The sequence below is a fragment of the Sulfitobacter sp. SH22 genome (genome assembly GCF_965641905.1).
GTDB lineage: Bacteria > Pseudomonadota > Alphaproteobacteria > Rhodobacterales > Rhodobacteraceae > Sulfitobacter.
Map to the genome: position 1 here is coordinate 117,843 of NZ_OZ282573.1, position 110,939 is coordinate 228,781.

A 110,939-nucleotide genomic window follows, 5' to 3' on the forward strand; every position below is an offset into this window, starting at 1 on the left:
TGTGTCGTCGTCGATGGCAGATGAAGGGTATCCCCACAGGCGGCTACATACCAAGCGATGCACTCAGGGCCATCGCCAAGCAGACGCTCACCCAGATCAACCCGACCAAGGATGAACTCAGGAATGCCGTGAGGTTGGCCCGAGGTGTCCGCCACAGGGAGGGGTCGTGGGGAGACCGACCAATCTATTCCTACAACATGCTGATGGCACGGCCCCGCATCGCTGCATCACGTAGGTTGCCCCACATGCTGGTTGGTAGACGCAAGCCACCGGACGCGGTGTCGATTACAGTCGCTGCCATTCATTACCATCTGGCAGTCAATCACCTTGGGGTCGGCACAAGGTACGCCCGCTGGCTCTGTGGTGCATCGTTCATGCTTCGTCGCAACCTGATCAGACCCACAGGAGATACAGGGTCACTCAAGGGGCGTGAGGTGCGCCGCAATTACCGCCTTGAACACTCCGACTTCGAAGTGATTGGCACCCACGTCCTCAAGACAGCCAAGGCGCTGGGCGTCACCCGTGAGGTCGGCCAGACAGCGACAGTCATATACCTACAGGGCGTCGAGGATGGCACATTCCACCGCAGTGTGATCGTCCCGCGTAACTCACAGCCCACTCAAGGCCCCGGCGATCACCCATTTGACCACTACTTGCCCGATCATGTTCCGTGGTCTCCTCAGCACGGTCATGGACTGCGTAGGGCCTCTGGTAAGATCAACGGTCAATGGCCCGAGGGTGTTGATGCCCCAGCAGACGAGAGGACGCCCAACAGGCTCCACAGGGCCGCTGTGAGGGCATGGAAGGCTCCCACCTACACACCACAGCCCAGCGCCACCGATTGGCTCTTCAAGCAGCCCTGATCAACGCCAGTGCTCAACGCCAGTGCTCACATCGGCACCCCACAAAGTCAAAGGATATCACCATGCCCAGAGCGAACCCCAAGAAGCCACGCGAGGTCGTCACAAGGCGCTGTGGGGCCTGCCATGAAGACTTCGACACAACCCGCCAGAAGGCCACGAGATGCCCTCAGTGTATCTCTGAGGGCCTCAGGGTGCGGTATCGTAAATGCTTCGAGTGCAAGACCCCGTTCGTCTTGTTCGATGAAGCTCATATGAACTGCGCCGCCTGTGCAGAAGCACTGGGCATCGATCAGGATGAGCTTACCCCCGAGCAACTCGAGAAGCTCAAGGAGGCCGAGAGGCTCTCGAAATTCATAGAGGTCCGCGACAGACAACTCGAGTGGCTGACCCACCGTGGGAAGGCACAAACTGCCCCCTTCAACCATCAACCCAATCAATATGATCTGACCTCACTGGGGCTGATCTGAACAAGGAAATCCAATCCATGACCCAAGACAACAAAGGGTATCAATCCTCCGAAAACTACCAGCCCACAGGCGTAACCGTCCTGAGTGGTGGCGGCGCGTCCTTCAACCGCGAGGTCCAGACCGCAGACGATCTGAACGACAACGATCTCATTAACGTGGCCGGAATGCAGGTCACAGCAAAGCAGGCACGGGAGCTGGGTCTTCTGGGTCAGGTGTTCGACGAAGGGCTGAACGCTGGCTCCGCAAGGAAACGGACAGATACCCCAGAGCCAATGGTCGAGACCGTCAAGAAGTCTGAAACAGGATTTGCGACCTACGACGAAGCAATCGACAAGCTGAACGTACTGATCGACGCAGGTTCGATGACAGCCGCAGAGGGACAGGTCTACGATACCAGCCTAGCCGAGATCGCCTTTGCAGGTCTTCAAGTCGACCATGTCGTTGAAACTCTCAGTGGTCTGGCTGACGGGTCCATCGCTGAAGCCGATGTGCCAGCCGATGTACGCGCAATGGCGACACATGTTGAAAACGAAGTCCGACAGGCATCGACCAAGGCAGCACTCAACGAGATGGGCAAACCTGCCTTCGACCGTCTGTCAGAGATGGCCAGCGCCCATGCAGGTGTCGCCCAAGTCGTGGAACGATACGCCGTTGACCGCGCCCAAGGTAAACACGGGGGGATCACATGGGCCGAACTATATCAGGACTTGAACGAGCAACTCGGGAACACCTGAGACTATGACACCCCTCAATGAGATGTGTTGGGACGCTGACATAGAAGCCGCAATCCTCGACCTCACCCGCGATAAGATCAAGAACCCAGACTATCACTGGGCCACAGTCGCCCGTGTGGAAGAGGGCAGCGACCCAGTGTCCAACCAGAGGATCACCATGAGCCAACTCGAGGCTTGGGTGGTCCGCTGCAAAACTCCACCCACAGCAACACAGGAGGCCCCCGCCCATGCTGACCATCAGACCCGCCGCGTGTCGCCTTCGGGTGGACACGTTCCCCACCCGTGAACGGTTATCGACCACAGGCCTGAACATCTCCTACACCAACACCATCGCCGATGACCGGGTAGACGCCCACGCAATGGATTACTTCGATGCCTGCAAGGGCTATCTGGGGTGTACCTTCCACTACGTGATCCGGTTGGATGGGGTGGTCGAGATTGGTCGCAACCCCAAAACGCTCTCCTCACGTGGACGCAGCGCCACCCGTAGACACGACACGATCTTCATCGGCGTGGTCGGTGGCCTGAACCTCGAAGGCGGGAAACGGATAGACAGCATAACCGATGCCCAGCGCGAGGCAATCGCAGAGCTTGAGCAGGCCATCGCTGACACCCTCAACACCCCGTTGGACGTGATCGACTTCACCATTGAATGGACACGCAGGGAAGAGGCCGAGGCTGATAACGCCGCAGAGGAAAAGGAGAGAGAACTTGAAGAACAACTCGACCGTACTGAACAAGCAACCGCTCAGCTTTGCTAACCTGCTCCTCCTGACCGCGTTCAGGTTCTGTCACTTCACAGCAATCACCCCGTACCAGATCATCCCGAAGCGTATGCACTGAGCGTGGCTGACACGCTAAGTCAAAACCATCCGCACCGTGGAGATCGACGGGAACCCTTGGTTCGTCGCCGCTGACGTTTGCAAGGCGCTCTCCATCTCAAACATCTCAACAGCCCTCTTAAACATCGGTTCAACCGAAGTTCAAAGCTACCGTGTCCCTAACACCAAGGGACGGATGAACAAGATCGTAACCGAGAGCGGTCTCTACGACCTGATCCTCCAGAGCCGCAAGCCTGAGGCCCGCGAGTTCAAGGCATGGGTCACCGGTACTGTTCTCCCAGCCATCCGCAAGGACGGTGGGTCACAAACGACAAACTGAAGGACACCCCATGATAACTATAGAACTCTCTGAGATCACCCAGACGACAGGTCACAAGCGCTCCTACCCCAACATCGCTCGTAAGCTGATCCGAGAGGGAGCAGCCCCATCAACTGAGATCGACTTCATCCGTGATGGCAAGCGTTCGTTCCCTGTGAATACCCTCGCATGGTGGTCGAAGGTTCAGCACATCCAAGGCTGAACGAAGCCCCTCAGGAAACCCTAAGCCAACCCCTGACACATATCAAAACGAGGCCGACGAGGCCCATCAACCAAGGAACCAATAAGATGACAAACACACCCACTGAAACGACCACACCCACAGAGATGAATAGCTGGGCGATGGCGTGTAGCCTGCTGGTAGGCGTCCGCCAAGCCCTCGCTAAGGGTCAGGCCGAACATGCCGCAATCATTGCAGCAAATCCAAACCGCACATTCATTGCAGAGGCCCGTGTGGTCGCTGACACTGTGAATGTCCTGCGAGACGTCGAAAACACACTGGATTGGGAACTGTCCCGAACAGCCCGTTCGTCCAACTTGGCGATGCCTGAGCAGAGTTGAGGTGACCCTACTCGTCGGTTTCTAGTCCGTTGTTGGGCGTACCGTCTTGGCGATTGATCAGTTGCAAAATTTCAGCTTGTTGCGTTCTAACCGCTTCTATTACGCCTATCAGCCTGTCATTCTCTTGAGCTTGAACTGCAATCTCCGCAATCAGAGCGCCGTCTTCGTTTTCTTCGTCAGGCTCTGGAAGGTGACGAGGGGGGATGAAGTCCACATCTCCTCCTTTCGCATAGAAGTCGAAATATTTGGACACCGATTTCCGAAGAACGGCTTCGGTCTCGTGTTCGATCTGAAGCGAAACAGCACTCTTGATTTCTGCAATCGTGTCTTCGGTACCTGTATCTTGGACAAACGTCTGCTGACGCTTCAATTCGTCTTCAATGATCGTGTTGAGCCTTTTCTTGTGTCGAAAATCTTCGATGTCATTGGCGATACTCAGCACTTCACTAGCGACGCGACCTGCATTCTTAGCAATAATCGCGAGAACGATCGTCACCGATGCGACGGCAGTCAGCGTTACGATGACAGAACCATTACTGGCACCAACGACCTTCACCGACTGGGGGGGTTCTCCGACACTCATAGCTGCGCCTCGAGCGATGTCATACCAGTCAGCGCTCCACTTTTTAAGGCGAGAAACGTCATCTATTGACGCTCCATCCTTGAAGCGAACCCGTATTTGCGGGAGTTCCATTAGCACCATCTCGTCTGGGATGAACTCCAAGTCGAGCTTCTTTAAAGCGTCTTTGGCTGCAGAAATATCTTGATTTGCGGTTTGCAGTCTTTGGATCAGGCCCTGCAGGTCTGCAGCAGCGGAAGCAGGGTCAAAATCGCTCATAGTGACAATATCTGTGACGATGTGAGCACCCTTTTTACCAAGATATTGCAATGCGTCTAAGCGGCTCAAGAGATCGACTTCTTCATTCGTAAGTCGGTCAAAGGACATCTGCTCTAGAGCGTGGAGAAGAGTGCGGTGAGCTTCGCGAACAGGATTTTTTTGTTGCTGTGTCGCGTTGTGTTTTAAGACCTGATGAAGAGCGGTATACTTTTGTATGAGATCAGGAAGGGCCTCAGCGCTCCAAGTCCCTAGGTTAATTACTTGTGATACGTCCATAATGACCTCAATAAAATCTATTGGAGCAGAGTTAGGCACATACCAGCGTATAGGCAAGCGCTGTCGCCAGCCAATATGGTCGACAGCCAGCCAATATGGTCGACAGCCAGCCGATTAGTTTCTGTCCCAAAAAATCCGAGTGCCTTAATATACGTGAGCCTTCCACCTTTACCCCCCGTGGCCCCCTCGTGATCCCTGAGTTAACGCCAAGGGGACGGGGGTGCCACGCTGGGTAGGTAGCTCCTATGATCTATATGGCATACCCCTAGCGCAGCACTCAGTGAGGCTTATAGGAGGTCTCAGGGTGTACTGTGAGTGCACTTGAGAAGCATGGGTGCAGCAACGCATCCCCTCACTTTTTCCATACTACAAAGGCCAGAAGAACATGATCGAAGGTATCGCCACGACGATCGCAATGATCTCCAATGGCAACCCCATACGCCAGTAGTCGCCGAACCTATATCCACCTGCGGATAGAATTAAGGTGTTGTTCTTATGCCCGATCGGGGTGAGAAACGCACTGGAGGCCGCCACAGCGACCGCCATCAGAAAAGGATCGGGCGAGACATTCAAGCTCTGGGCCATCTGGATGCCGACGGGGGCGGCCACGATGGTCGTTGCCGTGTTATTGAGCACATCCGACAGGGTCATCGTCACGACCATCAAAACCGTCAAAACGATCCATGCGGGCATGCCTTCGGTTAGCCCGACCAGGGCACCGGCGATCAGCTGGGTGCCGCCTGATGTCTCCAGCGCGGCACCCAGCGGGATCATCGACCCCAGCAGCACGACGACGGGCCATTCGATATGGGTGTATAGCTCTGACAAGGGCACGATCCTGGCCAGCACATAGGCCACGACGACCAATCCCAGGGCCACGGGCAGATAGACCAGCCCAAAGCTGGCCGCCGTCACGGCCCCGCCAAACAACCCGATGGCCAGCCAGACCTTGCTGTTCTCGGTCACTGCCAGGCCGCGATCCGCCAGAGGCAATACGCCGAGCCATTCCACCACATGGGCCGCCGTGTCGCGGGGCACCAGCAGCAGCAGGATATCACCGGCGCGCAATTCGGTTTTGCGCAGCTGGGCAGTGATCTTTTTGCCTTGTCGGGAAATGCCCAGCAGTACCGACCGCTGCCGCCATGCCAGGCCGACCGTTTGGGCCGAGCGCCCGTTCAGGCGGGACTCGGCGGGCACGACCACCTCGATGATCTCTACGCCTTCGCCATCCGCATGCAGCAGGTCGTGGCGTGTGGTGTCGGCGACAAGAAAATTCAGGGTGCTGCGGAATTCGTCAAGCGCGTCTGGCGTGGCCTCCAGCACCAGCGCGTCACCGGCTTGCAAGGCCACGTTGCGGGCCTGACCGTAAACGCGCTGGCCCTCGCGGATCAGGCCAAGGATCACCACGTCGGATTTGTCGGCGACATCTTGCAGTTCGGCCAGACGTTTGCCGATTTGCTTGCTGCCTTCGGGCACCGTCAGCTCGGCAATATATTGGGACAGGTCTTCGGGTTTGAGCGCGCTATCGTCGCGGCCGGGGATCAAGCGCCAGCCGATCAGGGCAACAAAAGCCAGCCCCGCAATCGCCGCGATCCCGCCCACGGGGGCAAAGTCGAACATGCCAAATGGCGCGCCCAGCGATTCCTGCCGGATTGAGGCGATAATGATATTGGGCGGTGTGCCGATCAGCGTGACCATCCCGCCCAGAATTGTCGCAAAGCTGAGCGGCATCAGGCTGAGCCCCGGATTGCGCCCCGCCTTGCGTGCGGTTTGAATGTCCACCGGCATCAGCAAGGCCAGGGCCGCGACGTTGTTCATGAACGCGGATAAGACGCCGCCGATCAGCCCCATCAACGCAATATGCGCACCCAGGCGGCGGGACGCGTCTACCATGGTGCGGGTGATCAACAGCACCGCCCCCGAGCGGACCAACCCCGCGGATACGATGAGGACAAGGGCGACGATCAGGGTTGCGGGGTGGCCGAAGCCGTCGAATGCGTCTTTGCTGTCCACCACGCCCAGCACGACCGCGATCATCAAGGCGGAAAACGCCACCAGATCATAGCGGAAGCGGCCCCATAGCAGCATGCCAAAGACGGCTGCAAAAAGCGTAAAAAGGATGATCTGGTCTTGGGTCATTGGGGGGCGTGCCTGAAATTGGGAAGCGGGCTTTAGACCTAGCAGTCGCGATGGGGGCTGTCTGCCCCCAAACCCCCGAGGATATTTGTGAGCCAGAGAAGTTGGCGGGAGTCATGCGGCGTGGCTTGTTCGCGGGCAAACGCTGGCCTATAAGGCCACAGTTCAGGAATTACGCACACGAGGTTACCATGGCAGGCCACTCAAAATGGGCAAACATCCAGCACCGTAAAGGTCGTCAGGACAAGTTGCGCGCGAAGGTGTTTTCGAAGATGTCGAAAGAGATCACCGTTGCGGCCAAAATGGGCGACCCCGATCCGGACAAAAATCCGCGTTTGCGTCTGGCGATCAAGGAAGCCAAATCGGTTTCGGTGCCCAAGGACGTGATCGACCGCGCGATCAAGAAATCTTCGGCGGGCGAGGGCGAGGATTACGAAGAAATCCGCTATGAGGGCTATGGCCCCAATGGTGTGGCCGTCATCGTCGAAGCCATGACCGATAACCGCAACCGGACGGCATCGGTGGTGCGCTCAACTTTCACCAAGAACGGTGGCAATCTGGGCGAGACCGGCAGCGTCGGTTTCATGTTCGACCGCAAGGGCGAGATCACCTATCCCGCCGAGGTTGGTGACGCCGACACCGTCATGATGGCCGCGATCGAGGCCGGTGCCGAAGATGTGGAAAGCACCGAAGACGGGCATGTCATCTGGTGTCTTGATACGGATCTGAACGATGTTGCCACGGCTTTGGAAGCCGAGTTGGGTGAATCAGATAGCACCAAGCTGGTGTGGCGTCCGACCACCACCACCGAAATGGATCTGGAAGGCATGGAAAAGCTGATGAAGCTGATTGATGCGCTGGAAGATGACGATGACGTGCAGCGGGTCACCACAAACTTTGAAGCCTCTGACGAGGTGATGGCGCAGCTTTAAGCCGCGCTGCATAATCCGACCTTTCCACAAGGCGCAAAAAAGCCGCCCCCGGTGACCGGGGGCGGCTTTTTCGTGACCTATCTGGTTTTGGCTTTAGCCGAACATCCGCGACATGCTGAAAAATACGCCTGTCATGCGGTTTTTTTCCACCTTTGCGGCGGGCTTTTGCTGGGTGATCGTTGTCAAGGCGCGTTTGACGTCGTTCAGGCGGGCCAATGCCTTTGAACCGCCGGCGCTTGCCTGAACGCCCAGAATTTTAGCCTGAGTGTGAAGTGCCGCTTCGATAAGCGTCAATTCTTCCTGGCTGATTTCCAGCTTCTGTTTTTCGTCTGACATGACATCGTTCCTTAATTGCATTGGGGGGCAGATAGGTCTTGTTGTTCGGTTTCGCTAGTAGTTACGCACCAGATCACGCATTTGTTTCATGCGCTGTTGAAAAAAATCGCTGTTAACCCGTGAAATCCGGCTAAACCACCGTTTTCGTTTGCGGATTTAATGTTTCATGTTAGGCAGACGGTCTGTTTCAAAGAGGTCGAGATGAACGCCTTTCTGCCCGGATTCGCATTAAGCCTGACATTGATTTTGGCGATTGGTGCGCAGAACGCTTTTGTTTTGCGGCAGGGTTTGCGCAAAAGCCATGTGTTCTGGGTCTGTCTGACCTGTGCTGTGTCCGACGCGATGCTGATTGCTGCGGGTGTCGCGGGGTTTGGCGCTTTGGGGCAGGCGCTGCCGTGGTTCGAACCGGTGATGCGCTATGGCGGGGCGGCGTTTCTGATCTGGTACGGCGCGCGCAACGCGATGTCTGCATGGCGCGGGGGGGCCGCACTTGAGGCCGAAGGGCTCAACACCCAGACCTTGCGCGGCACGATCCTGACGCTGTTGGCGCTGACCTGGCTGAACCCGCATGTGTATCTTGATACGGTGGTGTTGCTGGGGTCGATATCGGCGCAATATGATAACCGGCTGGCCTTCGGGGCAGGGGCGGTAAGCGCCAGTTTCGTGTTCTTCTTTGGTCTGGGCTACGGCGCGCGTCTGCTGAGCCCGCTGTTTGCCAGACCGCGCAGTTGGCAGATCCTTGACGGCTTGATTGCGGTGACCATGTGGGCGATCGCGGCCAAACTGTTGTTGATGTGACCTTGTGATCGCCCCCCGCTTCAGGAATGTATAGCCCATGAGCACCGCATACCCCCACCGACCTGTCGCCGGCATCTTTTGGATGGTTGTCACAGGGCTTTTGTTCATCTGCGTCACGGCATTGGTGAAATATATGGGGCCCAGGCTGCCCTCTGCCGAGGCGGCATTCATCAGATACGGCTTTGGGCTGGTGTTTCTGCTGCCCGCCATCGGGGCCTTGCGGGCGGCACATCTGACACGGCGGCAATGGGCCTTGTTCAGTGTGCGCGGCGGCTTGCACGGCATTGGCGTGATCTTGTGGTTCTATGCGATGACCCGCATTTCCATCGCCGAAGTCACCGCGATGAATTATCTTGCGCCGATATATGTGACCATCGGTGCAGCGCTGTTTCTGGGTGAGACGCTGGCAATGCGGCGGATGGTTGCGGTTGCGCTTGGCTTGATGGGGGCGCTGATCATCCTGCGGCCGGGGTTTCGCGAACTGGCTGGCGGGCATTATGCGATGCTGATCGCTGCGGTGGTGTTTGGCGGGGCCTATCTGCTGGCCAAGGTGCTTGCGGACGAGGTCAAGCCATCGGTGGTGGTCGCGATGATGTCGCTGTTTGTGACGCTCATGCTGGCCCCCTTTGCGCTGCCCGTCTGGATCGCCCCGACGATGCAGGAGCTGGGCATCCTTGCCACTGTCGCCTGCTTTGCCACGGCGGGGCATTACACCATGACGCTGGCTTTTGCTGCGGCACCGCTGACGGTCACCCAGCCGGTCACGTTTTTGCAACTGGTCTGGGCCACGGCCCTTGGCGCGGTCGTCTTTGCAGAGCCGATCGATATTTGGGTTATCTTTGGCGGCTTTGTCATTCTGGCTTCGGTGACCTTTATCACCTGGCGCGAGGCGATGTTGAACCGCCAGATCACCCCGGCCAGCCCTGCGACAAAACTTTAACCGTCTTTATCGTTGCGCAACGCGTTGGGGCGCATAGTGCCAGCCACCTGCGGGTTATTGACTCGCGGGTCAATAACCCTAAGTCTGTCTTAACAGCCGGAATCGTGGATGCCGGGAACGTTGAGGACCGACAATGCCCAAACTTGGAATGGAACCGATCCGGCGTGATGCGCTGGTCAAGGCGACGATAGCCGAAATCGGGGCCGCGCAGTCACTGGATGTTACCGTTGACCAGATCGCGCGCCGTGCAGGCATGTCAAAGGCCCTGGCCCATCACTATTTCGGCGGCAAGGATCAGATATTTCTTGCCGCGATGCGCTATATTCTGTCGGAATATTCCGCCGAAGTACGGCGCGAATTGCGCAAGGCCAATACCCCCATCGCCCGCGCCGAGGCGATCATCAGGGCCAGCTTTGACGAAAGCTGCTTTGATCCGGCGACGGTCAGCGCCTGGATGACGCTATACGCGTCGTCGCGCACCAATGTCGAAACCTATCGCTTGCTGATCGTCTATCAGGCGCGCCTGCGGTCAAACCTGACCCACGCGCTGCGGCCGATTTCGGCCCGGCCTGAACAGGACGCCGAAACCCTCGCCGCGCTGATCGACGGACTGTATCTGCGTGCCGCCCTGTCCGACAAAGGCAGTGCGCCTGCCGCCTGTGCGCAAGCGCTGTCCCTTTTGAACACCCTGATCGAAAGCAAACCATGACCAAACCCAATATCCTGATCCTGATGGTCGACCAGTTGAATGGCACGCTGTTCCCCGATGGGCCGGCAGACTGGCTGCACGCGCCAAACCTCAAGAAACTGGCGGCACGGTCCACCCGTTTCAAGAACGCTTATACCGCCAGCCCGCTCTGCGCGCCGGGGCGTGCGGCGTTCATGTCGGGCCAATTGCCAAGCGCCACGGGTGTCTATGATAACGCGGCGGAATTTCCGTCAAGCGTGCCGACCTATGCGCACCACCTGCGCCGTGCGGGCTATCACACCTGCCTGTCGGGCAAGATGCATTTCGTCGGTCCCGATCAGCTGCACGGGTTCGAGGAACGTCTGACAACCGACATTTACCCCGCCGATTTCGGATGGACGCCCGATTACCGCAAACCCGGGGAACGGATCGACTGGTGGTATCACAACATGGGGTCGGTCACAGGTGCGGGCGTGGCCGAAATCACCAACCAGATGGAATATGACGATGCCGTCGCCTTTGAGGCAACGCGCAAGATTTACGATCTGTCACGCGGTCTTGACGACCGCCCGTGGTGCATGACGGTCAGCTTTACCCACCCGCATGACCCTTACGTGGCACGCAAGAAATATTGGGATCTGTACAACGACTGCGATCATCTGCTGCCCGAGGTCTCTGATCTGGGCTATGACACGCAGGACGCCCATTCCAAACGCATCTTTGATGCCAATGACTGGCGTAGCTTTGACATTACCGAGGATCACATCAAACGGTCGCGGCAAGCGTATTTCGCCAACATCAGCTATCTTGACGACAAGATCGGCGAGATTTTGCAAACCCTCGAGGACACCCGCCAAGAGGCGATCATCGTTTTCGTGTCGGACCACGGCGATATGTTGGGCGAACGTGGCCTTTGGTTCAAGATGAGCTTTTTCGAAGGCTCGTCCCGCGTGCCGATGATGATCGCGGCCCCGCAGATGGAGCCCGGTTTGCACGAGACCCCCGTCAGCAATATCGACGTCTGCCCGACCCTGTGCGATCTGGCGGGCGTGTCGATGGACGAGGTGATGGAATGGACAACGGGCCAGTCGCTGGTGCCCATGGGGCAGGGGGTTGAACGTACCGAACCCGTCGCGATGGAATATGCCGCCGAAGGCACGCAAGCCCCGATGGTATCGCTGCGCTATGGCAAGTGGAAATACAACCGCTGCACGCTGGACCCCGATCAGCTGTTCGATCTGGACGCCGATCCGCATGAACTGACCAATCTGGCCGAAGAACCCGCCCATCAGGGCACGCGCCAGACCCTGCGCGCCAAAGCTGATGCCCGCTGGGATCTGGATGCCTTTGACGCCGATGTGCGCAAAAGCCAGGCCCGCCGCTGGGTGGTCTACGAGGCGTTGCGCAAGGGGGGTTATTATCCGTGGGATTACCAACCCCTGCGCAAGGCGTCAGAGCAATACATGCGCAACCACATGGACTTGAATGTTCTGGAAGAAAACAAGCGCTTCCCCCGCGGGGAGTAGACGCTTTCCGGCCCCGCGCGGGGCGCAGAACCGAATTGAGAGAGAACTATGCAAACCCAACCTACCGCCAGCCACTTTATCAACGGCTCTTATGTCGAAGACACCAATGGCACGCCCATCGAGGTGATCTATCCTGCGACCGGCGAAAAGATCGCAACGGTTTATGCCGCGACGCCTGCCATCATCGAACAGGCGCTGACGGCTGCACGTTCAGCCCAGGCCGCATGGGCCGCCATGACCGGCACCGAACGGGGCCGCATCCTGCGCCGTGCCGCCGATATCATGCGTGAACGCAATCACGACCTGTCGATCCTTGAGACCTATGACACCGGCAAACCCTATCAGGAAACATCCGTGGCGGATGCGACCAGCGGAGCGGATGCGCTGGAATATTTCGGCGGCTTGGCCGCGACGCTGACCGGCGAACATATCCAACTGGGCGAAGACTGGGTCTATACCCGCCGCGAACCCTTGGGCGTGTGTGTTGGCATCGGTGCGTGGAATTACCCCACGCAGATCGCCTGCTGGAAGGGCGCACCCGCGCTGGCCTGCGGCAATTCGATCATCTTTAAACCCTCCGAGACAACACCCCTTTCCGCGTTGAAAGTCGCCGAGATCCTGTTCGAGGCGGGTCTGCCTGCGGGGCTTTATAATGTTGTGCAAGGCATGGGCGACGTGGGGGCCGCATTGGTCACTGACCCGCGCGTCGACAAGGTATCGCTGACCGGATCGGTGCCCACAGGCCGCAAGGTCTATGCCGCCGCCGCAGAAGGGATGAAGCACGTCACGATGGAACTGGGCGGTAAATCCCCGATCATCGTCTTCGAAGACGCCGATATAGAAAACGCTGTCAGCGGCGCGATTCTGGGCAACTTCTACAGCTCGGGTCAGGTCTGTTCGAACGGCACGCGGGTCTTCGTGCATGCCGACATCAAGGAAGTGTTCCTCGGGCGTCTGGCCGAACGGCTGGAGGGCGCGGTGATCGGCGACCCGATGGACCCTGCCACCAGCTTTGGCCCGATGGTGTCGAAACGTCAGCTGGACATCACCCTTGGCTATATCGAAAAGGGCAAGGCCGAGGGCGCGCGTCTGGTCTATGGCGGAGAGGCGATCGACGGCAAGGGCTTCTACATGCAGCCGACCGTCTTTGCAGATGTGACCGACGACATGACCATCGCGCGCGAAGAAATCTTTGGCCCCGTCATGTCGGTGCTGGATTTCACTGACGAAGACGACGTGATGGCCCGCGCCAATGACACGGAATTTGGCCTTGCCGCCGGCGTGTTCACCCGCGATCTGACCCGCGCCCACCGCGTTGCGGCGAATTTTCAGGCGGGCACCTGCTATATCAACACCTATAACGACGCCCCCGTCGAAGCCCCCTTTGGCGGCATGAAGAATTCGGGCGTCGGGCGTGAGAATTCGAAGGCGGCGATCGAACATTATAGCCAGTTGAAATCCGTCTATGTGCGCATGGGCGATATGGAGGCCCCGTTCTAAAGCGGGTGTGATCCAAAGGAGCGCTGACGCGCATTCGATATTTGGCGCGTGATGCACCCTGAGCCCAGATTTTTGATCGGAGTGGGTGCAGGGGGCGGGCCGTCTGTTTGCTGAGAGGTGCTTGAGGGATCAGTCTGATCCTCAAGTCACCTGATCAATTTTAAGGTGCGAGTCCCATGCGCCTCAAGGACAAGCCGCGCAGATGCGCGGTGCCTGACGGCATCCTTGACCCGCCTGAGACTCACGAGAAGGAGCTGGGATGCAAGCCGAGTTTATTATTGTTGGCGCGGGAAGCGCCGGTTGTGCGATGGCCTATCGTCTGGCCAAGGCCGGGCGCAAGGTTTTGGTGATCGAGCATGGCGGCACCGACGCGGGGCCTTTCATCCAGATGCCGGCGGCCTTGTCCTATCCGATGAACATGAAGACCTATGACTGGGGTTTTTCATCGGAACCCGAACCGCATCTGGGCAACCGCCGTCTGGCAACCCCGCGCGGTAAGGTCATTGGCGGGTCATCGTCGATCAATGGCATGGTCTATGTGCGCGGCCACGCCGAGGATTTTAACCATTGGGCCGAACAGGGTGCCGATGGGTGGGGCTATGCCGATGTGCTGCCCTATTTCAAACGCATGGAACACTGGCATGGCGGCAACCACGGGGGCGATGCGGAATGGCGCGGCAAGGACGGCCCGCTGCATGTGTCACGTGGCCCGCGCAAGAACCCGTTGTTCAAGGCTTTTGTCGAGGCCGGAAAACAGGCCGGATACGAGGCGACCGACGATTACAACGGCGAAAAGCAAGAGGGCTTTGGCCCGATGGAGCAGACCGTCTTTGGCGGGCGGCGCTGGTCTGCGGCCAATGCCTATCTGCGGCCTGCGCAAAAGACCGGCAATGTCGAAATCATCCGCGCCCTCGCGCAGCGCGTGGTGATCGAGGACGGCCGCGCCGTGGGTGTCGAAGTGTTGCGTGGCGGCAAGACCCAAGTGTTGCGCGCAAGTGGCGAGGTCATCCTTGCCGCGTCGTCGATCAATTCGCCCAAGTTGCTGTTGCTGTCGGGCATCGGGCCTGCCGCGCATCTGGCGGAACATGGCATTGAGGTGGTCGCGGATCGTGCTGGCGTGGGCCAGAACCTGCAAGATCATCTGGAGCTTTATATCCAGATGGCCGCAAGCCAGCCGATTACGCTCTATAAGCACTGGAACCTTGTGTCCAAAGCCATGATCGGCGCGCAATGGCTGTTCACCAAGACCGGTCTGGGCGCGTCCAACCAGTTTGAATCGGCGGCGTTCATCCGGTCCAAAGCTGGGATCAAATACCCGGATATTCAGTATCATTTTCTGCCCATTGCCGTGCGCTATGACGGCAAGGCCGCGGCAGAGGGGCACGGGTTTCAGGCCCATGTCGGCCCGATGCGGTCAACATCTCGCGGGGCGGTCTCGCTTCGGTCGGGTGATCCTGCCGATGCGCCGAAAATCGTGTTCAACTATATGTCGCAGGACCGCGATTGGGAGGAATTCCGCAATTGCATACGCCTGACCCGCGAGATTTTTGCGCAAGACGCCTTCAAGCCCTTTGTGAAGGGGGAAATCCAGCCCGGTGCCGATGTGCAAACCGATGACGAGCTGGACGCCTTTATCCGCGACCACGCCGAAAGCGCCTACCACCCGTGTGGTACCTGCCGGATGGGACGTGCGGATGATCCGGATGCGGTTGTGGACCCCCAAGGCCGGGTGATCGGTGTTGAAGGCTTGCGCGTTGCGGATAGTTCGATTTTCCCGCGCATCACCAATGGCAACCTGAACGGGCCGTCGATCATGGTGGGTGAAAAGATGTCCGATCATATTCTGGGGCATGATCCCTTGGCCGCGTCGAATGACGAACCCTGGATCCATCCCGATTGGCAGACGTCCCAACGCTAGGCGGGCTGCGGTTCGGGAGAAAATTAACTAAAGTTAACAAATGTCATTGATTGGGGCGCTCAAACGCTCCAGTCATGGTGGATGTTAAAATTCTGTTTACACCTGACCCTTGCCTTGGTCATTTTTGTCCTCGGCCCCGCTGCACATGCTGCCGAAAAGCGTATTACGGGCACCATCCATGTCATTGACGGCGATACGTTTGACGTGGGCGGGACGCGCGTGCGGCTTTTCGGCATTGATGCCCCCGAAGGGGACCAGACCTGCACCGATGCGGGCGGGACCGAACTGCGCTGTGGGTCCTTCGTGACCAAGCAGGTGCGCGATGCCTATCGGGGCAAGCAGGCAGTGTGCAAACAAGTCGATACAGATCGTTATGGTCGCAGTGTGGCGCGCTGTATTGTGGGCAATGTGGATGTGGGGCAAAGCCTTGTCGCCAGCGGCTTGGCCTTTGCCTTTGCAGAATATTCCCGCGATTACGTTGCCGTGGAAAAGGCCGCGATCCGGGCGGGCCGTGGCATCCATGCCTATCGCCTGATCCGTCCTTCGGAATTTCGCGCGGGCAAACGCGATGCACAGACGGCGGCTGCCAAAACACCGGCGCAGGTGGGGCAGAACGGTTGCACGATCAAGGGCAACATCAGCGCCAAAGGCGCGCGGATTTTCCATGTGGTCGGGCAGCGGGATTATCAACGCACCTCGATCCGTACAGATAAAGGCGAACGCTGGTTCTGTTCCGCAAGCGAGGCCCGCGCCGCCGGGTGGCGCGCCGCGCGGCGCTGATCACTTCACCTGATAGGGCAGCACATCGCGCAGATCGGGATCGACGACCAACTGCCGTTCAAGCGGCGGCACAGACCGCTGGTGGCAGCCTTTGCGGTCGCAGATGCGGCAGGAAATCCCGATAGGTTCAAAGGCCGATGCGCGGCTGGTGTCCATCCCGTCGGCATAGACCATGGCCGCGGCATGGCGCACCTCGCAGCCCAGCGAAATAGCATACCGTCGCACCGGTGCGCCAAAGCGACCCGCCGGCTTCGAGATGTCCCGCGCCAGAGAGATATAGCGCACCCCGTCCGGCGTTTCGGCAAGCTGGCGCAGGAAACGGCCCGGTGTTTCAAACGCGCTGTGCACATTCCACAACGGGCAGGCCCCGCCGAACCGCGCAAATTGCAGCCGTGTGGCAGAATGGCGTTTGGTGATTGTACCGGCCTGATCGACACGCACGAAAAAGAACGGAATTCCCTTTGATCCGGGGCGTTGCAGCGTCGACAGGCGGTGCGCGACCTGTTCGATCGACGCACCAAATTGCCCCGCCAGAATTTCCAGATCATGGCGGCATTCCTGCGCCTTGGCCAGAAAGGTCTGGTAGGGCATCAGCGCGGCACCGGCGAAATAATTGGCCAGCCCGATCTTGGCGATGTCACGCGCGGCACCGCTGTGAAAACGGGCCAGATCAAGGGTCGCTTCAAGCAGGTCGTTCTGCCGGATCATCGCCGTCTGGAACAGCAGTTGAAACAGCTGGGTTTCTTGCGGGGCACGCGACGAAATGTGCAAAATCCCGGCGGCGGGTTCAAAGCGGCGCAAGGCAGGCACATCATCAAAGCTGACCGTGATGCCAACGGCTGTCAGGGCCGCAATCGCTGCCGACTTGAGGGTTTTTCCATCGCTATGGGCACGGGCGAAATGTTCGGCGGCGCGGTCAACTGCGTCGATGTAATTGTCGCAATAGTGAAAGAAATCGCGCACTTCTTCCCAGGGGCTGGGGGAGGCACGGGCATCTTCGCGGCCCAATGCCTCGTCCAGATAGGCAAGGCGTTCATGGGTCTGCCGATGGCTTTGGTGCAGCTTGATAAAGGCGCGCGCCAGCCCCGGTGCATTGGATGCGGCCAGTTGCAGATCGGCCAGGGGCAGGGTGTCGCCTTCGAACAAGGGGTCGGACAGGATTTCGCGCATGTCACTGACCAGACGCTGGCTGTCTCCGCTGGACAGTTCGGTCACGTCCATCCCGAATTCAGAGGCAAGCGCCAGAACCACTGTCGTGCTGACGGGACGGTTGTTGTTCTCCATCTGGTTCAAATAGGGCAGGGACACGCCCAGCTTGGCGGCAAAGTTCTTTTGCGTGCTACCAATCTTGGTGCGCAATTCGCGCAGTTTCGCGCCAGCGTACAGCTTTTGGGTTGCCATGCAGATCAGGGCCTTTGCAAATTTGCGATGTCCCCCGACCCTAGCTTTGCAAACTTGGCGCTGCAAGCGCCGTGGTCAGCTGATCCCCAACGCTTTTTCGCGGCGGATCACGACCAGGATCGATACAACCCCTGCCGCTGCGGTCAACAGCATGATCAAAAGCAGCGGATAGGCCCCTGTTTCCTTGCTGAGCAAAGACCCCGCGAGAATGCTAAGGCCGGCCCCGCCGCCGATCATGACAGCGCCGCCCAATCCCGATGCGGTGCCCGCCAGATGGGGGCGTACCGACAACAGGCCCGCCGTCGCATTGGGGATACACAACCCATTGCCCAGACCGACCAGCGTCATCATGCCAAAGAACGTCACCGGGCTGCCGTAGCCTGCCAAAAAGATCAGCAGCGATACGGACCCCCCGAGCGCATTGGCAAGGCACCCGCACAGCACCAGCGTGTTGACGCCCCATGTGGTGGCCATCCGCGCGGTGATAAAGTTGCCAACGAAATAGCCAACCGCAGGCGCACCGAAATAAAGGCCAAGCTCGGCAGGTTCCATGCCGAAGACTTCGCTGCCCACAAAAGGCGCGCCGCCCAGATAGGCGAAAAAGGCACCCGAACAACAGGCCGCCGCCATCGAGTATCCCCAGAAGCGCGGCGATTTGAGCAGTTCGGGGTATTCGCGGAACTGCTGGCGCATGGTCTTGCCCGACCGCACCGATGTTTCGCCCAGATCAAACCACACCTGCGCAAAAACGATCCCGCCAACAGCAAACATCGCCCAGAACGTCGCCTGCCAGCCGAATGCCTGATCCAGCAAGCCGCCAACGGCAGGGGAAATCATCGGCACCAGCGCCATGCCCATGGTCACATACCCGATCATCGACGCCGCTTTGTCTTGGGTGAACATGTCGCGCACGATGGCGCGGCTGAGCACCATGGTCACCGCGACAATGGCCTGCGCACAACGGAACATCAGGAAAACGCCGGTCGTGGGCGCATAGATACACCCCAGCGTCGCGACCATATAGATCACCAACCCCCACAGCAGCACATTGCGCCGCCCCAGATTGTCGGACACAGGCCCGATGATCAGCTGCAACCCCGCGCTGAAAAGCAGATAAAGCGGCACAGACAATTGCATCACCGCATATTCCGTCCCGAAATACTCGGCCATGGCCGGCAGGCTGGGCAGGAACATGTTCATTGCCAGCGCACCAATCCCGGACAACAGGATCAGCGTCGACAGATGCGGGGGGCTGGTTTTGTCCAGAAATTGGACGGTGTTATCGTCTTTCATGCAAATGCACTTATGCCTGTGGTTGTATGTTGTCTATGATCTTCCTCACACTTTCCAAATTTGCAGTTTGCACATATTGCTCTGTATATAATTTGCAAATTTGCTAAAAGGCGCTTTGGTTGTGCAGCCACTCTGGATAGTATGCGGGAAATCTAACAGAGGTGCGTCATGAAAGATATCCTAGAACAGCTCGAAGACCGTCGCGAAGAAGCCCGCCTTGGCGGGGGGCAAAAGCGCATCGATGCGCAGCACGCCCGTGGCAAGCTCACTGCCCGTGAACGGATCGATCTGCTGCTGGACGAAGGGTCTTTCGAAGAGTTCGACATGTTCGTAACCCACCGCTGCACCGATTTCGGCATGCAGAACCAAAAGCCCGCAGGCGATGGTGTGGTCACAGGCTGGGGCACGATCAACGGCCGCCTCGTCTATGTGTTCAGTCAGGATTTCACCGTGTTCGGCGGCTCGCTCTCCGAAGCGCATGCGCAAAAGATTTGCAAGATTCAGGATATGGCAATCCAGAACGGTGCACCTGTGATCGGCATCAACGATTCCGGCGGCGCGCGTATTCAGGAAGGCGTGGCATCGCTGGCGGGCTACGCCGAAGTCTTCCAGCGCAATATCGAAGCCTCGGGCGTGATCCCCCAGATCAGCGTGATCATGGGGCCCTGTGCGGGCGGCGCGGTCTATTCGCCTGCGATGACCGACTTTATCTTCATGGTCAAAGACACATCCTATATGTTCGTGACCGGCCCTGACGTGGTGAAAACCGTGACCAACGAACAGGTCACTGCCGAAGAACTGGGCGGGGCCTCGACCCATACACGCAAATCCTCGGTGGCGGATGCGGCCTTTGAAAACGACGTCGAAGCGCTGGCCGAAGTGCGCCGCCTGGTCGACTTCCTGCCTGCCAACAACCGTGAAAAGCCACCCGTCCGCCCGTTCTTTGACGACCCGAACCGGATCGAGGCATCGCTTGACACGCTGGTGCCCGCAAACGCCAACACCCCCTACGACATGAAAGAGCTGATCCACAAACTGGCGGACGAAGGCGATTTCTACGAGATTCAGGAAAACTTTGCCAAGAACATCCTGACCGGCTTTATCCGCATCGAAGGCCGCACCGTCGGCGTTGTTGCCAACCAGCCGATGGTGCTGGCAGGCTGTCTCGACATCGACAGCTCGCGCAAGGCCGCGCGGTTCGTACGCTTCTGCGATGCTTTTGAAATCCCGATCCTGACCTTGGTCGACGTGCCCGGCTTCCTGCCCGGCACCAGCCAGGAATATGGCGGCGTGATCAAACATGGTGCCAAACTGCTCTTCGCCTATGGCGAGGCAACAGTGCCGATGGTGACCGTGATCACCCGCAAGGCCTATGGCGGTGCCTATGACGTTATGGCGTCCAAACACCTGCGCTCGGACTTCAACTATGCCTGGCCCACAGCCGAAATCGCGGTGATGGGGGCCAAGGGTGCCACCGAAATCATCCACCGTGCCGATCTCAAAGACCCCGAAAAAATCGCCCGCCACACGGCGGATTATGAAACGCGCTTTGCCAACCCCTTTGTTGCGGCAGAACGTGGTTTCATCGACGAGGTCATCCAGCCCCGCATGACCCGCAAACGCATCGCCCGCGCCTTCGCATCATTGCGCAACAAGCAAAAAACAATGCCGTGGAAAAAGCACGATAACATCCCGCTCTAACTTCTCTGGCTCTTAAATATCCTCGCCGAAGGCATAGAATCTCTGGCGCGACAGGAGAAACGCGTGAAACCGTTCGTTGATCACACACAAAGACCAATGCCTGCACGGGCAGGGTTGGGGGCCAGATGAAACTGGCCGCCGCCCTGATCCTGGCTGCGACATCGGCCTTGGCGGTTGATGTGCCGTCTGGCCAGCCCGTCGATCTGCAAGAGGTTCTTGTGGATCAGATGGGCGATGAAACCTGGCTGCGGTTCAGGTTTATCGCCCCGCAGATCGCCCGAAACGGGGGCACCATCGGCTATGACGCGGCGGGGCCGGATATGAAGGTGCTCTGTGATACGCTGGCTATCCCCTACATGGCGCAGTATGCGCTGACGGGCGACGTGATTGTGATTTCGCTGGCAGACCGGGCGGTTGAATTCGGTGCGGCCGACGCCGGCGCGACACAGTTTTTCGAAGCATATCGCCTGAAAAATGGCACCTGTATCTGGGAGGCTTTGTAATGCAACCACAACATCTTGCGCGGCGGCCTGTGACCGGTCGCACAACTGCGGCTTTGGAGTCACAATTTCGCCGATTGAAACGCGACCCGTATCCAATGGGCCGCAACTGCGGTATTATTTGCCCAAGGAATACCCAAGTATCCCTTACCGTAAAAACGGGGTCGAATTGGCATGAGGCAGTGTCAGGCCCTTCAAACAGCGACAGGAGACTTAAATGTCCAAGAGCATTACATTGTTGGCCGCATTCGGCCTTATCGCAGCCGTTTCGGCATGCGCACCAAAGCAGCAAGAAGAATATGTTGTGGTTGCACCCGAGCCAATCTCGGTTGAGCCAGTATACACAGGCAAGTACAAGTAAGACTTGCCGGGGGCAGGCGGTTGCGCCTGTCCTCACCCATCCTGCCCAAACAACGCCGTGCATGATCCCTGTAGTCTGGGGGCCATCATGCTGAAACATCGCGGTTTTCCGGGGCGTATGCCCGGTTCGGACTTTCAATTTACGATCCGTCGCGCCAACCCCAAAGGGGTGACACCGCTGACCCGCCGCGAGCGCCGCTCGGATCGCAAGTCGGTTGACCGGCGTGCGGATACGGCCTTCATGGCTGCGCTTTGGGAATGTTTCGGCGACGAACCTTTCGAGCGCGGCAATCTGGACGCGGGCCGTTTGTCATGGCTCTTTGGTCGCGAGGTCGTCCCGGCCCAGGACCCCTTTGACCCCGAAGATTACGAAGCCCTGCTGGTCATCAAAGAAGGCCTTGCACGGGCGTCTTTCCCTGACGCGTTCGAGGATTGAAGATGATGTCTGCATGGGTCACATCGGCGGACAACCGCCCCGCAGCAAGCAGGATTTCGCCTCTGTTTCCGAACAGGCTTGGCAATTCGGTCGCTGAAGGGGAACATTTGCTCTACATGCGCGTTAAGTCACGTAATCTAAACGCAATGATGAGCAGATCAAAAGGACGCCCCCCATGTCATTCAAGAACATCACTCTTGCCCTCGCAGCCTGTGCAGGCCTTGCCGCTTGCGGTGACACCATTGGCGAACAAGCCCTTGGCGGCGGTGCCGTCGGCGCTGGTGCAGCCGTCCTTACAGGCGGCAGCTTGCTTCAGGGTGCAGCCATCGGTGCCGGCGCAAACGTGCTTGCCTGCCAGTCGGGTGCCGTACGCTGCAACTAATCTGACCGACAGTGCTGCCGCCCCCGGCAGCGCGTCACCATATCAAAATACCGACCCCGCTCAGCCTGTGCTGATGCGGGGTTTTTCCGTTTCCTCAAGACCCAAAAGGACAGCCCATGTTCAATAAGATCCTGATCGCCAACCGCGGCGAAATTGCCTGCCGTGTTATCAAGACCGCGCAAAAGATGGGCATCCAGACCGTCGCCATCTATTCGGACGCAGACGCGCAAGCGCTGCATGTTCAAATGGCAGACGAGGCGATCCACATCGGCCCGCCCCCTGCCAACCAGTCCTATATCGTGATCGACAAGGTCATGGCAGCGGTCAAGGAATCCGGCGCACAAGCGGTGCATCCGGGGTATGGTTTCCTGTCCGAGAACGCCAAATTCGCCGAAGCGCTGTCCGCCGCCGGTGTCGCCTTTATCGGCCCCCCAGTTGGCGCGATCGAGAAGATGGGCGACAAGATCACCTCCAAGAAGATCGCTCAGGAAGCGGGCGTTTCAACCGTGCCCGGCTATATGGGTCTGATCGCAGACGCAGACGAGGCGGTGAAAATCTCCAACGAAGTCGGCTATCCGGTGATGCTCAAGGCATCTGCGGGCGGCGGCGGCAAAGGCATGCGCATCGCATGGAACGACGAAGAGGCCCGCGAGGGGTTCCAGTCCTCCAAGAACGAAGCCGCCAACAGCTTTGGCGATGACCGCATCTTTATCGAGAAATTCGTAACCCAGCCGCGCCACATCGAAATTCAGGTTTTGTGCGATGCCCATGGCAATGGCGTGTATCTGGGCGAACGCGAATGTTCGATCCAGCGCCGCAACCAAAAGGTCGTCGAAGAAGCGCCATCGCCTTTTCTGGACGAAGCCACGCGCAAGGCCATGGGCGAACAGTCCGTCGCATTGGCCCAAGCGGTTGGCTATGCCTCGGCAGGGACCGTCGAATTCATCGTGGACGGCGACAAGAACTTTTACTTCCTCGAGATGAACACCCGTTTGCAGGTTGAACATCCCGTCACCGAACTGATCACCGGCGTCGATCTGGTTGAGCAGATGATCCGCGTGGCCAATGGCGAAAAGCTGACGATCACACAGGACGATGTAAAGCTGAATGGCTGGGCCATCGAAAACCGCCTATATGCCGAAGACCCGTATCGCGGCTTCCTGCCGTCCATCGGTCGTCTGACCCGCTACCGCCCACCGATGGAAATCGCGGCCGGACCGTTGCTGACGAATGACAAATGGCAAGGCGATGCCCCCAGTGGTGCGATGGCCGTGCGCAATGATACCGGCGTCTATGAAGGCGGCGAGATCAGCATGTATTACGACCCCATGATTGCCAAGCTGTGCACCTGGGCCCCAACACGCGCCGAAGCGATCGAAGCCATGCGTGTGGCTCTGGACAGCTTTGAGGTCGAGGGCATCGGGCACAACCTGCCGTTCCTGTCTGCCGTGATGGATCACCCGATCTTTATCGCGGGCGACATGACAACCGCCTTTATCGAAGAACAATACCCCGACGGCTTTAGCGGGGTTGAGCTGCCCGAAACCGAATTGCGCCGCATCGCCGCTGCAACGGCTGCCATGCACCGGGTTGGCGAAATCCGCCGGACCCGCGTTTCGGGCCGGATGGACAACCACGAACGCAAGGTGGGTACCGCATGGAATGTCGCCATTCAGGGGCAATCCTATGATGTCGATATCGACGCCGATCCCAAAGGTGCGACGGTCACCTTCGAGGATGGCCATGCCATGCGCGTATCGGGCGACTGGACGCCGGGCGATCAACTGGCCACGATGACCGTCGATGATGCGCCGCTGATCTTTAAGGTCGGCAAGATTTCCGGCGGTTTCCGTGTGCGCGCCCGTGGGGCCGACCTCAAGGTGCATGTGCGCACCCCGCGTCAGGCCGAACTGGCACGCCTGATGCCGGAAAAACTGCCACCGGACACGTCCAAGCTGTTGTTGTGCCCCATGCCCGGTCTGGTCGTCAAAATCGACGTCGAAGTCGGTTTCGAGGTTCAGGAGGGCCAGAACCTCTGCACCATCGAAGCGATGAAGATGGAGAACATTTTGCGCGCCGAGAAGAAGGGCGTCGTTCTCAAGATCAACGCAAGCGCAGGCGACAGTCTGGCTGTCGATGATATCATCATCGAGTTTGAATAGACCCGATGGCCTTTGACGCACCCATATTTCACCCCATCGGCCCAGCGGTTCACGCTGTGCCGGTGAGGTGGGCTATGGGGGCGTGTCAGTCGAATATCTTTCCGGATTTTTCCTTGGCATCGCGGATTTCACGTTGCCGGATCGTCATCTTGTCGATGCTGCGGGTGATTTCGCGCACGTCCCAAGGGCGCGGTTTGCGCAGTTTGATGTCGCCATCCTTGCCGACCAGCACCAGCATGAACCCGCGTGGCCGCATTTTCAGCCGCAACGGGCTGCGGGCGGCGGGGTCTGTATCGGTTAACACAATGACGTCGCGGGCCAGCAAATCTTCTTGCTGTTCCATTAACAATTCCATCTGCTCTTGGTATGCAGGGTCGTCTGGACTGTCTGCAAAGACCAGAACCGGCCTTTTTTTCCAGTGGAATTCACTCAAATCTGCCATATCTGCCGGTGCAAACAGCACCGGGGCGGGTGGTTCTGTCGGGGTTTGTGCGGACAGTACGGACGCAAACAATCCAGCAAAAACAAGGGCTATCACAGGTTCCATTTTCTCTCCTACTGCCTCTGATATAGGGGGTTTGCGCGCGATTGCGATGCGCAAATTGGCGCAAGCACATATTAAGCTTAACGCAACAGGTCTTCGACCATGAATGGGGTCATTCCCCTGAATGGATCGGTTGGGATGGTCCTCTTAAGAAGATTGGGCGATAAGCTGATGGATATTATTCTGCATGTGGGCGCACATCGGACTGCGACGACCAGTTTTCAAAGGTATCTGCGGGCAAACTCCGACGCGATTGGCACATCCGGCACCGGCGTCTGGGGCCCGCTTCGGACCCGTAAGGGGCTGTTTTCCGGTATGTTTCCTGGCCCCGCGATGCAGGGGCGGTCGCCTGACCGGGTGAAAGGGCGGGTGTCCCTGCAACTGTCGCGCGCGCGCGATGCCGGGGTGGTGCGGCTGCTGGTGTCGGATGAAAACATGATCGGCTCGTCGCGCCAATGCGTGCGCACGGGGGCTCTTTTCCCTGCGGCGGGGGACCGGATGGCGCGCTATTGCGCGGCCTTTGACGGCGCGATCACACGGGTTATGCTTAACATCCGTTCCCCCGAAACATGGTGGGCGTCGGCGGCGGCCTATGCGATATCGCGCGGCCACGGGGTGCCGGACGCGGCGCAGCTTGACCGCATTGCCACGTCTGGGCGCGGTTGGCGCGATGTGATCACCGATCTGGCCTGTGCCGTGCCGAATGCGGAAATCAAGATCGCCCCCTTCGAAGAATTCGCAGGCCGCCCCGACGCGCTTCTGTCCGAGGCGACCGGCGTGCAGGCACCGCGTGACCGTGACCACTATTGGCTGAACCGCGCCCCCGATCTGCCTGCCTTGCGCGCCATTCTGGTCGAACGGGGCCAGAACCCCGACCTGTTGCCCGATGAGACGGGCCACTGGAACCCCTTTACCGAAGCGCAGACCGACGTGCTGCGAGAAACCTATTCCGACGATCTGTTCTGGCTTGCTGCCGGTGCGGATGGTCTGGCCCAACTGACAGAAAATCCCGCCCGAAACAGAGCAGGCACAAGCCAGCCCACGGGCGACACTAGAAAAGGACACTCCCATGACAGCCGACAAAGAGACATGGCGCAATCTGGCTGAGGCCGAACTGCGTGGACGAACCGTTGACGATCTGACCTGGCACACGCTGGAAGGCATCGACGTTAGACCGCTCTATACTGCCGATGACGTTGCCGGACTTGACCACATGGGCGGGATCCCCGGCGTGGCCCCCTTTACCCGTGGCGTCAAGGCGACGATGTACGCAGGCCGGCCCTGGACGATCCGCCAATATGCGGGCTTTTCCACGGCCGAAGAATCCAACGCATTCTACCGCCGCGCACTGGCCGCTGGCCAGCAGGGCGTTTCCGTCGCTTTCGATCTGGCGACACACCGCGGCTATGACAGCGACCACCCCCGCGTCGAAGGGGATGTCGGCAAGGCCGGTGTGGCCATCGACAGCGTTGAAGATATGAAAATCCTGTTCGACGGCATCCCGCTGGACAAGGTGTCGGTGTCGATGACCATGAACGGCGCGGTTATCCCGATCTTGGCGAACTTCATCGTCGCGGGCGAAGAGCAGGGCCATGATAGATCGGTCCTGTCAGGCACCATTCAGAACGACATTCTGAAAGAATTCATGGTGCGCAACACCTATATCTATCCGCCCGAACCATCGATGAAGATCATCGGGGACATCATCGAATACACCTCTGATTTCATGCCAAAGTTCAACTCGATCTCGATTTCCGGCTATCACATGCAAGAGGCCGGCGCGAACCTGGTTCAGGAACTGGCATTCACTCTGGCCGATGGCCGTGAATATGTGCGCACGGCGATTGCTGCCGGCATGGACGTGGATAAATTCGCGCCGCGCCTCAGCTTTTTCTTCTGCATCGGCATGAACTTTTTCATGGAGGCCGCCAAACTGCGCGCCGCCCGTTTGCTGTGGTCGCGGATTATGGATGAATTCCAGCCCAAGAACCCGAAATCCGCCATGCTGCGCACCCATTGCCAGACCTCGGGCGTGTCCTTGCAGGAACAAGACCCCTATAACAACGTGATCCGTACCGCCTACGAGGCGATGTCGGCGGTCTTGGGTGGCACGCAGTCTCTGCACACCAACGCGTTGGACGAGGCGATTGCCTTGCCGACTGAATTCTCCTCACGCATCGCGCGCAACACCCAGTTGATCTTGCAAGAGGAAACCGGCGTGACCAATGTCGTCGACCCATTGGCTGGCAGCTATTACGTTGAAAAACTGACCAGCGATCTGGCCGAAGCGGCCTGGAAGCTGATCGAAGAGGTGGAAGAACTGGGCGGCATGACCAAGGCCGTGGCATCCGGCATGCCAAAACTGCGCATCGAAGAAGCCGCCGCCACCCGTCAGGCCAAGATCGACCGGGGCACCGACGTGATCGTGGGCGTCAACAAATACCGCCGCGAAACCGAAGACGCGATTGATATTCTCGACGTCGACAACGTGGCCGTGCGCGACAGCCAGATCAAACGGCTGGAAACATTGCGCGCAACCCGCGACGAGGCGGCGTGCACCGCCGCGCTGGCGGAACTGACCCGCCGCGCAAAAGAGGGCGGCAACCTGTTGGACGGTGCCGTCGAAGCCGCGCGGGCCCGCGCCACAGTCGGAGAAATCAGCATGGCAATGGAACGCGAATTCGGCCGTCACCGCGCGGAAGTGAAAACTTTGGCAGGTGTCTATGGTGCCGCCTATGAGGGCGACAGCGGTTTTGCAGAAATCCAGAAGGCCGTCGAAGAGTTTGCCGAGGGCGAAGGCCGCAGGCCACGTATGCTGGTCGTCAAAATGGGTCAGGACGGCCATGACCGCGGTGCCAAAGTCATTGCGACCGCCTTTGCCGATATCGGTTTCGACGTGGATGTGGGCCCCTTGTTCCAGACCCCGGCCGAGGCAGCGCAGGATGCGGTGGACAATGACGTGCATGTCATCGGCATCTCGTCGCAGGCCGCGGGTCACAAGACGCTGGCACCGCAATTGATCAAGGCGCTGAAAGACGCAGGGGCCGAGGATATCCTGGTGATCTGTGGCGGCGTGATCCCGCAGCAGGACTACAAGTTCCTGTATGATGCAGGGGTCAAGGCGATCTTTGGGCCGGGCACCAACATCCCCAACGCCGCGAAAGACATCCTGAAACTGATCCGCGAAACCCGCGGTTAAGTCGGTATCAAGCAATGAGGGGGCTTTCTGCCCCCTCAAACTCCTCTACCTTTAAGAATGAGGGGGCTTTCTGCCCCCTCAAACTCCCCCGAGGATTTCTGACCATTTGGAAGCTGAAATGAGAATCGAACTGGATCATATCGCCGTTGCAGGAGAGAGTTTGGGCGCGGCGACGGCCCATGTTCAGGATGCTTTGGGCGTCGAAATGCAACAAGGCGGGGAACATGCGGTTTTTCATACCCATAATAGGTTATTGGGGATGCAAGACGGGCTGTATCTTGAGGCGATTGCGATCAATCCCGAGGCCGCCATCCCGGACCGCGCCAGATGGTTTGATCTGGACCGGTTCACCGGCCCCGCGCGGCTGACAAACTGGATTTGCCGCTGCGATGATCTGGACGCTGCATTGGCGGCTTTGCCGGCGGGGTTTGGTGCCCCGGTCCAGTTGCAGCGCGGGGATTTGCGCTGGCGGATGGCTGTGCCGGAAACCGGGGTCTTGCCCTTTGACAATTGCGCGCCGGCCTTGATTGAATGGCAAGGCGACGCGCATCCGGCGCAACGGCTTTTGACGGCGGACTGTCGTTTGACTGCGTTGCAGGTGCACCATCCGGAAGCCATGACATTGGCAGCCCTTCTTGCGCCGTTTTTGCACGACAATCGGGTGCGTTTTGTGGAGGCTGATGCCGGTTTGCGGGCCGAGGTCGAGGTCGGCGGTGCCAAGGTCGTATTGCAATGACGATCCGTGCCGCAACCCAAGCCGATGCTGCCGAGATTGCCGCGATCTGGAATGACATGATCCGCAACACGTTGTTTACCTTTACCACCGAAGAAAAGACCGAAACCGGCATTGCCGCGATGATCCTGGACAGGCCGGGGGCGGTTTGGGTGGCGCAGGCGGAGGCCGAGGCGATCGCAGGTTTTGTCACCTATGCGCAATTCCGGTCAGGGCCGGGCTACCGCACCAGCGTCGAACATAGCATCGTGCTGGGTGCCGGCGCACGCGGGCAGGGCACCGGGCGCGCCTTGATGGACAAGGCCATTGCATCCGCCGCCGGGCAGGGGCACCATGTCATGGTGGCTGGTATCAGTGCCGCCAATGCCGGTGGTGTGGCGTTTCACACGGCCTTGGGGTTTCAGCATGTCGGGCGCATGCCGGAAATCGCCCGTAAAGGCGGGCAATGGCTGGATTTGATTTTGATGCAGAAAATGCTGAGCGCCCCCTGACTTCTGCGCTGCGGCGCAGTATGGTGGTGCCATGTCGATTTGGTCACGTATCACCGAAGCTTTGTCAGCGCTCACTGCAGGTGAGGGGTTGGCGGCTGTTTTCGACCGTCTTCGCAGCCCGCCCGAGCGGTCAGTGGCCTTTACAATCGCGGTGATCGCGCTTGGTGCAAAGATGGCCAAGGCTGACGGACAGGTGACCCGCGACGAGGTCACAGCGTTTCGCGAAGTGTTCCAGATTGCAGAGGCCGACCAGCAGGGTGCGGCGCGGGTGTTTAATCTGGCCCGTCAGGACGTGACCGGTTTTGAGGATTATGCAGGCCGCATCGCGCAGATGTTTGCCGACCAGCCGGAAATGCTGCGCGATCTGATCGAGGGGTTGTTCCACATCGCGATGGCGGACGGCATGTACCACCCCAACGAAGATGCGTTCCTGACCCGCGTGGCGCAGATTTTTGCCATGGACGACAGTGATTTCGCGTCTTTGCGCGCGCGGTTTGTGCCGGACACATCGCCGCTTCCGCATACGGTTCTGGGCATCGCGCCCAATGCAACCATGGAGGAGGCGAAGGCCGCATGGCGGCAGTTGGTTCGTGACAACCACCCTGACGCATTGGTCGCGCGGGGGCTGCCACCTGAGGCGATTTCGATGGCGGAAAAGCGGATGATCGACATCAACCGCGCCTGGGAAACTTGGTCGGGCAAGGCGCGCTGATGCGCATTGCGACCTATAATATTGAATGGTTCACCGGACTGTTCGACGACGATAACCAGCTGTTTAACGATGGCGGATGGTCAGCGCGCCATCAAGTGACCCGCGCCCAGCAAACCCAGGCCCTGGGGCGGGTGTTTCGGGCGCTGGATGCGGACGCCGTGATGGTGATCGAGGCCCCTGATAACAGCCGTAAACACGAGACCCTGACCGCGTTGCAAAACTTTGCCGCGCATTTCGATTTGCGCACGACCCATGCGGTTATGGGGTTTTCGAATGATACGCAGCAGGAAATTGCGCTGCTTTACGACCCTGCCAAGCTGACGGCCAGCCACACGCCGGGCGGAGAGGCGACCGGCCCCGATGGCGCAACCGGTGCGCCCCAGTTCGACGGTATCTTGCGGATTGATCTGGATATTGATGCCAGCGAAGATGCTGTTGTTTTCTCGAAGCCGCCGCTTGAGTTGAGCGTTCAGACCCGATCGGGGTTTGCGTTCCAGATGATCGGGGCGCATCTGAAATCGAAAGCGCCGCACGGGGCAGAGACCCCTGTTGATATCCTGCGCCTCGGGATCGCCAACCGCCGCAAACAACTGGCGCAGGCAATATGGTTGCGCAGGCGGATTGACGAACTGCTTGTCGCGGGCGCGCCGGTGATGGTCTTGGGGGATTTGAACGATGGTCCGGGTCTGGATTCGTTTGAGGACCTGTTCGGCCGGTCCTCGGTCGAGATTGTGATGGGCCACCGCGGGGAAGCAGCGTTGATCGACCCCCATGCCACCCGCGCCCTGTCACAGCGCATCGGGGCAATGCCGACAACTTCGCGGTTCTGGATCGCGCAGGAAAAGCGGTTTTTGCAGGCATTGCTGGATTACATCATGGTCAGCCCGGCGTTCATTGAGCGCAATGCCAGCTGGCGCATCTGGCATCCGCTGGATGACCCGGACTGTTGGGCGGATGAAGAATTGCGCGATGCGTTGATCACGGCGTCCGATCATTTCCCCGTGACAATCGAGTTCGACGACTGACCGCGCGTGCGATATCTTTTGCGGGGCGCACAAAGAGGTGTATCATCGGGCCATGAAACACATCGCGCTGATTTTTTCGCTGATCTGCCTGCCCGGTCTGCCGCTTGCCCAAGATTTGCCGGATGAGGGCCAGTCGATGATGGAGCGCGGGGTAGAGCTGTTTCTTGAGGGGCTGAAAAAGGAAATGGCACCGGCGCTGGAGGATTTGTCGGAGCTTGGCAAAAAACTGGGGCCGGCCTTGCAGGAGTTTGCCAGTGAAATGGGGCCCGCCTTTGCCGATCTGCTTGAAACGGTCGAGGATTGGAGCGTCTATGAGGCCCCCGAAATCCTGCCAAACGGCGACATTATCATCAAACGCAAACCTGATGTACCGGTCCCGCCGCCCGCGAAAATCATCGTGGACCAGAACCCGGAGTTCGACATCTAGGCCTTGACGGTTTTCAACTGGACCTCAGCGCCCAAGGAGGCGGCGAGAGAGTTCAAACGCGCCTCTGCGACCTCGCCAAAAAGCGGCAGCATGTCGTTGGTCAACCACAGTTCCAGCAGCTTCTTTTTCGGGAACCACTTCAGGGTCCCGCGTTCCTCGTCTTTGTTCATCCACAGCATCGCACCAAACCGCATGGCCTTGCCCAGAATTTCAGCCTCGTTGCGCGTCTTTTCATCGACCATTTCATACAGGTCTTCAAAGCGGGTGTTTTCGCGTTTGTTGGAATAGCGGTGCAGCAGGGCCAACCCCAGAAAAATACGTTCCGAATGTTTGAGCCCGCCGAGATTGGCGCGGGTGGCGTTGTCGAAACAGACCTCGGCGCGGTAATCGGGATGCGCCCGCCAGCTGACGTCATGCAGCAGACAGGCGGCTTTGATCAAACGTTTGCGCTGCGGCGAAGCGGATTTGAAAAGCGGCGCAATGAAATCGAACAACACCTTGCCGAAACCGGGGGTGCGGGCATCTTTGGCTTCGGCAAAACGGCAGGCCTCGATCAGGGGATCGCGGTCGCGCAAACGCTGGGGCATCTGTTCGTAAAGCATGCCCTCGCGGATGCCATAGCTGGAAATGGCGATGTCCTTGGGCTTGAAGGTCTTGACCAGCCGCGACAGGACTTCGGCGGCAAAGGGTACCAGTGCCATCCGGCTAGAGGACACGCCACTGATCAGGCGCAGTTCTTCGAGGTCGGAATTCTGGATGTGTTTCACGGTGGCGCGCACGGATTTGGCGGTCATGCGATATTCATGAAGCACATGCAGCGGATAGCCCCGACGTACCATATCAATGCGCGCAATCGCCCGCCACGACCCGCCGACAAGGAACAAACGGTCGCGCTGCGCGCCCATTTTTTCAGCCAGTCCCTGCATGACCTCTTTGATATGGGTTTGCCGTGATTTGGCACCGCCCTTGAGATCGCGCAGCTTGAGCGGCCCCAAGGCCGAGGTGACCCGTTTGCCGACGCGGCCTGCTGAAATCTCGGCCAGCTCCATCGACGATCCACCGATATCGCAGACAAGACCGTAAGCGCCCGGCCAGCCCAAAAGCACACCTTGTGCGGAAAGCCGGGCTTCTTCCTCGCCGTCGATGACCCAGATTTTCAGGCCGGTTTCACGCGCGACCTCGTCGCAGAATGCACGGCCATCCGACGCATCGCGCACCGCAGCAGTCGCCACGACCGTCAGTTCAGCCAGATCCATCCCGTCAGCAAGCTTGCTGAAACGTTTCATCGCCGACAACGCCCGCGCGCGCCCCTGCGGCGACAGATGACCGGTTTCAGCCATGCCAGCCCCCAAGGCGCACATGATCTTTTCGTTATAGAAATACGCAGGCGAACGGGCCGCGCCATCAAACACCACCAGCCGGACAGAGTTCGACCCCACATCGACAACCCCGACCCGGGCAAGCGCACGGGCGGAGGGATCAAGAAACAGCGGTTTTCCGAAAAGCCCCAGATCGGCGACGCCGGTTTCAGGGACAGGGGGGGGCGGATTGGTGTCTTGGCTATCTGCCACAAATGCTCCTGCGGGGCCTTGGTTCAGCTTCAAACTGGCCCAGTTGGGGGGGGAAGGTCAATCGCTAACGGTGCGAGGTGGGCTGTAAAAAGGCGAGGGCCTGCGGCCCTCATGACATTCTGGCGCGTGGGGCGAGGTGAGCCCGGGTGCGGCAATCGGGATCGCGGAGGAAGCCTGCGCCTTCGGCGAGAGTTTATCGGGCAAAATGAAAACGCTGTCAGTCTTCGGTATGGGTCAGTTTGGGCACATCTGAGGCCCCGGCGCTGCCGCGGCCCGAGAGTGAAGGGTTTTCCATGAAAAACCGGTGGCAGCTGAAGGCGAAAACCCCGTCTTGCAAAGGCGGGCGGGTAAAGCTGCCATCGGCGGACATCACCCAGCTTTGTGCTACATCGGCGAGATTGGCCGCCATGATCTGGCTGGTGATCTGTGCCTTGACGGTGGGGTTTTCGATTTCCACCAGGGTTTCGACGCGGCGGGTCAGGTTGCGGCCCATCCAGTCGGCAGAAGACATGAAAACGCGGGCCTTTTTATGGGGCAGGCCATAGCCGTTGCCAAAGCATACGATGCGCGAATGTTCCAGAAACCGGCCCACGATGGATTTGACGCGGATGTTTTCGGACAGGCCTTTGATGCCGGGGCGCAAGCTGCAGATGCCGCGCACCACGAGGCTAATTTTGACTCCGGCCTGCGAGGCTGCATAGAGGGCATCGATGACGTCGGGATCGACGATGGAGTTCATTTTTGCCCAGATCTCGGCGGGTTTGCCGGCGGCGGCATATGTTGCTTCGGCTGCGATCATTTCGAGCAGGCGGGGTTTGAGCGAGATTGGTGAGATGGCCAGATTGTCCAGCGTATCGGGTTGGGCATAGCCGGACAGGTAGTTGAACACTTTGGTGGCGTCGCGCCCCAGTTTCTGGTCGCAGGTGAACAACGACAGATCGGTGTAGATGCGTGCGGTGATCGGGTGGTAGTTGCCGGTGCCATAATGGGTATAGGTGACCAGCTGGTCGCCTTCGCGGCGCACCACGGTCGAGATTTTCGCGTGGGTTTTCAGGTCGATAAACCCGTAAACTACATGGGCACCCGCCCGTTCGAGCCTGCGCGACTGGCGGATATTCGCGGCCTCGTCAAAGCGGGCTTTGAGTTCGACCAATGCGGTGACGGATTTGCCGTCTTCAGCGGCTTCGCACAGGGCTTCGACGATGGGGCTGTCGCGCGAGGTGCGGTAGAGCGTTTGTTTGATCGCCACCACGTTGGGGTCGCGGGCGGCCTGGGTCAGGAAGCGCACGACCATGTCAAAGGTCTCGTAGGGGTGGTGCAGCAGCATGTCTTTCGAGCGGATTGCGGCCAGCATATCGCCGTCATGATCGGTCACCCGTTCCGGCACGCGGGGGGTGAACTGCGGCCACAGCAGATCGGGACGGCTGTCGATCACCAGTTCGGACAGATCGCCAACCCCGATCATGCCGTCGATTTCAATCACATCCTGGGGGCGCACGCGCAATTCGGCCATCACGACGTTTTTCAGCTTTTCCGGAGCACCGGCGGAATGGGTCAGGCGGACGACCTCGCCGCGGCGGCGGCGCTTGAGGGCGACTTCGAACTCGCGCACCAGATCTTCGGCTTCGTCTTCGACCTCGAGATCACTGTCGCGCAGGATGCGGAATTCGAAGTGGCCTTTTAGTTTGTAGCCCGGGAACAGGCCGGGGATGTTGAGCACCAGCAAATCCTCGAGCGGGAGGAACCGCTTGCAGCCTTCGGGGGCGGGCAGGGCCACGAAGCGGTCGATCTTGGCGGGGATCGGCAGCAGCGCTTGCAAGGGGCGTTTATCGGCGGTCCGTTCCAGTTGCAGCGCCAGGGCGTAGCCGGTGTTGGGGATGAAGGGGAAGGGATGCGCGGGGTCGATGGCCAGCGGGGACAAGACCGCGAACACCTGATTTAGAAACACATCTTCGAGATAGGCCAGATCGGCCTGATCCAGATCAGCGGCGCGTTCGAGCATGATGTTCTGCGCGTCCATTTCGGTCATCAGATCGACCAGCGTGTTTTGCTGGGTCAGCATCAGCTTGCGGGCGTCTTCGTTGATCAGCACCAGTTGTTCGGCAGGTGACAGGCCGTCAGCGGCGGGGGTCGTGTTGCCGGCTTGGGCCAGTTCGCGCAGGCCAGCCACGCGGACGGTATAGAATTCATCAAGGTTATTCGCCGAAATCGACAGAAACCGCAGGCGTTCCAGCAAGGGCACGCGGGGGTTTTGCGCCTCTTCGAGGACGCGCCAGTTAAAGCCCAGCCAGCTGAGTTCACGGTTATAAAAACGCCCCGGTCCAGAGAGGTCGAGATCGGGCAATGTCTCTGCTTGGGGGAAATCGGCCTTGAGGAAATCTGCTTGGTTCATAGCGGCCTTATGGCGTTGGATTACAACAGAATTATGACAAAAGGAATGGCACGAGTATCGCGCGGTTCAGGCACGGTTGTCCAGCACTTGTGCAGCAAGTGCGCGGGTCAGGGGTTTTTTCTGCGCAAGGCTGGCCGCATCAAGGGCAGCAACAAGCGCACCCGCTGCGGCAAAGGAGCGGTCCATGCGCAACAGCAGATAGGGGATCAGGTCGGGTTTCGGGGTGAGTTGCCGGTCTGCCAGCAGCTTGGCCATTACCGCCGTCAGCAGCATGTCATCGGGGGCATCAAGGGCGGCAGCACCGGCAGCGCCCAACCGGCTGGTGAGGTCCGGCAAGCTCAGGTTCCACCCCGCAACAGGGGGGGGGCCCGTCATCAACAGGCTGTGACCTTCGGCCAGAACCAGATTGTGCAGATGGAAAAGCGCGGTTTCCGCCGCCGCATTGCCCGCGATCGCAGGGACATCTTCGACAGCGACGCTGGTTTGTGCAAGTTGGGGGATATCAGCGGTGGCCAGATCGGCGGCATTGATGATCTGCGCACCGGCCATGGCGGCCCAGACATGGGTCAGGTGGGTTTTACCGGACCCCGCAGGCCCGGTCAGTGCCAGCTTGCGACCGGCCCAGCCCTGCCAGCCGTCAATCATCGCCGCTGCAATCGCGTTGGATGGTGCCACAAAGAAATCATCGCGACCCAGTGCGGTGCGACTGGGAAGAGCAAGGCCAAGTTGTTGTGCCATATCAGTCGACCCGTTCGTCCAAGGTTGCCTGTTCAACGCCTTTGTACAGCACGCTTTCGCGGTATTGTTCGGTCGCGAACCGTGTGACCACGCCAAGTGCGGCAGCAATGGGCACTGCCGCCAACATGCCGACAAAGCCAAAAAGCGACCCGAACATCGACAGCGCCAGAATAAGCCACACCGGGTGCAACCCGACAGAGTTGCCGACCAGTTTGGGGGTCAGGAAATTGCCCTCGATGGTTTGGCCCAGCACAAAGATCGCGGCGACCAGACCGATGGACAGCCAATCGCCCCAGAACTGGAACAGCGCCAGACCGATGGCCAGCACGCCGCCCAACATCGCGCCAAGATAGGGGATGAACGTCACCAGACCTGCGATAAACCCGACCACAAGGCCAAATTGCAGACCCACCAGCATCAGGGCGATGGCGTAATAGGTGCCCAAGATCAGGCAGACCGTGCCCATGCCGCGGATAAAGCTGGCAAGGGTTTTGTCGATGTCGCGTGCCAGGCGGCGGATCACGGGGGCATGGTCGCGGGGCAGCAGGCTGTCGATCTGTGCGACCATGCGGTCCCAGTCGAGCAACAGATAGACGGCGACGACCGGAACGATCACGAACAGCAGCAAGATGTTCAGCAGCGACGCGGCCGAGGCCAGGGCCGTGTTCAGCAATTCGCCGCCGCGTTCCTGAACGGTCGCACCGATGCTGGTGATCGACGTGCGCAAGGTCGATCCTTCGACAAGCAGGGTCGGGAACCGCTCTGTCAGGAATTCGGAGAAATTGCGGGACAGTTCCGGGGCGACCCCGATCAGGTTGATCGCCTGGTTGACCAATGTCGGGACCACCAGCAGGGCCATGAGCACAAAAATCAGGATGGCAAATAGCGTGATCACCGTGGTGGCCATCGCCCGGCTCAGCCCCATCAGTTCAAGACGGTCCGCAACAGGATCAAGGAAATATGCAATCGCGGCCCCGATCAGAAACGGCAGCAGCACATCCCCGGTGAACCAAAGGACCACAAGCGAGACCGCGCCGGCAATCCCCCAGTATTTCAATTGATCTCGAATGGGCAGTGCCATGGGCTATCTCCGAAGACGCGTTCTATTCACATTGCGCACTGGCCCCCGATTTTCAAGGGCAGAGGGCGGGCGATCTGGGGATATCCCCAACACATCGCGGTGTATTTTGGGGCAAGGGGGCCTCCGGCGGGGATTTTGGGCCATTTGGAAATTGAAAGGGGGAATTGATCTGCGACATCTTGGGGATGCGTTTTGAGGATGCATTGGCAGGTTTGGTTTCCGTGCGGGCAGACGCTTGACAATGGGGCGGCAGGCATTGCCACTGTGGTCAGCAAGGAGACCCGATATGCGCAGTGATTTTGACCGTGAACTTGAACAACGTCTGGTGCGCTATGCCGCGATTGACAGCCAAAGCGACGACACCAGCCCGACCAGCCCCAGCACGGAAATACAGTTGAATATGTCGCGCTTGCTGGTGCAGGAGCTGGAAGCGATGGGGGCGGCGGATGTCGAGTTGACAGAATATGGCGTGGTTCTGGCCACGGTGCCCGCCACGGTGGAAGGTGCGCCCGTCATGGGGTGGTGCGCCCATGTCGACACCGCGCCGCAGTTCAATGCAACGGGTGTAAAGCCCGTGGTGCATCGCGGCTATAATGGCGGGGATATTACCTTTGCCGATGCGCCGGAGTTGAAACTGTCGCCGGAAAACGCGCCCTATCTGGCCGAAAAGCTGGGCGAGGATATCATTACCGCAAGCGGCACGACCCTGTTGGGCGGCGACGACAAGGCGGGGGTGGCGATCATCATGACCGCCGCGCGGCATTTGCTGGAAAACCCCGAAGTGCCCCATGGCAAGATCCGGCTGGCCTTTACCCCGGACGAGGAAATCGGGCGGGGTGTGGATGCACGTCTGCCGGGCGATATGGCCTGCGATTTCGCCTATACGTTTGACGGGTCCAAGCCCGGCGAGATTGAATACGAGACGTTTTCGGCCGATGGCGCGGTGGTGACCGTGACGGGGGTGTCTGCGCATCCGGGCTGGGCCAAGGACAAGATGGTGAACGCGCTGCATCTGGCGGCGAAAATCCTGATGACCCTGCCGCATGTCACCATGACCCCCGAAACGACGGACGGGCTGGACGGGTTCATTCACGCGACCACCATCAAGGGCGGGTCTTCGGAGGCGGAGATAAAGTTCATCCTGCGTGATTTCGAACGCGAGGGATTGGCGCAAAAGGGCGCGTTGCTGCGCAAGGTCTGCGATGCGGTTCAGGCGTCGGAGCCGCGCGCGCAGATCCATTGCGAGATCACGCCGCAATACCGAAATATGCGCTATTGGCTGGAAAACGACATGACACCGGTGGAGCTGGCCCATGACGCGGTGCGTGCTGCGGGGATGGAGCCGGTGTCGGTGCCGATCCGCGGTGGCACCGACGGGTCGCGTCTGACCGAGATGGGGCTGCCCTGCCCCAATGTCTTTACCGGCATGCAGGAAATCCACGGCCCGCTTGAGTGGATATCGGTGCAGGATATGGCAAAGGCGTTGCGGGTGGCGTTGGAGCTGGCCAAGCGGGCGGTGCCGTCCTAGCGGTTAGTGTTTGTCGGGGCGGGGTTGATTGAGGTGGGGTTGATTGGGGCGCTGCCCCAAAGCCCGGGATATTTAAGAGCCGGAGAAGGAGGGGTGTTGGTGATTGTTTCCCTGAATGGTTTGGCATAATCAGGGCCGAAGCCAGTTTGAGAGGATCATCATGCGTCTGTCCCGTTATTTTCTGCCCGTGCTCAAGGAAAACCCGTCGGAGGCGCAGATTGTCAGCCACCGGCTGATGTTGCGCGCCGGGATGATCAAGCAATCCGCCGCCGGGATTTATTCGTGGTTGCCGCTGGGGTTCAAGGTGCTGCGCAAGATCGAAAACATCGTGCATGAAGAGCAGCAGCGCGCCGGGCATATTCCGATGTTGATGCCGACCTTGCAGCCTGCTGATTTGTGGAAAGAATCCGGGCGCTATGATGCCTACGGCCCAGAGATGCTGCGCATCAAGGACCGTCAGGACCGCGATATGCTGTATGGTCCCACTAACGAAGAGATGATCACGGATATTTTCCGCAGCCATGTCGGATCTTACAAGGATTTGCCGCTGACCTTGTACCACATCCAGTGGAAGTTCCGCGACGAGATCCGCCCGCGTTTCGGTGTGATGCGCGGCCGCGAGTTTCTGATGAAAGACGGGTATAACTTTGACCTGACGCAGGAAGACGCGCTGCACGCCTATAACCGTCATCTGGTCAGCTATCTGCGCAGCTATGAGCGCATGGGTCTGCAAGCCATCCCGATGCGTGCTGATTCCGGCCCTATTGGCGGCGATGATACCCATGAATTTCTGGTACTGGCTGAAACCGGTGAGTCGGAAGTGTTCTATGACAGCCAGATCACCGATCTGAATTTCGGCGACCGCGAGATCGATTTTGATTCGGTCGATCAGTGTCAGGCGGTGCTCGAAGAGTTCACATCGCGCTATGCGCGCACCGACGAAACCCATGACGCGGATCTGTTTGCGCAAGTCCCCGCCGAGCGCCAGCGTACCGCGCGCGGCATCGAAGTGGGGCAGATCTTTTACTTTGGCACAAAATACTCCGACGCCATGGGTGCGACGGTTCAAGGCCCCGATGGCAAAGCGACGCCTGTGCATATGGGCAGCCACGGCATTGGCGTCAGCCGTCTGGTGGGTGCGATCATCGAGGCAAGCCATGACGACAAGGGCATCATCTGGCCCGAAGGTGTCACGCCGTTCCATGTTGGGATTGTGAACCTCAAGCAAGGCGACGAAGAGGCCGATACCGCCTGTCAGGCGCTCTATGACAGCATCACCGCCTTGGGTCTTGAGCCGCTTTATGACGACCGCAACGAGCGCGCGGGCGGCAAATTTGCGACGATGGATCTGATCGGTCTGCCCTGGCGGATCACGGTTGGCCCGCGCGGGTTGAAAAACGGGGTTGTTGAGCTGACCTCGCGCAAGACCGGCGAAAGCGAAGAGATGACGCCGGAAGTGGCCGTTGAAAAGGTCGCAGCGATCTATCGCGCGATTGGCTGACAGGGAAACGGGCGCATGCGGGGCAATCTGGGAAAGGATTTCGGATGATCTTGCGTGCGCTGACCCTGGCGGGCGGTTTGGCGGGCGGTGCTGTGACATCGCAATTCCCCGAATATTCGCAGCAATATCTTCAGCGTCTTGGCGGCGCTGTCGATGCGTTGGGGCAGGTGACTGCCGATTTTGACGCGTCTGCGCAGGCGGTTGGCCTGTCGCGGGATGCCGCACTGGCGCAGATGACGGGGACCGTGTTCATGGACCGCCGCCGCGCTGACATGACGACCACATTCCAGCGATATGACGCCCTGTCGGCCGCATTGACCCGGCTTGAGGGGCAGGGCCCGTTCATGCGCGCCTATTCCCTGCCGCAGATGCGCGATGCCCGGATCGCCAAGGCGGCGTGGGATGTGTACCAGCCTGCCGTGCCGTTGAACTTTGCCGGGATGGTGTTTGCTGGCGTGGGGTTTGTGCTGGGGGCGTTGGGGATCGGCCTGCTGTTGCGGCTGCTTGCCCTGCCGTTTCGACGCCGCCGCGCGACCGCCACCTGAACCGCGCCAGTGGCAGCTTTGTGACTGCGCATCGACCCATCACCGCTTGACCCGCTGACCACAAACCAGCAGGTTGCGCGCGACCTATCAGACCGGAGCCCTTTGATGGCCAAACCAGCCCAGACAACACCGCCTTTCGCCCCGTTCGAGTGGATGATCGCATGGCGCTACCTGCGCGCCCGCCGGGCCGAAGGCGGCGTGAGCGTGATGACCTGGATCAGTCTGATCGGCATCACCCTTGCGGTGTTCGCGCTGATTGCCACGCTGTCGGTGCGGTCCGGTTTCAGGGCTGAATTCGTCGGGACCATTCTGGGGGCGAACGCCCATGTGACCGTCTATAATATGGCCACTGTTGACGAAAACGGTGTCAGCCAGACCGGCATTCCCGATTACCTCGAGATGTCGGTGCGGGTTGCACAGGTGCCCGGTGTCACGCAGGCGGCCCCTTTGGTGCGCGGTCAGGTGATGGCGAACAAGGGGCAAGCCAACGCCGGTATCGAGGTTTATGGCATCGAAGGCAGCGATTTGGCCAATATCCCGCGCATTGCCAATCCTGAAACCGGCCTTGGCGATCTGGCGAATTTCGATCAGGGCATCGCCATCGGGTCGGGTGTGGCGCAGGCGCTGCGGGTCGGGCTTGGCGACCGGATCAAGATCATCTCGCCCAATGGTGTGAAAACCGCACTTGGCACCAGCCCGCGGATCAACGCCTATGACGTGGTCTATATCTTTAGCGCCGGGCGCTATGACATCGACCGCACCCGCGCCTATCTGCCGCTGGCCGAAGCGCAGTCATTCTTTAACCGCGAAGGGGTGGCGGACGAGCTGGAAGTCATGGTCGAAGACCCCGACAACGTCGATAATCTGAGCCAGGCCTTGCTGGCTGCGGCGGGGGATCGGGGCATGGTCTGGACATGGCGCGATGCGTCGGGGGCGTTTCTGGATGCGCTGGATATCGAAGACCGCGTGATGTTCGTGATCCTGAGCATCCTTGTGTTGATTGCCGCGATGAACATCGTGTCGGGGCTGATCATGCTGGTGAAAAACAAGGGCCGTGACATTGGCATTTTACGCACCATGGGGCTGAGCGAGGGCTCAATCTTGCGGGTGTTTTTCATCTGCGGGGCGTTTACCGGCATCATCGGCACGGCGATGGGGGTGATCCTTGGCTGTTTGTTCGCGCTTTATGTCGACCAGATCTTTGGTGTGGTGAACTGGCTGTCGGGCGGCACCGCATGGGATGCGTCGGTGCGCGGCATCTATTTCCTGCCCGCCAAGTTGCAATTTGGTGATGTGATGTCGGCGGTGGCCCTGTCGCTGGGCCTGTCGTTCATTGTCACAATCTTTCCCGCACGTCGTGCCGCGCGGATGAACCCTGTCGAGGCTTTGCGCTATGAATGATCCTGTGTTGCGCCTGTCGGGCATATCCAAGGCCTATAATGCGGGCCTTCCGAACGAGGTCACAGTGCTGCGTGGCATCGACCTGACCGTTGCGCCGGGCGAAGTCGTCGCCTTGGTCGCGCCGTCGGGCGCGGGTAAATCGACGTTGTTGCACATCGCAGGGCTGCTGGATACGCCCGACAGCGGGACCGTTGAGATCGCAGGCTTTGACATGACGGGGCAGTCCGATCGCAAACGCACAGGGGTGCGGCGGCGTGATGTGGGGTTTATCTATCAGTTTCATCATCTGCTGCCCGAGTTTTCGGCCGTGGAAAACATCGTTCTGCCGCAGCTTGCCAACGGGGTCGGCAAGGCCGCGGCACAGGCCCGTGCGCTGGAATTGCTGGGTCAGGTGGGGATCGCGCACCGTGCCAGCCACCGCCCTGCCGAATTGTCCGGCGGTGAACAGCAGCGCGTCGCCTTTTGCCGCGCATTGGCCAATGCGCCACGGCTTTTGCTGGCGGATGAACCGACCGGAAACCTGGACCCGACGACCTCGGATCAGGTGTTTGGCGCGTTGATGGAACTGGTGCGCAGCACCGGGCTGTCAGCCGTGATCGCGACCCATAACCTTGAACTTGCCGCACGGATGGACCGCCAGATCCGGTTGGACGCAGGGCGATTGGTACCGCACTAGGCGGGCGCAGTATCAGACCTGCTGCGTCAACCAGACCCCTGCACACATCAGCGCAATGCCCCCCATCCGCGCGGCCCCCAAGGGCGATACCTGCGCGCCGAACAAGCCGAAATGGTCGATGGCGGCAGCACTGAACAACTGGCCCAACAGCACATAAAACACCGCGTTACCGACGCCGAAATGCGGCGCGATAAAGGTGATCGACAAGACATAGAAGGCCACAAACAGCCCCGCCAGAAACAGATGTTTCGGCGCTGCGGGCATCTTGGAAAACCCCTGCGGATTGGTCAGCAAGGCCACGATCAGGCTGGCCCCGAAGGCCACGACAAACAACACTGTCGCCGCCGCTGCGGGGGATCCGATGCGGCTACCCAAGGCCGAATTCAAGGCCGCAAGAATTGGGATGCCGACCCCCGCCAACAACATAATGATCGCATATTGGGCCATCGGATTTCTCAATTTTATCTATTCATTTGACGCAGATCATGGCAAAGCGGCAGGTGAACAGCAAGACTTTGTCTGAGCTTTAAAAGGAAACAAAAATGCGCTTGCCCCTGATCACTCTTGTGCCTTGTGTGCTGGCCATCGCCGCCTGCGTCGAACCCACCATGCCAGAGCGGCCCGAGGGTGCTGCATTTTTTGCCGAGAACTGTACCGCGTGCCACGGCACATCCGCGCGCGGGGATGGCCCGCTGGCGGGCAACCTGACAACCACCCCGCCGGACCTGACCCTGCTGTCGCGCAACAATGATGGCCGGTTCCCGCAGACCAAAACGCTGGCCTATATCTATGGCGATCCGCAGGAAAACCACCTGACCCGGGTGATGCCCAACTTTGGCAAGGACATGGCGCTTGATCTGGTGCCGGTTGATCTTGACGGGCAACTTACGCCGACACCGCGCGTTCTGGCCGCCCTGCTGGTGTACCTCGAAAGCATCCAGCGCTAGTCGCAAATCCCGTTCAATTCGACCCCGTCCCACGGCATCCGCACCGCATAGGCGCGGCTTTGGGGCAGGGGGGCGACCGGCATGGCCTGTGAAATCAACGCATGCAGCCGCTTGGTGCGCGGCGCTTGGGGGGCCAGCGCACGGCAACAGACGAATTCCTCGACGATGGCCCCTTGCTGTTCAAAGGCAAAGTCATGGAACTTTGGCTCGGCTTGCAAATCAAACAGATAGGGATCAGCCCCGCCCCCGTGTTCCCGCGCAGCCCGCAGCGGCGAATAGCCCGTTGTGGCGCGGTTTTGCCACTGCCAGACATGGGTCAGCTCGTGGCTGAAAATCATCGCCGCAATCAGGCCGATCTTGTCGGGATAATCGGGCAGATAATCTTCCAGATACCAATCCTTGTCGAAGAGCACCGTGTTCCACAACGCAATGGCGGCGGGCTTGGTCGTGATGACCTCTCCCACCTTTTCGGGGGGCAGAATACGTTCGCGGCAGGTGGTGCGCGGGCGGGCCTTGCGGGTCATGGTCACAGCCTTGGACGGTGCCCCGTCATGCAGCCGCGCCTGCCGGAAATTCAGCGTGTCGCCCATAAGTGTCTGGGCAAATGCCTGTTCGTTATCCGTCAAGGGACGCCCGCAAGAGGCCAGCAACAGCAAAAGGATCAGGGCGCGTTTCATGATCCCAAGTTGAGTGAATTGCCGCCCCCCTTCAAGCAAATTCCGCGTTACCGCGCAAAGGTCGCCGTGGCCAGTGCGACGGGCTTGCCCGAGGGTTCTGCGATGATGGTGCAGCGGGTGAAGATCATCGACCGGCCGGCGCGCGTCACCTCGGCCTCGGCGCGCAGGGAATCCCCGCTGGCGGGGCGTAGGAACTGGGTATCAAGGGTGACCGTGCCGACGGGGGCCAGCGCATCCAGATGCCCCATGCAGGCCATGACCATCGCCGTGTCGGCCAGCGCTGTCATCGCCTGACCCGACACGATCCCGCCGGTGCGGTTCAGGTCTTTGGTGATGGGGATGGACAGGACGGTTTTATCCGCCCCGATTTCCGTGACCGTGGGGTAAAGTGCCATGACCCAAGGCGCAAAATGGTCGCGGAGGATGGTTTGGGCGGTTTCTGGCGTCATGATGCGGGTCCGGTGTTTGGGGTGGGGGAGGCGCGTGGGTTTCACCCACCCTACGATATCACGGGGCCTTGTCCACGGTGTCGGGGAAGATCACTCCAAACGCACCATAAGGGCCGCGCCCGACCTCGGGCCGAAGGCCGTCTTGCGGAAGGTCCGGTGGACCTTTCGAGGCCGTAGGGATGCGTCAGCATCGAGGGGGCACATAGTGCGCCCTCCCCGTGGGGGAGGTTGGGCGCGGCCCGAGGCGGAGCCTCGGGCGAGTGTCGGCAGGCGCAATAATAATAGGTTGCAGTCATCATCAGGCCTGACCAGTACCAATGCGCCTCTTGCCTTAGCGAGTCGCTGATAGGGTTTGAAAAACATGCAAAAAGGTTCAAAAAAACCTGTTTAGTTTATTCAGCCAATATATTCTGGGTGCTCTTGAATTGCCTTCTTAGCTTCTGGCTGGAGCAGGAAGGGGAAATGATCGCCACTTCCCGGAACACCCAAATTTGAACTTCTCGATAGAATCCCCTTGCCCTCTAGACCTTGCGCTACACCTTGCGACATCGAGAAGTGACGTGTCGAAACATCCTCTTCGATATAGGTTCTAAGCGCAGATTTTTCGTCGGCACTCAAGTTGGACAATTGTGCCCTTACGAATTTTCCGTATTTCTTTTTTTTATGCTGATCGACTACAAACTTGTAAGACGCTACTGAAATCTCGGTCCCAAGTGTTGCAGCAGAAAGTAAAAAAAGTAAACCAATGGCCGGTCTGTTGCTTGAGACAAGTTCACCCAAGCCAAGCGAGGCAATGAAGTTCGTAGGAGTAAAAAGAAGGCTCCCAGAAACTGCGATAAAAATTAGTGCAGCCCTAAGGGTGAAAGGTTTGAGTATTGATAGGCTGGAAATAAGCCCCTCAAACATCCAACTCCTCCACAAACTGCGCGTTGTCCTGGATATACTGGTAGCGCAGTTCGGGCTTTTTACCCATCAGACGTTCGACCAGATCGCCGGTCTCTCCGGGCACGTCTTCCTGCACGGTCACGCGGATCAGTTTGCGGGTGTTGGGGTCCATCGTGGTTTCTTTCAAATCCTTGGCGTCCATCTCGCCCAAGCCTTTGAAGCGTTGCAGGTCGATCTTGCCTTTGCCGCCCAGACCCTTTTCCAGCCACAGGTCCTTTTCTGCGTCATCAGACACGTAAACGCGCTTGGCCCCTTGGGTCAGACGATACAGCGGCGGGCAGGCCAGATACAGGTGGCCTGCGTCGATCATCGGGCGCATCTGGGTAAAGAAGAACGTCATCAGCAGCGCGGCGATATGCGCGCCGTCGACATCCGCATCGGTCATGATGATGATCTTGTCATAGCGCAGATCGTCCAGCACGAATTTGCTGCCCATCCCGACGCCAAGCGCCTCGCAGAGATCGTTGATTTCGGCGTTGGTGTTCAGCTTGCCCGATGCCGCGCCCAGCACGTTGAGGATCTTGCCCTTGAGCGGCAACAGCGCTTGGTTCACACGGTTGCGCGCGCCCTTGCCGGACCCGCCAGCCGAGTCGCCCTCCACGATGAACAATTCGGTGCCTTCGCGGGTTTTGCTGGTACAATCGGTCAGCTTGCCGGGCAGGCGCAGCTTTTTGGTGGCTGTCTTGCGGGCGGTTTCCTTTTCCTGACGGCGGCGCAGGCGTTCTTCGGCGCGCAGGACAAGGAAATCAAGGATCGCACCGGCAGATTTCGTATCCGCCGCCAGCCAGTTGTCAAAGTGGTCGCGCACGGCGTTTTCGACCATGCGCTGCGCGTCAACGGTGGCCAGCCGGTCTTTGGTCTGGCCCACGAATTCGGGCTCGCGGATGAAACATGACACCAGCGCACAGCCGCCCGTGATCAGGTCGTCGCGGGTGATGGTGCCGGCCTTTTTATTGCCGACCAACTCGCCGTATGCCTTGACCCCTTTCAGGATCGCAGACCAGAAACCGGCCTCGTGGGTGCCGCCTTCGGGGGTGGGGATGGTGTTACAATACGACTGGATGAACCCGTCGCGTGACGGCGTCCAGTTGATCGCCCATTCGACCTTGCCCGGCGCGTTGAATTTCTCGCGGAAATCCACTGTCCCGCCAAAGGGGGCTTCGGCATAGGTGGTTGATCCGCTTAGGGTTTCGTTCAGGTAATCGGCCAGACCGCCGGGAAAGTGGAAGGTTGCCTCGGTCGGGGTGTCGCCATCGGTCTGGGCGCATTTCCAGCGGATTTCGACGCCGGAAAACAGATAGGCCTTGGACCGCGCCATCGCAAACAGCCGCGCAGGTTTCAGTTTCAGCGCGCCAAAGATGTCGGGATCGGGGTGAAAGGTCACTGCCGTGCCACGCCGGTTCGGGGCGGCCCCGATCTTGACCAGCGGCCCTTGGGGTTTGCCGCGCGAAAATTCCATCGCGAACAGTTCACGGTTCCGCGCCACTTCGACCCGCAGATGGTCGGACAGCGCGTTCACAACCGACGAGCCAACCCCGTGCAGACCGCCCGACGTCTCGTACGAATCGCCCGAGAATTTGCCGCCCGCGTTCAGGGTGCAAAAAATGATCTCGAGCGCGGATTTGGTCGGGTCTTTGGGGTGCGGGTCAATCGGGATGCCGCGCCCGTTGTCGCGCACGGTGACATGGCCGTTCTCGTGCAGCTCCAGCTCGATCCATGTGGCATGGCCCGCAACGGCCTCATCCATCGAGTTATCGATGATTTCGGCGACCATGTGATGCAATGCGCGGTCGTCCTTGCCCCCGATATACATACCGGGGCGCAGACGGACGTGCTCCATATCCTCGAGCACCTCAATGGATGAGGCGTCGTATTCCTTGGCCGAGGGCTGCGTACCGGAAAGAAGATCGGACATAGGGGGCCTGCCTGTCTGTTGCTTTTTGTTAGGGTCTTACTATGCCAGAGCCCGCAGGGCGGGGGAAGGGCGGATGATGTCGTAAACCGGCGTTTTCGGTCGGAATGATCCTGTTATCAGCGCTACAAATCTACCCCAAAGCCAGGTTTCCCATGCCACAGACCACAACCCTACGTGACGTGCCGAACTGGCGTTACATGCTGCAGGAATGCGACGCGCTGTAACACTATCTGCCCGCAGGCGGCAGCGACAAGACCAAGACCCACCAGCGCAAGGCCCGCGAAGCGATTGCGCGGCTGATCAAAAACAACGCCGAAGTCCGCCTGCAACCGCGCACCGGCGCTGCTGGCCCATGCGTGGCTGGGCGAAGCTGCGGATTTGCACGATCAGAAAATGGTGTTCACCCGCCCGAAGAAATAGCGCGCAAGCGGCGCTTCAAAGCCAGTTCAAAATCGCGTCTGCGACCTCGCGTGGCTTTTGGTGGTGCAGCCAGTGATCCGCCCCCTTGATGGCAATGCGGGTCAGGTCGGGGGCATAATCCTCAAGCCCTTGGGTCGATGCGGGCATCAATGCCGTGTCGTCTTCGCCCCAGATCAGCAGATGCGGGCAGCGCACTTGCAACCGTGCCGGATCAAAGGCCAGCGCATCGTCTATCGCCTCTCCGGTGTGCCCCAGTTTCAGGGGCGAGGCGCGGTACCAGTTGACCATGCCGCGCAGGCCTGCCGCATCGCGCCATGCCGCCTTGTACCCCGCAAGCGTGTCCCCTTGCAGCCAATCCATATCCATATGCGCCGAAAACAACCCCATCAGTTTGGCGAAACCATCGGCGGCCAGAATGTCTTCTGACCCTTCGCGGCGCAGGAAATGGATGTATTGCGAGGCATCGGTTTGCGGCCCGCCCTTGGCCAGTTCGCGCTGGAACGGGGCAGGGTGGACGCCGTTCATGATGATCAGTTTCGACACCAGTTCGGGCCGCCCGATCGTCAGCGCATAGGCCACGGACGCCCCCCAGTCATGGCCCAGCAGGATCACCGGTTCGTCCCCGATCAACGCGGCCATATCCGACACCAGTTGCGACGTCTTGTACTGCGCGACTTGGGCCGGTCGCCAGCTTTGACCATAGCCGCGCTGGTCTGGGGCGATGCAGTGAAACCGCGTCGCCAGCAGCGGGGCCAGATCGTTCCACGCGCCGGAATATTCGGGAAAACCGTGCAGCATCAGCAGCTTCGGCGCGTCTTTGTCCCCCCAATGGCGGATAAAAAACGGGTGTCCGTTCAGCTCGACTGTTTCGGTCCAATGGGCTGTCATCTGGTTTCCCCTCCTCGAAAAATGCGTCTTATCGTGCTGGCAAATGTTCCAGCGTCAGGCCCAATGCCGTGCCTTGGGCAAACCCCTGCCAGCTGCCATCCAGAAACGGTGCCAGTGCCTCGCCGCGCAAATGCATCCCCATAAAGGCCGCTGCGAAGTGCTGGGCGATGTTGTTCATCCGCAGGGTATCCCACACCGCATCTGCATAATGGTCAAACGGGGCCCAGCCCAGCACATCGGACATGGCCCAGCTTTCCGACGGGGCCGGAATGGGGGCGGCGGCGTTATGGCCCGCGTTCTGAAAGCTTAACAAATAGCGGTCGCTGGCGGCACCCTCGAACAAGCCACGCATCGCGGCATAGTTCGACACATCATCTGCGGTGCCCGCCATCATCAGCATCGGCGTGTCCATCTGCGCGATACCGGCCGCATCCCACATGCCTTGCGCATTGCCCCAAGGGCCAATCGGCATGATGGCTTTCAGACGGGGGTCGCGCAGAGCCGCGTGGCTGTCGGACCCTGCCAGATGCTGCGCCAATGCGCCGCTGTCGCCCGCGCGCGGGTGATCCAGTGCGGTCGCTGCCAGCCCCGCGCCCCCAAATACCAACGCGCCGTAGCCGCCCATCGAATAGCCGACCAGCCCGACGTTTTCGCAATCCACCAGATTGCCCAGATCGCCGCCCAGCATCGCCATCCCGTCAATCACCCCGCGCTGGTCCAGCGGGCGGTTCACCAAGGTGACATCAAACGCCTGCTGGTCCTCATAGGTGCTGCCCGCATGGTCGGCTGCGGCCACGACATAGCCTTTTGCGGCAAGACTTTCGGCCAGATGACCCAGCAAGAACCGGTTGCCCGGATACCCGTGCGAGATCACGATCAAGGGCGCGGTTCCCTGCGCGGGCCGGGCATTGCGGCTGGCCGATCCGTGCAACAGGGTGGGGGTCACACCGTCACGCAACAGCGTGTGATAGACGGTGCCGGGCGATGTATCGGCATGGGCCGGGTACCAGATTTCTGTCGTCAGCGTCCTGCCTGCATGGATGTCGCTCTCGTGGGTGGTGACCCCGATGGGGCGCGGCCCGCGTGCGGCAAGGCTGGGCGCGTCGGGGCGGATAAGGTCGATACGATTGTGCATGGTTGGCCCCTTTGGTGATGCGCGCAGTGTGATGGGTAAACTGTGACGCGCAGCCTTGGGTTAGGCAAGCGTGACGCGGCGCGACGGTGCGCGGATTGAAAAACCCCGACCGTTTCAAAAAACACCCAGATGAACCGGGTCCGGTCCCTCTTTCCCTTGCGCAAATGCTGGCGTAAGGCTGGCAGATGACAACCAAAATGACATATCCCGGCCACGCCCGCGCAATCGCTGTGATGGGGTTGCCGCTTGTTGGCGGCCATCTGGGTCAGGTCGCTATCGGCGTGACCGACACGGTCATGGTGGGCTGGTACAGCGTCGAGGCGCTGGCCGCTGTGACCCTCGCCAGTACCTATTTCTTTGTTCTGCTGATCTTTGGATCGGGCTTTGCCTGGGGCGTGATGCCCATGGTCGCCGCGTTCGAGGCCGAAGGCGATGAGACCAGCCTGCGCCGTGCCACCCGCATGGGGCTGTGGCTGTCGCTGGGTTTTGCCTGTCTGGCGCTGCCCTTGATGATCTGGTCGCGTCCGGTGATGGGGCTGATGGGGCAAGATCCTGCATTGGCCGAAATGGTCGGCCAATATTTGGCGATTGCGGGGTGGGGCATCATTCCGGCCCTGCTGGTGATGGTGCTGAAAAGCTATCTTGCCGCGCTGGAGCGGACCCAAGCCGTGTTCTGGATCACCATTCTGGCCGCCATCGCCAATGTGCTGGCGAATTACGCGTTCATTTTCGGCAATTGGGGCGCGCCTGAACTGGGCATTCGCGGTGCCGCGATTGCGTCGCTGGGTTCGAACGCCGTCGCCTTGCTGGCGGTGATTGTCTATGTGTTGAAAGCCTTGCCCGAGCATCAGATATTTGTGCGCCTGTGGCGGCCCGATTGGGATATGCTGGCACGCGTGTTCCGTTTGGGTCTGCCCATCGGCTTCACCGGCCTAAGCGAAGTCGGCCTGTTCGCGGCATCGGCTGTGATGATGGGCTGGCTGGGCACCGTGGCACTGGCGGCCCACGGGATCGCCCTGCAACTGGCGTCGATCACATTCATGGTGCATCTGGGCATCAGCAACGTCGCCACGATCCGCGCGGGCAATGCCTATGGCCGCCGCGAGCCCGATCATCTGGCAAAAGGTGCGATCACCAGCACCGCCATGTCGGTCTTTATCGCAGCGCTGACGATTGTGATCTTTGTGCTTTGGCCCGAACCGCTGATCAACCTGTTCATGCAGCAGGACGAACCGGCGCGTGACAAAATCCTTGCAGTGGGCGTGGGGCTGCTGGCCATGGCCGCGCTGTTCCAGCTTGTCGACGGCGCACAGGCCGTGGCGCTTGGGCTGCTGCGCGGCGTGCAAGACACCAAGATACCGATGATCCTTGCCGGCATCAGCTATTGGCTGGTCGGTATTCCCGCGTCCTATCTGTTGGGCTTTGTTGCCGGGCTGGAGGGCATCGGCGTCTGGCTGGGGCTGGTCATCGGGCTTGGCGTGGCGGCGGTCTTGCTGAACCTGCGGTTCTGGGGGGCGTCGATGCGCAGCCTGCGTAGCGCCCCCGAAGAACAGTCCTAGGTCATCCGGTCGGCTTTCTTGCGCACAAGCGTGCTGCGCAAATCATGCATCGCCAGCAGCAACGCATCGGTCACCTGTTCAAGCTGGTCGTCAGTCGCCTTGGACTGCACCCATTGCGTGGTCAGGTTCAGATAATCGATGGCGCGGTGGATGTCGTCCATGTCGCGCTTTGCCAAAACGGCCATGCGTTCATCCATCCACGCCCGGATATGCGCCACATCCTCGTCCGACAACACGCGGTCGCCTTGGGTCTTGATCTCGCCATTGCGGATATTGGCGATGGCGATCTGGTCCATCTCGATCCGGCGCTGGCGATTTTCAGTATCAATCCGAAACACCGCCGCCCCGTTTTCACGAATACGAAAGTAATATTCTGGCAGTTCGCTCGACATCTAAGTGGTTCTCCAGACGGGCATTTGCGTAATCCATAGCCAATTCCGCGTTACAATTGAATGGCTAATAGATGAATTTTCCCTGAAGACATGGCGGGACCGCAAGCGCATTGCTTGCACCAAACGGTCCCGCGTGTCTCGGATCAGTCCGGCAGCCTACCCAATGCCGGACCCAAATCCCTTACTTCATCGCGGCGCAAAAGCCCTGAATCCGGCTGCATGCTTCCTTCAGCGCTTCGTCCGAAGTGGCATAGCTGATGCGGAAGTTCGGGCTAAGGCCGAAGGCCGCGCCAAACACCACCGCCACGCCGGTTTCCTCCAGCAGGGCGGTCGCGAATACCTCGTCATCGGTGATTTTTGTGCCTGCCGCCGATGTCTTGCCGATCAGCCCCTTGATGGACGGATAGACATAGAACGCCCCTTCGGGCTTGGGGCAGATCACCCCGTCGATCTGGTTCAGCATGTCGACAACCAGATCACGGCGACGCGCGAACATCTTGTTGTTTTCAGGGATGAAATCCTGCGTCCCGTTCAATGCCTCGACGGCCGCCCACTGGCTGATGGTGCAGGGGTTCGACGTTGATTGCGACTGGATTTTCCGCATCGCCCCGATCAGCTTTTCCGGACCTGCGGCATAGCCGATCCGCCAGCCGGTCATCGCATAGGCCTTGGACACACCGTTCATCGTCAAGGTGCGGTCATACAAGGCCGGTTCAACCTGCGCAGGGGTGCAGAATTTGAAATCATCATAGGCAAGATGTTCGTACATGTCGTCGGTCAACACCCAGACATGCGGGTGACGCATCAACACATCCGTCAGCGCCTTGACCTCGTCCCAGCTATAACCGGCACCGGTGGGATTCGACGGCGAATTGAAGATGAACCACTTGGTCTTTGGCGTGATCGCGGCTTCCAGCGCCTCTGGCGTCAGTTTGAAATCATTCTCGAGCGTGGCAGGCGCGATCACCGGTTCGCCGCCCGCCAGCAAAACCATATCGGGATAGCTGACCCAATAAGGCGCGGGAATCACGACTTCTTCGCCGGCGTTCAGGGTGGCCATCAATGCGTTATACAACACCTGCTTGCCGCCCGTGCCGACACTGACCTGCGCGGGAACATAGTCCAACCCGTTGTCACGCTTGAATTTTGCGCAAATCGCCTGCTTGAGCTCCGGAATGCCATCAACGGCGGTGTATTTGGTTTTACCGGCCTTGATGGCGGCAATCCCTGCGTCCTGAATATTCACAGGCGTGTCAAAATCAGGCTCTCCGGCACCAAGGCCGATAATATCGCGCCCTGCGGCCTTTAGTTCGGCGGCTTTTTGGGTCACGGCGATGGTGGGGGACGGTTTGACGCGTGCGAGTGTCTTGGACAGCAGTTCCATTTCGGCCTCAGTTTGATATGTATACGCCATACTCATAGGGCTGACCCCCGCACCGTTCAAGCAACAACGGTGTCAAAAAGGAGAGATGCAGTGACTGAGAATCAAGATTGGTATGGCCCGGATGCGGCCACTTTCGGGGACCGCGTCGCAGCAGCACGTGAAAACTCTGGGATGTCACAGGCCGCCTTGGCCAAACGTCTGGGCGTGAAACAGTCAACCCTGCGCGGCTGGGAAGACGACCTGTCTGAGCCACGCGCCAACCGGCTGTCCACTTTGGCGGGCATTCTGGGCGTGTCGATGATGTGGCTGATCAACGGCGAAGGCGAGGGGCTGGATGCCCCCGAAGAAGGCCCGTCCGCCGATGCCAGCGCAAGGGATGTGCTGAACGAATTGCGCGAGTTGCGCAGCGATATGTTGAAACGAGCAGAGCAACTGGGCCGTCTTGAAAAACGCCTGCGCACCGCTTTGCAAGGAGAATAAAATGGCCGAACTACGCGAACACAAGGTCAAACGGCTGCACATGCGTTCCATGCGGCGCGGAATAAAAGAGATGGATTTGATCCTTCCATCCTATGCCGCGACACGGTTGGAAAGGATGGATGACGCCACTTTGTCCCTGTATGACGAAATGCTGAGCGAAAATGATCATGATCTTTATCAATGGGTTACGGCGCAAACTTCACCGCCCGAAGCCTTTGCCGCGATGATCGAGGAAATCCGCGCCCACATCGCCGCCAACCCGCTTTAGCGCGCCTGTTTTGGGCCGCTCACGCGGCTCATGACAAGCATCTATCTGGTTTAACGATATATTTCTCTTTTTTGTTCAGGTTCCGGCAAAGCAATTCCAGTCGGAGAGAGATTATGAGTATCCAAGACCCAATCGCCCTGCCGGGTTCGCAAAAGGGGTTTATGGTCGGCTACCTAGAGGCGCTTAGCCTTGTGGAGCGATTGCACCGGCTTTTGCTGGATGTGATCAAGGACGAATTCGAACGGGTCGGCGCGCTCGAGATCAACGCCGTTCAGGCGCTGTTGCTGTTCAACATCGGCGACAACGAAGTCACCGCCGGAGAGCTGAAAACCCGCGGATATTATCAGGGCAGCAACGTCAGCTATAACCTGAAAAAGCTGGTCGATATGGGTTATATGCATCACCAGCGCTGCGAAATCGACCGCCGGTCGGTGCGTGTGCGCCTGACCGAAAAGGGCCGCAAAATCCGCGATGTCGTGTCCGACCTTTTTGCCCGGCACGCGGTCGGTCTGGAAAGCAAAGGCGTGCTCGGACCCGCCGGGGTGGAGGAAATAACCCACTCGCTCAAGCGGATGGAACGGTATTGGACGGATCAGATCAGGTATATCTACTGATCAATTTCTGTGCGGGGCGCGCATCAAATCACATTGCATTGCGGCCGTCTTTGGTCTGGACGCCTGAGCCTGACCACCCCATGATCCCGACACGCAAAACAGGGATCACACCATGCAACCGCTGCGCCTCGCTTCGTTCTCGACACAAAACAAGGGGGGCAACCCTGCGGGCGTCGTCATCGCGCCACAGCACCCTTCCGAAGACGAGATGCGCAAGATCGCGGCGGATCTGGGGTATTCCGAAACCGTCTTTGCCCATCCTCAGGGCGATGCCTGGCGCGTGCGGTATTTCTCTCCCGAAAGCGAGGTGCCGTTTTGCGGTCATGCCACCGTGGCTTTGGGGGCTGCATTGGCCAGTGCGCAGGGCAACGGCATGTTCAAACTGACCCTGAACGACACCGCCATCACCGTAGAAGGGCACAACCAAAACGGCCAGATGCACGCGGCCTTGCAATCTCCCGCGACCCATAGCGCGCCCGCTAAATCAGGTCTGACGGATGCCGCGTTGTCGCTTCTCGGCTTGCAAAAAAGCGATCTTGATCCCCGGTTTATCCCCACATTTGCCGGGGCAGGGGCCACACATCTGATCCTTGCCCTGAAAAGAAGGGATAGATTGGCCGCGATGTCCTACGATCTGGCAGCGGGTCGCGACCTGATGCGGGACCACGGGATTGTCACGATCGCGCTGGTCTGGGTCGAGGACAACCAGCGCTTCCACGTCCGCAACGCCTTTGCCTCTGGCGGGGTGATCGAAGACCCCGCAACCGGTGCTGCCGCCGCCGCATTCGCAGGGTATCTGCGCGATATCAAATGGCCGCATGGTGGCAAAATCACCATCATCCAAGGCGAGGATATGGGCGCGAAATCCATCATCACCGCCGAAATCCCCGATGAAAAAGGCGCGTCCATTCGCGTGTCAGGCGAGGTGCGGCAAATCTAGTCCAGCGACAGATCCGACACCGCCAACACCTCCAGTTCGCGCAGCAGCTTGCGGGTCATCGCGGCCTCGTAATCGTCAAACCCCAAGGCCGTTTCCACAAATGCATCCGGCCCGGTGATCACTTCGGCCCTGAAATAGGACGACAATTCGCCAATTTCGCCCTGACCTTGCCCCCCGAAACCGCTGCCATCCGCCCCGATGACCAGCGCATTCACCGTCACCCCGCGCGCCGAAATTGCGTCTTTCACGTCGCGGGGGCGGGGGCCAAGATTGGATTTTCCATCCCCCGAAATATCCAGGGTGCGCTTCCAACACGCGGGCTTTTCATCCAGATAAACCGCACCAAGGGCCATCGCCGTGCCTAACGCCGTCCCCGGCGACACATCGCGCCGCGCAGTTTGCTGCAAAGTCTCGATAAACCCGTTCAAACTGGCGGCATCCACCATCGTCACCCAGGGCGCAATCACCGCCTGATCCGACGGGCCGCTCCATTCATATACCATCACAGATACCGGCGCGCCGGGTGATGACAACAGCGCATCGCGCACCGCCACATTGTCAAAGGCGGCGGCCAAGCCGTTGATCTGCAAACGATACTCCTGCGCATCGACGGACCCCGACACATCCAACCCAAGCGCCAGCGCCTGACGGCAGGCGGCATGGGCAGGTCCGGCAAAAGACAGCGCCAAGATGCAGGCAACCGTGCGGATCATCCCGCCCCCGCTGGCGTATCCAGCGACCCGATTGCGGGCGGCGTCAATTCGCGCTCCAGCTTGATTTGCAAGGCGCGTCCGTAATCGTCAAACCCGTTGGCCACGACCATAAACGCCCCCGGCCCGTGCAAAACCTCGGCCTGATAGAACGCAATCAACCCGGTTTCGGCCTCGAAATCGGCGGCGTTCACCACCAGACCGTTCACCGTCACCTCGTTAAAGGGGAACTCGGAATAGGCCGCTTGCGGCCCGAAGCCTTCGTTATTCTGCCCGTCCCCCGCCATATCAAGCGTCTTGTACAAACAGGCGGGCGCGCGGTCCAACAGCCCCGCACCAAAGCCCAAAGCGTAACCCATCGCGGTTGGAAAGTCACTGTGGCTGCGGGTGCTTGTCGCCACGGTTTCGGCGGCGCGCAGCAGATCGGCCTGCGTGTCAATCAAGGTCCAATCCAGGATCAGCTCCTGGTTATAGCGGCCCGACCATTCGTAAACCGCCAGCGCCACCGGCAGATCCGAGGCGAAAAACGCCTGTGCCACAGCGTCCGACACCAACGCCGACGCGGTGCCGCCGCGCTGCAAACGATCTTCTGCCGCATCGACAGAACTGGATACGTCCAGGGCCAGAACCAACGCCAACCGGCACCCCGCCGCCGAAACGGCGACAGGGAAAACCAGCAATGCGGTGGCCAAGGACGCGACCCTGAACATCAGCCTTACCAGTGACCGACATTTTCCATGCTGGTCCACGGCTCTGCCGGTTCCAGCGCGTCACCTTCTTGCAGCAGTTCGATCGATACATTGTCGGGCGACCGCACAAAGGCCATATGCCCGTCGCGGGGGGGGCGGTTGATCACGATGCCGTTGTCTTGCAGAATTTTGCAGGTGTCATAGATGTTTTCGACAGTATAGGCGAGATGCCCGAAATGGCGGCTGTCATCGGGCAGGGCGTCATCGCCATCCCAGTTATAGGTCAGTTCAACATCGGCATGGCCGTCGTTCTGTCCGGGGGGGCACATGAACACCAGCGTAAAGCGCCCGCCTTCGTGGTCCATGCGGCGACGCTCGACCAGGCCAAGCAATTCGTAAAATGCCTTGGATTTTTCCAAGTCTTTTACGCGCACCATTGTGTGAAGATATTTGATCGGCATGGAGGTCCTACTTTCTGGTCTGTGACGGACGCTAAAAGAGGGATTGTACCCCAATTTGCAGTCCAAGATTTCTTGTCTCAAAGCGGGTGACGTTCGACGATGTCTGGCTCGCTTCCAATGTGAATTTAGGGGCAAAGCCGTAACTGTCAAAATCTACCATCAAAAGAGACGCAGAAACTGACGTTTTTACGTCGCGCCGTGCCTCGGCCCCGTAAATCGCATGGTCATATTGGCTGATGCTGCTGCCAAGCGCCAGTTGCCCCTGACCGCCAAGGATCGGTTTTGCATGGGTATAGGTCATGCCAAACCCCGCCTTAGTATGGGTCAGCGCGGCACTGTCGGTATCTGTGCGGCCGATCTGGGTGCTCCAAGACAGGGCGGACCCGCCTTCCAAAGGCCGAAACCACTGCGCGCTTAGGTCTGCTGTCACGCCCGACCGGCGGGCATTGTCCTTGCGGTCTGAATATCCCGCAGAGGCAGCCCAAGTGAATTGACGCCGCTCGGGGCGGGCATAGCTTTGCTTCCACATCACGCGCACTTCGTCAGCCAGCGGCGTTTCAGATGTCCACAACCGGCCAAAGCTGACAGCGACAGTCTGGCGCGGGGCATCGGGACCGGAAATGAAATCGCGCCCGACAGTGCCCTCTAGCCGCCGATACGAGAAATCCGACGCCTCAACCCCCGCAGGCACGGCGTCGTCGGTAAAGGTGACGTGGTTTTCTGTCCAGCGCAGGGCGATGAAATCGCGCTTTTTCTGGCTTTGCGACAAGGTATAGCGCAGGTTTAAATCGCTGGTGAATTCGACCCCCGACAGCGGCACAGCCGACGGATCGGTGAACACCAGACCGCCCAACACCAGCGTATTGTCGCGGGGCGCGTTGTTGACGTTATCGCTGGGGGTGACGGCAAATGACAGGTTGACCGACCAGGGGTTGGTCTTGCGCACAAATCCGTAATCGCGAATGGCGCGGGCGCGCAGGGCAGGGGTGGGGGCCACATGGGTGGCGCGCCGTAACCAGATTTGCGCACGGGTTTTCTTGCCCTCGGACGACAGCGCCTGCGCCATCGTGATGGACGCGCCATATCGATCCTGATCGGTCTTGGCCGACGCCCATGCCTGCCGTGCTGCCTTTTGCGCCTCGGGATAGCGTTTCAGCGTACGCATCGCCTGGGCGTGGATCAACAGGCCGGTCGTGTCCTGCGCATCACGTTTGAGCAAGACCGTCGTGATGTCGGCGGCCGCCTGCGCCTGGCCGCCCACTAGCAAGCGGGCGGCTGCAATGCGGGCTTCGTCGGGGTTCAATGTGGTTTGCGCCACACTGACCCCGGCCAGACAGACCCACGCCAGAAGCGGGGCAAGCCGCATCAGTCGGTGCATTCCGGCGCGGTCTTGCAGGTCACGACCACGCTGCCGACCTCGCGCATGCCTGCGCCTTCGACAAACACAATGCCCGCGATCTCTTCGGCACCGGGGCCGGCGAACACGCCGCTCCAATTGCCTGTCGCGCTGATTTCGCCGCCCTGATAGCCGTCATTCAAGGTCTGCGTGCCGCCTGTCACCTCGACGGCGGTGCCAGACTTGATCGTGCCTGTGGTGCGGTCGATCTCGCTGTTGGCAAAAGACACAATACCGTCGAGCGCACCCAACGGCTGACCCGCAGTGTCATAGAGCGTGCGGTTGCGCACCACCCCCCCCACGGCACCAACCTCGTCAAAGTCCCCAAAGTCGGCCGTCATCTCCATGCCACCTGTGACATAATACAACCCGGCCACCGGATTGTCGTTATCATCGGTGGTCCGAACGACACGCACCGCGGCATATTCACCCGAATAGGAATATATCCCGGTTGCAGGCACCGCCGTGTTGCCGCTGACCCGCTGCGCACCGGCCCCGCCGAAACCGAATTCGATATATGCGTTCGATTGCGTGGCCCCGGCCTGAGACAGGCCTGAATCAGACCGTCGGAAAACCGCGAAATACCGGAATTCGTTACTGTCGGGCGCGGGGTCGCTTTGGTAGGCGGCAAACCCGTTGCTAAAGGCCGTATCTTTGATCCGCACATAGGTGTTGTTGGGATCGTCAAACGGTATGTTGTTGATCGTCAATTCGTCCTTGTCAGCGTCATAGGTGATGCTGTTGGCGGTCAGATTCTGATTGTCGGTGTTCAGATAAACCGAACCGGGGGCGGTATCGCCCGCTCCGCCGTCTGTTGTGTCGGTCTCGCCATTAAACGGAGTGCCATCGCCACATCCCGCCAAGCCAAGACAAAGCACGAGCCCTGCTGCGCCTAATTTCATATCTGTCTGCCTCGAATTTTTTTTTAATTACGGCAACAGTCGTCAATCTTGGGGGCTATTGTCAACGATACTACACCCCTTGGGGGCATTTACCCGCAAAGTGCTACTTAAAAACAATACCGCATATCGCGGTTCCGAACTGGGTTTTGCGCATATATAGTGAGCGGCGAATCCCACGCCATTTGACAGGACGCGCCCCATGCCCATCAGCCCAGACCAACAAGCCGAAATTGACGCCCTGCGCAGCACCGCACAGCCCACTTTGCGTGCCGTGTCACAGGGCATGGAAGACCATCTTTACAAGGCGATCCCCGTCCTTGACCACGGGTTCGTGCGCGTCATCGACTATATGGGCGACGACGCCGCGATCTGTCAGGCGGCCCGCGTGTCCTATGGCAAGGGTACCAAATCCGTCCAGAACGACGAAGGGCTGATCCGCTACCTCATGCGTCACTGGCATTCGACCCCGTTCGAAATGTGCGAAATCAAACTGCACGTGAAACTGCCCGTCTTTGTTGCGCGCCAGTGGATCCGCCACCGCACCGCCAACGTCAACGAATACTCCGCCCGCTATTCGATCCTGGACCGCGAATTCTATATCCCCACGCCCGAACACACGAATGCCCAAAGCGTCGTGAACAATCAGGGGCGCGGCGGCGTGCTCGAAGGGGCCGAGGCCGCCCGCGTGCTCGAAATCCTCAAGACCGACAGCAACCGCGCCTATGACAATTACGAGGCGATGATCTCGGAAACCGGCCCTGACGGCCAACCCCAGGACGGTCTGGCCCGCGAACTGGCCCGCATGAACCTGCCCACCAACATCTATACGCAATGGTACTGGAAGGTCGATCTGCACAACCTGTTCCACTTCCTGCGCCTGCGCGCCGATGCCCACGCCCAATACGAAATCCGCGTCTATGCCGATGCCATCTGCAACGTCGTCGCCGACTGGGTGCCCGCCGCCTACAAAGCCTTCGAGGATTACCGCCTTGGTGGAGCTACCCTGTCCCATACATCCCTTGATTGTATCCGCCGGATGCTAAAGGGTGAGGAAGTCACGCAAGAGACCTCTGGGATGTCCAAGGGGGAATGGCGTGAGTTTATGGGGGTTATTGGTTCTAAAGATGGATGATTTTGTAGAAACACTCCTCCCCAGCCTACAAAAGAAATATACTCACGCCCTTTCAAATGTAGCTGACTTCGATCAACAGTCGAGTAGTCACGGTTTATCGGTGGACGAGGTGTTGAGAGCACGGCTTTGTTGCACAAATCCTCGGATGGGATTCACTGTATGAATCCAGCGTGATAACTGGAAGGCATGAGCAGTTGGACCCCTACCAAATATAAGACCACGAATTGGTCATCCTACAATGACAGCTTGAAGCAACGTGGATCGTTGTCGATCTGGTTTGATCCAGAGATGGTTTGGACGCCGCCGCCAAGCGGCAAGCGCGGTCGGCAGCAACAATTCAGTGACGCCGCCATTCAGACCTGCTTGACGCTGAAAGTCCTGTTTGGCCTGCCGCTTCGACAGACAACTGGGTTCGTCCAGAGCCTGCTGCGACTGGTCGGGCTGGATTGGGCCGCGCCGGATTTCAGCACCTTATGTCGACGTCAGAAAACACTGAACGTGAGCTTGCCGTATCGCGGGTCCAAAGGACCGCTGAACCTGCTCATCGACAGCACCGGTATCAAAGCCGAAGGAGAGGGCGAATGGAATGCCCGTAAGCATGGTGTCTCCAAACGACGCATCTGGCGCAAGATTCATATTGGAATCGATGAGGAAACACTGGAGGTTCGGACGGTTGAGGTCACCAGCAGCAACGTCGGAGACGCTCCCATTCTGCCCGAACTTCTGAACCAAATCCCGCCCGATCAAGACATCGGCAGCGTCACCGCAGATGGGGCGTATGACACGCGTAAATGCCACGAGGCGATTGCCGCCAGAGAGGCCCATGCAGTGATCCCGCCACGCAAGAATGCCAAGCCCTGGAAACCGACGAGCGCCGGAGCTATTGCCCGAAATGACGCGGTCAGTGCGCAGCGATACTTGGGTCGCACTCTGTGGCGACGCTGGAGTGGATACCATCGCCGAAGCCGCGTCGAAACGAAGATGCATTGTATAAAACTACTCGGCCAATCGCTAATGGCCAGGGACTTCGAAAGGCAGGTCGCGGAAATCCAAGTCCGTATCGCCGTCCTCAACCGCTACACCGCTCTTGGCATACCCATCACTGAGCCTGTAAGCTAAGTCCGTCTGGGGGAAGGGGAAAAACGTCCTTCACCCGATTTGTGCAACAAAGCCTGAGAGCACATTTTTCAGTCGTAGATTACTTTCTCAAAGAGGACGAGGGGGAGGGGATCGGAGGAATCGGCCCAAAAGACTCCGCCATGCTAATATCAGCGCTTTGCCGACCATATGTATCTTTTGGTGGTATTTCGAAATGGAATACAATCCACGAAAAGGCTGCCACGCTTTTTTTTGGGCTGATAATGAACCATCCCTTTCATGATGCGAATAAGAGAACTGCTTATCTTAGTACAGTCCACTATCTTTATATTAATGGGTTCATTCTTTCTGTTTCTCCGAAAGAATTAGAGGACCTTGCAGTTTTGGTAGCAGAGCGCGGCTTGAAGAAATACCGCCGCTTCAAAGAATTGCAGAAGGATGATGCTGACCCTGAGGTGAAGTTCATTGCATGGTACTTAAGAACAAACACGCACAAAATAGACAGGCAGCAATATTTTGTAACCTATAGAGAATTGGAAAAAATTTTAAAAAAATATCATGTATTTATGGAGAACCCTAAGAATAACTCGATAGATATTATGCGGTGGGAGGATGTTGAAGTTAGGCCAGGAGGCTTCTTCCAAAAGAAAAAGTTTACGAAGGAAGTACGAAGGGTTTGCTCCTTTGGCTTCCCAGGTTGGTCTAAACAAGTTGGAAAAGGCCGAATTGGCTACCTTCGAAATGAATTAGGCCTAACACCAGAAAACGGCGTTGACTCACAATCATTCTTTAACGGTATGGACGATATGAGAGTTTTGATCGGCGTTTATGAAGGAGCGCTTCGCCGCTTGGCCTATCGCTGATGCAAAACACCCGCTTTGACAGCAAGGGTTCGTTGGATTTCCATCAACCGTAGGGTGGGGATTTTCCCCACCTGACCGCAACGTGGGATAAATCCCACCCTACGCCCCCTTAACCAAAAACAAACCAACAATACTAACACCTTAACAACACCCACGGACACCCCCGCGACACCGCATTGACTTACCCTAAAATCCGCTCAAACTCCTCCCATGTTTGATCTCTCCAATCCCCCCGACGGGTTCACCGACAACCCCTTTCCCCATTACGACCAGCTGCTCGCTGACGCGCCTGTGTGTCCGCAGCCCGACGGGTCGTTTCTGATCTCCGGCCATGCCGATCTGAGCGTGATCTACCGTGACACCACCACCTATATCTCGGATAAACGCGCGGCGTTTGCGCCGAAATTCGGGGTCGGCTCGCCGCTGTTCGAACACCACACCACCAGCCTCGTGTTCAACGATCCGCCCCTGCACACCCGCGTGCGCCGCATCATGACCGCCGCCCTGACGCCCAAGGCGCTGGCGCGAATGGAACCGGGCCTGATCGCCATCGTCGACCAACTGCTAGACGCGATGCCGCGCGACGCCGATCTGGTCGAAGACTTCGCCGCGACCATCCCGATCCAGATCATCGGCAACCTGCTTGACGTGCCGCTGTCCGAGCGCGGCCCCCTGCGCGACTGGTCCCTCGCCATTCTCGGCGCATTGGAGCCCACGCTGACGGGCGCGCAACTGGAACGCGGCCATCAGGCGGTGCGCGATTTCAAAGCCTACCTGCAAGACCTGATCGCGCGGCGCAAAGCATCCCCCGGTGATCCCGAAACCGACGTGCTGACCCGTCTGATCAATGGCGACGATGGCGGGACGCTGTCGGAAATCGAGCTGATCCAGAACTGCATTTTCATCCTCAATGCGGGCCATGAAACCACGACGAACCTGATCGGATCGGGCCTTGCCCTGCTGTACGATCACCCCGATCAACGCGCCAGACTGTTGGCTGATCCGTCGCTGATCAACACGGCGGTCGAGGAAGTGCTGCGCTTCCGCTCCCCCAACCAGTTCGGCAATCGCGAGACGACCGCCCCCGTCACCCTTGGCGGTCACGCCATCCCCGCGGGCACCAACCTGCATCTGTGCATCGGTGCCGCCAATCGCGACCCTGCGGTGTTTGATGACCCCACGCGGTTCGACATCACCCGTCACCCCAACCGCCACCTTGCCTTTGCCGGTGGGCCGCATGTCTGCGTCGGCTTGACCCTCGCGCGGATGGAGGGGCGCATCGCGCTGGCGCGGTTCCTGAACCGCTATCCCGACTACAGGTTGAAACAGGGCCGCAAGCTGGGCGGGCGCATCCGGTTTCACGGTCCGGCCTATCTTCCCTCCCGGCTATTTCCCTAGATTTGGCCCGCTTTTGTTGCAAAAGGGCTAGACTTGATGGCCCCCAGTGGGCAAAGCTGAACAAAAGCGGAAAATAGACGAGGGATATGATGCGTTTACCAACAGCAATGATCGCCGGCCTTAGCATGATGGGGGCGATTGTCCTGCCTGCTCAGGTTTCTGCCGAAGCCAAAGTGTACCCATACCCCACCAGTGCAAACTACTGCCCGGCCGGCCTTCAGCCCATTACGATTCAAGGTGTGATCTGCTGCGGTACGCCAAACCAGACCATGACCTATCAGCAGGTCAAAGCGCATCCGGTCAAGAAGGTCCGCAAAGCGCATTACCACAAGCCGCGCCCTGTGACGTATTCCTGCATTCCGGGTGAAAAAGGCTGTAGCTAAACGCGGCAGCCCACAGGCATTTGAATAGCCCGGTGTTTGCGCATCGGGCTTTTTGCTGAAATGGGTCCAGGTGTGGGCCATCTGGCCGCCCTTGTCCGGCTGGCCGGAAAAAACAGGCAATCCTTTGCAAAACCGCGCCGTCGGGGCGAAATCTTAAGGACGAGATGTGACGATGATCATTTACGGGCTCAAGAACTGCGATACCTGCCGCAAGGCGATGAAATCCCTTCCCGATGCGCAGCTTGTCGATGTGCGCGTGGACGGCGTTCCGGATGATGTGATGCAACGCGCCTTTGCGCAATTCGGCATGGCGTTGGTCAACACACGCTCGACCACCTGGCGGGGGCTGGATGATGATGCCCGCGGGCAAGAACCGCTGACCTTGCTGGCGCAGCATCCCGCCTTGATGAAGCGCCCCCTGATCGCGACAGGGGAAGAACTGCATCTGGGCTGGGCCAAACCCGTGCAGGACGCACTTGGCGTTTAGGTCCGGCGCGCGACCAATACCTTGTCCAGCGACAGCGGCCCTGCGCCTTTGACAAACAGAACGGACAACAACAGCAGCCACAACGCGCGCTGGTCCAGAATGGTACCGTCCGGGATATGGTCGAACCAACGGCCAAGGGCATCAAGCTGTCCATGACCGTAGATATCGGTGGCCGACTGCAAGAACACAAACCCGATCATGCCAATCGCCGCCAGCCGCGTGAACAACCCCAATACAATCAGGGCGGGCAGCAAGAATTCGGCCATGGTTCCGGCGATGACGACCGCATGGTGAAAGCTGCTGAGCGCCGAGCTGTCATAGCCCACCGCTTCAAACGCTTTGGGCCAGATCTGGATATAGGCACCTGCGGAGGGGTTCAGTATTCCGCCAAATCCGTTGCCCAGTTTCGTCAGTCCGGAGTTCAGGAAATACACCATCAAAACGGCCGCAAACACCAGGCGAGCAAAGGTGGGCAGCATCCAGTTCTGGCGCATCAGACGGATAACGATGGCGTCGTACATATCAAACACCCTGTGCATATCAGATGGTTTCCTTTGCGCAAAAGGCATTGCTGGATAGGGCCACTGTCAGTGCGGCGGCCAGATCGAATGCGGGGATTTCAGCGGCGGTGGCGTCAACGGCATCGCCGAGGGTTTTGCCTTGTTCCAGATGCGCCAACCAATTGGCCCCACCGGAGGGCAGCAAGCGGGGTTCGGGGTCGAAATCGGGCCGGGTGATCAGGACGTCTTGGGCCTGCATCACGGGCTTTTCGGCACCCTCGACCATGTTGAAACGCCAGATGTCATAGAGCGGCCAAGCCGATCTGATGATCCGCGTGGCGGGCGCAAGCGTAAATCTATGTTGCATGATCGCGTCGGGCGACAGCTGCTGAAAGCCTACAAGATCAAAGGCCGGTGCATCCGCCGCATGATAGGAAGAGCGCATCGCAAGATCGAGCCGAGCGCTATCCGCAAGATAGCCGAGTTTCGCGACTTGTGGCAGGTGTTCAAGAAATCTTGGGAATTCGCCGCCATAGTGCATCATCAAGGGTGATGTCGGCGGGTGCGCGCGGACAAATACCGGGGCAAGGCTGTCAAAACTTTGCCCGCCCAGAATTTTGCGCACCAAGGGAAAGGCGGTTTGCAACGCGGCAATCAGCGAATGGGTGACATTATTGCGGTAAACGTCATAGCGTTTTCCGGCAGGGGTATGATGCGCGCCCTCCAGCCCTTGTGGCACGGGGGCAGACGGGTCAAGCAACCCTTGGCGAAAGGCGGATTGGTCTGTCATGCGGCCAACGCAAGGGCTGCGCGCTGTGCTTCGGCTTGCAAAACGGGCCAGTCAGGCACGTCGTTATCCCATTCGACCAGAACCGGCTTGGGGCCGGTCCGTGCAAGGGTATACTCAAGCAGCGCCCAGACCGGATCGACCACGGGTTTGCCATGGCTGTCGATCAACAGCGGCGCATCGGCATCATCGGTGTCTTCGTCATGGCCGCCAACGTGGATTTCGCCCACATGGGCCAGCGGATAGGCGTCGATATAGCTTTGTGCCGACAGGCCAAGGTTCGTGGCCGAGATAAAGACGTTATTGACGTCCAACAGCAGCCCGCAGCCGGTTTTGCGCACCAGTTCGGCCAGAAATTCGGTCTCGGACAGGGTGGATTCAGCAAAGGCCAGATAGCTGGATGGGTTTTCGAGCAGCATCTGCCGGCCCAACATATCCTGGACCTGGGCAATATGGCTGGCAACGCGGGTCAGGGTGGCACCGGTATAGGGAAGCGGCAACAGATCGTTCAGAAATTCGGCCCCGTGGGTCGACCAGGCAAGATGTTCGGAAAAGCTGGCCGGTTGCGCCCGGTCGCACAGCGTTTTCAGCCGGTTCAGGTGGTCGCGGTCCAGCGGGGTTTCGCCGCCGATGCTCAGGCCGACACCATGCACGGACAGGGCAAACCTGTCGGTCAATGCGCGCAGTTGGGCAAGGGGACGCCCGCCATCGCCCATGTAGTTTTCGGCATGGATTTCGATCCATTCGACGGGATCGGGGTCGCGCTGCAAGTCGCTGAAATGCTGGGGCTTATAGCCAACGCCCGGGGCGGCGGGCAGTCGGTCAAAGCGGCGTTGACTGTCGAGCATGACGCGCGCTCCCTTGGCTGGATATCAAAGGGGCGCAGGCAGCGGTAAACACTGCCTGCGCCGGATCGGTTTAGGCTGGCAAGTCGCGGTCAAGTGGCTCGAGCGAGCCTTTGCGCGCTGTGCCGTCTGCCATTTCCGGCAGTTCCATGGATTCGCATGTGCCTGCGTCAACCAGCGTCCAGGAGTTGCCTTGGAAATCGGTCACAGAGGAGCCTGCGCATGTTGTGCCCGGACCTGCTGCGCAGTCATTTGCACCCGCAAGTGCAACGCCGTAGCATTTTTCTTTGGCGGCGGCATCGGCGGGGGTGCTGTGGGCGGCCAAAGCTGCGGCAACGGCACCGGCGACGGCGAAAGTTTTCATCGTGTTGGACATTTCGGTGTTCCTCCTGATTGGATGTTCTGTCTTCGTAACTCATTTAAAGCCGTGTTGGTGCGACAAAGCTACTCACGTCGAAGTGTCTCACATGAACGTCAGGAAATCTGGTGGTTTTCTGTAATATTTGGCGGAAAAATGCTGAAAACGGCATTTTTCTTGAAACAATCCGTCACATCCGGGCGGCACATATGTCCGCCCGGACGGGTTTGTTACAGTAGAATTTAACGCAGATCGGGCGGGGTCGCCTCGATACCAAGTGCTGCTGCGACGTCGGCAAGCGACTGAACCGAGGTCTGTTTTTCGCCAAGACGCCGCACGGATACGGTTTTTTCTTCGACCTCGCGGGCACCGACGGCCAAGATGACCGGCACCTTGCCAACCGAATGTTCGCGGACCTTGTAGTTGATCTTTTCGTTGCGAATGTCAGCTTCGGCGCGGACACCTGCGGCGGTCAGGGTCTCGATGACCTCGCGCACGTAATCATCCGCCTCTGAGGTGATGGAGGCCACAACGACCTGACGCGGGGCCAGCCAGAACGGCAGCTTGCCTGCGTGTTCTTCGATCAGGATGCCGATGAAACGTTCAAACGATCCCAAGGTCGCGCGGTGCAGCATGACGGGGCGGTGTTTCGCGCCGTCGGACCCGACAAAGGTCGCGTCCAGCCGTTCGGGCAGCACGAAATCCACCTGATGGGTGCCACATTGCCAGTCACGGCCAATCGCGTCGGTCAGCACGAATTCCAGCTTGGGGCCGTAAAACGCACCTTCGCCGGGGTTGATTTCAGGTTCGATCCCCGCTTTGCGGGTCGCAGACAGCAGGGCCGCTTCGGCTTTGTCCCAGACTTCGTCCGATCCGGCACGGGTGTCGGGGCGGTCCGAGAACTTGACCTTAAAGTTTTCAAATCCGAGGTCTTTGTAGATCGCGGACAGGAATTCGATGTAGATCAGGGTTTCTTCCTCGATCTGGTCCTCGCGGCAGAAGATGTGGCCATCGTCCTGGGTAAAGCCGCGCACGCGCATGATACCGTGCAGCGCGCCCGAGGGTTCATAGCGGTTGCACGAACCGAATTCGGCCATGCGCAACGGCAGGTCGCGATAGGATTTCATGCCCTGGTTAAAGATCTGCACGTGGCAGGGGCAGTTCATCGGTTTCAGCGCGTTCACGGTTTTCTCGCGGGCGTGTTCTTCGTCGACTTCAACGATGAACATATGCTCTTGATACTTGTCCCAATGGCCGGATTTTTCCCACAGTTTGCGGTCGACGACTTGGGGTGTGTTCACCTCGACATAGCCGCCGGCGCGCTGTTTGCGGCGCATGTAATCCTGAAGCTGGGTGTAGATCAGCCAGCCGTTGGGGTGCCAGAACACCTGACCGGGGGCTTCTTCTTGCATGTGGAACAGGTCCATCTCGCGGCCCAGTTTGCGGTGGTCGCGTTTGGCGGCCTCTTCGAGCATATTCAGATGCGCGCGCAGCTTTTCCTTGCCGGTAAAGGCCACGCCGTAGATGCGTTGCAACATCGCGCGGTCGCTGTCACCGCGCCAGTAAGCGCCAGCGATGGACATCAGTTTAAAACTGTCACCGGGCACCTGGCCGGTGTGTTGCAGGTGCGGGCCACGGCACAGGTCTTGCCAGTCGCCGTGCCAATACATGCGCAGCGGCTCATCACCCGGAATGCTTTCGATCAGTTCGACCTTATAGGGTTCGCCCAGATCTTCGTAGTGCTTGATCGCGCGCGGGCGGTCCCAGACTTCGGTGCGTACGGGATCGCGGGCGTTGATGATTTCTTTCATCTTCTTTTCGATCACGCCAAGGTCTTCGGGGGTAAAAGGGTCGGCGCGGTCAAAGTCATAATACCAGCCGTCCTTGATCACCGGACCGATGGTGACGCGTGTGTCGGGCCAGATTTCCTGAACGGCGCGGGCCATGATGTGGGCAAGGTCGTGGCGCACCAGTTCGTTGGCCTGATCTTCGTCGGCCATGGTGTGGATCGCGATGTCTGCATCTGCGTCAATCGGCCAGGCCAGATCGAAATGCGCACCGTTCACGGTGGCACTGATCGCCTTTTTGCCAAGGGATTTGGAGATGTCATTGGCGACGTCGCCTGCAGTGATACCTGCGTCGTACTGTCGTGCATTGCCATCGGGAAGGGTGAGAGTGATCTGGGCCATTTGGGCCTCCTCGTCGGTTTGGCGCCTACGAGACGCCCGGTTGCGGGTTATATGCCCCCGCTAGATGGCCGCGCGGGGCAGGGTTGTCAATAACTTGGGGCGGCTTTGGAAACTTCTTGGCAGGCTTGCGCGTTGGGTCAAGATATTGACGCGACAGATAATATGACGGGAAGCGACAGAATGCAGGACGGATTGGCAAGCGCGGCGTTCGAGAAACTCTCGGGGGCTGAGGGTGAGGCGGACGATCTGTCACAAGGGGCGCAAAAGGCCGAAGCGCCAAATGCGTTGCGCCATGTTGCCAGCCTGTCGATGACCAAGATCGCGGACGGGTTGATTGACCCCAAGCTGATGTTGTCTTGGCTTTTGACGTCGCTGGGCGCACCGGCGGTGTTTGCCGGGGTCTTGGTGCCGATCCGTGAAAGTGGCGCGTTGCTGCCGCAGATGTTCATGGCGTCCTGGGTGCAATCGATGCCGCGGCGCAAGTGGGTGTGGGTGTTGGGCAGTGCGGGGCAGGGGATATTTGCCGCGCTGATCGTGTTGACCGCATTGACGTTGGACGGGGCCGCGGCGGGGTATGCCATTTGCGCGGCCCTTGGTGGGCTGGCTTTGTCGCGGGCGGCGTGTTCGGTGTCCTACAAGGATATTCTGGGCAAGACCGTCGGTCAGTCGCGGCGCGGCGCGATTACGGGGTTGGCAGGGTCGGTATCTGCGGTGGGGGTGGTGATCCTTGCGGTGCTGCTGATGTCGGGCCTGTTCGAGGACCGCCGCATCGTCATCGCCGCAATCGCATTGGCCGCCGGTCTGTGGGGCGCTGCGGCGCTGTTGTTTTCCACATTGAAGGAAATGAAAAGCGACCCGTCCAAGGGCGAAGGCGCGGATTTCGGCATATTGAAAAAGGATGCGAACCTGCGCCGCTTTATCCTTGTGCGCGGGTTGCTGGCGTCAACCGCATTGGCCCCGCCGTATTTCGTCGTACTTGCTGGGGGCGAGGACCAGTCCGCCCTTGGCCAGTTGGGCGCATTGGTTCTGGCATCTGCCCTGGCGTCTTTCCTAAGCTCTTATATCTGGGGGCGGTTGTCGGACCGGTCCAGCCGCAAGGTGTTGATGCTGACGGGATGTGTGGGGGCCGTGGCGATGCTGGGCGCTGTGGCGCTAAGCATGCTGGGGCTGGCCATGCAAATCTGGGCGATGCCGCTGGTGCTGTTCATCCTGATGATCGCCTATCACGGTGTGCGGCAGGGCCGGTCGACCTATCTGGTGGACATGTCGCCGGAAAACCAGCGGTCGGCCTATGCCGCCGTGTCAAATACGGTGATCGGCGTGCTGTTGCTGGTTGCGGGGGTCGCTGGCGGCGGTGTTGCGCTGATCGGGCCGACGGCAACGCTGGTTTTATTCGCACTTATGGCGATTGGCGCAGCGGCTGCGGCAATTGGTCTGCGCGAGGTCGAAGCTGCTGATTGAACCTTGGCGCGACAGGTTCTATGACTTGGCGGGTGGAACATGCATTCAAAAGGATGGCGAAATGTCCAAACATAACCGCAGTTTCGAGCTGACGATCAGCGATATCGACCTGATCGAGGCAGCCCTGCACGTGACCAAGCGCGACCTGTCGGCGGATGTCTATAACGGCACCCAAGAGATGTTGCCCGCCGATGAAACGGTGGAGTCGCTGCGCAAGATCGACGATCTGCTGGGACGTCTGCACAATCAAAAGATTTTCTACCGCCCCGCCAAGGGCCCTTATCTGGGCGGATGAACATGGCGCAGACCCTCGAGACCCCGCAAGGGCGCAAGCTGGCCTATCATCTGACGGCCGGTCAGGGGCCTTGCGTTGTTTTCCTGGGCGGTCTGAAATCCGACATGCAAGGCACCAAGGCGGTGTTCCTTGAGGACTGGGCCCGCCGCGAGGGCCGCGCGTTTTTGCGGTTTGATTATTCGGGGCATGGTGACTCCTCGGGTGATTTCACCGACGGCTGCATTGGCGATTGGGCCCAGGATACGCTGGCCGCAGTGAGCGCGTTGACCACGGGCAGGATCGTGCCTGTCGGGTCGTCCATGGGCGGCTGGCAATCGTTGTTGCTGTGCCGCGCGATGCCTGAACGGATCGCCGGGCTGGTCACCATCGCGGCGGCACCCGATTTTACCGAAGACGGATATTGGGCCAGCTTTACCGACGCGCAAAAGCAGCAGTTGGACACAGTGGGCCACGTCGAGCTGCCGTCGGATTATATGGAGCCCTACATCATCACAAAGCGGATGATCGAGGACGGGCGCAAGCAGCTGGTGTTACGCTCGCCGTTGCATCTGCCGTTTACGGTGCGGTTCTTGCAGGGCACGGCCGATACGGCGGTAAGTGTCGCAACGGCGGTGCGGTTGCTGGAACATGCCACAGGGCCGGACATGCAGTTGCAACTGGTCAAGGACGCCGATCACCGCTTTTCCGACGATCGCTGTCTGGGGCTGATGCAGGCCGCGGTCCAAGAGGTGTTGGACAAGGCTGTGGATGCGTAAACCCGCCAGCATGTGGAGCCTCGAGACGGTCGGGCGGGTGCGTCTGTCGAAACACTTTTACATGCGCGATTTCCTGTATTCCGAGATCAGCGGCTTTCATGGCATCCCCAACATCCCCGATAATCCCGATCTGGCGATTGAAAACGGGCGGGCGTTTTGCACCGCCTTGCTGGACCCGCTTGAAGAAACATTTGGCCGGATCGCGGTGCGGTCCGGTTATCGGTCGCGGGCGCTGAATGACTATGGCAACGCCAACAAGCTGAACTGTGCCGCCAGCGACAACCCGATTGAATGCCACATCTGGGACCGTAACAGCGGCGATGCGGCCATTGCGGGGGCGTCTGTCGTGATCCCGTGGTTTGCCGATAAATATGATCAGGGGCGTGACTGGCGCGATCTGGCGTGGTGGGTGCATGATCATCTGCCCTATTCCGAGATGTGGTTCTTTCCCAAGCTGGCGGCGTTCAATCTGGTGTGGCGGCCGGTACCCTTGCGCATGATCTCCAGCTATATCGCGCCAAAGGGGATGTTGCTGCGGGCAGGGCAGGCCCCGTCGGAACCGGTCGAACAGCGGCAGCAGCGGTACCGTGACTTTCCGCCCTTGCATGGCATTGCCTATCCATGTTGATGTGGGCAGCAAATCGGCAGGGCAGTGACATGTATTTCGCAATCAACACGATGAAAGACAGGGCAATTTATGGCTGAACCGCTTGTGCTTTTGCCCGGACTGATGTGCGACGCGCGGGTGTTCTGGCCTCAGATTGCCGAATTGTCGGCGACGCTGGCTGTGACGGTGGCCCCGATTACCCAAGGCGAAAGGATCGATGAAATCGCATCCGGTTTGCTGGATCTTCTGCCGCAGAAATTTGCGCTGGCCGGGTTGGGGCTGGGCGGCATGGTGGCGTTGGAAATCGTGCGCCGTGCACCCGACCGCGTCACGCGGCTTGCCCTGATGGATACCAGCCCCTTGGCGGGGACACCGCAAGGATCGGCCATGCGCGAGTTGCTGATCGTCAAGGCCAAGTCGGGGCGTCTGGCCGATGTGATGCGCGAAGAAGTCCCGCTGACCGCTCTGGCCCAAGGACCAAGCCGCGCGGCGGTGATGGATATCTTGCTCGACATGGCCGACACGCTGGGCGTCGAAGTATATTTGAAACAGGCCCGCGCCCTGCAACGTTGCCGCGATCAGCAAGCGGTGCTGCGCAAGCTGCGCTGTCCGACCCTCGTGATGTGCGGCGCGTCAGATACGATCAACACCGTGAAGCGCCACAGCTTTATGGCGGAACTTATTCCCAGCGGGTCTTTGCAGGTGATCGAAGGGGCAGGGCATATCCCGACGCTGGAACAGCCCGAAGCGGTGACAGACGCGTTGATCCACTGGATGCGCCAGCCCTACGTCTTGCAATAACGCAAAAGGCTCAGACAAGCCGGGCAGTGATCTCGGCGCGTTCGGCTTTGGGCACGACGTGAACCTCTTGGACGGGTTTCAGCGTCTCGGGGTCAAAAAACGGCGTGTCTTTCCAGCGGCCTGTGACCCGTGCTGCGGTCACGCGGCTGAACACACCCCAGACAAAACGCGCCATGCCTTTATGCTGCGGCTTGCCTTTGACCGTCTTGTAAAACGCCTTGGTTGTGACCCGGCCAAGGGCATCGGGCTGGGACAAAAGCGCCACGCGGATACTGGAAAACGCGATCTTGGGATTGCGCAGGGTGTTGCCGATCACCGACCCGCAGCATTTCGTGTGCCAGCGCAGAATATTGGTTTCCCCAAAGGAAAACACTGCCAGCTGATCCGCCCCCCGATCAAAGACGATCCGGTCGGGCGTGGTTTGGAATAGTGCGACAGAGGGCGTGTCGGGCTGACCCGAATAGACCTCGGCGGCGCGGCAATCCTTGCAAAAACATTCAAGGTGATTGCCGATGGCAGGGGATGCGCCGCGCAACGTTCCGGTGACCGTGCCACAAGAGCATGAAAACGGGACGTCGCGCGGTGCTTTGAACATTATGCGGCAGCGTTATTATTGGCTGGCTTTGCAGGTTTTTCCTGCGCCGCGCCGTTCTGGTTGGCATCAATGAATTTCAGCACCAGCGGGCGGATGTTGTCGCGCCAGCTTTTGCCCGCAAAGATACCATAGTGGCCGGCACCGTCTTCAAGATGGCTGGCCTTTTTGCTGTCGGGCAGACCGGTACACAGGCCAAGTGCTGCGATACATTGACCGGGGGCCGAGATATCGTCCTTGGTGCCTTCGACGGTTTTGACCGCAACGGTTGTGATCTTGCCGATGTCGACCTTTTTGCCCGCAACGGTAAAATTATTCGTGCCGATCTCGTTGTTTTTAAAGATCCGCTCGACTGTAGAGAGGTAGAATTCGGCAGGCATATCCATGACGGCAAGGTATTCGTCATAGAACTTGTTGTGTTTGTCGTGATCGCTGGCTTCGCCTTGGGCGACGCGCATGATCTGGTCGCGGAACGCCTTGGTGTGGGTTTCGCTGTTCATCGAGATAAACGAATTCAGCTGCAACAGACCGGGATATACCTTGCGACCGACGCCGGGGTATTTAAAGCCAACGCGCTGGATCGACATTTCCTGAAGCTGGCCCATGTGAACGCGGTCGCCAAAATCGGTGACTTCGGTGGGGCTGGCATCGGGGTCGATGGGGCCGCCGATCAGGGTCAGGGAACTGGGCTGTGCGCTTGGGTCTTCCTCGGCCAGATAGGCGGTCGCGGCAAGGGTCAGGGGCGCAGGCTGGCACACGGCGATCACGTGAACATCCGGGCCAAGGTGGCGCATGTATTCAACAAGGTGCAGCGTGTAATCTTCGACGTCGAACTTGCCGGCGCTCACAGGAATTTCGCGGGCGTTGTGCCAGTCGGTGATATAAAGGTCGGTATCAGGGATCAGGCTGATCACGGTCGAACGCAACAATGTGGCATAGTGGCCGGACATCGGGGCAACCAACAGGACTTTGCGTTTTGGCAGTTCGCGCTTTTGCACGACGAAATGCAGCAGGTCGCCAAAGGCACCCTGAATTTCTTTCTTGATCTCGACGGGGTGGTCCGCGCCGTCTTTGCCGACAACCGGCGGCAGGTTCCAGTCGGGTTTCGCAACCATCCGCGCAAAGCTGCGTTCGGTGACTTCACCCCAGGCGGCCATCCAGTCAAGTGCGGGGTTTGGAATGGCGGAAAATGCCGGATAAGAGGCAAAAGCCTGCGCGGTCGCACCTAACCATTGATTAGTGTTCCGCATTGTTTCCATTAGATCGTAAGATGCCATATACTTCATGAGGGGTCTCCTTTTGGTTGGCCCTGTGCTTGGGCACTCCGCCGGTCCCCTCCCAGTCAGGACGGCGCGATGCTGCAAGTGCAAACATAGGGAGGAAAAAGTTCAATGACAACAAAAACGAATGAACCGACTGAACCGGACGCTGCTGCACTGGCCCGGATGACCGAGAATATGAGTAAAGTTGAGGCTCTGGGCGCGCGGCTGTCGCAGATTATGCTGAACCGGGAGGGGCACCAGGCCAGTCTGGACGCGCCGAATCAAGAGCTGTTCGCCAAGGCCGCCCAATCCTATTGGAACGAGGCGGTACAGAATCCCGCCAAGCTGATCGAGCATCAGGTGTCATTCTGGACCAAATCCGTCTCGCATTTTGTCGAGGCGCAAAAGGCATTGGCCAAGGGCAAGCTGGAAGCGCCCGCCGATGCCCCGACCGACGACCGGCGTTTTGCCAATCCTTTGTGGAAATCCCACCCTTATTTCAATTTTGTAAAACAGCAATATCTGATCAATTCCGAGGCGCTGAGCCAGGCGGTTGCCGATGTGCCCGACCTTGAACCGCGCGAGAAACAGCGGTTGGGGTATTTCAGCCGCCAGATCATCGACATGATGAGCCCGACCAATTTTCTGGCCACCAATCCCGACGCGTTGGAACGCGCGGTGGCCACCGAAGGTGAAAGCCTGATCAAGGGGCTGGAAAACCTGATTTCCGACCTCGAGGCGAATAACGGCGAGATGATCGTCCGGCTGGCCGATGAAAAAGCGTTCGAACTGGGCCGCAACATTGCCACGTCACCGGGCAAGGTGGTGTTTCGCAACCGCATGTTCGAACTGATCCAATACACGCCCACGACCGAAAAGGTGCATGCCACACCGATCGTGATCTTTCCGCCCTGGATCAACAAATTCTACATTCTGGACCTTAAGGAACAGAACAGCCTGGTGAAGTGGATCGTGGATCAGGGGCATACCTTGTTCATGGTGTCCTGGGTCAACCCCGACAAAAGCTATCACGACGTCGGCATGGGCGACTATATCGAGGAAGGCTTCATCGCGGCCATCGAGGAAGTCAAAAAGATCACGAAACAGGATCAGGTGAACGCGGTGGGCTATTGCATCGCTGGCACCACACTGTCGCTGACATTGTCCTTGCTCAAGCAACGCGGTGACAAATCGGTCAAATCCGCCACCTTCTTTACCGCGCTTACCGATTTTTCGGATCAGGGCGAATTCCAGCCCTTCCTGACTGATGATTTCATCGACGGGATCGAGGCCGAAACCAAGGATAAGGGCATCTTGCCGTCCATCATCATGGCGCGGACCTTTTCGTTCTTGCGCTCGAACGATCTGGTGTATGGGCCGGCGATCAGAAGCTATATGCTGGGTGATACGCCGCCGGCCTTTGACCTGCTCTATTGGAACGGGGACGGGGCGAACCTGCCGGAACGCATGGCGATGGAATACCTGCGCGGCTTGTGCCAGCAAAACAAGCTGGCCGATGGCGGGTTTGACCTGCTGGGCCATCACCTTGAACTGGGCGATATCGACGTGCCGCTGCTGGCTGTCGGATGCGAAACCGATCACATCGCGCCTTGGAAGGACAGTTTCCGCGGGGTCCAGCAAATGGGCAGCAAGGACAAGACCTTTATCATGACCCAATCGGGCCATATCGCGGGGATCGTGAACCCGCCCAGCAAGGGCAAGTACGGTCACTATACCAACCCCGACATTTCACTGGATTACAAAGACTGGCTGGAAGCGGCCGAGTTCCATGCCGGATCGTGGTGGCCGACCTGGGCAAGCTGGCTGGAGAATCATCAAGGCGACGAAGTAGATGCACGCATACCGGGCGCGAATGGTCAGGAAATCTTGTGCGATGCCCCCGGAACATATGTCGCGCGAAAGGCAAATAGCTGATCTGATTGTTCTTTTCCCCAACGTCAATTATCTTATGCTGCGGTGCAGAAAAAACTTGAAATGCCGCACCGCAGCATATATATCAGTGTCATACCAGAACGAGCAGGCTCTCGCCGCTCTCAACCGAAAGAGGAAGAGACTATGACAAAGACACCAGATATCGCCGCCATGATGAAAGACGTTATGGGCGCATTCCCAGTTGATACAACAGCCATGAACGATGCGTTCAAAACAACGGCTACATTGAATGAAAAACTGTCCGGCGTTGCGCTGACAGCTGCCGAGAAATCTGCAGAAATCTCCAGCAAATGGCAGAAAGAAACTCTGGCCAAGCTGGCAGAAATGTCGAAAGCCAAGACCGAGCCAGCCGATTACGCAAAAGCAATGACAGATTTCACATCTGCCTCTGCCGAAGTTGCAGCCGAGCACATGGCCGCATTCGCCGAGATCGCAAAATCCGTCCAGATGGACACAGTCGAGCTGATGATGGCTGCGGGCAAGAACATGTCCGAAGAAGCAACAGCTGCCGTGAAAAAAGCGACAGACGACGCGACAAAAGCTACGAAAAAAGCCACAGCGAAGTAATTCGCCGTCAGGTTAGAGCACTTTCATGAGTGTTAGGGCAGGCTTGCAAAAGTCTGCCCTTTCTTTGTGCCCTTTCTTTTTGAAACGCGCTGCCCTAAGCTGCAATGCAGCACGCAATTTGGGAAGGATCCACCGTGGCCGACACAGACAAGCCTCTGCTTATCAAGCGCTACGCCAGCCGGCGGCTTTATAACACCGAAACAAGCGATTACGTCACGCTTGAGGATATTTCGGGCTTTATCAGGGATGGGCGCGAAGTTCAGATCATGGATTTGAAATCCGGTGACGATCTGACGCGCCAATATTTGCTGCAGATCATTGCAGATCACGAAAGCCGTGGTGAATCGGTTTTGCCGGTTGATGTGCTCAATGATCTGGTGCGCAGTTACATGTCACCGGGCGCAAGCGTTGTGCCGCAGTTTCTGAAAGCCTCCTTTGACATGCTGCGCGACGGCCAGTCGCGGGTGTTGGAGAACATCAACACGATCAACCCGATGTCGAAAATGCCCGGGTTTGATGTGATGCAGGCCCAGCAGGAAGCCTTTATGAAAGCCATGACCGGAAATATCCCGGCAGCATGGCCCGGCATGCCCAAGAAAGAGCCGGAGAGTTCTGCCAAAGCGGGCAAATCCGCCAAGGATCAGGACGAGAGTCTGGACGCGATCAAGCAGCAATTGGCCGACTTGCAGGAAAAACTGTCCAAGCTGAAGTGATCCTGCGGACGCACTGACGTGCGATTTCTATTTTTTGATCCGGATAATGCCTGAGCCCACCCAGTTAAAGGGTGGGCTTTTTGCGCAAGGCTGATGCCTCTGGCGGGAGTTTATCGGGCAAAATGAAAGGCCGTGTTCAAGCGGCTTGGGTACCTGTGGCGGTTTGAAGCGCGCCCAGAAGAACGTCGATCACCGCATCAAGATCGTTCTGGGTGAGTTGGACGGGCAGGCGGACGTCGCAGGCGGCCATCAGCATTTTACGGGTCTGTGGAAGCTCTGGCAGGTTTTCGATGAATTGCCAGTTCCAGAAGGCGCGGGCGTTATCGGTGCTTTGGCCAAAGACCTGCACTTTGACACCTGCCGCAGCACTGGCGGCGGCAAAGGCGCGGATGGTGTCATCGTCCAGCCCGACCATATTGAACTGGATCGAGTCAGGTGCGCGGGTTTCCGGGGCCAGCGGGGCAGGGACATTGATATGGGGGGAGGCGTTCAGTTTGGCTGCGACATAGTCGTGGTTGCGCAGACCGTCGGCAACGCGGCGTGGCAATTGCGCAAGTTGCGGGCGCACAAGGGCTGCGGACAGGTTGTTGAGCCGCAGATTGTAGAGCGGCAGTTTGTTTTGCCAGCGGTCGCAGGCGTCAGCGATGCCTTGGTGTTTCTTCCAGTTATGTTCATAGGCACCGGACATGATAATCGCGCGTGCGATCAGGTCGGCATCATCGGTGATCATGATCCCGCCTTCGCCGGCGTTGACCATTTTGTAGGACTGGAAGGAGAAGCAGCCGATCTTGCCGATCATGCCGATTTTCTGGCCGTGCCATAGCGTGCCGAGCGAATGGGCCGCGTCTTCGATCACCGGGATGTTTGCCGCGTCACACAGCGCCATGATTGCGTCCATGTCGGAGGTATGGCCGCGCATATGGCTGATGATGACGGCATCAACCGAGGGCAGCTTGGCTTCGAAGTCTTTGATATCAATGCGGTAGTTATCGCCGACTTCGCATAGGACCGGCTGGCAGTTGGCATGGATCACCGATGAGGGCACCGCCGCGAAGGTGAAGCCCGGGATCAGAACCCGAGCATCTTTCGGCAGATCCAGCGCCATCAGCGACAGGAAAAGCGCGGCCGAGCAGGAGGAGACTGCAAGGGCGTAGCGGCTGCCCATCATCTGGGCGAATTCTGCCTCGAGCAGGGACACAGGTGCGTCGGCGGCTGCAGTATAGCGAAACAGATCGCCGGTTTGCAAAAGCCGTTCGATTTCGGCGCGGGCCTCTTGCGGGATGGCTTCGGCGCGGTGCATGTCTGGCAGGCTCATATTTCAAAATCCTGAATACTTGTTTTCAGAATTGTAAAACAAGCCTGCCCTCAGGCCAAGCGAATTCAGGAAGGGGCCGTGTTAAACATTTGTGACTAGAGGCCCAGTTTATCGCGCAAGCTGTACCAGGTCATCGCCAGTGTCAGCAAAGGTGTGCGCAGTGCGGCACCGCCGGGGAAGGGGGTGGTGGGGATCGTGCCCATCACATCGAACCCGTCACTGTCGCCCATTATGGCCTGCGCCATCAGTTGCCCTGCGTGGGTTGCCGTCCCGACCCCGTGGCCGGAATAGCCCGACGCTGACAGGATGTTCGGTGCCACGCGCGCAAGATAGGGCAGCCGTTTCATGGTAATGGCAAGGGTACCGCCCCACGCATAATCTATTGCCACGTCTTTGAGCTGGGGGAACACGACCGACATCGGTTTGCGGACTTTGGCTGCGATGTCGCTGGGGAATTTGTAGCCATAGCTTTCGCCGCCGCCAAACAGCAGCCGCCCGTCGTGGCTGAGCCTGAAGTAATTCACCACAAAACGGCTGTCAGCCACGGCGACGTCGCGGGGCAACACATCGCGCACCCGGTCGCCAAGCGGTTCGGTGGCGGCGATGAAATTGTTGATCGGCATCACGCGGGCAGCGACCTTGCGGTTCAATCCGCCCAGATAGCCGTTGCACGCCAATACCACATGGTCAGCCAGGACCTGCCCGCCATCGGTCTGAACCGTGACCTTTGCGCCTTCCTTGATGTGGTGCACTGCAGAGCCTTCATAGATCCGTACGCCCGCCTTTTGCGCGGCCCGTGCCAACCCCAGGGCAAGGTTGAGCGGATGCAGATGGGCGGCCCCCATATCCAGGATGCCCCCCTTGTAATCGGGCGAAGGGCAGACCGATTGCAGGGCGGCACGGTCCAAGACCTCGATCTGGTCATAGCCATAGTGGTTTCGCAGATGGTCCGCATAGTCGTGCAAATGGCGCAGGTCGCTGGCGGTGGATGCGGTCCAGGCGACACCGGGTTTCAGATGGCAATCGATGTCATGCTCGGCAATCAGGCCCTTGACCAAGGCCTTGGCATCTTCGCCCAAGTCCCACAGCTTTTTCGCATGATCAATGCCCAGCATCTTTTCCAGCGTGTCTTGCTCAACCCGCTGGCCGCTGCCCAACTGCCCGCCGTTGCGCCCGGACGCACCGAAACCCACCCGCTGGGCATCCAGTAAAACCACGTCGCGCCCCGCTTGGGCCAGATACAGCGCCGCAGACAGGCCGGTATAGCCGGCCCCCACAACGCAAACATCTGCCTTGGTTGCCCCTTTTAGGGGGGGGAACTGTTGCAAGGGCGTGGCCGTGGCCGCGTACCAGCTGTCAGGATAGGCGGCTTTTCTATCATTCGCATAAAGCAGGTTCATTGTAAAAAGGGCTCCTTCCCCCGCTTCCAAATGGTTTTAAATCCTCGCCGAAGGCATCCGCCACCGGCGACCGGATCAAACGTTCATCAATAGGTGCTCGCGTTCCCACGGGGAAATGACTTGCAGGAATTCATCGTATTCGGCGCGTTTGACGATGGCATAGACCCGGGCGAAATCAGGGCCCAGAACCTTGTGCATCTCGGTGGCTTCCTCGAACAAATCCAGCGCCGATCCCAAAACCTGCGGGATGTCACCGTCGCCTTCATAGGCGTCGCCCTTGAATTCCGGTCTGGGTTGCTTCTTTTCCATCAGGCCCAGATAGCCACAGGCCAAGGATGCCGCGATGCCCAGATAGGGGTTGCAATCCATGCCGGCCAGACGGTTTTCAACCCGGCGCGACGAAGGTTTGGACAGCGGGACGCGAATGCCGGTGGTGCGGTTGTCGCGGCCCCACTCCAGATTGATCGGGGCGGCGTGGTCTTTGACGTAGCGGCGATAGCTGTTCACATAAGGGGCCAGCACGGCCAGCGCATCGGGCATGTGGTTCTGCATACCGGCGATGAAGTGGTAAAACGCTTCCGTTTCATCCCCGTTCGAATCCGAAAAGATATTCTGGCCGGTTTCGATGTCCAGCACCGAATGGTGCATATGCATGGCGCTGCCGGGTTCGTCTTCGATCGGTTTGGCCATAAAGGTGGCATAGCAATCGTGACGCAGGGCGGCTTCGCGGATCAGACGTTTGAAATAGAACACTTCATCCGCCAGCCGCACGGGGTCGCCGTGGATCAGGTTGATCTCAAGCTGGCCGGCACCGCCTTCCTGCGTGATGCCGTCGATCTCAAACCCTTGGGCTTCGGCAAAGTCATAGATGTCGTCGATCACCGGCCCGAATTCGTCAACGGCGGTCATCGAATAGGCCTGACGCGCCGCAGCGGGGCGGCCAGAGCGGCCCATCATCGGTTTGATCGCATGGGCCGGGTCCAGATTGCGGGCAACCAGAAAGAACTCCATCTCGGGGGCGACAATGGGGTCCCAGCCTTGCTTGTGATAGAGGTCAACCACGCGTTTGAGCACATTGCGCGGGGAATATTCCACCACATTGCCATCGCGGTCATAGGCGTCATGGATCACCTGAAGCGTCCAGTCGGCTGTCCACGGTGCGGCAGTGGCGGTCGACATATCAGGGCGCAGGATCATGTCTTTTTCGATGAACCCTTCGGCCCCTGCCGCTTCGCCCCATTCACCGGTGATGGTCTGGTAAAAGATGCTGTCGGGCAGGTGGAAATATTCCTGCCGTTCGAATTTCTTGGCAGGCACGGCTTTGCCGCGCGCGATACCGGGCAGATCGGGGATGATGCATTCCACCTCATCCAGTCGTTTGCCTTCCAGATACTCTCGGGCGGCTTGGGGAAGGTCGTCAATCCAGTCGGACATTATGGTCTCTCTTTTTTGAAGAATTCGGCAATATGTTTCGCGATATCCGCGTTATTCGTGGGGGCATCCAGTCGCGTGGCCGCGGCTGACAGTTGCGCGTCGGGAACCACACCTTTACCGCGGGTGCGGATCAGCCCGTCGATGAAATCGGCGTTGAATTCGGGGTGGGGCTGGATCGTCCAGATCTGGTCATCATACAGCAGTGCCGCATTGGCGCAAAACTCGGATGATCCCACGACCTGCGCCCCTTGGGGCAGGGCGGTGACCTGATCCTGATGCCATGCGTTCAGGGCCATGGGTTGACCGTTCACGGTGTATTCGGTGCGCCCGACAGACCAGCCGCCCGCGAATTTTTCGACCTTGCCGCCAAGGGCCTGCGCAATGATCTGGTGGCCAAAGCAGATGCCGACCAGCGGGCGACCGGCGTCGCGAATGGCAAGGATCAGCTGTTCTAGTGGCGGAATCCAGTCGTGATCCTCATAGGCTCCGAATTTGGACCCGGTGATCAACCACCCGTCTGCATCCACCGCAGAATCCGGAAACTCGCCATCGACGACCGACCAGATCTGAAAGTCGAAATCATGCCCGCCCAGCAGTTTGGTGAACATTTCACCGTAGTCGCCCAACTGGTCTTTCATGTTGTCGGGGGAATGGCCGGTTTGAAGTATGCCGATTTTCATCACGGTGCCCTTATACGGTGTCGAGATATATCTCGACCTGTTCTTGTGGGGTAAGCTCTTGCATATAATGGAGTTCTTGGCGTTTCGTCAGGACAAAGTTGCGGATCAGTTCGGGCGCGAAAATCCGCGCGACCTCGGGCGAGGCTTCGAATTTATCGATTGCGGTTTTCCAGTCGCCGGGAATCTGGGGCAGGTTGGCGGCATAGGCGTTGCCGGTAATCGGGGGCGGCGGATCAATCGCGTCTTCGATCCCGTTTATCGCGGCCCCCAAGACGGCGGCCAACATCAGATAGGGGTTCACATCGCCGCCCGATACGCGATGTTCGATCCGCCGTGCCTTGTGGCTGCCCGAAGGCACACGAATAGAGGACGTGCGGTTTTCATAGGCCCATGAAATACCTGTGGGCGCATGGGCACCCGGCACCATCCGGTCAAAGCTGTTGGCGTGGGGCGCAAAAACCAGCGACGATCCGGCCATCGCATTCATGCACCCTGCAATGGCGTGGCGCATGATGGCCGTGCCGTCAGGGCCGCCATCGTCAAAGATGTTGTTGCCGTTCTTGTCGAGCACCGAAAAATGCGTGTGCAGGCCGGAGCCGGGATAATCCTCATAGGGCTTCGCCATAAAGCTGGCGGCAAAGCCGTGGCGGCGGGCAAGGCCTTTGACCAGCATCTTGAAGAACCACGCATCATCGGCGGCGCGCAGGGCATCATCGCAATGCATCAGGTTGATTTCGAACTGGCCCAAGCCGGCCTCGGAAATGGCGGTATCGGCGGGAATATCCATTTCTTCGCAAGCATCATACAGATCGGTGAAGAATTCATCGAACTGGTCCAGCGCGCGGATCGACAGGGTTTCGGCGGCCTTGCGGCGTTTGCCGGATCGCGGTGACATTGGCACCTGCAATTTGCGGCCCGAATCGTCGATCAGAAAGAATTCAAGCTCGACCGCGCAGACAGGGGTCAGGCCGCGGTCTTTGAAACGTTCCACAACGGCGCGCAAGGCATGGCGCGGGTCACCGGCATAGGGGCGGCCATCCTCGTGAAACATCCAGATCGGCAACAGGGCTGATGGCGCATCAAGCCATGGCATCGGCAAAAAACCGCGCTCGGTCGGGAACAATACGCCATCGGCATCGCCGCTTTCAAACACCAGCGGGCTGTCGTCGATGTCTTCGCCCCAGATATCAAGGTTGAGGACAGACATGGGAAAGCGCGTGCCGTCTTCGACGACCTTATCGGCAAAGCGTGTGGGGATACGTTTACCACGGGCCTGACCGTTCAGGTCGGCGGCGGCCACACGGATTGTGCGGACCTGAGGATGTTTGCGGAGCCAGTTTTTCATAACACACCTTGTAAGCGGCGGGCATGAAACGGGTTTTTCGAAGGTCGAAAACCGGGATTGACGCCCACGCGCCAAATAATTTGATCAAAAGATTGATACTACCGTATCAGATTGGGACGCAAGCGAATTTTCCGAATTTGATTTTGCGGCAGGTGTTTGTTCAGCCGGCGGTTGATCAGCCCGAAGACGCCGATGATAACCAGCGTCAACATGATGAAATACATCGCTAAAATCGGATAGGGCACAAAGGGGTTGAACGTTTTGTCGGCAAAATAGCTGGCATAATACAGCGCATCGCCGCGCTGTTGCAGTGCGGGAAAGCCGGTAAAGAACACCAATGTGGTCGCGTGAAACAGGAAAATCGCTTCGTTTGTATAGGCGGGCCATGCCAGCCGCAGCATCGTGGGCCAGATCACCCGCTTGAAACGCGGCCAGCCCGACATGCCATAGGCATCGGCGGCTTCGGTATCGCCCTTGGGAATGGAGTGCAGCGCGCCATAGAAAATCTCGGCGGAATAGGCGGAGGTGTTAAAGAACAAGACCACCAGCGCGCCCAGCCAAGCCGAGGTGAAGGCGTCAAAAAACGGATGCACGGATTTCAGGCTGAGAAACAGGAAGTAGCCAAAGAAGAACTGGATGAACAGCGGCGAGCCGCGAAAGATAAAGATGAACCATTCCGCCGGTTTGCGCAGCCACGGGTTCGGATTTGCCTTGGCCACGGCAAGGGCGGTTGCCAGCATAAAGCCGGACACCAGCGCGAAAAGCCCGAAATAGACGTTCCAGATCATGCCCGACCCGATCAGGGTGAACTGTTCACACAAGGTAAAGTCATTTCGCGGCAGCAAGCGTTCGCCGATTCCCAGAGAGCGGAGGCCGTAAGCCTGAACGGTTTCCCAGCAGCTCATGTCAGTGCCTTTCGCTGGGCTTCGCCACCGGCTGTGGCCTGGCCGCGCGTCAACCGGCGCATGATGCGGTCCAGCACGATTTCGGAGACACGGGTGAAGCACAGGTAAAATACCAGCAGCGCCAGAAAATACCACATGCGCCAGTCGGGGTGCGGAAAGTCGGTAAAGCGTGGCGTTTTCGCCCCGCCCAGTTCACGCGCCCAATAGACGATGTCTTCGACGCCCAGCAGGAACAACAGCGGCGTCGCCTTGATCAGCACCATCCACAGGTTGCCCAAACCGGGCAGGGCATAGACCCACATTTGCGGCACCAACACGCGCCAGAAGGTCTGGCGGGGCGACATGCCGTAAGCCTCGGCTGTCTCAAGCTGGGCATGTGGTACGGCGCGCATGGCCCCGTAAAGCACATTGGCCGAAAACGCCCCGAACACGATGGCAAAGGTCAGCACGGCCAGCGAAAACCCATAGGCTTCGTGGATCCATTGCGGGGAATTGCCCAAGGGCATCTTGGCCGCCTGACAGACAATGAAATCACTGCCCTGGCGCAGCGGTTCGTCCCAGTCGGGGCATTTGATCTTGTGACGCAGGTATTCGATGCCCTGATCCAGCGCGATCACAAAGAAAAGAAAGAAGGCAATGTCGGGCACGCCGCGCACGATGGCGATATAGCCACGGCCCAGCCATGACAGCGGCAAAATCCGCGACCGCGCGGCCATCGCCCCGCCAAAGCCAAAGGCCATCGCCGCAGGGGCCGTCACGGCCAGCAGCAAAAGCACGGTGCCGAACGCCCCATAGAACGCCAGATGCTTACCCGTGGTCAGGTAGCAGGTCAGCCAGGACAGGCCAGAAAGCGTTTGTGGATCGGTGCAGGCAAAAATAACGAAATGTCCCAAAAGGTTGCGCCGTTAGATGGCGTCTTGGTTTTGGATAAGGGGCGGGTGTGACGCCGCCCCCCATAGGATCAGAATTCTGAAATCAGAATGTTTTCGCGCCTTCGCCAAACCATTTGATGATCAGCTTGTTCAGGCTGCCGTCGTCCTTCATGGACTGGATGGCCGCGTTAAACTTGTCTTTCAGCTCGGTGTCGCTTTCGCGCAGGCCAAGGCCGATACCGCCGCCCAAAGGCACGTCATCGCCAACAAACATCAGCGCACCTGCGGATTCTTCGACAGTCGGTGCCAAAGCGTCCTTGTCAGCGAAAACAGCGTCGGCTTCGCCATTGTTCACGGCTGCAACGGTTTCGTCATAGGTTGCGAATTCCAGCAATGTGGCACCGGATTCGGCAACGTGGCCGGCTTGGATTGTGCTGGTTTGTGCAGCAACAACGCCACCTGCGATGTCCGCGTCAGCCGATTTCGCCGCATAGGCGGATGCCGCTGGCGGGAAGTAGTTCTGCGTGAAATCAATGACTTCTTCGCGGGCGTCTGTGATGCTCATGCCGGCGATGATGGTGTCATAGTTGCCGGATGTGAGGTTCGGGATGATGCTGTCCCATTCGTTTGTGACCCATTCGCAGGTCAGCTCGGCGCGGGCGCACAGTTCGTCGCCGACTTCGCGCTCGAAACCGTCAACTTCGCCGGCATCGTTCAGGAAGTTATAGGGAGGGTAGGCCCCCTCGGTTCCCATGCGGATGGTTTTGCCATGGGCGTCGGCCATTGCGAAACCGGTGCTCAGCGCGAGGGCGGCTGTCGCCAACAGTAGTTTTTTCATTTTGAAGTCTCCCAACTTACTCGTTCAATTTACGACACGTGGCCCGGTGACAGGAACCCACGCAGACGTTCCGATTTGGGTGCGCCGAACAGCTGGTCCGGTGCCCCTTGTTCTTCGATCAGGCCCTGATGCAGGAACACGACATGGTCGGACACATCGGCGGCCAGATTCATGTCATGGGTCACGATCAGCATGGTACGCCCTTCGGCTGCCAGATCTTTGATCACTTTGATCACTTCCTGCTCCAGCTCGGGGTCCAGTGCCGACGTGGGTTCGTCGAACAGCAGGGCCTCCGGTTCCATGCACAGGGCGCGGGCGATGGCGGCACGTTGTTGCTGGCCACCGGAAAGCTGGGCGGGATAGACATCGCATTTGTCGCCGATGCCGACCTTGTCCAGATAGGCACGGGCCGATTTTTCGACCTCGTCGCGGTCCCGGCGCAACACCGTCAGCGGGGCCTCCATCACGTTTTGCAGAATCGTCATATGGGCCCACAGATTGAACTGCTGAAACACCATCGACAGGTTCGTGCGGATGCGCAGCACCTGTTTGGGATCGGCGGGGCGGCGGTTATGCGCATCGCCCTTCCACTTCACCGGTTCCCCGTTAAAGATCAGATCCCCTTGCTGGCTGTCTTCCAGCAGGTTGCAGCAGCGCAGCAGCGTCGATTTGCCAGAACCGGACGAGCCGATCAGTGAAATCACATGCCCTTTGGGTGCCGTCATCGACACACCTTTCAAGACCTCCAAAGCGCCGTAGGCTTTGTGAAGGTTTCTGATCTCAATCACAGGGGGCTGTTGTGTCACGAGGCATCCTTGTTGCGCTGGTTGAGCGATTAAAGGTTATTCCGGGGGGAATTTGCAATCCGGAACTTGGTTTTTGCCTAAATAAACGGCGTTGACCATGCGTAAAGCCAAAGGCTTGTGCAAACTAGCCGCGGTCTTCGATCCGCTGGCGGGCCATCGCGCTGTCCGTGTCGGTCACACCCAGCAGGTTTGTCACCAATCGCAGCAGGGCGTTTTCCTCGTCAGAGCGTGTGCCGTCGGCCAGCACGACCGCCCATAGCGTCTCGATCACGCCAAGGCGCGCGTCATAGGGGACGGCATCCTTGATGGCGCGGGTAAAGCGGACGGTATCGGGGGCTTCGGTCTCGAGCACTTCGGCCCGGGCGCGCAGGGCTTCGGCATCAGCCGGGGTCAGGCCATAGCGGTTGGCGGTGATCTGGTCGATACGCGCCTTTTCAGCCGGGGCATAGTCATTGTCGGACTTGGCAATGCGGACCAAAAGGGCGGTCAGGGCCAGACGCGCATCGGCATCGGGCATTTGGGCGGGTTCGGGCTGTGTCAGCCGTTTTAGGAAATCTGCAAACATGAGGGTGATATAAAGCCGCCGCCAACAAAGGCCAAGCTTACAATGCCTTGAGCGCGTTTTCGCGGGCGGCTGCCATGTCCTGATCCGTCAGCCCAAGCGCTGTTTCAATGGCAAGCAGCTGGATTTCTTCGTCTTCGTCGCGGCCGCCATCCGCCAATGCCACAGACCACATCGCATCGCCAAGCGCCTTGCGGTCGGCATAGGGCACTTCCTCGCGCAGGATGGTGGCGAATTCCGGTGTGCCGGGGGCATGACGTTCCAACGCTTCGCAGGTGGCGCGCAGTTTGGCGGCATCCAGCGGCTTGAGGTTGAACGTGCGCCCAAGGATACGGTCGATCTGGCTTACTTCGGCTGCCCGGTAGCTTTTGTCGGCAAAGGCCACACGCACCAAAAGCGCCCCCAATGCCAGTTGCGGCGTGGGTTGGGGCAGGGGTTTGGGATCAGGTTTGCGACGTGGGAACAGGCGTTCGAACATGAGTGCTCACTAGGTGGTTTCGTTCAGGGTATTTAACACTGATTCTGCCGATCTGTTCCGCAAGAATCAGCGATGCAGAAAGACTGATGTATAAAGGACGCAACCCTTAGGGTGCATAGCCTTCGATGATGACCAAGGTGCCGTCCGACACGCTTGCGCGGATGTCTTTGGCCGCCTGATAACCGGCGCTTTCATAGCAGGCGATTGCATCGGCAAGGCTGGGGAATTCGACCACAACGATACGGGGCCGCGACGTGCCTTCGCGCACATCCGCAGTGGCACCGCGCACCAGAAACTTGGCACCGTAATCGGCAAAGGGTTTCGCATTTGCAGCGCGGTATTTGTCGTAAACAGCCGCGTCATGCACGTCTACATTGGCGATCCAGTAACCTTTGGGCATGGTGATTCCTTATCTTGGAAGGGATTTGAATTTCCCGGCCAGCTTAGCGGCTTCTTCCTTCAGACCATAGGGCGGGTTTATCACGAACATTCCCGATCCGATCATGCCATGCCCCGGACGGGCAGGGGCAAAGCCGACTTCGTGGCGCAAGGCATCAGGATGCGCGCCCATCAGCGCGCTGAGCATGGGCTGGTGCAGCTTGGAGGTCAGGATCGGGTACCAAAGCGCAATCACTCCGACGTTCCACGCCTTGGCCAGCTTGCCAATGTGGCGGGGGATATCGACATAGTCGGTCTTGATCTCGAAACTGGGGTCAATCAGCATCAATCCGCGCCGCGGGGTCGGGGGCGTCAACGCAAAGGCCATGTCGAACCCGTCGCGGTAGTGGCATTTGACGTTGAAAGGCGACATCGCAAGATCAAGCGCGCTGAATTCACCGGGATGCAGTTCGGCCAGATGGATGTTGTCGGTCTCGCGCAGCAATTTCGCCGCGATCAGGGGCGATCCGGGATAGGAATCGGGGCCGTGATCCTGTGCGACAGCATCCAGCACACGGGTATAGCGATGATCCTTGCCGAACCAGCCGCGGGCGCGCCCGATGCCCTGCACCGCCTCGCCGGTCTTGAGGGCGGGCGCATCCGACAGGTCGTAAAGCGCGCGACCCGCATGGGTTTCCATATAGGTCAGCGGTTTGTCCTTGCGGGTCATATAGCCCAACATCCACGCCAAAAGGCTGTGTTTGTGAACATCGGCCAAATTGCCCGCATGGTAGATATGTTGGTAACTTAGCATATTCGGCCGCCTTTTTCGAGATTAGACGAGCCGGGACATTTCCTTGGCCGCGCGGATGAAATCCTTGAACAACGGGTGCGGATCAAAGGGCTTGGACTTGAGTTCGGGGTGGAATTGCACGCCGATGAACCACGGGTGATCCGCCCATTCAACGATCTCGGGCAGCTTGCCATCCGGGGACATGCCCGAAAAAGTCATGCCGACTTTCTCGAGCTTCTCGCGGTAGGCCGTGTCGACCTCGTAGCGGTGACGGTGGCGTTCATCAATCGACGTCTTGCCGTAAATCTGGGCCACATGTGACCCTTCTTTCAGCGTCGCGTTATAGGCACCCAAACGCATGGTGCCGCCCTTGTCATCGCCGACTTTGCGTTCGACCTTGTGATTGCCCTGCACCCATTCCTTGAGGTGGTAAACAACCGGTTCAAAACGCTTTTTGCCCGAGGATTCGTGATCGAATTCTTCGGAACCGGCAGTGGCCAGACCGGCCACGTTACGCGCCGCTTCGATCACGGCCATTTGCATGCCCAGACAGATGCCCAGATAGGGGACCTTGTGTTCGCGCGCATATTGCGCGGCTTTGATCTTGCCTTCGGTGCCGCGTTCGCCAAACCCGCCGGGCACAAGGATCGCATGGTATCCTTCCAGATGCGGGCCAACATCTTCGGCTTTGTCGAATACTTCTGCATCGACCCATTCGACCTTGACCTTGACGCGGTTGGCCATGCCACCGTGGGTCAATGCCTCGGCGATGGATTTATAGGCGTCTTCAAGCTGGGTGTATTTCCCGACGATGGCCACGCGGACCTCGCCTTCGGGGTTGTGCACACGGTCAGACACATCGCGCCAGACAGCCAGATCGGGTTTTGGTGCGGGCGAAATCTGGAACGCGTCCAGCACGGCCTGATCCAGACCTTGGGCGTGATAGGCCAGCGGCGCATCATAGATGGTTTTCAGATCATATGCGGCAACAACGGCTTCTTTGCGCACGTTACAGAACAGGGCGATCTTTTCGCGCTCTTTTTCGGGGATCGGATGCTCGGACCGGCAGACCAGAATATCAGGCGCGATGCCGATGCTTTGCAATTCCTTGACCGAGTGCTGGGTCGGCTTTGTCTTCAACTCTCCGCTGGCAGCCAGATAGGGCAGCAACGTCAGGTGCATGAAAATGCATTGCCCGCGCGGCTTGTCGTGGCTGAACTGGCGGATCGCCTCAAAGAACGGCAGGCCTTCGATATCGCCCACTGTACCGCCGATTTCACAGAGCATGAAATCAACCTCGTCATCGCCGATATGCAGGAAATCTTTGATCTCATTGGTGACATGCGGGATCACCTGAATGGTTTTGCCCAGATAGTCGCCGCGACGCTCCTTTTCCAGAACCGTGGAATAGACACGGCCTGAACTGATCGAATCCGTCTTGCGCGCGGCCACACCGGTGAACCGTTCGTAATGGCCCAGATCAAGGTCGGTTTCAGCGCCGTCATCTGTCACGAAGACTTCGCCATGTTCAAAAGGCGACATCGTGCCGGGATCGACGTTCAGGTAAGGGTCCAGCTTGCGCAGACGTACCGAAAATCCCCGCGCTTGCAGCAATGCCCCCAAGGCGGCAGATGCCAGACCCTTGCCCAGGCTGGAAACCACACCGCCGGTGATGAAGATATAGCGTGCCATGTGATCGAAGACCCCCGTGAAGTTCAAATTTGATGTGGCAAAAGCCAGCCAAATGAGCTGCGTAAAACCGCAGCACCACGGGACTTAAGGCTAACAGATTTAGGATCGGTAAGGCAAGGCCAAGTCGCAACATCCTGTTACGAAACTTGGCCTTGCCTCAAGCTGTTGTAGGGATTGATTAATCCGCTGTCGGAACCTGTGGCGTGTTATCGGCAGGTGTCGGCGGCAGCAGGCTGTCGCCTTCTGGCAAGGCCGGTGCGTCGTTCTGTGCAGCCGGTGCGGCACCCAAACGATCAATAACCGACGATCCGGCGGATTTCTCCGCGGCAATGATGGTCAGGGTGATCGACGTGATGATGAAAAGAGTGGCCAGCACCCATGTGATCTTGCCCATGGCAGTCGCCGCGGACCGGCCGGATACGGCACCGCCGCCGCCGCCGCCCATACCAAGGCCGCCGCCTTCTGACCGCTGTAGCAAGACAACGGCGATCAGGCCGAGGGCCAGAATGAGATGGACGATCAGGACAACGTTTTCCATGAATACCTACGGCTTTGGTTTGAACTTTGGAGGTATCTAGGCATGTTTGACCATGGGGGCAAGTAACGATTGCCCCTTGCGCGGCTCAAGGCGCTCCGGATGGCATCGGCGCGCTTGGCCCAGCGGCCAAGACGCGCCGCCCGCCATCCCGCCTATTCAGTCTTCGACGTCGTCGACATCTGCCTGGCCTGACACCGCGCGGCGCACGATGCTCCAGCTCAGTCCGATGCCCAGCACAAAGCTGAGCGCCAGCAGCCCCAGCCAGACATTGAAGTCGGAGTTGTCGAGCCTGAGCACCCCGTAATCGAATAGGACCCAGAGCCCGGCGGCCACGACCGCCAGCACCAAGATCATGCCAAGCCCGCCGATGGACCGAAGGGTGGCGCGCAGATAGATGACATATCCGATGAAAAGAAGCAGACCCAGCAGTACTGCGATAGACATGTTCATATGCCCGTAATCGCGCACCCAATTGATGTAGTTATAGTCGGTCGGGTTGAAGGTGATTGCGAGAAGCGCATAGGCGCAGAGCCATCTGATGATAAAACCCATTCAATTTGTTCCCTTGCTTCTCTGGCTTCCAAATATCCTCGCCGAAGGCATAAAAGTCTATGGGAGCTTCGAAAGAATTCGCCTTCGGCGAGGATATTTATGAGCCAGAGAAGCGAAGATGTCATTTTGCAGTTTCGGTTCCATGCTGGCGCGGCTATACCGACGCGGGTTTGCACCGTTAAAGGAATATCATCATGGCCAATGTTGTTGTCGTAGGCGCTCAGTGGGGCGATGAGGGAAAAGGCAAAATTGTCGACTGGTTGAGCGAGCGGGCCGATGTGATCGCGCGCTTTCAGGGCGGGCATAATGCCGGGCACACGCTGGTTATTGACGGTAAGGTCTTTAAGCTGAGCTTGTTGCCATCGGGCATTGTGCGCGGGGGCAAGTTGTCGGTGATCGGCAATGGTGTCGTTCTGGACCCTTGGCATCTGGTCAAGGAGATTGCGATTCTGCGCGAGCAGGGTGTGACGATCACCCCTGAAACCTTGATGATTGCGGAAAATACGCCGTTGATCCTGCCTATTCACGGCGAACTTGATCGCGCGCGCGAAGATCAGACCAGCGTTGCCAAGATCGGCACAACGGGTCGCGGTATTGGGCCGGCTTATGAGGATAAGGTAGGTCGTCGGTCGGTTCGGGTTGCGGATCTGGCGGATGATGCCACGCTTGAGCTACGTGTTGACCGTGCCCTGGTGCATCATGATGCGTTGCGCCGCGGGCTGGGGCTTGAGCCGATTGACCGGGATGCCTTGCTGGCGGCCCTGCGCGAGATCGCGCCATCGGTGTTGGAATATGCGGCCCCTGTGTGGAAAGTGCTCAACGAGCAGCGCAAAGCCGGGAAACGGATTTTGTTCGAGGGCGCGCAAGGTGCGTTGCTTGATATCGATTTTGGCACCTATCCCTTTGTTACGTCATCGAATGTGATTGCCGGTCAGGCCGCGACGGGCACGGGAATAGGGCCAGGGTCCATCGATTTTGTCCTTGGAATTGTTAAGGCCTATACCACCCGCGTTGGCGAAGGGCCGTTTCCGGCAGAGCTGCATGATGCGGACGGGCAGCGTTTGGGCGAGCGGGGCCATGAATTTGGCACCGTGACCGGGCGCAAGCGCCGCTGTGGTTGGTTTGACGCAGTACTGGTACGCCAGACCTGTGCCACATCCGGTGTGAACGGCATCGCCTTCACCAAGCTGGACGTGCTTGACGGGTTCGAGACGCTCAAGATCTGTACGGGGTATGAGCTGGACGGTGCGACGCTTGAGTATCTGCCAACGGCGGCAGACCAGCAGGCCCGCTGCACCCCGATTTACGAGGAAATGCCCGGCTGGTCCGAATCGACCGAAGGGGCGCGAAGCTGGGCTGATCTTCCCGCCAATGCGATCAAATACGTGCGGCGCGTCGAAGAGTTGATTGGCTGCCCCGTTGCCTTGCTGTCGACCTCGCCCGAACGGGAAGACACGATTCTGGTTACGGATCCCTTTGCCGATTAGGTTTGACTTTGGGCGGTGCGACATCACCTGAAGGGATGCGCACCGCAACAGGAGAGTGACAATGGCATTGAGTTACAAGGCGCGACGCAGGTGGTCGCTGGTCATTCTATTGATCGGATTGCCCGCCTACATCATCGCGGCTGTCGCGGTGATTGCGTTGTTTGACAGGCCGCCTTTCTGGATCGAGCTTGTGGTCTATGTCGGGCTGGGCATCATTTGGGCGATACCGTTCAAGTTTGTGTTCAAGGGGGTCGGCCAGGAAGACCCGCAAAAAGCCGACACCCCGAAATAGAAAACGGCCCCACATCGGGGGCCGTTTTTTTTCGTCTTGTCACACCTGGTTGGCGACAGATTTAGCCAGCGGCGCGTTCTTCGGGTTGGAAACCGATGTCATCGGATGCTTTGAACCGGCCGCCATCAAGCTTCTTCAGCTTGCCTGCGCGCAGCAATTGACGAAAGGATCGCAGCCCTTCTTCGCGGCTGAACTCTTCTTGTTCGACCTGACGCACGGTGTTCATCAACTGCGGACGGGAGAACTGATCCAACCCTTCGACAAAGGACATATAGGCGGCTGCGGCTTCCAACAGTTCGGACAGGGTGGATGCGCCCATGTCGGATGCGAATTCGGCAAAGCCACCATCGACGGATGTTGCGGATGATTCGACAGCTGCCACCGCTGCCACACGGCGGGGGCGCACGGGGGCTGCCGGTTTGGCCGCATTGGTGTCGATTCGCTGCTCGGCCACCAGTTTCAGGGGGGCAGGGCGTGCTTCGGCGGGGCGTTCCGTGCGCAGCGACGGGCTGGCCGGGCGGCGTGGTTTTACCACTTCGGCCAGATCACTGCGGTAAGCTTTGCCATCGGTATCCGGCGCATCGGCTGTGCCAAGGGCGATGTCGGCCTTTTTCGCGGCGACGGCTGCACGCAGATGCGAGATGGCATCGCGGCGCACGGCGCTTTCCGGATCGTCCATCTGATTGTCGGTTTCGGCCAAAAGGCGGCTCATGTCCGACCCTTTTCCATCCTCCAAAGACGGCAGTTTACGGCGCGGTTCCGCGTCTTGCGGGGCTTCGTCTGTGGCGACGTTACCTGACAGGCCAGCTTCGACTTCGGCCAGTTCGCGCGCCAGTTCGTCTTCCTCTTCTTTCGAGAGGGAGGATTCGGTTTCTGCGCCGGCGGTTTCTGTTTGGGCTGTTTCCTGCGCGGTGTCTTCCCGGATGCTCTCTAGGTCTTCGTCGAGGATGGATTCAACCGATGTTTCGTCGGCGTCGTCCAGATATTCCTCAAGGTCACCCTTGGCGAGTGCATTGTCCAGATCGGCGCGCTTGACCTTGATCACGCGGCCACGGGGGGCTGCGGCTTCGGGGGTTTCAAACAGGTTTTCAGCGGCAACATCGTCTTCGGTGGCGGTGTCATCTTCGGCAATGAGGCTGTCTTGCTGGTCATCTTCGGATGTGGTTTCGGCGTCAAGACGGCTCAGCAGGGCGCTGACGTCATCATCATCGTCGTCGGAAATTGCGGCCTCGGTTGCGTCATCGGCATCAAGCGCGGTTTCGATATCTTTTACAGCGTCGGCAACGAATTCCCGGTTTTCGACTTTGCGGGCCGGTTCTTCTTCGGCGTGCTCGTCCTCGGTATAGTCGGCCTCGATGACTTCGACTTCCTGACGGGACACGACAGAGCGGATGCGCTGCAATTTTGCGGCGATGCTGCTGTTGACCGGTGCCTCGGAAGGATCGCGAAGCGCGTCCTGATTTGCAGGTGCCGGGCTGGCGTGTTCGTCGAAAAATGCCTTGATATCCTCGTCGGGCTGACCGGGGACGATATCGACATCGCTCAGATCAACTTCTGGCGCAGCTTGTTCGGGCGCAGCAGGGGCAGGCTTGGAGATTTCAGCCTGATCGGCCACGGGGTGTTCTGCGGGCGCGGCTTGCGCTGGTGCGGCATCCGCCGGTTTGACCTCTGCAACAGGCTTGGCATCCGCTTGCGCCTCGGGGGCTTTCGCTTGCGCGGCGGCTTCTTTGGTCTGTGCGGCAGCGCTATCCAGGGCGTTCATTCTAAAGGCATCGTAATACCCCGACAGCTCATTCGGGCGACGCGGTGCAAAGGAGGTGGACACAATGGATGTGCCGCCCGCAACCGGAAGCATCATGCTGCTTAGCGGCGCGCTTGGGACCGGCGGGCTTGCGGGTTCTGCCTCCTCGCGGGCTTTCAGGACAATCTGGCCGTCCTGCTGATGCGCCACCACTTTGCGCGAAATTTCTTTCTGCGCGATATGGGCCAGCATTTCTGCATCCGGCTGCGGCGGCTCTGCCCCGAAATAGCGGTCTTCTGACGCAAGATCCCGGAAATACTCTGCGATCGCCTTCATTGTACCGAATGAATCGTCGAAGCCCTCCAACGTACACGAGAACGTGCCGTATGAGACCGTCAGAATTTTGTTGTTATTCATCATCGGATGCTCGTCCTCTGCGGTTTTGCAGCTTACTGTTTACCATAGTGTTCTAGACGAAAGCGGATCGAATCTGTGCCCAAGCCAGTATCATTTAGTGTCATCATTGTGGTCGTTTTCCAAAAACAGGGGAAAAAGCCTTGAAACGGCACATTGTCGCCAGCTTTGACCCAATCACGCTTGTCGGTGGTGGGGATGCGGATATCGAACAGCTTGCGGATGCACTTGATATTGCACCCGTTTGTGTGGCTGCCGATCGGGGGGCTGAATTGGCCCGCCGGGCCAATGTGCCGCTTCGGGCCGTTATCGGTGATATGGATTCCATCTCGGCAGACACTCTTTCGCAGATCCCCCCAGACCGGCAAATTAGAATAAGTGAACAGGAAACGACCGATTTTGACAAGGCCCTTCGCCATATTGACGCGCCGCTGGTCATCGGTGTCGGTTTTTTGGGCGGGCGTCTGGATCACCAGCTGGCCGCATTGCACATATTGGCGGTTCATGCGCACCGCCCCTGTATTCTGCTTGCCCAGACCGAGATTCTTTTCATCGCCCCCCCCGCAATCACGGTGCCTACAACAGCGGGGGATGTCATATCTATCATGCCGCTGGCCCCGGTGGCCGGGCGCAGCACGGGGCTGGAATGGCCGATTGACGGCATCAACTTTGATCCGCTGTCACGCATTGGCACCTCGAACCGCGCGACGGGGGCCTTCACCCTCGAGATGGCGCAGCCCCATGCGGTGCTGATCCTGCCGCGCCGGCTTATTCAGCCGGTTGCGCAAGCGCTTGTTTCTGTAGACGCCGTTGGATGGCCCCTTCGCGGATGATGATATAAAGCCCCGCGGCCATCGTGATCATGATGCCCAATGAGGCCAGCGGGTTCGGCAGATCGCCAAAGATCAGCAGACCGATAAAGGTCGCAATCGGGATTTCGAGATATTGCATCGGCGCAAGCGTGGCCGAGGGCGCATAGCGCAGCGACCAGGTCATCAACAGATGCGCCACACTGCCCAGCACCCCGATTGCCAGCAAAAGCGACCATTCCAACGCGTCGGGTGTGATCATTTCTACCGCCGCGATGTCCAGTTTCGGCCCGATCCAGATCAAGGGCAGCATCAGCGCCACCGCCATGGCCCCGCTGATGGCTTGCAGGCCGATCGGATCGGTCTGTTTGGCGATCTTGCGGGTCACCAGCATGAAGACCGAAAAATTGGCGGCGACAAACACCGGCAAAAGTGCGGGCCACCCGACCTCGGCAAAGCTGGGTTGCACCACCAGCAACGTGCCGATGAACCCGACGATGCAGGCCATGAGCCGTCTGCTGCCCACTTCTTCGGACAGGACATATTTGCCCAACAGCAACATGAAAAACGGCATCACAAACACAATCGCCACCGCATCGGCAAGCGGCAGATAGATCAGCGCGGTAAACATCGCGGCAATGCCCAGAATATGCAGCAAGGTGCGCAAGAAGGTCAGCCACAGCGTCATGCCCGTCATCCGCCACGTCCGATCCGTCAGAAAGACAATTGGCATGAGCAAGATCAGCTGGACCGCAAACCGCACCAAAACAACCTGGGCAAGCGGCACGGAAGCCCCCAGCAGCTTCGCCACAGCATCGCCAATCGGGGCAACAATGCAAAAACCAAGCATCAAAATGATGCCGATTAAGGGTCTGTCTGCATGTATCATTGGGTTGTTCTGGTTCAATTCAATCAACTATAGGATGTATTAAGGCTTTTTTAGCGTGAAATGCAAAAGCTTTCTTTATTTCGCATGGCGGTCAGTGGCCGGCTTTTCAGGCATCTAGGCAGCCGGCCTGTCCAGCAAGACACAATTGCGGCCCATATTTTTTGCGGCATAAAGCGCCTTGTCCGCGCGGTCGATTGCCGCATTTGAAATGTCGTCGCCAGCCAGGTCCGAACGGGAAATCAGGCACAATCCGATGCTGATTGTGACGGTCAATAACTTGGCAGAGCCGGGAATAACAAAGGGCGTGCGCTCAAACGCCTGGCGCAGCCGGTTGGCCACAGCGGTTGCCTCCGCTTCATTCGTGCCGGGCAGCAGCAGCAGGAATTCCTCGCCGCCGATCCGGGCCGCCATATCCGACGGGCGCAGATGCGTGCGCAGACGGCGGGCGGTTTCAACCAGCACAGCATCGCCTGCGGCATGGCCGTGTTCATCATTTATGCGCTTGAAATGATCCATATCGGCCATCATCACAGCAAAGGGCAGATCGTCTGAGGTCGCTTGCCGTGTCTGGCGGGTCATCTCGGCCAGGCCATAGCGGCGGTTATAAAGGCCGGTGAGCGGGTCAAATATCGCTTCGCGCAGGCCCAGTTCGACACTTGCGCGGATGCGGTCGATCTGGCGTTTGCGTTCCAGCAGGGCCGATAGCCGCAAATGCAGTTCTTTGACGTCAAAGCCTTGGGGCATCAGATCGTCCGCGCCCAGATCAAGCGCAATGGCCGCGACATCGGCGTTCTGGTCGGTTTGCACCACAATGATCCCGCAATGGCGGGTGCCCGCATTGGCGCGGATTGACGATATCAGGTGCATTTGATCGGTGACGCTGGTCTTGTCCGGTGTCAGCGCCAATACAAAAACGTCCGGCATCCCTTCGCCGGTCAGACGGGTCATCGCCTCTCCGACAGCGGAAACCGAAATCTTGTTCAGGTTATCCTGCCGCAGTTGCGCCGCCCAGATGTGGTTCAGCGCCTTGTCGGACCCGACAAGCTGGATATGCCCCGACATCTGGAAACACGCCGGTGGGTCGGCCAGACCAAAGGCGTGGCCGGTTTCGGCGCGCATCTGCCATTCTTCGGGGGAGTGATACAGACGGATCAGGCTGCGCACGCGGCTGAGCAAGAAGGCATCGACAAGCGGCTTGATCAGAACATCCTGCGCACCGCGCGACAAAAACCGCTGGCGCAAGGCGGAATCCCCCGTTTCGCCGATGGCGATCACAGGGGTGCGTTGTCCGCCTGCCTTCGGGGCCAGCCCGTCCAGAAGGGCCGTAGCGTCTGCATCACAAAGGTAGAATGCGGTTATGATAAGGTCCGGAGGGTCGTGATATGCCAGCGCCAATGCTTCGGCAACGCTGGTGGCCTGGCGCACATCAAAAAATGCAGTGCCCAATTTGGTCTTTAAAAGAATTCTGTTTGTGGCGATCGGATCAACGATCAGGATCTTGCCTTGCACTTGTTTTCCTTCCCCACAAAAATTATCAGAACAGGTGCTCTCTTGTTGATCGAATTAGTTAACAAAGTGTTGCCAAGAAATTTTACGTTAGGAAAAACCGCATGCTTACGCAGGAAGCCGCCGAAGCCATCGGGTTGCAGGCCTTGGCCTGGCTGGTGGCCAACGAAGACTTGCTGCCGGTGTTTATGGATGCAAGCGGGGCCAGCGCCGACGATTTGCGCACCCAGGCGACGGATCCCGGGTTTCTGGGGGCGGTGCTGGATTTCGTGATGATGGATGATGCCTGGGTCATCGCGTTTTGCGATACACTCCGGATGCCCTATGAACGGGTGATGCAGGCACGCCAGTCCTTGCCGGGCGGCGAACAGGTGAATTGGACATGACCATGATCAAAGGTATTCTTTTCGACAAGGACGGCACGCTGTTCGATTTCGCCAAAACCTGGGAGGCATGGGCACATGCGTTTCTGACCCGGCTCAGCAATAAAGACGCTGCACGCGCCACTGCGATCGGGGCTGTGGTCGGGTATGACTATAGTGCCAAACGGTTTTCGACAGACAGCATCGTGATCGCCGGTACCCCCGGTGATGTGGCCGGTGCGCTGGGGCAGCACGTTCCCGAACATTCGCGGCAGGGGCTGATCGACATCATCAACGAAGAAGCCGCACTGGCCCCGCAAAGCGAAGTGACCCCCTTGGTGCCGTTTCTGACGGTGCTGAAAGCGCGGGGATTGAAGCTGGGGGTGGCGACCAATGATGCCGAGGCACCAGCGCGGGCGCATCTGGACAAGGCGGGTGTGACGCATATGTTTGATTTTGTCGCCGGATTTGACAGCGGTTTCGGCGGCAAGCCCGAACCGGGGCAGCTGAACGGATTTGCCCAACAAGTCGGGCTGGCCCCTGCTGCCATTGCCATGATCGGGGACAGCACCCATGATCTGCTGGCTGCGAAAGCCGCAGGAATGACCCGTATCGGTGTGCTGACAGGTATGGCGTCGGCCGATGATCTGGCCCCCTATGCCGATGTGGTTCTGCCGGATATCAGCCATCTGCCCGACTGGCTTGACGCGTTGGATGCGCAACGCGGCTAGGCGGGGCAGACATGAGGCAGGCGCAAAAAACGACACTTCTCGTCGGTAATGGCAACGACCCCATGCGCAGGATCAGGCCTTCTGGAACTGATTTTCAGGAGGTTCACATGCCAGATACCGATCCGAAACGCAGAACCCGTGGCGGTGGCCGTGCAGGGGCCAAGACACGGCGCGGCACTTCCGTGATCGAACAGATGCCGTGGAACCCGCCAATTAACATCGACCGCCCCACAGGACCGCTGACCCCCGAAGGCGTCGAGGCGATCCATGACGGGGCCATGCGCATTCTCGAAGAGATCGGGATCGAATTCCTTAACCACGAGGCGCTGGATATCTTGCGCAAAGCCGGGTGTACGGTGAACGGTGAAAACGTCCGCATGGGGCGCGATTTCGTGATGGAATGGATCGCCCATGCGCCATCGCAATTCACCCTGACCCCGCGCAACCCGGACCGCCAGATCACCATCGGGGGCAAACATCTGGTGTTTGGCAATGTGTCATCGCCGCCGAACTATTGGGACATGTCGATTGGCACCAAGGTGCCCGGCACCCGCGCCATGTGTCAGGACCTGCTGAAGCTGACGCAATATTTCAACTGTATCCACTTTGCAGGCGGCTATCCGGTGGAACCCGTCGATATCCACGCCTCTGTCCGGCATCTGGACGTGCTGTATGACAAGCTGACCCTGACGGATAAGGTCATGCACGCCTATAGTCTGGGCAAGGAACGTGTCGAAGACGTGATGGAAATGGTGCGTATCGCGGGCGGACTGACCCACGAGGAATTCGACGCCACCCCGCGCATGTACACCAACATCAACTCCACCTCGCCGCTTAAACATGACATCCCGATGCTGGACGGCTGGATGCGGCTGGCGCGGCGCGGGCAGGGGTTGGTCGTGACACCCTTTACGCTGGCCGGTGCGATGGCACCTGTGACGATGGCGGGTGCCGTGGCACAATCGCTGGCCGAGGCGCTGTGCGCCGTTGTTTTGGCGCAGATCATCAACCCCGGATGCCCCTGTGCGATTGGCACCTTCACATCGAATGTGGATATGAAAACCGGCGCGCCTGCCTTTGGCACCCCTGAATACATGCGCGCCACCCAGATGACCGGGCAATTGTGCCGCTTTTACGATCTGCCCATGCGGTCGTCGGGGGTATGCGCGGCCAACGTGCCGGACGGCCAGGCCATGTGGGAGACCTCCAACAGTCTGTGGGCCGCCGTGCAATCGGGTACGAACATGGTCTATCACGCGGCGGGCTGGCTTGAGGGCGGGCTGATCGCCAGCCCTGAAAAGTTCATCATGGATTGCGAGGTGCTCCAGCAGATCCAGCGCTATATGGACCCGGTGATCTGCGCGACAGGCCCGGATGAAATCGCCCTCGACGCCATTAAATCGGTGGGCAATCAGGGGCATTTCTTTGGCATCCAGCACACGCAGGACCGCTATACCGAAGCGTTCTATCAACCGTTTCTGAGTGACTGGAAAAATTACGAAGGCTGGGAGGCCGCCGGTGCCATCTGGACACCCGAGCGCGCGCATTTGATGTTCAAGGAAATCGTTGCCAGCTTTGAAGCGCCCCCGATGGAGGATGCGATCCGCGACGAGCTGGCGGATTTTGTGGCACGGCGCAAAGCCGAAGGCGGGGCACCGACGGATTTCTAGATCGCGCAACAAAGTCGGGTTCGTCTAAATTTCGAAGTAATTCCGAATTATTTAAAGCGGCAAAAACCGTGGGTGCCTTGGCGGCTTTTGCAATATGTTAAGGGCCTTTTCCCATGATCCCCCGTGACCAATGGGAAGGGATGATATGCACGGCCTCATTAATCGAAGCATTCAAAATTATGTTTGTGACACTTTTGGCAATGACGTCTGGGGGCAGGTGACAGGCAGCGCCGACTTGGCCATTATCGATTTTGAGGCGATGATGAGCTATGACGACGACGTGACGACGCGGCTTGTTGATGCGGTTTCACTGGTGATGGGGCGGCCCATTCACGAACTGCTGGAAGATCTGGGCACCTATCTTGTCTCGACCCCAAAGCTTGAAGGGGTCAGGCGTTTGCTGCGCTTTGGCGGCGTCACCTTCGAGGAATTCCTGCTGTCGCTGGATGATCTGCCCGACAGGGCAAGGCTGGCGGTCTCGGACCTTGATCTGCCCGAACTGGAAATAGACGAACGTGGCAACGGTTGTTTCGAATTGCTGTGCCGCGGGTCCGTTTCGGGGTTCGGCTATGTTTTCGTGGGCATGCTACGCGTCATTGCCGATGATTACGGGGCCTTGGTGCTATTGGATCACGAAACCGGCAAGAATGGTGTGGAAAAGATATTTATCACTCTGGTCGACAAGGATTTCGCCCAAGGGCGGCAATTCGACCTGGGTGCGCGCCTGGGATGACATCCCTTGCGCAAGCCGGGATGCTGGACGTGCTGTGCCCCATGCATGTGCTAGTGGAAAAAGACGGCACCATCAGCCACGCCGGACCGACAATTCAAAAGATATGCAAAACCGGCGCTTTGGTCGGTGAAGCTTTCTTTGACCGGTTCGCCGTCAAGCGGCCAAAGGGCATTGTCACGATGGATGATCTGCGTCGCAAGGCGGGCAGCAGGTTGCACCTTGCGCTGGAAGACGACCCCGGCAGTGATCTGAAAGCGGTCTTGGTGCCCCATGATCACCGAACAGGCAGCATGGTGATCAACCTGTCTTTTGGCATCTCGATTCTGGACGGGGTGCGTGACTATGCGCTGAGCAATGCCGATTTCGCCGCAACCGACCTTGCCATTGAAATGCTCTATCTGATCGAGGCGAAGTCAGCCGCGATGGATGCGTCCCGCCGGCTGAACCTGCGACTGCAAGGGGCAAAGATTGCCGCCGAAGAACAGGCGTTTACCGATACGCTCACGGGGCTTAAAAACCGGCGCGCGATGGATCACGTGTTGGCGCGGCTTGTCGGTAATCAGGCGAATTTCGCGGTTATGCAGATCGACCTGGATTTCTTCAAGGCGGTCAATGACAGTTTGGGTCATGCTGCGGGCGATCACGTCTTGCAGGCGGTCGCACAGATCATGGTCGAGGAAACCCGCAACGCCGATACCGTCGCGCGGGTGGGGGGCGATGAATTCACGCTGATCCTGCCTGACGTCGCAACGGAGCAGATGTTGCTGGCCATCGGCGACAGGGTCATTGAACGGCTCAAAAAACCGATCCTCTTCCAAGGACAGGCCTGCAAGGTGTCGGCCAGCATCGGAACCGTCTGGATTTTGGAAAACCACACCATGGACGCCAAAGATATTTTATCCGATGCAGACGTGGCGCTGTACCAATCCAAAAAGGCAGGGCGGTCGCGCCAAACCCTGTTTCGACGCAACGGGGCCCGCGTATGATCAACTCTCCCGATCACCAAAGGTCCCAGCACTTGGGGGCTTTGGTGACGCGCTGGCTGGCCGTGCGGGGGGCGGCGCAATCGGTGATGCCTACGGCACTGCGACCGGCGAGTTCTACCTGTCGCCAAGGATATGCTTCGCCACACTTCGGCCAAGCGCATCGCAATTCGCCAAGCCTTGGGAAAACGGATGCCGCTTGAGGATTTGCGGCATGGCAAGGCAGTAGACCGCCCCCTGAACCTTGCTGGGCAGCGCCAGTTCGAATGGTTCCTGCACCTCTTGGTCTGGATCGACCATCGCACCAACCAATGAAGGGAAGGGCAGGGCGGAAACAGGGGCTGCGGCCTGTCCACGGGCATCAATCAGCGCGTCAAATTCGATCGCTCCGTCGATGGTCATGACCGAAACGCCACCTGACACCGTGTTTTCGAAAGCCGACTCTGATCCGGTGGGAATGATCTGAAGCACACCCGCATCATACAAGGCCAAGACCCGGCGCACCGAAATATGCGGCACCGCAGCATAACAGTCGCCAAAGACCGGCATCAGCATATCGTTGAACCTCTGCCAGTCGCTGTCGTTCAAATGCTCAAGGACCAGCTCGAAATTCTCATGCCCCCGCAAAAGCGCATATCTGTGATGCTGCGTTTCCTTGAGGGTCTTGGATTTGATCGCCGCGTTCAAGCTCTCTCGAAGCGCGCGTAGACCGCCCAGTGTTTCGCGATGATGGAAATAAGCATCGGCAAAGCCGTTGATCGTCTGAGCGTCAGGCCCAAGCTCGGCCATGTACTGTGGGGCCGCGTCGTTCAGTTCTTGCACCATCAATGCAAACACCCGTTCAAGCAGCCCGTCGGGGCCTTTTTCCAGCTCTGCTGAAACTGCGTCGGGGTGGATATATGTCAGCGGCTCATAGGGGAAGGGGTAATAGAAATCCGGTTCCGGCATGATTCCCTTATGCGAAACCATCGTGATCGAAAGATCCTCGTGCCCTGCATCGGGGAACCAGCTTACGTTATCGCCGTCTTCGATGAACCCGCCATGCGCGTTGCCAAGGGCGACGATCACATCAATGGCCGACAAGGACGACCCCAACACCCCGATCTTGCCTGCGGGTTGATCGGTGATGTTCGTATAGGGCCAGGGCGACACCAGATCAGCCTGCCCCAGTGTGGGCGAGGACGGCCAGGAATGCCCTGTCGCCACCACGACCTGATCAAAGGTGAAAACCGATTTGCCATGAGGGGTTTGGATATCAAGGCTCATGCCCGTGCCCGTCGGGGTGATGTCGTGGACCTGATGCCTTGGCAGGACATTGATAACATGCCCGGCGCTGCGGCCAGCATCACATAAATCGCGGAATTCCGATTTCATATATTCACCCAGCAAAACCCGGGGATAAAAATCGCGCGCGTCGATGTCGTCCCGCGCCATGTCCCAACCGTCTAGGAAATCATCGTCCTGGTCATGCAGCCAAGACACCAGCGGTCGGGTGATCGACGGAATCTCGCGGCTGAACGCGTTGCAATACATGTAGTCGGCATTCATGCCCGAACGGTACGGCATGCCACAGCCCATTTGGTCACTGCCCTCGAAAATGGTCAGCTCGAACAAGGCATCGCCATTTAGCAGACCCTTGGCCGTGTACATGGCCATCGGTCCTGCACCGATGATCGCGACCTTTCGTGCAGATTTCACATCTGATTTGCCCAACCTGCACGTCCCCGTTTTAAGCGCTGTCATCTGACAACCTTTCATGGGGGTGAAAGTTCCCTAGGCCATCCACAGAAACGTGCCGCAAGCGTGGCGGGTAAAGTCCGGGGGAGAGCTCAGTGAGGGGAGCGTTAGCGAGGAAAATCGCTGTTGGCGCTGGGCGTTGCAAGGTGATGTACCGCCCGACCAGATGATATTTGAACAATCGGGCGGGGTTTCCTGCGCAATAAACGCTGCAGCACCTGGTTTCTCGTGCAAGGAACAGACGCTGCGCCGTGTTGCAGCCCAATGGGAATGGGCCAACAAGATCAAATGTTTGGAAGGACAAGTGGCAGCCCGTAGGGGAGTCGAACCCCTCTTTTCAGGTTGAAAACCTGACGTCCTAACCGATAGACGAACGGGCCACTTAGCTTGTGAGCGGTTCATTAGGCAATCGCGCGAAAGGGCGCAAGTGCAAATTGCCAAAAAACGAAAAACTTTTACGCAGGGGCCGCGTCTTCCAGTCGAAGTTGTACTGATTGCCGTCCGCGCCAGCTATTGATGTCCAACCGGCCGGCCAGGTGAAACCGTGCACCGCCGTGGTTTTCAAGCGCCGGACCAAGGGGGCCGTCGAATGCACCAAAAGCGATGGCATCCATTTTGACGCCAGCACCGCCGCCGCCATCGCCAAAGCTGATTTTCAGGTGGCTTTCGCCGACGCGCTTGGCAAAACGAATCTGCATATCGGCAAAGACGTAGCGCGGGGCAGGGGCACCGGCACCAAAAGGGCCCGCCTGTTCGATTTGCTCCGCCAGTTCAACGGTGGCAGCGGCCGGCATCAGCATCCCGTCAAGGCGCAGATCGGCGGCACCGGCCAGATGGGCACCTTGCTTCTCCAGCAGCTCTGCCAGACGCGCCATCGCGGCGTCCAGCTTGTCTTCGGCCACTGTCAGCCCTGCGGCCATCTTGTGGCCACCGCCCTTGATCAGCAATCCTTCGGCGGCCAGCCGTTGGATCGGCGCGCCCAGATCAATGCCCGAAACCGATCGGCCCGACCCTTTGCCAATGCCATCCTCGAATCCGATCACAACGGAGGGGCGGTTTGACGCTTCCTTGAGGCGCGAGGCAACGATTCCCACGACGCCAGGATGCCAGCCCGCACCCGATGCCCAGACCAGCGGCGCGTCAAAGCCGCGTGCCTCGGCCTGATCCAGCGCCACGGCGCGCACGGCGTTTTCAACATCGCGGCGTTCGGTGTTCAGGGTATCGAGCCGTTCGGCCAAGGCGGCGGCCTCGTGAGGGTCGTTGGTGGCCAACAGGCGCGCGCCAAGGTCCGCTTGGCCGATGCGCCCGCCCGCGTTGATCCGGGGGCCCAGCAGAAACCCCAGATGATAGGACGCGGGGGCGGTGTCCATGCGTGCAATATCGGCAAGTGCGGCCAGACCCACGCGGTCGCGCCGCGCCATCACCCGCAAGCCCTGACGTACAAAGGCGCGGTTCACGCCGATCAGCGGGGCCACATCGGCCACGGTGGCAAGGGCAACAAGATCCAGCAGCGCCATCAGATCTGGCCCGCGCGTGCCGGCCTCGCGCAATTGGCGACCCGCCTCTACCAACATCAGGAACACCACGCCAGCGGCGCATAGATGGGCCAGCGCGCCGTCCTCGTCTTGACGGTTGGGGTTCACCACGGCGACCGCATCGGGCAGGGTTTCGCCGCCAAGGTGGTGATCCAGAACAATGACATCCGCGCCCACGGCGGCCGCAATCGGCCCGTGCGATAGGGTTCCGCAATCGACACAGATGATCAGGTCGTGCTTGGCGGCCAGCGCGGCCATGGCCTCGTCATTGGGGCCATAGCCTTCGTCGATCCGGTCGGGGATATAAAGCGTCGCCTGACAGCCCATGTCGCGCAGCCAGACCAGCAGCAGCGCGGCTGAACTGCCACCATCCACGTCATAATCGGCAAAGACCGCGATGCGTTGACGGGATTTGACAGCGCCCAGAAACCGCGTCGCCGCCTTTTCCATGTCGCGCAGGGAACGCGGATCGGGCAGCAGGTCGCGCAAGGAGGGGGCAAGGAACTGTTCGGCCTCGGCGGCGCTTACGCCACGGCGGGCCAACACCTGACACAAGGCCTGAGGCAGGGCGGTTTGCTGCAACAGCACCTCGGTGGCGCGTTCGATTTCGACTCCGGGGCCGACCCATTTGCGGCCCGTAAGGGACGCATCAACACCTAAAAAGCTCATGCATCCCTCGATCCGTTTTTATCCATTATTCACGCAGGGGCCCTGCGCCTGGTCTGCTTAGTGCTGGTCAGCCGGTGTGCGGTAATTGATCCGCCGCACCGAACCGGATTTCGACCGCATGATCAGCGTTTCGGTTGTCAGCCAGCCGGGTTCGCGTTTGACGCCGGGCAGCAAGGTCCCGCCGGTCACGCCGGTCGCGGCAAAGATCACGTCTTGGGTGACCATTTCATCGCGGGTATAGATGCGGTCCAGATCGGTGATCCCGGCCTTGTCGGCGCGGCCACGTTCGTCATCATTGCGGAACAACAGGCGGCCATACATCTGCCCGCCCATACATTTCAACGCGGCGGCGGCCAGCACGCCTTCGGGGGCACCGCCTGATCCCATATACATGTCGATGCCGGTGCCGGGTTCCGAACAATGCATCACGCCGGCCACATCACCATCCGAGATCAACCGGATCGCCGCGCCGGTTTCACGGACCTGCGTGATCATTTCCTCGTGGCGGGGGCGCTCAAGGATGCAAACGGTGATGTCTTGCGGGGTGCAGCCTTTGGCAGCGGCAAGGGCCTGCACGCGTTCGGCAGGCGTCATGTCCAATGTGACCACATCGGCGGCGTAGCCCGGCCCGATGGCCAGCTTGTCCATATACACATCAGGTGCGTGCAGCATGGACCCGCGCGGCCCCATTGCAATCACGGTCAGCGCGTTTGGCATATCCTTGGCGGTCAGCGTGGTGCCTTCAAGCGGGTCCAGCGCGATATCAACACCGGGGCCGTTGCCGGTGCCGACTTCCTCGCCGATGTACAGCATCGGTGCCTCGTCCCGTTCGCCTTCGCCGATGACTACAACGCCTGCAATATCCAGCAGGTTCAGCTGCTCGCGCATGGCATTGACCGCCGCCTGATCCGCCGCTTTTTCATCGCCGCGCCCGATCAGCTTGGCCGACGCCAATGCAGCGGCTTCGGATACGCGGGCAAGGCCCAGCGACAACATGCGGTCTTTGAATTCGGCGGAAGAGGTCATTTTTAACGGTCCTTTTAGAAATCAGTCTGGTTGAAACGGGGTCAAAGGTCTTCGATCCGCAGGGCAACGGGATCACTCGCCAGGACGCCTGTGCCTGCCATCGCGGTCAAGGCTTCATCCAGCGCGTTGCGGGTGGTTTTGTGGGTGACGATCAAAACCGGCGCATGATCGGTGCGGTGTTCGGTCTGGCGCATCCGGTCGATGCTGATGCCTGCTTCGCCCAATACGGTCGCGACCTTGGCCAGGGCACCGGGTTTGTCCAGCAGACCCATGCGCAGATAGAATGCTGCGGGGGCC

At 59.1% G+C, this 110,939-nt stretch carries 115 protein-coding genes and 1 tRNA gene (1 of these 116 only partly in view); 61 read left to right on the forward strand and 55 right to left on the reverse strand.

The features are described 5' to 3' along the window. Positions 1–245: 245 nt before the first annotated feature. The 7 genes from ACSQ13_RS02660 to ACSQ13_RS02690 all read left to right on the forward strand — a co-directional run bounded on the left by ACSQ13_RS02660 (position 246) and on the right by ACSQ13_RS02690 (position 3,786). A complete protein-coding gene (locus ACSQ13_RS02660) occupies positions 246–863 on the forward strand; it encodes a hypothetical protein (protein WP_295511841.1) in 618 nt (205 codons plus the stop codon). A 62-nt stretch (positions 864–925) separates the two neighbouring features. Further along, on the forward strand, positions 926–1,330 hold the full coding sequence (locus ACSQ13_RS02665; protein ID WP_295511844.1) for a hypothetical protein: 405 nt from the start codon (positions 926–928) through the stop codon (positions 1,328–1,330). A 17-nt stretch (positions 1,331–1,347) separates the two neighbouring features. Further along, complete coding sequence (locus tag ACSQ13_RS02670) at positions 1,348–2,064, forward strand: hypothetical protein (protein WP_295511845.1); 717 nt, start codon at positions 1,348–1,350, stop codon at positions 2,062–2,064. Between the two features lie 4 nt (positions 2,065–2,068). Then, positions 2,069–2,350, forward strand: coding sequence for a hypothetical protein (locus ACSQ13_RS02675; protein WP_295511847.1), 282 nt, complete (start codon positions 2,069–2,071; stop codon positions 2,348–2,350). Next, positions 2,292–2,825, forward strand: a complete 534-nt coding sequence (locus ACSQ13_RS02680; RefSeq protein WP_295511849.1) for a hypothetical protein — start codon at positions 2,292–2,294, stop codon at positions 2,823–2,825. The genes ACSQ13_RS02675 and ACSQ13_RS02680 overlap by 59 nt, the downstream gene beginning before the upstream one ends. Before the next feature lie 118 nt (positions 2,826–2,943). Continuing rightward, complete coding sequence (locus ACSQ13_RS02685) at positions 2,944–3,225, forward strand: BRO-N domain-containing protein (RefSeq protein ID WP_295511850.1); 282 nt, start codon at positions 2,944–2,946, stop codon at positions 3,223–3,225. 288 nt (positions 3,226–3,513) lie between these two features. After that, on the forward strand, positions 3,514–3,786 hold the full coding sequence (locus tag ACSQ13_RS02690) for a hypothetical protein (protein ID WP_295511852.1): 273 nt from the start codon (positions 3,514–3,516) through the stop codon (positions 3,784–3,786). 7 nt (positions 3,787–3,793) lie between these two features. Here the strand turns inward: ACSQ13_RS02690 and ACSQ13_RS02695 are convergent, their stop codons facing one another. Together ACSQ13_RS02695 and ACSQ13_RS02700 are read right to left on the reverse strand one after the other, a co-directional pair. Next, positions 3,794–4,900: a hypothetical protein gene (locus ACSQ13_RS02695; protein WP_295511854.1), complete on the reverse strand. Its 1,107-nt coding sequence runs from the start codon at positions 4,898–4,900 to the stop codon at positions 3,794–3,796. A gap of 366 nt (positions 4,901–5,266) precedes the next feature. Continuing rightward, a complete protein-coding gene (locus tag ACSQ13_RS02700; protein WP_295511855.1) occupies positions 5,267–7,039 on the reverse strand; it encodes an SLC13 family permease in 1,773 nt (590 codons plus the stop codon). 188 nt (positions 7,040–7,227) lie between these two features. Between ACSQ13_RS02700 and ACSQ13_RS02705 the strand changes: the two genes are divergently transcribed. Beyond that, complete coding sequence (locus ACSQ13_RS02705) at positions 7,228–7,968, forward strand: YebC/PmpR family DNA-binding transcriptional regulator (RefSeq protein WP_176248551.1); 741 nt, start codon at positions 7,228–7,230, stop codon at positions 7,966–7,968. Positions 7,969–8,061: 93 nt separating this feature from the next. Here the strand turns inward: ACSQ13_RS02705 and ACSQ13_RS02710 are convergent, their stop codons facing one another. Then, positions 8,062–8,304, reverse strand: coding sequence for a hypothetical protein (locus ACSQ13_RS02710; RefSeq protein ID WP_295511857.1), 243 nt, complete (start codon positions 8,302–8,304; stop codon positions 8,062–8,064). Between the two features lie 201 nt (positions 8,305–8,505). Between ACSQ13_RS02710 and ACSQ13_RS02715 the strand changes: the two genes are divergently transcribed. The 7 genes from ACSQ13_RS02715 (at position 8,506) to ACSQ13_RS02745 (ending at position 16,454) form a co-directional block, all read left to right on the forward strand. Further along, positions 8,506–9,102, forward strand: coding sequence for a LysE/ArgO family amino acid transporter (locus ACSQ13_RS02715; RefSeq protein WP_295511859.1), 597 nt, complete (start codon positions 8,506–8,508; stop codon positions 9,100–9,102). 37 nt (positions 9,103–9,139) lie between these two features. Then, on the forward strand, positions 9,140–10,042 hold the full coding sequence (locus tag ACSQ13_RS02720) for a DMT family transporter (RefSeq protein ID WP_176248548.1): 903 nt from the start codon (positions 9,140–9,142) through the stop codon (positions 10,040–10,042). Positions 10,043–10,175: 133 nt separating this feature from the next. Next, positions 10,176–10,751, forward strand: coding sequence for a choline-binding transcriptional repressor BetI (betI, locus tag ACSQ13_RS02725; protein WP_176248547.1), 576 nt, complete (start codon positions 10,176–10,178; stop codon positions 10,749–10,751). Continuing rightward, entirely contained in the window at positions 10,748–12,256 is a 1,509-nt protein-coding gene (gene betC, locus ACSQ13_RS02730) for a choline-sulfatase (RefSeq protein WP_295511861.1), read from the forward strand. The genes betI and betC overlap by 4 nt, the downstream gene beginning before the upstream one ends. Before the next feature lie 48 nt (positions 12,257–12,304). After that, complete coding sequence (gene betB, locus ACSQ13_RS02735) at positions 12,305–13,756, forward strand: betaine-aldehyde dehydrogenase (protein ID WP_176248545.1); 1,452 nt, start codon at positions 12,305–12,307, stop codon at positions 13,754–13,756. Positions 13,757–14,015: 259 nt separating this feature from the next. After that, entirely contained in the window at positions 14,016–15,674 is a 1,659-nt protein-coding gene (gene betA / locus ACSQ13_RS02740; protein WP_176248544.1) for a choline dehydrogenase, read from the forward strand. A gap of 81 nt (positions 15,675–15,755) precedes the next feature. Next, positions 15,756–16,454, forward strand: coding sequence for a thermonuclease family protein (locus tag ACSQ13_RS02745; RefSeq protein ID WP_176248543.1), 699 nt, complete (start codon positions 15,756–15,758; stop codon positions 16,452–16,454). On the opposite strand, the gene ACSQ13_RS02750 is transcribed toward ACSQ13_RS02745, so the two are convergent. Next, entirely contained in the window at positions 16,455–17,855 is a 1,401-nt protein-coding gene (locus tag ACSQ13_RS02750) for a helix-turn-helix domain-containing protein (protein ID WP_176248542.1), read from the reverse strand. Positions 17,856–17,930: 75 nt separating this feature from the next. Next, positions 17,931–19,148 (reverse strand): multidrug effflux MFS transporter, encoded by a 1,218-nt coding sequence (locus ACSQ13_RS02755; protein ID WP_176248541.1) that lies wholly within the window; start codon positions 19,146–19,148, stop codon positions 17,931–17,933. Between the two features lie 168 nt (positions 19,149–19,316). Between ACSQ13_RS02755 and ACSQ13_RS02760 the strand changes: the two genes are divergently transcribed. The 6 genes from ACSQ13_RS02760 (at position 19,317) to ACSQ13_RS02785 (ending at position 24,689) form a co-directional block, all read left to right on the forward strand. Next, on the forward strand, positions 19,317–20,849 hold the full coding sequence (locus ACSQ13_RS02760; RefSeq protein ID WP_176248540.1) for an acyl-CoA carboxylase subunit beta: 1,533 nt from the start codon (positions 19,317–19,319) through the stop codon (positions 20,847–20,849). 125 nt (positions 20,850–20,974) lie between these two features. After that, positions 20,975–21,352, forward strand: a complete 378-nt coding sequence (locus ACSQ13_RS02765; RefSeq protein ID WP_176248539.1) for a DUF6497 family protein — start codon at positions 20,975–20,977, stop codon at positions 21,350–21,352. Positions 21,353–21,566: 214 nt separating this feature from the next. After that, on the forward strand, positions 21,567–21,710 hold the full coding sequence (locus ACSQ13_RS02770) for a hypothetical protein (RefSeq protein ID WP_008226068.1): 144 nt from the start codon (positions 21,567–21,569) through the stop codon (positions 21,708–21,710). 87 nt (positions 21,711–21,797) lie between these two features. After that, on the forward strand, positions 21,798–22,145 hold the full coding sequence (locus tag ACSQ13_RS02775) for a hypothetical protein (RefSeq protein ID WP_176248538.1): 348 nt from the start codon (positions 21,798–21,800) through the stop codon (positions 22,143–22,145). Between the two features lie 175 nt (positions 22,146–22,320). After that, positions 22,321–22,527: a hypothetical protein gene (locus tag ACSQ13_RS02780; protein WP_176248537.1), complete on the forward strand. Its 207-nt coding sequence runs from the start codon at positions 22,321–22,323 to the stop codon at positions 22,525–22,527. 116 nt (positions 22,528–22,643) lie between these two features. Next, on the forward strand, positions 22,644–24,689 hold the full coding sequence (locus ACSQ13_RS02785) for an acetyl-CoA carboxylase biotin carboxylase subunit (RefSeq protein ID WP_176248536.1): 2,046 nt from the start codon (positions 22,644–22,646) through the stop codon (positions 24,687–24,689). Positions 24,690–24,774: 85 nt separating this feature from the next. On the opposite strand, the gene ACSQ13_RS02790 is transcribed toward ACSQ13_RS02785, so the two are convergent. Continuing rightward, on the reverse strand, positions 24,775–25,236 hold the full coding sequence (locus ACSQ13_RS02790; RefSeq protein WP_295511867.1) for a DUF4174 domain-containing protein: 462 nt from the start codon (positions 25,234–25,236) through the stop codon (positions 24,775–24,777). A gap of 168 nt (positions 25,237–25,404) precedes the next feature. On the opposite strand from ACSQ13_RS02790, the gene ACSQ13_RS02795 reads away from it, so the two are divergent. The 7 genes from ACSQ13_RS02795 (at position 25,405) to ACSQ13_RS02825 (ending at position 31,820) form a co-directional block, all read left to right on the forward strand. Next, positions 25,405–26,340, forward strand: coding sequence for a hypothetical protein (locus ACSQ13_RS02795; protein ID WP_295511869.1), 936 nt, complete (start codon positions 25,405–25,407; stop codon positions 26,338–26,340). Further along, positions 26,303–28,432, forward strand: coding sequence for a methylmalonyl-CoA mutase (gene scpA / locus ACSQ13_RS02800; RefSeq protein WP_295511871.1), 2,130 nt, complete (start codon positions 26,303–26,305; stop codon positions 28,430–28,432). Before ACSQ13_RS02795 ends, scpA begins: the two co-directional genes overlap by 38 nt. A gap of 118 nt (positions 28,433–28,550) precedes the next feature. After that, positions 28,551–29,168 carry a VOC family protein gene (locus ACSQ13_RS02805; RefSeq protein ID WP_176248532.1) on the forward strand — a complete coding sequence of 206 codons (618 nt, stop codon included), beginning with the start codon at positions 28,551–28,553 and terminating at the stop codon, positions 29,166–29,168. Continuing rightward, complete coding sequence (locus ACSQ13_RS02810) at positions 29,165–29,656, forward strand: GNAT family N-acetyltransferase (protein WP_295511873.1); 492 nt, start codon at positions 29,165–29,167, stop codon at positions 29,654–29,656. Before ACSQ13_RS02805 ends, ACSQ13_RS02810 begins: the two co-directional genes overlap by 4 nt. A 31-nt stretch (positions 29,657–29,687) precedes the next feature. Continuing rightward, entirely contained in the window at positions 29,688–30,368 is a 681-nt protein-coding gene (locus ACSQ13_RS02815) for a molecular chaperone DjiA (RefSeq protein WP_176248530.1), read from the forward strand. Further along, positions 30,368–31,393 carry an endonuclease/exonuclease/phosphatase family protein gene (locus ACSQ13_RS02820; protein ID WP_176248529.1) on the forward strand — a complete coding sequence of 342 codons (1,026 nt, stop codon included), beginning with the start codon at positions 30,368–30,370 and terminating at the stop codon, positions 31,391–31,393. Before ACSQ13_RS02815 ends, ACSQ13_RS02820 begins: the two co-directional genes overlap by 1 nt. Before the next feature lie 52 nt (positions 31,394–31,445). Further along, positions 31,446–31,820: a hypothetical protein gene (locus tag ACSQ13_RS02825; protein ID WP_176248528.1), complete on the forward strand. Its 375-nt coding sequence runs from the start codon at positions 31,446–31,448 to the stop codon at positions 31,818–31,820. Here the strand turns inward: ACSQ13_RS02825 and ppx are convergent. The 4 genes from ppx to ACSQ13_RS02845 form a co-directional block, all read right to left on the reverse strand. Further along, positions 31,817–33,391: an exopolyphosphatase gene (gene ppx, locus ACSQ13_RS02830; protein ID WP_295511875.1), complete on the reverse strand. Its 1,575-nt coding sequence runs from the start codon at positions 33,389–33,391 to the stop codon at positions 31,817–31,819. The genes ACSQ13_RS02825 and ppx overlap by 4 nt on opposite strands. A gap of 217 nt (positions 33,392–33,608) precedes the next feature. Continuing rightward, entirely contained in the window at positions 33,609–35,783 is a 2,175-nt protein-coding gene (locus ACSQ13_RS02835) for an RNA degradosome polyphosphate kinase (RefSeq protein WP_176248527.1), read from the reverse strand. A 66-nt stretch (positions 35,784–35,849) separates the two neighbouring features. Next, positions 35,850–36,521, reverse strand: coding sequence for a chromosomal replication initiator DnaA (locus ACSQ13_RS02840; RefSeq protein ID WP_295511877.1), 672 nt, complete (start codon positions 36,519–36,521; stop codon positions 35,850–35,852). A gap of 1 nt (position 36,522) precedes the next feature. Continuing rightward, positions 36,523–37,602: an AI-2E family transporter gene (locus ACSQ13_RS02845; protein WP_176248525.1), complete on the reverse strand. Its 1,080-nt coding sequence runs from the start codon at positions 37,600–37,602 to the stop codon at positions 36,523–36,525. Positions 37,603–37,888: 286 nt separating this feature from the next. On the opposite strand from ACSQ13_RS02845, the gene pepT reads away from it, so the two are divergent. The 5 genes from pepT (at position 37,889) to ACSQ13_RS02870 (ending at position 43,253) form a co-directional block, all read left to right on the forward strand. Further along, the gene (pepT, locus tag ACSQ13_RS02850; protein ID WP_295511880.1) at positions 37,889–39,130 is read left to right on the forward strand and encodes a peptidase T; all 1,242 of its coding nucleotides are present in this window, start codon (positions 37,889–37,891) and stop codon (positions 39,128–39,130) included. Positions 39,131–39,290: 160 nt separating this feature from the next. Next, positions 39,291–40,631: a proline--tRNA ligase gene (gene proS / locus ACSQ13_RS02855; RefSeq protein WP_176248523.1), complete on the forward strand. Its 1,341-nt coding sequence runs from the start codon at positions 39,291–39,293 to the stop codon at positions 40,629–40,631. Between the two features lie 44 nt (positions 40,632–40,675). Then, on the forward strand, positions 40,676–41,176 hold the full coding sequence (locus ACSQ13_RS02860) for a DUF2937 family protein (RefSeq protein ID WP_295511882.1): 501 nt from the start codon (positions 40,676–40,678) through the stop codon (positions 41,174–41,176). Between the two features lie 105 nt (positions 41,177–41,281). Further along, the gene (locus ACSQ13_RS02865; protein ID WP_255200080.1) at positions 41,282–42,577 is read left to right on the forward strand and encodes a lipoprotein-releasing ABC transporter permease subunit; all 1,296 of its coding nucleotides are present in this window, start codon (positions 41,282–41,284) and stop codon (positions 42,575–42,577) included. Further along, a complete protein-coding gene (locus ACSQ13_RS02870; protein ID WP_176248521.1) occupies positions 42,570–43,253 on the forward strand; it encodes an ABC transporter ATP-binding protein in 684 nt (227 codons plus the stop codon). Before ACSQ13_RS02865 ends, ACSQ13_RS02870 begins: the two co-directional genes overlap by 8 nt. 12 nt (positions 43,254–43,265) lie before the next feature. Here the strand turns inward: ACSQ13_RS02870 and ACSQ13_RS02875 are convergent, their stop codons facing one another. Next, complete coding sequence (locus tag ACSQ13_RS02875; RefSeq protein ID WP_176248520.1) at positions 43,266–43,700, reverse strand: DMT family transporter; 435 nt, start codon at positions 43,698–43,700, stop codon at positions 43,266–43,268. A gap of 95 nt (positions 43,701–43,795) precedes the next feature. Here ACSQ13_RS02875 and ACSQ13_RS02880 point away from each other — a divergent pair, with 95 nt between their 5' ends. Next, a complete protein-coding gene (locus ACSQ13_RS02880; protein WP_295511886.1) occupies positions 43,796–44,200 on the forward strand; it encodes a c-type cytochrome in 405 nt (134 codons plus the stop codon). Here ACSQ13_RS02880 and ACSQ13_RS02885 read toward each other — a convergent pair. The 6 genes from ACSQ13_RS02885 to ACSQ13_RS02910 all read right to left on the reverse strand — a co-directional run bounded on the left by ACSQ13_RS02885 (position 44,197) and on the right by ACSQ13_RS02910 (position 50,629). Further along, complete coding sequence (locus tag ACSQ13_RS02885; protein ID WP_295511887.1) at positions 44,197–44,877, reverse strand: hypothetical protein; 681 nt, start codon at positions 44,875–44,877, stop codon at positions 44,197–44,199. The two genes, ACSQ13_RS02880 and ACSQ13_RS02885, sit on opposite strands and share 4 nt — an antisense overlap. A 47-nt stretch (positions 44,878–44,924) precedes the next feature. Beyond that, on the reverse strand, positions 44,925–45,326 hold the full coding sequence (locus ACSQ13_RS02890; protein WP_295511888.1) for a PaaI family thioesterase: 402 nt from the start codon (positions 45,324–45,326) through the stop codon (positions 44,925–44,927). Between the two features lie 396 nt (positions 45,327–45,722). Next, positions 45,723–46,232 (reverse strand): super-infection exclusion protein B, encoded by a 510-nt coding sequence (locus ACSQ13_RS02895; protein WP_295511889.1) that lies wholly within the window; start codon positions 46,230–46,232, stop codon positions 45,723–45,725. Continuing rightward, positions 46,225–48,186: a DNA gyrase/topoisomerase IV subunit B gene (locus ACSQ13_RS02900; RefSeq protein ID WP_176248516.1), complete on the reverse strand. Its 1,962-nt coding sequence runs from the start codon at positions 48,184–48,186 to the stop codon at positions 46,225–46,227. The genes ACSQ13_RS02895 and ACSQ13_RS02900 overlap by 8 nt, the downstream gene beginning before the upstream one ends. 435 nt (positions 48,187–48,621) lie before the next feature. After that, positions 48,622–49,494, reverse strand: a complete 873-nt coding sequence (locus ACSQ13_RS02905) for an alpha/beta fold hydrolase (protein ID WP_295511892.1) — start codon at positions 49,492–49,494, stop codon at positions 48,622–48,624. Between the two features lie 28 nt (positions 49,495–49,522). Beyond that, positions 49,523–50,629 (reverse strand): alpha/beta hydrolase family protein, encoded by a 1,107-nt coding sequence (locus ACSQ13_RS02910; RefSeq protein ID WP_295511894.1) that lies wholly within the window; start codon positions 50,627–50,629, stop codon positions 49,523–49,525. A 185-nt stretch (positions 50,630–50,814) separates the two neighbouring features. Here ACSQ13_RS02910 and ACSQ13_RS02915 point away from each other — a divergent pair, with 185 nt between their 5' ends. Beyond that, a complete protein-coding gene (locus ACSQ13_RS02915; RefSeq protein WP_176248513.1) occupies positions 50,815–52,188 on the forward strand; it encodes an MATE family efflux transporter in 1,374 nt (457 codons plus the stop codon). On the opposite strand, the gene ACSQ13_RS02920 is transcribed toward ACSQ13_RS02915, so the two are convergent. Then, entirely contained in the window at positions 52,185–52,580 is a 396-nt protein-coding gene (locus tag ACSQ13_RS02920) for a hypothetical protein (RefSeq protein WP_176248512.1), read from the reverse strand. The two genes, ACSQ13_RS02915 and ACSQ13_RS02920, sit on opposite strands and share 4 nt — an antisense overlap. A 181-nt stretch (positions 52,581–52,761) precedes the next feature. Then, the gene (locus ACSQ13_RS02925; RefSeq protein WP_295511916.1) at positions 52,762–53,964 is read right to left on the reverse strand and encodes a pyridoxal phosphate-dependent aminotransferase; all 1,203 of its coding nucleotides are present in this window, start codon (positions 53,962–53,964) and stop codon (positions 52,762–52,764) included. 90 nt (positions 53,965–54,054) lie between these two features. Here ACSQ13_RS02925 and ACSQ13_RS02930 point away from each other — a divergent pair, with 90 nt between their 5' ends. The 4 genes from ACSQ13_RS02930 to ACSQ13_RS02945 all read left to right on the forward strand — a co-directional run bounded on the left by ACSQ13_RS02930 (position 54,055) and on the right by ACSQ13_RS02945 (position 56,266). Then, on the forward strand, positions 54,055–54,444 hold the full coding sequence (locus ACSQ13_RS02930; protein ID WP_176248511.1) for a helix-turn-helix domain-containing protein: 390 nt from the start codon (positions 54,055–54,057) through the stop codon (positions 54,442–54,444). A gap of 1 nt (position 54,445) precedes the next feature. Next, a complete protein-coding gene (locus ACSQ13_RS02935) occupies positions 54,446–54,712 on the forward strand; it encodes a succinate dehydrogenase assembly factor 2 (RefSeq protein WP_295511896.1) in 267 nt (88 codons plus the stop codon). A gap of 113 nt (positions 54,713–54,825) precedes the next feature. Next, positions 54,826–55,326 carry a MarR family winged helix-turn-helix transcriptional regulator gene (locus ACSQ13_RS02940; RefSeq protein ID WP_176248509.1) on the forward strand — a complete coding sequence of 167 codons (501 nt, stop codon included), beginning with the start codon at positions 54,826–54,828 and terminating at the stop codon, positions 55,324–55,326. Between the two features lie 112 nt (positions 55,327–55,438). Then, complete coding sequence (locus tag ACSQ13_RS02945; RefSeq protein WP_295511899.1) at positions 55,439–56,266, forward strand: PhzF family phenazine biosynthesis protein; 828 nt, start codon at positions 55,439–55,441, stop codon at positions 56,264–56,266. Here ACSQ13_RS02945 and ACSQ13_RS02950 read toward each other — a convergent pair. Genes ACSQ13_RS02950 through ACSQ13_RS02970 form a run of 5 tightly spaced genes read right to left on the reverse strand, consistent with a single transcriptional unit; the run spans position 56,263 to position 60,424 of the window. Beyond that, positions 56,263–56,979: a DUF1194 domain-containing protein gene (locus ACSQ13_RS02950; protein ID WP_176248507.1), complete on the reverse strand. Its 717-nt coding sequence runs from the start codon at positions 56,977–56,979 to the stop codon at positions 56,263–56,265. The genes ACSQ13_RS02945 and ACSQ13_RS02950 overlap by 4 nt on opposite strands. After that, entirely contained in the window at positions 56,976–57,686 is a 711-nt protein-coding gene (locus ACSQ13_RS02955) for a DUF1194 domain-containing protein (RefSeq protein ID WP_176248506.1), read from the reverse strand. Before ACSQ13_RS02955 ends, ACSQ13_RS02950 begins: the two co-directional genes overlap by 4 nt. Before the next feature lie 5 nt (positions 57,687–57,691). Further along, positions 57,692–58,126: a VOC family protein gene (locus tag ACSQ13_RS02960; protein ID WP_295511900.1), complete on the reverse strand. Its 435-nt coding sequence runs from the start codon at positions 58,124–58,126 to the stop codon at positions 57,692–57,694. A gap of 31 nt (positions 58,127–58,157) precedes the next feature. Further along, entirely contained in the window at positions 58,158–59,504 is a 1,347-nt protein-coding gene (locus tag ACSQ13_RS02965) for a surface lipoprotein assembly modifier (protein ID WP_295511901.1), read from the reverse strand. After that, positions 59,492–60,424 carry a hypothetical protein gene (locus ACSQ13_RS02970; RefSeq protein WP_295511903.1) on the reverse strand — a complete coding sequence of 311 codons (933 nt, stop codon included), beginning with the start codon at positions 60,422–60,424 and terminating at the stop codon, positions 59,492–59,494. The genes ACSQ13_RS02965 and ACSQ13_RS02970 overlap by 13 nt, the downstream gene beginning before the upstream one ends. A gap of 199 nt (positions 60,425–60,623) precedes the next feature. Between ACSQ13_RS02970 and thyX the strand changes: the two genes are divergently transcribed. The 6 genes from thyX to ACSQ13_RS03000 all read left to right on the forward strand — a co-directional run bounded on the left by thyX (position 60,624) and on the right by ACSQ13_RS03000 (position 65,785). Next, on the forward strand, positions 60,624–61,556 hold the full coding sequence (thyX, locus tag ACSQ13_RS02975; RefSeq protein WP_295511905.1) for an FAD-dependent thymidylate synthase: 933 nt from the start codon (positions 60,624–60,626) through the stop codon (positions 61,554–61,556). Between the two features lie 186 nt (positions 61,557–61,742). Next, positions 61,743–62,675 carry an IS5 family transposase gene (locus ACSQ13_RS02980; protein WP_435988115.1) on the forward strand — a complete coding sequence of 311 codons (933 nt, stop codon included), beginning with the start codon at positions 61,743–61,745 and terminating at the stop codon, positions 62,673–62,675. A gap of 41 nt (positions 62,676–62,716) precedes the next feature. After that, on the forward strand, positions 62,717–63,517 hold the full coding sequence (locus ACSQ13_RS02985; RefSeq protein ID WP_367268339.1) for a type II toxin-antitoxin system death-on-curing family toxin: 801 nt from the start codon (positions 62,717–62,719) through the stop codon (positions 63,515–63,517). 210 nt (positions 63,518–63,727) lie between these two features. Beyond that, positions 63,728–64,915, forward strand: coding sequence for a cytochrome P450 (locus ACSQ13_RS02990; RefSeq protein WP_295509575.1), 1,188 nt, complete (start codon positions 63,728–63,730; stop codon positions 64,913–64,915). Between the two features lie 86 nt (positions 64,916–65,001). Beyond that, positions 65,002–65,298, forward strand: coding sequence for a hypothetical protein (locus ACSQ13_RS02995; RefSeq protein WP_255200078.1), 297 nt, complete (start codon positions 65,002–65,004; stop codon positions 65,296–65,298). Positions 65,299–65,470: 172 nt separating this feature from the next. Beyond that, the gene (locus tag ACSQ13_RS03000) at positions 65,471–65,785 is read left to right on the forward strand and encodes an ArsC/Spx/MgsR family protein (RefSeq protein ID WP_176248636.1); all 315 of its coding nucleotides are present in this window, start codon (positions 65,471–65,473) and stop codon (positions 65,783–65,785) included. Here the strand turns inward: ACSQ13_RS03000 and ACSQ13_RS03005 are convergent. The 5 genes from ACSQ13_RS03005 to thrS all read right to left on the reverse strand — a co-directional run bounded on the left by ACSQ13_RS03005 (position 65,782) and on the right by thrS (position 70,464). Further along, positions 65,782–66,306: a DoxX family protein gene (locus ACSQ13_RS03005; protein ID WP_255200077.1), complete on the reverse strand. Its 525-nt coding sequence runs from the start codon at positions 66,304–66,306 to the stop codon at positions 65,782–65,784. The two genes, ACSQ13_RS03000 and ACSQ13_RS03005, sit on opposite strands and share 4 nt — an antisense overlap. Positions 66,307–66,325: 19 nt before the next feature. Further along, complete coding sequence (locus tag ACSQ13_RS03010) at positions 66,326–67,075, reverse strand: HvfC/BufC N-terminal domain-containing protein (protein WP_295509579.1); 750 nt, start codon at positions 67,073–67,075, stop codon at positions 66,326–66,328. Next, positions 67,072–67,920, reverse strand: coding sequence for an MNIO family bufferin maturase (gene bufB, locus ACSQ13_RS03015; RefSeq protein ID WP_295509582.1), 849 nt, complete (start codon positions 67,918–67,920; stop codon positions 67,072–67,074). The genes ACSQ13_RS03010 and bufB overlap by 4 nt, the downstream gene beginning before the upstream one ends. A gap of 70 nt (positions 67,921–67,990) precedes the next feature. Then, positions 67,991–68,293: a BufA1 family periplasmic bufferin-type metallophore gene (locus ACSQ13_RS03020; RefSeq protein ID WP_176248496.1), complete on the reverse strand. Its 303-nt coding sequence runs from the start codon at positions 68,291–68,293 to the stop codon at positions 67,991–67,993. 224 nt (positions 68,294–68,517) lie between these two features. Continuing rightward, a complete protein-coding gene (thrS, locus tag ACSQ13_RS03025) occupies positions 68,518–70,464 on the reverse strand; it encodes a threonine--tRNA ligase (protein ID WP_295509588.1) in 1,947 nt (648 codons plus the stop codon). Between the two features lie 180 nt (positions 70,465–70,644). On the opposite strand from thrS, the gene ACSQ13_RS03030 reads away from it, so the two are divergent. From ACSQ13_RS03030 to ACSQ13_RS03050, 5 genes are all read left to right on the forward strand, one after another. Beyond that, a complete protein-coding gene (locus tag ACSQ13_RS03030) occupies positions 70,645–71,925 on the forward strand; it encodes an MFS transporter (protein WP_295509590.1) in 1,281 nt (426 codons plus the stop codon). Between the two features lie 61 nt (positions 71,926–71,986). Beyond that, complete coding sequence (locus ACSQ13_RS03035) at positions 71,987–72,220, forward strand: hypothetical protein (RefSeq protein ID WP_176248493.1); 234 nt, start codon at positions 71,987–71,989, stop codon at positions 72,218–72,220. A gap of 2 nt (positions 72,221–72,222) precedes the next feature. After that, complete coding sequence (locus ACSQ13_RS03040; protein ID WP_295509592.1) at positions 72,223–72,975, forward strand: alpha/beta hydrolase; 753 nt, start codon at positions 72,223–72,225, stop codon at positions 72,973–72,975. A 10-nt stretch (positions 72,976–72,985) separates the two neighbouring features. Beyond that, on the forward strand, positions 72,986–73,603 hold the full coding sequence (locus ACSQ13_RS03045; protein ID WP_295509674.1) for a hypothetical protein: 618 nt from the start codon (positions 72,986–72,988) through the stop codon (positions 73,601–73,603). A gap of 69 nt (positions 73,604–73,672) precedes the next feature. Continuing rightward, positions 73,673–74,383: an alpha/beta fold hydrolase gene (locus ACSQ13_RS03050; protein WP_176248491.1), complete on the forward strand. Its 711-nt coding sequence runs from the start codon at positions 73,673–73,675 to the stop codon at positions 74,381–74,383. Between the two features lie 10 nt (positions 74,384–74,393). On the opposite strand, the gene ACSQ13_RS03055 is transcribed toward ACSQ13_RS03050, so the two are convergent. Together ACSQ13_RS03055 and phaZ are read right to left on the reverse strand one after the other, a co-directional pair. After that, positions 74,394–74,978, reverse strand: a complete 585-nt coding sequence (locus ACSQ13_RS03055; RefSeq protein WP_176248490.1) for a DUF6151 family protein — start codon at positions 74,976–74,978, stop codon at positions 74,394–74,396. Further along, the gene (gene phaZ / locus ACSQ13_RS03060; RefSeq protein ID WP_176248489.1) at positions 74,978–76,261 is read right to left on the reverse strand and encodes a polyhydroxyalkanoate depolymerase; all 1,284 of its coding nucleotides are present in this window, start codon (positions 76,259–76,261) and stop codon (positions 74,978–74,980) included. Before phaZ ends, ACSQ13_RS03055 begins: the two co-directional genes overlap by 1 nt. 105 nt (positions 76,262–76,366) lie before the next feature. Here phaZ and ACSQ13_RS03065 point away from each other — a divergent pair, with 105 nt between their 5' ends. The 3 genes from ACSQ13_RS03065 to phaR all read left to right on the forward strand — a co-directional run bounded on the left by ACSQ13_RS03065 (position 76,367) and on the right by phaR (position 79,470). After that, the gene (locus tag ACSQ13_RS03065; RefSeq protein WP_176248488.1) at positions 76,367–78,172 is read left to right on the forward strand and encodes a PHA/PHB synthase family protein; all 1,806 of its coding nucleotides are present in this window, start codon (positions 76,367–76,369) and stop codon (positions 78,170–78,172) included. 141 nt (positions 78,173–78,313) lie between these two features. Continuing rightward, positions 78,314–78,757, forward strand: a complete 444-nt coding sequence (locus ACSQ13_RS03070) for a phasin, PhaP (protein WP_176248487.1) — start codon at positions 78,314–78,316, stop codon at positions 78,755–78,757. A gap of 134 nt (positions 78,758–78,891) precedes the next feature. Next, positions 78,892–79,470, forward strand: coding sequence for a polyhydroxyalkanoate synthesis repressor PhaR (gene phaR, locus ACSQ13_RS03075; RefSeq protein ID WP_176248486.1), 579 nt, complete (start codon positions 78,892–78,894; stop codon positions 79,468–79,470). 136 nt (positions 79,471–79,606) lie between these two features. On the opposite strand, the gene ACSQ13_RS03080 is transcribed toward phaR, so the two are convergent. From ACSQ13_RS03080 to ACSQ13_RS03155, 16 genes are all read right to left on the reverse strand, one after another. Next, on the reverse strand, positions 79,607–80,785 hold the full coding sequence (locus ACSQ13_RS03080) for a DegT/DnrJ/EryC1/StrS family aminotransferase (protein ID WP_295509598.1): 1,179 nt from the start codon (positions 80,783–80,785) through the stop codon (positions 79,607–79,609). A gap of 95 nt (positions 80,786–80,880) precedes the next feature. Further along, a complete protein-coding gene (locus ACSQ13_RS03085) occupies positions 80,881–82,185 on the reverse strand; it encodes an NAD(P)/FAD-dependent oxidoreductase (RefSeq protein WP_176248484.1) in 1,305 nt (434 codons plus the stop codon). 75 nt (positions 82,186–82,260) lie between these two features. Next, a complete protein-coding gene (locus ACSQ13_RS03090; RefSeq protein ID WP_176248483.1) occupies positions 82,261–83,619 on the reverse strand; it encodes a glutamine synthetase family protein in 1,359 nt (452 codons plus the stop codon). Further along, entirely contained in the window at positions 83,619–84,299 is a 681-nt protein-coding gene (locus ACSQ13_RS03095) for a type 1 glutamine amidotransferase (protein ID WP_295509602.1), read from the reverse strand. Before ACSQ13_RS03095 ends, ACSQ13_RS03090 begins: the two co-directional genes overlap by 1 nt. A gap of 10 nt (positions 84,300–84,309) precedes the next feature. Next, entirely contained in the window at positions 84,310–85,644 is a 1,335-nt protein-coding gene (locus tag ACSQ13_RS03100; RefSeq protein WP_176248481.1) for a glutamine synthetase family protein, read from the reverse strand. Positions 85,645–85,742: 98 nt separating this feature from the next. Next, the gene (locus tag ACSQ13_RS03105) at positions 85,743–86,549 is read right to left on the reverse strand and encodes an ABC transporter permease (protein ID WP_295509605.1); all 807 of its coding nucleotides are present in this window, start codon (positions 86,547–86,549) and stop codon (positions 85,743–85,745) included. Next, positions 86,546–87,352, reverse strand: coding sequence for an ABC transporter permease (locus ACSQ13_RS03110; RefSeq protein ID WP_255200086.1), 807 nt, complete (start codon positions 87,350–87,352; stop codon positions 86,546–86,548). The genes ACSQ13_RS03105 and ACSQ13_RS03110 overlap by 4 nt, the downstream gene beginning before the upstream one ends. Before the next feature lie 172 nt (positions 87,353–87,524). Next, positions 87,525–88,259 carry a transporter substrate-binding domain-containing protein gene (locus tag ACSQ13_RS03115; RefSeq protein WP_176248479.1) on the reverse strand — a complete coding sequence of 245 codons (735 nt, stop codon included), beginning with the start codon at positions 88,257–88,259 and terminating at the stop codon, positions 87,525–87,527. Positions 88,260–88,288: 29 nt separating this feature from the next. Further along, positions 88,289–89,065 carry an ABC transporter ATP-binding protein gene (locus tag ACSQ13_RS03120; RefSeq protein ID WP_217902969.1) on the reverse strand — a complete coding sequence of 259 codons (777 nt, stop codon included), beginning with the start codon at positions 89,063–89,065 and terminating at the stop codon, positions 88,289–88,291. Positions 89,066–89,189: 124 nt separating this feature from the next. Continuing rightward, positions 89,190–89,630 (reverse strand): TerB family tellurite resistance protein, encoded by a 441-nt coding sequence (locus ACSQ13_RS03125; RefSeq protein ID WP_176248478.1) that lies wholly within the window; start codon positions 89,628–89,630, stop codon positions 89,190–89,192. A gap of 37 nt (positions 89,631–89,667) precedes the next feature. Then, positions 89,668–90,105, reverse strand: coding sequence for a TerB family tellurite resistance protein (locus ACSQ13_RS03130; RefSeq protein ID WP_176248477.1), 438 nt, complete (start codon positions 90,103–90,105; stop codon positions 89,668–89,670). A gap of 106 nt (positions 90,106–90,211) precedes the next feature. Continuing rightward, positions 90,212–90,505 (reverse strand): DUF1330 domain-containing protein, encoded by a 294-nt coding sequence (locus tag ACSQ13_RS03135; RefSeq protein ID WP_176248476.1) that lies wholly within the window; start codon positions 90,503–90,505, stop codon positions 90,212–90,214. Between the two features lie 9 nt (positions 90,506–90,514). Further along, the gene (gene rlmJ, locus ACSQ13_RS03140) at positions 90,515–91,297 is read right to left on the reverse strand and encodes a 23S rRNA (adenine(2030)-N(6))-methyltransferase RlmJ (protein ID WP_176248475.1); all 783 of its coding nucleotides are present in this window, start codon (positions 91,295–91,297) and stop codon (positions 90,515–90,517) included. A gap of 21 nt (positions 91,298–91,318) precedes the next feature. Further along, the gene (locus ACSQ13_RS03145; protein ID WP_295509612.1) at positions 91,319–92,968 is read right to left on the reverse strand and encodes a CTP synthase; all 1,650 of its coding nucleotides are present in this window, start codon (positions 92,966–92,968) and stop codon (positions 91,319–91,321) included. A gap of 178 nt (positions 92,969–93,146) precedes the next feature. Beyond that, the gene (secG, locus tag ACSQ13_RS03150; RefSeq protein ID WP_176248473.1) at positions 93,147–93,506 is read right to left on the reverse strand and encodes a preprotein translocase subunit SecG; all 360 of its coding nucleotides are present in this window, start codon (positions 93,504–93,506) and stop codon (positions 93,147–93,149) included. Between the two features lie 156 nt (positions 93,507–93,662). After that, positions 93,663–94,058: a DUF6524 family protein gene (locus tag ACSQ13_RS03155; protein ID WP_176248472.1), complete on the reverse strand. Its 396-nt coding sequence runs from the start codon at positions 94,056–94,058 to the stop codon at positions 93,663–93,665. Positions 94,059–94,252: 194 nt separating this feature from the next. Between ACSQ13_RS03155 and ACSQ13_RS03160 the strand changes: the two genes are divergently transcribed. Beyond that, on the forward strand, positions 94,253–95,545 hold the full coding sequence (locus tag ACSQ13_RS03160; RefSeq protein WP_176248471.1) for an adenylosuccinate synthase: 1,293 nt from the start codon (positions 94,253–94,255) through the stop codon (positions 95,543–95,545). Between the two features lie 61 nt (positions 95,546–95,606). After that, entirely contained in the window at positions 95,607–95,837 is a 231-nt protein-coding gene (locus ACSQ13_RS03165; protein WP_176248470.1) for a DUF2842 domain-containing protein, read from the forward strand. 61 nt (positions 95,838–95,898) lie between these two features. On the opposite strand, the gene ACSQ13_RS03170 is transcribed toward ACSQ13_RS03165, so the two are convergent. Next, a complete protein-coding gene (locus ACSQ13_RS03170; RefSeq protein ID WP_295509618.1) occupies positions 95,899–97,998 on the reverse strand; it encodes a hypothetical protein in 2,100 nt (699 codons plus the stop codon). Positions 97,999–98,135: 137 nt separating this feature from the next. Here ACSQ13_RS03170 and ACSQ13_RS03175 point away from each other — a divergent pair, with 137 nt between their 5' ends. After that, positions 98,136–98,825, forward strand: a complete 690-nt coding sequence (locus tag ACSQ13_RS03175; protein ID WP_295509620.1) for a thiamine diphosphokinase — start codon at positions 98,136–98,138, stop codon at positions 98,823–98,825. On the opposite strand, the gene ACSQ13_RS03180 is transcribed toward ACSQ13_RS03175, so the two are convergent. Then, a complete protein-coding gene (locus ACSQ13_RS03180) occupies positions 98,761–99,690 on the reverse strand; it encodes a DMT family transporter (protein ID WP_295509623.1) in 930 nt (309 codons plus the stop codon). The genes ACSQ13_RS03175 and ACSQ13_RS03180 overlap by 65 nt on opposite strands. A 114-nt stretch (positions 99,691–99,804) precedes the next feature. Beyond that, positions 99,805–101,199, reverse strand: coding sequence for a diguanylate cyclase (locus ACSQ13_RS03185; RefSeq protein WP_176248466.1), 1,395 nt, complete (start codon positions 101,197–101,199; stop codon positions 99,805–99,807). Positions 101,200–101,300: 101 nt separating this feature from the next. On the opposite strand from ACSQ13_RS03185, the gene ACSQ13_RS03190 reads away from it, so the two are divergent. The 5 genes from ACSQ13_RS03190 (at position 101,301) to ACSQ13_RS03210 (ending at position 105,678) form a co-directional block, all read left to right on the forward strand. Further along, entirely contained in the window at positions 101,301–101,582 is a 282-nt protein-coding gene (locus ACSQ13_RS03190) for a DUF3572 domain-containing protein (protein WP_176248465.1), read from the forward strand. Continuing rightward, positions 101,579–102,289, forward strand: a complete 711-nt coding sequence (locus ACSQ13_RS03195; RefSeq protein ID WP_176248464.1) for an HAD family hydrolase — start codon at positions 101,579–101,581, stop codon at positions 102,287–102,289. Before ACSQ13_RS03190 ends, ACSQ13_RS03195 begins: the two co-directional genes overlap by 4 nt. A gap of 107 nt (positions 102,290–102,396) precedes the next feature. Continuing rightward, positions 102,397–103,959, forward strand: coding sequence for a trimethylamine methyltransferase family protein (locus tag ACSQ13_RS03200; protein WP_295509628.1), 1,563 nt, complete (start codon positions 102,397–102,399; stop codon positions 103,957–103,959). A 145-nt stretch (positions 103,960–104,104) separates the two neighbouring features. Beyond that, on the forward strand, positions 104,105–104,692 hold the full coding sequence (locus ACSQ13_RS03205) for a heme NO-binding domain-containing protein (RefSeq protein WP_176248462.1): 588 nt from the start codon (positions 104,105–104,107) through the stop codon (positions 104,690–104,692). After that, positions 104,689–105,678: a GGDEF domain-containing protein gene (locus ACSQ13_RS03210; protein WP_255200076.1), complete on the forward strand. Its 990-nt coding sequence runs from the start codon at positions 104,689–104,691 to the stop codon at positions 105,676–105,678. Before ACSQ13_RS03205 ends, ACSQ13_RS03210 begins: the two co-directional genes overlap by 4 nt. Positions 105,679–105,792: 114 nt before the next feature. Here the strand turns inward: ACSQ13_RS03210 and ACSQ13_RS03215 are convergent, their stop codons facing one another. The 5 genes from ACSQ13_RS03215 to ACSQ13_RS03235 all read right to left on the reverse strand — a co-directional run. Then, a complete protein-coding gene (locus ACSQ13_RS03215) occupies positions 105,793–107,418 on the reverse strand; it encodes an FAD/NAD(P)-binding protein (protein ID WP_295509632.1) in 1,626 nt (541 codons plus the stop codon). 299 nt (positions 107,419–107,717) lie between these two features. Continuing rightward, positions 107,718–107,792 (reverse strand) — tRNA-Glu (locus tag ACSQ13_RS03220). A 75-nt stretch (positions 107,793–107,867) separates the two neighbouring features. Next, on the reverse strand, positions 107,868–109,616 hold the full coding sequence (gene recJ / locus ACSQ13_RS03225) for a single-stranded-DNA-specific exonuclease RecJ (RefSeq protein WP_176248460.1): 1,749 nt from the start codon (positions 109,614–109,616) through the stop codon (positions 107,868–107,870). A 57-nt stretch (positions 109,617–109,673) separates the two neighbouring features. Then, the gene (gene glpX, locus ACSQ13_RS03230; protein WP_176248459.1) at positions 109,674–110,642 is read right to left on the reverse strand and encodes a class II fructose-bisphosphatase; all 969 of its coding nucleotides are present in this window, start codon (positions 110,640–110,642) and stop codon (positions 109,674–109,676) included. A 41-nt stretch (positions 110,643–110,683) separates the two neighbouring features. After that, positions 110,684–110,939 carry the end of a homoserine dehydrogenase gene (locus ACSQ13_RS03235; RefSeq protein WP_295509636.1) on the reverse strand. The gene runs 1,046 nt beyond the window's last position, so only the last 256 of its 1,302 coding nucleotides appear in the window; the start codon falls outside the window, past its right edge; its stop codon occupies positions 110,684–110,686.

Excerpts from the sequence above, each read along its gene's own strand:
- proS (WP_176248523.1), top strand. The coding sequence starts at position 39,291 with ATGCGTCTGTCCCGTTATTTTCTGCCCGTGCTCAAGGAAAACCCGTCG.
- secG (WP_176248473.1), bottom strand. The coding sequence starts at position 93,506 with ATGGAAAACGTTGTCCTGATCGTCCATCTCATTCTGGCCCTCGGCCTG.
- ACSQ13_RS02750 (WP_176248542.1), bottom strand. The coding sequence starts at position 17,855 with ATGGCAACCCAAAAGCTGTACGCTGGCGCGAAACTGCGCGAATTGCGC.
- ACSQ13_RS03200 (WP_295509628.1), top strand. The coding sequence starts at position 102,397 with ATGCCAGATACCGATCCGAAACGCAGAACCCGTGGCGGTGGCCGTGCA.
- ACSQ13_RS02840 (WP_295511877.1), bottom strand. The coding sequence starts at position 36,521 with ATGGCACAACAACTTGGCCTTGCTCTTCCCAGTCGCACCGCACTGGGT.
- rlmJ (WP_176248475.1), bottom strand. The coding sequence starts at position 91,297 with ATGCTAAGTTACCAACATATCTACCATGCGGGCAATTTGGCCGATGTT.
- ACSQ13_RS02765 (WP_176248539.1), top strand. The coding sequence starts at position 20,975 with ATGAAACTGGCCGCCGCCCTGATCCTGGCTGCGACATCGGCCTTGGCG.
- ACSQ13_RS02950 (WP_176248507.1), bottom strand. The coding sequence starts at position 56,979 with ATGATCCGCACGGTTGCCTGCATCTTGGCGCTGTCTTTTGCCGGACCT.
- ACSQ13_RS02915 (WP_176248513.1), top strand. The coding sequence starts at position 50,815 with ATGACAACCAAAATGACATATCCCGGCCACGCCCGCGCAATCGCTGTG.
- phaZ (WP_176248489.1), bottom strand. The coding sequence starts at position 76,261 with ATGAAGTATATGGCATCTTACGATCTAATGGAAACAATGCGGAACACT.
- ACSQ13_RS02825 (WP_176248528.1), top strand. The coding sequence starts at position 31,446 with ATGAAACACATCGCGCTGATTTTTTCGCTGATCTGCCTGCCCGGTCTG.
- ACSQ13_RS02835 (WP_176248527.1), bottom strand. The coding sequence starts at position 35,783 with ATGAACCAAGCAGATTTCCTCAAGGCCGATTTCCCCCAAGCAGAGACA.
- ACSQ13_RS02870 (WP_176248521.1), top strand. The coding sequence starts at position 42,570 with ATGAATGATCCTGTGTTGCGCCTGTCGGGCATATCCAAGGCCTATAAT.
- ACSQ13_RS03055 (WP_176248490.1), bottom strand. The coding sequence starts at position 74,978 with ATGTTCAAAGCACCGCGCGACGTCCCGTTTTCATGCTCTTGTGGCACG.
- ACSQ13_RS02960 (WP_295511900.1), bottom strand. The coding sequence starts at position 58,126 with ATGCCGATCAAATATCTTCACACAATGGTGCGCGTAAAAGACTTGGAA.
- ACSQ13_RS02845 (WP_176248525.1), bottom strand. The coding sequence starts at position 37,602 with ATGGCACTGCCCATTCGAGATCAATTGAAATACTGGGGGATTGCCGGC.
- ACSQ13_RS02955 (WP_176248506.1), bottom strand. The coding sequence starts at position 57,686 with ATGTTCAGGGTCGCGTCCTTGGCCACCGCATTGCTGGTTTTCCCTGTC.
- ACSQ13_RS02885 (WP_295511887.1), bottom strand. The coding sequence starts at position 44,877 with ATGAAACGCGCCCTGATCCTTTTGCTGTTGCTGGCCTCTTGCGGGCGT.
- ACSQ13_RS02815 (WP_176248530.1), top strand. The coding sequence starts at position 29,688 with ATGTCGATTTGGTCACGTATCACCGAAGCTTTGTCAGCGCTCACTGCA.
- ACSQ13_RS02945 (WP_295511899.1), top strand. The coding sequence starts at position 55,439 with ATGCAACCGCTGCGCCTCGCTTCGTTCTCGACACAAAACAAGGGGGGC.
- ACSQ13_RS03080 (WP_295509598.1), bottom strand. The coding sequence starts at position 80,785 with ATGAGCCTGCCAGACATGCACCGCGCCGAAGCCATCCCGCAAGAGGCC.
- thyX (WP_295511905.1), top strand. The coding sequence starts at position 60,624 with ATGCCCATCAGCCCAGACCAACAAGCCGAAATTGACGCCCTGCGCAGC.
- ACSQ13_RS02695 (WP_295511854.1), bottom strand. The coding sequence starts at position 4,900 with ATGGACGTATCACAAGTAATTAACCTAGGGACTTGGAGCGCTGAGGCC.
- ACSQ13_RS03030 (WP_295509590.1), top strand. The coding sequence starts at position 70,645 with ATGCAGGACGGATTGGCAAGCGCGGCGTTCGAGAAACTCTCGGGGGCT.
- recJ (WP_176248460.1), bottom strand. The coding sequence starts at position 109,616 with ATGAGCTTTTTAGGTGTTGATGCGTCCCTTACGGGCCGCAAATGGGTC.
- ACSQ13_RS02900 (WP_176248516.1), bottom strand. The coding sequence starts at position 48,186 with ATGTCCGATCTTCTTTCCGGTACGCAGCCCTCGGCCAAGGAATACGAC.
- ACSQ13_RS03090 (WP_176248483.1), bottom strand. The coding sequence starts at position 83,619 with ATGTCCGACTGGATTGACGACCTTCCCCAAGCCGCCCGAGAGTATCTG.
- ACSQ13_RS03105 (WP_295509605.1), bottom strand. The coding sequence starts at position 86,549 with ATGAGCTGCTGGGAAACCGTTCAGGCTTACGGCCTCCGCTCTCTGGGA.
- ACSQ13_RS03165 (WP_176248470.1), top strand. The coding sequence starts at position 95,607 with ATGGCATTGAGTTACAAGGCGCGACGCAGGTGGTCGCTGGTCATTCTA.
- betI (WP_176248547.1), top strand. The coding sequence starts at position 10,176 with ATGCCCAAACTTGGAATGGAACCGATCCGGCGTGATGCGCTGGTCAAG.
- ACSQ13_RS02980 (WP_435988115.1), top strand. The coding sequence starts at position 61,743 with ATGAGCAGTTGGACCCCTACCAAATATAAGACCACGAATTGGTCATCC.
- ACSQ13_RS03100 (WP_176248481.1), bottom strand. The coding sequence starts at position 85,644 with ATGAAAAACTGGCTCCGCAAACATCCTCAGGTCCGCACAATCCGTGTG.
- pepT (WP_295511880.1), top strand. The coding sequence starts at position 37,889 with ATGCGCAGTGATTTTGACCGTGAACTTGAACAACGTCTGGTGCGCTAT.
- ACSQ13_RS03135 (WP_176248476.1), bottom strand. The coding sequence starts at position 90,505 with ATGCCCAAAGGTTACTGGATCGCCAATGTAGACGTGCATGACGCGGCT.
- ACSQ13_RS02805 (WP_176248532.1), top strand. The coding sequence starts at position 28,551 with ATGAGAATCGAACTGGATCATATCGCCGTTGCAGGAGAGAGTTTGGGC.
- ACSQ13_RS03210 (WP_255200076.1), top strand. The coding sequence starts at position 104,689 with ATGACATCCCTTGCGCAAGCCGGGATGCTGGACGTGCTGTGCCCCATG.
- ACSQ13_RS02780 (WP_176248537.1), top strand. The coding sequence starts at position 22,321 with ATGTCATTCAAGAACATCACTCTTGCCCTCGCAGCCTGTGCAGGCCTT.
- betC (WP_295511861.1), top strand. The coding sequence starts at position 10,748 with ATGACCAAACCCAATATCCTGATCCTGATGGTCGACCAGTTGAATGGC.
- ACSQ13_RS03125 (WP_176248478.1), bottom strand. The coding sequence starts at position 89,630 with ATGTTTGCAGATTTCCTAAAACGGCTGACACAGCCCGAACCCGCCCAA.
- ACSQ13_RS02660 (WP_295511841.1), top strand. The coding sequence starts at position 246 with ATGCTGGTTGGTAGACGCAAGCCACCGGACGCGGTGTCGATTACAGTC.
- ACSQ13_RS03195 (WP_176248464.1), top strand. The coding sequence starts at position 101,579 with ATGACCATGATCAAAGGTATTCTTTTCGACAAGGACGGCACGCTGTTC.
- ACSQ13_RS02680 (WP_295511849.1), top strand. The coding sequence starts at position 2,292 with ATGCTGACCATCAGACCCGCCGCGTGTCGCCTTCGGGTGGACACGTTC.
- ACSQ13_RS02880 (WP_295511886.1), top strand. The coding sequence starts at position 43,796 with ATGCGCTTGCCCCTGATCACTCTTGTGCCTTGTGTGCTGGCCATCGCC.
- ACSQ13_RS02940 (WP_176248509.1), top strand. The coding sequence starts at position 54,826 with ATGAGTATCCAAGACCCAATCGCCCTGCCGGGTTCGCAAAAGGGGTTT.
- ACSQ13_RS03170 (WP_295509618.1), bottom strand. The coding sequence starts at position 97,998 with ATGATGAATAACAACAAAATTCTGACGGTCTCATACGGCACGTTCTCG.
- ACSQ13_RS02720 (WP_176248548.1), top strand. The coding sequence starts at position 9,140 with ATGAGCACCGCATACCCCCACCGACCTGTCGCCGGCATCTTTTGGATG.
- ACSQ13_RS02785 (WP_176248536.1), top strand. The coding sequence starts at position 22,644 with ATGTTCAATAAGATCCTGATCGCCAACCGCGGCGAAATTGCCTGCCGT.
- ACSQ13_RS03000 (WP_176248636.1), top strand. The coding sequence starts at position 65,471 with ATGATCATTTACGGGCTCAAGAACTGCGATACCTGCCGCAAGGCGATG.
- ACSQ13_RS02925 (WP_295511916.1), bottom strand. The coding sequence starts at position 53,964 with ATGGAACTGCTGTCCAAGACACTCGCACGCGTCAAACCGTCCCCCACC.
- ACSQ13_RS02895 (WP_295511889.1), bottom strand. The coding sequence starts at position 46,232 with ATGTTTGAGGGGCTTATTTCCAGCCTATCAATACTCAAACCTTTCACC.
- ACSQ13_RS02965 (WP_295511901.1), bottom strand. The coding sequence starts at position 59,504 with ATGCACCGACTGATGCGGCTTGCCCCGCTTCTGGCGTGGGTCTGTCTG.
- ACSQ13_RS02690 (WP_295511852.1), top strand. The coding sequence starts at position 3,514 with ATGACAAACACACCCACTGAAACGACCACACCCACAGAGATGAATAGC.
- ACSQ13_RS03070 (WP_176248487.1), top strand. The coding sequence starts at position 78,314 with ATGACAAAGACACCAGATATCGCCGCCATGATGAAAGACGTTATGGGC.
- ACSQ13_RS02710 (WP_295511857.1), bottom strand. The coding sequence starts at position 8,304 with ATGTCAGACGAAAAACAGAAGCTGGAAATCAGCCAGGAAGAATTGACG.
- betA (WP_176248544.1), top strand. The coding sequence starts at position 14,016 with ATGCAAGCCGAGTTTATTATTGTTGGCGCGGGAAGCGCCGGTTGTGCG.
- ACSQ13_RS02810 (WP_295511873.1), top strand. The coding sequence starts at position 29,165 with ATGACGATCCGTGCCGCAACCCAAGCCGATGCTGCCGAGATTGCCGCG.
- ACSQ13_RS02920 (WP_176248512.1), bottom strand. The coding sequence starts at position 52,580 with ATGTCGAGCGAACTGCCAGAATATTACTTTCGTATTCGTGAAAACGGG.
- ACSQ13_RS02715 (WP_295511859.1), top strand. The coding sequence starts at position 8,506 with ATGAACGCCTTTCTGCCCGGATTCGCATTAAGCCTGACATTGATTTTG.
- ACSQ13_RS02755 (WP_176248541.1), bottom strand. The coding sequence starts at position 19,148 with ATGAAAGACGATAACACCGTCCAATTTCTGGACAAAACCAGCCCCCCG.
- ACSQ13_RS02705 (WP_176248551.1), top strand. The coding sequence starts at position 7,228 with ATGGCAGGCCACTCAAAATGGGCAAACATCCAGCACCGTAAAGGTCGT.
- ACSQ13_RS02795 (WP_295511869.1), top strand. The coding sequence starts at position 25,405 with ATGGATATTATTCTGCATGTGGGCGCACATCGGACTGCGACGACCAGT.
- ACSQ13_RS02910 (WP_295511894.1), bottom strand. The coding sequence starts at position 50,629 with ATGCACAATCGTATCGACCTTATCCGCCCCGACGCGCCCAGCCTTGCC.
- ACSQ13_RS03095 (WP_295509602.1), bottom strand. The coding sequence starts at position 84,299 with ATGAAAATCGGCATACTTCAAACCGGCCATTCCCCCGACAACATGAAA.
- ACSQ13_RS02700 (WP_295511855.1), bottom strand. The coding sequence starts at position 7,039 with ATGACCCAAGACCAGATCATCCTTTTTACGCTTTTTGCAGCCGTCTTT.
- ACSQ13_RS02970 (WP_295511903.1), bottom strand. The coding sequence starts at position 60,424 with ATGAAATTAGGCGCAGCAGGGCTCGTGCTTTGTCTTGGCTTGGCGGGA.
- ACSQ13_RS02860 (WP_295511882.1), top strand. The coding sequence starts at position 40,676 with ATGATCTTGCGTGCGCTGACCCTGGCGGGCGGTTTGGCGGGCGGTGCT.
- ACSQ13_RS03115 (WP_176248479.1), bottom strand. The coding sequence starts at position 88,259 with ATGAAAAAACTACTGTTGGCGACAGCCGCCCTCGCGCTGAGCACCGGT.
- ACSQ13_RS03005 (WP_255200077.1), bottom strand. The coding sequence starts at position 66,306 with ATGTACGACGCCATCGTTATCCGTCTGATGCGCCAGAACTGGATGCTG.
- ACSQ13_RS02760 (WP_176248540.1), top strand. The coding sequence starts at position 19,317 with ATGAAAGATATCCTAGAACAGCTCGAAGACCGTCGCGAAGAAGCCCGC.
- ACSQ13_RS03045 (WP_295509674.1), top strand. The coding sequence starts at position 72,986 with ATGTGGAGCCTCGAGACGGTCGGGCGGGTGCGTCTGTCGAAACACTTT.
- ACSQ13_RS03155 (WP_176248472.1), bottom strand. The coding sequence starts at position 94,058 with ATGGGTTTTATCATCAGATGGCTCTGCGCCTATGCGCTTCTCGCAATC.
- ACSQ13_RS02935 (WP_295511896.1), top strand. The coding sequence starts at position 54,446 with ATGGCCGAACTACGCGAACACAAGGTCAAACGGCTGCACATGCGTTCC.
- ACSQ13_RS03020 (WP_176248496.1), bottom strand. The coding sequence starts at position 68,293 with ATGTCCAACACGATGAAAACTTTCGCCGTCGCCGGTGCCGTTGCCGCA.
- ACSQ13_RS02865 (WP_255200080.1), top strand. The coding sequence starts at position 41,282 with ATGGCCAAACCAGCCCAGACAACACCGCCTTTCGCCCCGTTCGAGTGG.
- betB (WP_176248545.1), top strand. The coding sequence starts at position 12,305 with ATGCAAACCCAACCTACCGCCAGCCACTTTATCAACGGCTCTTATGTC.
- ACSQ13_RS03130 (WP_176248477.1), bottom strand. The coding sequence starts at position 90,105 with ATGTTCGAACGCCTGTTCCCACGTCGCAAACCTGATCCCAAACCCCTG.
- glpX (WP_176248459.1), bottom strand. The coding sequence starts at position 110,642 with ATGACCTCTTCCGCCGAATTCAAAGACCGCATGTTGTCGCTGGGCCTT.
- ACSQ13_RS02890 (WP_295511888.1), bottom strand. The coding sequence starts at position 45,326 with ATGACGCCAGAAACCGCCCAAACCATCCTCCGCGACCATTTTGCGCCT.
- ACSQ13_RS03035 (WP_176248493.1), top strand. The coding sequence starts at position 71,987 with ATGTCCAAACATAACCGCAGTTTCGAGCTGACGATCAGCGATATCGAC.
- ACSQ13_RS02990 (WP_295509575.1), top strand. The coding sequence starts at position 63,728 with ATGTTTGATCTCTCCAATCCCCCCGACGGGTTCACCGACAACCCCTTT.
- ACSQ13_RS02675 (WP_295511847.1), top strand. The coding sequence starts at position 2,069 with ATGACACCCCTCAATGAGATGTGTTGGGACGCTGACATAGAAGCCGCA.
- ACSQ13_RS03205 (WP_176248462.1), top strand. The coding sequence starts at position 104,105 with ATGCACGGCCTCATTAATCGAAGCATTCAAAATTATGTTTGTGACACT.
- bufB (WP_295509582.1), bottom strand. The coding sequence starts at position 67,920 with ATGCTCGACAGTCAACGCCGCTTTGACCGACTGCCCGCCGCCCCGGGC.
- ACSQ13_RS03010 (WP_295509579.1), bottom strand. The coding sequence starts at position 67,075 with ATGACAGACCAATCCGCCTTTCGCCAAGGGTTGCTTGACCCGTCTGCC.
- ACSQ13_RS03050 (WP_176248491.1), top strand. The coding sequence starts at position 73,673 with ATGGCTGAACCGCTTGTGCTTTTGCCCGGACTGATGTGCGACGCGCGG.
- ACSQ13_RS03215 (WP_295509632.1), bottom strand. The coding sequence starts at position 107,418 with ATGACAGCGCTTAAAACGGGGACGTGCAGGTTGGGCAAATCAGATGTG.
- ACSQ13_RS02670 (WP_295511845.1), top strand. The coding sequence starts at position 1,348 with ATGACCCAAGACAACAAAGGGTATCAATCCTCCGAAAACTACCAGCCC.
- ACSQ13_RS03190 (WP_176248465.1), top strand. The coding sequence starts at position 101,301 with ATGCTTACGCAGGAAGCCGCCGAAGCCATCGGGTTGCAGGCCTTGGCC.
- ACSQ13_RS02820 (WP_176248529.1), top strand. The coding sequence starts at position 30,368 with ATGCGCATTGCGACCTATAATATTGAATGGTTCACCGGACTGTTCGAC.
- ACSQ13_RS02770 (WP_008226068.1), top strand. The coding sequence starts at position 21,567 with ATGTCCAAGAGCATTACATTGTTGGCCGCATTCGGCCTTATCGCAGCC.
- ACSQ13_RS02905 (WP_295511892.1), bottom strand. The coding sequence starts at position 49,494 with ATGACAGCCCATTGGACCGAAACAGTCGAGCTGAACGGACACCCGTTT.
- ACSQ13_RS02875 (WP_176248520.1), bottom strand. The coding sequence starts at position 43,700 with ATGGCCCAATATGCGATCATTATGTTGTTGGCGGGGGTCGGCATCCCA.
- ACSQ13_RS03085 (WP_176248484.1), bottom strand. The coding sequence starts at position 82,185 with ATGAACCTGCTTTATGCGAATGATAGAAAAGCCGCCTATCCTGACAGC.
- ACSQ13_RS03180 (WP_295509623.1), bottom strand. The coding sequence starts at position 99,690 with ATGATACATGCAGACAGACCCTTAATCGGCATCATTTTGATGCTTGGT.
- ACSQ13_RS02775 (WP_176248538.1), top strand. The coding sequence starts at position 21,798 with ATGCTGAAACATCGCGGTTTTCCGGGGCGTATGCCCGGTTCGGACTTT.
- scpA (WP_295511871.1), top strand. The coding sequence starts at position 26,303 with ATGACAGCCGACAAAGAGACATGGCGCAATCTGGCTGAGGCCGAACTG.
- ACSQ13_RS03160 (WP_176248471.1), top strand. The coding sequence starts at position 94,253 with ATGGCCAATGTTGTTGTCGTAGGCGCTCAGTGGGGCGATGAGGGAAAA.
- ACSQ13_RS03065 (WP_176248488.1), top strand. The coding sequence starts at position 76,367 with ATGACAACAAAAACGAATGAACCGACTGAACCGGACGCTGCTGCACTG.
- ACSQ13_RS02790 (WP_295511867.1), bottom strand. The coding sequence starts at position 25,236 with ATGGAACCTGTGATAGCCCTTGTTTTTGCTGGATTGTTTGCGTCCGTA.
- ACSQ13_RS02745 (WP_176248543.1), top strand. The coding sequence starts at position 15,756 with ATGTTAAAATTCTGTTTACACCTGACCCTTGCCTTGGTCATTTTTGTC.
- ACSQ13_RS03040 (WP_295509592.1), top strand. The coding sequence starts at position 72,223 with ATGGCGCAGACCCTCGAGACCCCGCAAGGGCGCAAGCTGGCCTATCAT.
- ACSQ13_RS03145 (WP_295509612.1), bottom strand. The coding sequence starts at position 92,968 with ATGGCACGCTATATCTTCATCACCGGCGGTGTGGTTTCCAGCCTGGGC.
- ACSQ13_RS02665 (WP_295511844.1), top strand. The coding sequence starts at position 926 with ATGCCCAGAGCGAACCCCAAGAAGCCACGCGAGGTCGTCACAAGGCGC.
- ACSQ13_RS02995 (WP_255200078.1), top strand. The coding sequence starts at position 65,002 with ATGATGCGTTTACCAACAGCAATGATCGCCGGCCTTAGCATGATGGGG.
- thrS (WP_295509588.1), bottom strand. The coding sequence starts at position 70,464 with ATGGCCCAGATCACTCTCACCCTTCCCGATGGCAATGCACGACAGTAC.